The organism is Rhodococcus sp. USK10, assembly GCF_019378875.1.
GTDB classification, from domain to species: domain Bacteria; phylum Actinomycetota; class Actinomycetes; order Mycobacteriales; family Mycobacteriaceae; genus Rhodococcus_F; species Rhodococcus_F pseudokoreensis.
In genome coordinates this window covers 512,058-627,400 of record NZ_CP076048.1, presented here as the reverse complement: position 1 = coordinate 627,400, position 115,343 = coordinate 512,058, and the positions used below count along the sequence as shown (strand labels likewise).

General features: G+C 64.8%; 90 protein-coding genes and 4 pseudogenes (2 of these 94 cut by a window edge). 42 read left to right on the top strand and 52 right to left on the bottom strand.

Features of this window, described 5'->3' with window-relative positions; genetic code table 11:
- The 3 genes from I1A62_RS09765 to I1A62_RS09755 form a co-directional block, all read right to left on the bottom strand.
- Positions 1-1,557, bottom strand: the 5' portion of a protein-coding gene (locus I1A62_RS09765; protein ID WP_124396354.1) for an NAD(P)/FAD-dependent oxidoreductase. It extends 237 nt beyond the left edge of the window; only the first 1,557 of its 1,794 coding nucleotides appear in the window; it begins with the start codon at positions 1,555-1,557; the stop codon falls past the left edge of the window.
- Positions 1,558-2,478: 921 nt separating this feature from the next.
- Positions 2,479-3,342, bottom strand: a complete 864-nt coding sequence (locus I1A62_RS09760) for an acetoacetate decarboxylase family protein (RefSeq protein WP_124396355.1) — start codon at positions 3,340-3,342, stop codon at positions 2,479-2,481.
- 78 nt (positions 3,343-3,420) lie between these two features.
- The gene (locus I1A62_RS09755; protein WP_124396356.1) at positions 3,421-3,861 is read right to left on the bottom strand and encodes a nuclear transport factor 2 family protein; all 441 of its coding nucleotides are present in this window, start codon (positions 3,859-3,861) and stop codon (positions 3,421-3,423) included.
- Positions 3,862-4,311: 450 nt separating this feature from the next.
- Here I1A62_RS09755 and I1A62_RS09750 point away from each other — a divergent pair, with 450 nt between their 5' ends.
- Positions 4,312-5,124: an SDR family NAD(P)-dependent oxidoreductase gene (locus I1A62_RS09750; protein WP_225858540.1), complete on the top strand. Its 813-nt coding sequence runs from the start codon at positions 4,312-4,314 to the stop codon at positions 5,122-5,124.
- Positions 5,125-5,721: 597 nt separating this feature from the next.
- Here the strand turns inward: I1A62_RS09750 and dmpG are convergent.
- The 3 genes from dmpG to I1A62_RS09735 form a co-directional block, all read right to left on the bottom strand.
- The gene (dmpG, locus tag I1A62_RS09745) at positions 5,722-6,750 is read right to left on the bottom strand and encodes a 4-hydroxy-2-oxovalerate aldolase (RefSeq protein WP_124396357.1); all 1,029 of its coding nucleotides are present in this window, start codon (positions 6,748-6,750) and stop codon (positions 5,722-5,724) included.
- Positions 6,747-7,658, bottom strand: coding sequence for an acetaldehyde dehydrogenase (acetylating) (locus I1A62_RS09740; RefSeq protein ID WP_124396358.1), 912 nt, complete (start codon positions 7,656-7,658; stop codon positions 6,747-6,749). Before I1A62_RS09740 ends, dmpG begins: the two co-directional genes overlap by 4 nt.
- An 85-nt stretch (positions 7,659-7,743) precedes the next feature.
- The gene (locus I1A62_RS09735; protein ID WP_219458596.1) at positions 7,744-8,529 is read right to left on the bottom strand and encodes a 2-keto-4-pentenoate hydratase; all 786 of its coding nucleotides are present in this window, start codon (positions 8,527-8,529) and stop codon (positions 7,744-7,746) included.
- A 161-nt stretch (positions 8,530-8,690) separates the two neighbouring features.
- Between I1A62_RS09735 and I1A62_RS09730 the strand changes: the two genes are divergently transcribed.
- Entirely contained in the window at positions 8,691-9,101 is a 411-nt protein-coding gene (locus I1A62_RS09730) for a nuclear transport factor 2 family protein (RefSeq protein ID WP_124396359.1), read from the top strand.
- A 62-nt stretch (positions 9,102-9,163) separates the two neighbouring features.
- Here the strand turns inward: I1A62_RS09730 and I1A62_RS09725 are convergent, their stop codons facing one another.
- Positions 9,164-9,715: a nitroreductase/quinone reductase family protein gene (locus tag I1A62_RS09725; protein WP_124396360.1), complete on the bottom strand. Its 552-nt coding sequence runs from the start codon at positions 9,713-9,715 to the stop codon at positions 9,164-9,166.
- A gap of 256 nt (positions 9,716-9,971) precedes the next feature.
- Between I1A62_RS09725 and I1A62_RS09720 the strand changes: the two genes are divergently transcribed.
- Complete coding sequence (locus tag I1A62_RS09720) at positions 9,972-10,826, top strand: mycofactocin-coupled SDR family oxidoreductase (RefSeq protein WP_124396361.1); 855 nt, start codon at positions 9,972-9,974, stop codon at positions 10,824-10,826.
- A 5-nt stretch (positions 10,827-10,831) separates the two neighbouring features.
- Here the strand turns inward: I1A62_RS09720 and I1A62_RS09715 are convergent, their stop codons facing one another.
- Positions 10,832-13,138 (bottom strand): LuxR C-terminal-related transcriptional regulator, encoded by a 2,307-nt coding sequence (locus tag I1A62_RS09715; protein WP_257890770.1) that lies wholly within the window; start codon positions 13,136-13,138, stop codon positions 10,832-10,834.
- A gap of 242 nt (positions 13,139-13,380) precedes the next feature.
- Here I1A62_RS09715 and I1A62_RS09710 point away from each other — a divergent pair, with 242 nt between their 5' ends.
- From I1A62_RS09710 to I1A62_RS46300, 8 genes are all read left to right on the top strand, one after another.
- Complete coding sequence (locus tag I1A62_RS09710; RefSeq protein WP_219458595.1) at positions 13,381-14,154, top strand: IclR family transcriptional regulator; 774 nt, start codon at positions 13,381-13,383, stop codon at positions 14,152-14,154.
- A 195-nt stretch (positions 14,155-14,349) separates the two neighbouring features.
- Positions 14,350-15,774: an MFS transporter gene (locus I1A62_RS09705; RefSeq protein ID WP_124396363.1), complete on the top strand. Its 1,425-nt coding sequence runs from the start codon at positions 14,350-14,352 to the stop codon at positions 15,772-15,774.
- Positions 15,775-15,857: 83 nt separating this feature from the next.
- A complete protein-coding gene (locus I1A62_RS09700) occupies positions 15,858-16,697 on the top strand; it encodes an alpha/beta fold hydrolase (protein WP_124396364.1) in 840 nt (279 codons plus the stop codon).
- Positions 16,698-16,899: 202 nt separating this feature from the next.
- Positions 16,900-17,904 (top strand): glucose-6-phosphate dehydrogenase (coenzyme-F420), encoded by a 1,005-nt coding sequence (gene fgd / locus I1A62_RS09695; RefSeq protein WP_219458594.1) that lies wholly within the window; start codon positions 16,900-16,902, stop codon positions 17,902-17,904.
- Positions 17,901-19,556: a glucose-6-phosphate isomerase gene (gene pgi / locus I1A62_RS09690; RefSeq protein ID WP_124396366.1), complete on the top strand. Its 1,656-nt coding sequence runs from the start codon at positions 17,901-17,903 to the stop codon at positions 19,554-19,556. Before fgd ends, pgi begins: the two co-directional genes overlap by 4 nt.
- Positions 19,544-19,849 carry a WhiB family transcriptional regulator gene (locus tag I1A62_RS09685; RefSeq protein ID WP_124396367.1) on the top strand — a complete coding sequence of 102 codons (306 nt, stop codon included), beginning with the start codon at positions 19,544-19,546 and terminating at the stop codon, positions 19,847-19,849. The genes pgi and I1A62_RS09685 overlap by 13 nt, the downstream gene beginning before the upstream one ends.
- A gap of 109 nt (positions 19,850-19,958) precedes the next feature.
- Positions 19,959-22,505 carry a bifunctional FO biosynthesis protein CofGH gene (locus tag I1A62_RS09680; protein ID WP_219458593.1) on the top strand — a complete coding sequence of 849 codons (2,547 nt, stop codon included), beginning with the start codon at positions 19,959-19,961 and terminating at the stop codon, positions 22,503-22,505.
- A 119-nt stretch (positions 22,506-22,624) separates the two neighbouring features.
- Complete coding sequence (locus tag I1A62_RS46300; RefSeq protein WP_257890769.1) at positions 22,625-22,753, top strand: hypothetical protein; 129 nt, start codon at positions 22,625-22,627, stop codon at positions 22,751-22,753.
- 3 nt (positions 22,754-22,756) lie between these two features.
- Here the strand turns inward: I1A62_RS46300 and I1A62_RS09675 are convergent, their stop codons facing one another.
- The 3 genes from I1A62_RS09675 to I1A62_RS09665 all read right to left on the bottom strand — a co-directional run bounded on the left by I1A62_RS09675 (position 22,757) and on the right by I1A62_RS09665 (position 25,267).
- Positions 22,757-23,932 carry an epoxide hydrolase family protein gene (locus tag I1A62_RS09675; RefSeq protein ID WP_192582174.1) on the bottom strand — a complete coding sequence of 392 codons (1,176 nt, stop codon included), beginning with the start codon at positions 23,930-23,932 and terminating at the stop codon, positions 22,757-22,759.
- Positions 23,933-23,979: 47 nt separating this feature from the next.
- Positions 23,980-24,459 (bottom strand): VOC family protein, encoded by a 480-nt coding sequence (locus I1A62_RS09670; protein ID WP_124396438.1) that lies wholly within the window; start codon positions 24,457-24,459, stop codon positions 23,980-23,982.
- A 250-nt stretch (positions 24,460-24,709) separates the two neighbouring features.
- On the bottom strand, positions 24,710-25,267 hold the full coding sequence (locus I1A62_RS09665) for a nitroreductase family deazaflavin-dependent oxidoreductase (protein WP_124396439.1): 558 nt from the start codon (positions 25,265-25,267) through the stop codon (positions 24,710-24,712).
- A 188-nt stretch (positions 25,268-25,455) separates the two neighbouring features.
- On the opposite strand from I1A62_RS09665, the gene I1A62_RS09660 reads away from it, so the two are divergent.
- Positions 25,456-25,854: a nuclear transport factor 2 family protein gene (locus tag I1A62_RS09660; RefSeq protein ID WP_124396440.1), complete on the top strand. Its 399-nt coding sequence runs from the start codon at positions 25,456-25,458 to the stop codon at positions 25,852-25,854.
- A gap of 238 nt (positions 25,855-26,092) precedes the next feature.
- Here I1A62_RS09660 and I1A62_RS09655 read toward each other — a convergent pair whose 3' ends face one another.
- The 13 genes from I1A62_RS09655 to I1A62_RS09595 all read right to left on the bottom strand — a co-directional run bounded on the left by I1A62_RS09655 (position 26,093) and on the right by I1A62_RS09595 (position 40,896).
- Positions 26,093-29,167 (bottom strand): protein kinase, encoded by a 3,075-nt coding sequence (locus I1A62_RS09655; protein ID WP_124396441.1) that lies wholly within the window; start codon positions 29,165-29,167, stop codon positions 26,093-26,095.
- Positions 29,168-29,571: 404 nt separating this feature from the next.
- Complete coding sequence (locus tag I1A62_RS09650; protein ID WP_257890768.1) at positions 29,572-30,456, bottom strand: SDR family oxidoreductase; 885 nt, start codon at positions 30,454-30,456, stop codon at positions 29,572-29,574.
- Positions 30,457-30,666: 210 nt separating this feature from the next.
- Positions 30,667-31,149, bottom strand: a complete 483-nt coding sequence (locus I1A62_RS09645) for a VOC family protein (RefSeq protein ID WP_219458592.1) — start codon at positions 31,147-31,149, stop codon at positions 30,667-30,669.
- A 65-nt stretch (positions 31,150-31,214) separates the two neighbouring features.
- Positions 31,215-32,300, bottom strand: a complete 1,086-nt coding sequence (locus I1A62_RS09640; protein ID WP_192582180.1) for a branched-chain amino acid ABC transporter permease — start codon at positions 32,298-32,300, stop codon at positions 31,215-31,217.
- Positions 32,301-32,386: 86 nt separating this feature from the next.
- Positions 32,387-33,277: a branched-chain amino acid ABC transporter permease gene (locus tag I1A62_RS09635; protein WP_219458591.1), complete on the bottom strand. Its 891-nt coding sequence runs from the start codon at positions 33,275-33,277 to the stop codon at positions 32,387-32,389.
- Positions 33,274-34,026, bottom strand: coding sequence for an ABC transporter ATP-binding protein (locus I1A62_RS09630; protein WP_219458590.1), 753 nt, complete (start codon positions 34,024-34,026; stop codon positions 33,274-33,276). Before I1A62_RS09630 ends, I1A62_RS09635 begins: the two co-directional genes overlap by 4 nt.
- Positions 34,026-34,835 carry an ABC transporter ATP-binding protein gene (locus I1A62_RS09625; RefSeq protein ID WP_219458589.1) on the bottom strand — a complete coding sequence of 270 codons (810 nt, stop codon included), beginning with the start codon at positions 34,833-34,835 and terminating at the stop codon, positions 34,026-34,028. The genes I1A62_RS09630 and I1A62_RS09625 overlap by 1 nt, the downstream gene beginning before the upstream one ends.
- Positions 34,832-35,959: a substrate-binding domain-containing protein gene (locus I1A62_RS09620; RefSeq protein ID WP_219458588.1), complete on the bottom strand. Its 1,128-nt coding sequence runs from the start codon at positions 35,957-35,959 to the stop codon at positions 34,832-34,834. The genes I1A62_RS09625 and I1A62_RS09620 overlap by 4 nt, the downstream gene beginning before the upstream one ends.
- A 303-nt stretch (positions 35,960-36,262) precedes the next feature.
- Positions 36,263-37,294, bottom strand: a complete 1,032-nt coding sequence (locus I1A62_RS09615; protein ID WP_257890767.1) for a hypothetical protein — start codon at positions 37,292-37,294, stop codon at positions 36,263-36,265.
- 134 nt (positions 37,295-37,428) lie between these two features.
- Positions 37,429-37,806, bottom strand: a complete 378-nt coding sequence (locus I1A62_RS09610) for a hypothetical protein (RefSeq protein WP_219458587.1) — start codon at positions 37,804-37,806, stop codon at positions 37,429-37,431.
- Complete coding sequence (locus I1A62_RS09605) at positions 37,803-38,687, bottom strand: phosphotransferase family protein (RefSeq protein ID WP_257890766.1); 885 nt, start codon at positions 38,685-38,687, stop codon at positions 37,803-37,805. Before I1A62_RS09605 ends, I1A62_RS09610 begins: the two co-directional genes overlap by 4 nt.
- A gap of 119 nt (positions 38,688-38,806) precedes the next feature.
- Positions 38,807-40,024, bottom strand: a complete 1,218-nt coding sequence (locus tag I1A62_RS09600; RefSeq protein ID WP_257890765.1) for an acetyl-CoA hydrolase/transferase family protein — start codon at positions 40,022-40,024, stop codon at positions 38,807-38,809.
- Positions 40,021-40,896 (bottom strand): cyclase family protein, encoded by an 876-nt coding sequence (locus tag I1A62_RS09595; RefSeq protein WP_219458585.1) that lies wholly within the window; start codon positions 40,894-40,896, stop codon positions 40,021-40,023. The genes I1A62_RS09600 and I1A62_RS09595 overlap by 4 nt, the downstream gene beginning before the upstream one ends.
- 652 nt (positions 40,897-41,548) lie before the next feature.
- Here I1A62_RS09595 and I1A62_RS09590 point away from each other — a divergent pair.
- The 12 genes from I1A62_RS09590 to I1A62_RS09535 all read left to right on the top strand — a co-directional run bounded on the left by I1A62_RS09590 (position 41,549) and on the right by I1A62_RS09535 (position 56,527).
- Positions 41,549-42,922 (top strand): amidohydrolase family protein, encoded by a 1,374-nt coding sequence (locus I1A62_RS09590; protein WP_219458584.1) that lies wholly within the window; start codon positions 41,549-41,551, stop codon positions 42,920-42,922.
- A gap of 11 nt (positions 42,923-42,933) precedes the next feature.
- Positions 42,934-43,800, top strand: coding sequence for a sugar phosphate isomerase/epimerase (locus tag I1A62_RS09585; RefSeq protein ID WP_219458583.1), 867 nt, complete (start codon positions 42,934-42,936; stop codon positions 43,798-43,800).
- Positions 43,801-44,334: 534 nt separating this feature from the next.
- Positions 44,335-45,429, top strand: coding sequence for a thiamine pyrophosphate-dependent dehydrogenase E1 component subunit alpha (locus tag I1A62_RS09580; RefSeq protein WP_124396485.1), 1,095 nt, complete (start codon positions 44,335-44,337; stop codon positions 45,427-45,429).
- On the top strand, positions 45,426-46,403 hold the full coding sequence (locus I1A62_RS09575) for an alpha-ketoacid dehydrogenase subunit beta (protein WP_124396486.1): 978 nt from the start codon (positions 45,426-45,428) through the stop codon (positions 46,401-46,403). Before I1A62_RS09580 ends, I1A62_RS09575 begins: the two co-directional genes overlap by 4 nt.
- 10 nt (positions 46,404-46,413) lie before the next feature.
- On the top strand, positions 46,414-47,682 hold the full coding sequence (locus tag I1A62_RS09570) for a dihydrolipoamide acetyltransferase family protein (RefSeq protein WP_219458582.1): 1,269 nt from the start codon (positions 46,414-46,416) through the stop codon (positions 47,680-47,682).
- A gap of 1 nt (position 47,683) precedes the next feature.
- Complete coding sequence (lpdA, locus tag I1A62_RS09565; RefSeq protein ID WP_219458581.1) at positions 47,684-49,075, top strand: dihydrolipoyl dehydrogenase; 1,392 nt, start codon at positions 47,684-47,686, stop codon at positions 49,073-49,075.
- The gene (locus I1A62_RS09560; protein ID WP_124396489.1) at positions 49,072-50,715 is read left to right on the top strand and encodes a class I adenylate-forming enzyme family protein; all 1,644 of its coding nucleotides are present in this window, start codon (positions 49,072-49,074) and stop codon (positions 50,713-50,715) included. Before lpdA ends, I1A62_RS09560 begins: the two co-directional genes overlap by 4 nt.
- Positions 50,712-52,658, top strand: coding sequence for an NAD(P)/FAD-dependent oxidoreductase (locus tag I1A62_RS09555; RefSeq protein ID WP_257890764.1), 1,947 nt, complete (start codon positions 50,712-50,714; stop codon positions 52,656-52,658). Before I1A62_RS09560 ends, I1A62_RS09555 begins: the two co-directional genes overlap by 4 nt.
- Positions 52,655-53,419, top strand: a complete 765-nt coding sequence (locus I1A62_RS09550) for an SDR family NAD(P)-dependent oxidoreductase (protein ID WP_124396490.1) — start codon at positions 52,655-52,657, stop codon at positions 53,417-53,419. Before I1A62_RS09555 ends, I1A62_RS09550 begins: the two co-directional genes overlap by 4 nt.
- A 100-nt stretch (positions 53,420-53,519) precedes the next feature.
- Entirely contained in the window at positions 53,520-54,695 is a 1,176-nt protein-coding gene (locus I1A62_RS09545) for a CaiB/BaiF CoA-transferase family protein (RefSeq protein WP_124396491.1), read from the top strand.
- Positions 54,692-55,531, top strand: a complete 840-nt coding sequence (locus I1A62_RS09540; RefSeq protein WP_124396492.1) for an IclR family transcriptional regulator — start codon at positions 54,692-54,694, stop codon at positions 55,529-55,531. Before I1A62_RS09545 ends, I1A62_RS09540 begins: the two co-directional genes overlap by 4 nt.
- Positions 55,532-55,534: 3 nt before the next feature.
- On the top strand, positions 55,535-56,527 hold the full coding sequence (locus I1A62_RS09535; RefSeq protein ID WP_124396493.1) for an alpha/beta hydrolase: 993 nt from the start codon (positions 55,535-55,537) through the stop codon (positions 56,525-56,527).
- 26 nt (positions 56,528-56,553) lie between these two features.
- Here I1A62_RS09535 and I1A62_RS09530 read toward each other — a convergent pair.
- The 11 genes and pseudogenes from I1A62_RS09530 to I1A62_RS09480 all read right to left on the bottom strand — a co-directional run.
- Positions 56,554-56,634 (bottom strand): annotated as a pseudogene (locus tag I1A62_RS09530) (organic hydroperoxide resistance protein); the annotation flags it as partial.
- A gap of 88 nt (positions 56,635-56,722) precedes the next feature.
- Positions 56,723-58,339, bottom strand: coding sequence for a thiamine pyrophosphate-binding protein (locus tag I1A62_RS09525; RefSeq protein ID WP_219458580.1), 1,617 nt, complete (start codon positions 58,337-58,339; stop codon positions 56,723-56,725).
- A gap of 138 nt (positions 58,340-58,477) precedes the next feature.
- A complete protein-coding gene (locus I1A62_RS09520; RefSeq protein ID WP_219458579.1) occupies positions 58,478-58,960 on the bottom strand; it encodes a VOC family protein in 483 nt (160 codons plus the stop codon).
- A 60-nt stretch (positions 58,961-59,020) separates the two neighbouring features.
- Positions 59,021-60,352, bottom strand: coding sequence for an NAD(P)/FAD-dependent oxidoreductase (locus tag I1A62_RS09515; RefSeq protein ID WP_219458578.1), 1,332 nt, complete (start codon positions 60,350-60,352; stop codon positions 59,021-59,023).
- Positions 60,353-60,520: 168 nt separating this feature from the next.
- On the bottom strand, positions 60,521-62,983 hold the full coding sequence (locus I1A62_RS09510; RefSeq protein WP_257890763.1) for a LuxR C-terminal-related transcriptional regulator: 2,463 nt from the start codon (positions 62,981-62,983) through the stop codon (positions 60,521-60,523).
- Between the two features lie 39 nt (positions 62,984-63,022).
- On the bottom strand, positions 63,023-63,913 hold the full coding sequence (locus tag I1A62_RS09505; protein WP_219458577.1) for an NADP-dependent oxidoreductase: 891 nt from the start codon (positions 63,911-63,913) through the stop codon (positions 63,023-63,025).
- A 160-nt stretch (positions 63,914-64,073) separates the two neighbouring features.
- Positions 64,074-65,264 carry an epoxide hydrolase family protein gene (locus I1A62_RS09500; protein ID WP_219458576.1) on the bottom strand — a complete coding sequence of 397 codons (1,191 nt, stop codon included), beginning with the start codon at positions 65,262-65,264 and terminating at the stop codon, positions 64,074-64,076.
- A gap of 58 nt (positions 65,265-65,322) precedes the next feature.
- On the bottom strand, positions 65,323-65,958 hold the full coding sequence (locus I1A62_RS09495; RefSeq protein WP_225858568.1) for a VOC family protein: 636 nt from the start codon (positions 65,956-65,958) through the stop codon (positions 65,323-65,325).
- 74 nt (positions 65,959-66,032) lie between these two features.
- Positions 66,033-66,341 (bottom strand): hypothetical protein, encoded by a 309-nt coding sequence (locus I1A62_RS09490; RefSeq protein WP_124396501.1) that lies wholly within the window; start codon positions 66,339-66,341, stop codon positions 66,033-66,035.
- A 121-nt stretch (positions 66,342-66,462) separates the two neighbouring features.
- The gene (locus I1A62_RS09485) at positions 66,463-69,741 is read right to left on the bottom strand and encodes a protein kinase (RefSeq protein ID WP_124396502.1); all 3,279 of its coding nucleotides are present in this window, start codon (positions 69,739-69,741) and stop codon (positions 66,463-66,465) included.
- Positions 69,742-69,998: 257 nt separating this feature from the next.
- A complete protein-coding gene (locus I1A62_RS09480; protein ID WP_124396503.1) occupies positions 69,999-70,376 on the bottom strand; it encodes an ANTAR domain-containing protein in 378 nt (125 codons plus the stop codon).
- A 619-nt stretch (positions 70,377-70,995) separates the two neighbouring features.
- On the opposite strand from I1A62_RS09480, the gene I1A62_RS47170 reads away from it, so the two are divergent.
- The 4 genes and pseudogenes from I1A62_RS47170 to I1A62_RS47165 all read left to right on the top strand — a co-directional run bounded on the left by I1A62_RS47170 (position 70,996) and on the right by I1A62_RS47165 (position 80,015).
- The gene (locus I1A62_RS47170) at positions 70,996-71,778 is read left to right on the top strand and encodes an ABC transporter permease subunit (protein ID WP_374710747.1); all 783 of its coding nucleotides are present in this window, start codon (positions 70,996-70,998) and stop codon (positions 71,776-71,778) included.
- A 507-nt stretch (positions 71,779-72,285) separates the two neighbouring features.
- Positions 72,286-72,486, top strand: coding sequence for a hypothetical protein (locus I1A62_RS09465; protein ID WP_219461771.1), 201 nt, complete (start codon positions 72,286-72,288; stop codon positions 72,484-72,486).
- Positions 72,487-72,535: 49 nt separating this feature from the next.
- Positions 72,536-72,730: pseudogene (locus tag I1A62_RS09460) on the top strand (glycine betaine ABC transporter substrate-binding protein); the annotation flags it as partial.
- A 29-nt stretch (positions 72,731-72,759) separates the two neighbouring features.
- A pseudogene (locus I1A62_RS47165) lies at positions 72,760-80,015 on the top strand (amino acid adenylation domain-containing protein).
- Positions 80,016-80,280: 265 nt separating this feature from the next.
- Here I1A62_RS47165 and I1A62_RS09440 read toward each other — a convergent pair.
- The 5 genes from I1A62_RS09440 to I1A62_RS46290 all read right to left on the bottom strand — a co-directional run bounded on the left by I1A62_RS09440 (position 80,281) and on the right by I1A62_RS46290 (position 83,866).
- Positions 80,281-80,808, bottom strand: coding sequence for a hypothetical protein (locus I1A62_RS09440; RefSeq protein WP_219458575.1), 528 nt, complete (start codon positions 80,806-80,808; stop codon positions 80,281-80,283).
- Positions 80,809-80,930: 122 nt separating this feature from the next.
- Positions 80,931-81,155: a hypothetical protein gene (locus I1A62_RS09435; RefSeq protein ID WP_124395407.1), complete on the bottom strand. Its 225-nt coding sequence runs from the start codon at positions 81,153-81,155 to the stop codon at positions 80,931-80,933.
- A 12-nt stretch (positions 81,156-81,167) separates the two neighbouring features.
- The gene (locus I1A62_RS09430; RefSeq protein ID WP_257890759.1) at positions 81,168-82,811 is read right to left on the bottom strand and encodes an ABC transporter permease; all 1,644 of its coding nucleotides are present in this window, start codon (positions 82,809-82,811) and stop codon (positions 81,168-81,170) included.
- Complete coding sequence (locus tag I1A62_RS09425; RefSeq protein ID WP_192582085.1) at positions 82,808-83,734, bottom strand: ABC transporter ATP-binding protein; 927 nt, start codon at positions 83,732-83,734, stop codon at positions 82,808-82,810. The genes I1A62_RS09430 and I1A62_RS09425 overlap by 4 nt, the downstream gene beginning before the upstream one ends.
- Before the next feature lie 3 nt (positions 83,735-83,737).
- Positions 83,738-83,866, bottom strand: coding sequence for a hypothetical protein (locus I1A62_RS46290; protein ID WP_257890758.1), 129 nt, complete (start codon positions 83,864-83,866; stop codon positions 83,738-83,740).
- Between the two features lie 502 nt (positions 83,867-84,368).
- Here I1A62_RS46290 and I1A62_RS09420 point away from each other — a divergent pair.
- Together I1A62_RS09420 and I1A62_RS09415 are read left to right on the top strand one after the other, a co-directional pair.
- Positions 84,369-84,773 carry a hypothetical protein gene (locus tag I1A62_RS09420; RefSeq protein ID WP_257890757.1) on the top strand — a complete coding sequence of 135 codons (405 nt, stop codon included), beginning with the start codon at positions 84,369-84,371 and terminating at the stop codon, positions 84,771-84,773.
- Positions 84,748-86,430, top strand: coding sequence for an ATP-dependent DNA helicase RecQ (locus tag I1A62_RS09415; RefSeq protein WP_257890756.1), 1,683 nt, complete (start codon positions 84,748-84,750; stop codon positions 86,428-86,430). Before I1A62_RS09420 ends, I1A62_RS09415 begins: the two co-directional genes overlap by 26 nt.
- On the opposite strand, the gene I1A62_RS09410 is transcribed toward I1A62_RS09415, so the two are convergent.
- On the bottom strand, positions 86,398-86,832 hold the full coding sequence (locus tag I1A62_RS09410) for a hypothetical protein (RefSeq protein WP_219458574.1): 435 nt from the start codon (positions 86,830-86,832) through the stop codon (positions 86,398-86,400). The two genes, I1A62_RS09415 and I1A62_RS09410, sit on opposite strands and share 33 nt — an antisense overlap.
- 210 nt (positions 86,833-87,042) lie before the next feature.
- On the opposite strand from I1A62_RS09410, the gene I1A62_RS09405 reads away from it, so the two are divergent.
- From I1A62_RS09405 to I1A62_RS09385, 5 genes and pseudogenes are all read left to right on the top strand, one after another.
- Entirely contained in the window at positions 87,043-88,479 is a 1,437-nt protein-coding gene (locus tag I1A62_RS09405) for a CHASE3 domain-containing protein (RefSeq protein WP_219458573.1), read from the top strand.
- 138 nt (positions 88,480-88,617) lie between these two features.
- Positions 88,618-91,374, top strand: a pseudogene (locus I1A62_RS09400) (cation-translocating P-type ATPase); the annotation flags it as partial.
- Between the two features lie 106 nt (positions 91,375-91,480).
- A complete protein-coding gene (locus tag I1A62_RS09395; RefSeq protein ID WP_124395401.1) occupies positions 91,481-91,945 on the top strand; it encodes a GyrI-like domain-containing protein in 465 nt (154 codons plus the stop codon).
- 213 nt (positions 91,946-92,158) lie between these two features.
- On the top strand, positions 92,159-92,611 hold the full coding sequence (locus tag I1A62_RS09390) for a YdhR family protein (RefSeq protein ID WP_219458572.1): 453 nt from the start codon (positions 92,159-92,161) through the stop codon (positions 92,609-92,611).
- Positions 92,608-94,167, top strand: a complete 1,560-nt coding sequence (locus tag I1A62_RS09385; RefSeq protein WP_219458571.1) for an FAD-dependent monooxygenase — start codon at positions 92,608-92,610, stop codon at positions 94,165-94,167. Before I1A62_RS09390 ends, I1A62_RS09385 begins: the two co-directional genes overlap by 4 nt.
- 7 nt (positions 94,168-94,174) lie before the next feature.
- On the opposite strand, the gene otsB is transcribed toward I1A62_RS09385, so the two are convergent.
- Entirely contained in the window at positions 94,175-98,104 is a 3,930-nt protein-coding gene (otsB, locus tag I1A62_RS09380; RefSeq protein WP_219461143.1) for a trehalose-phosphatase, read from the bottom strand.
- Positions 98,105-98,389: 285 nt separating this feature from the next.
- Here otsB and I1A62_RS09375 point away from each other — a divergent pair, with 285 nt between their 5' ends.
- From I1A62_RS09375 to I1A62_RS09345, 7 genes are all read left to right on the top strand, one after another.
- Positions 98,390-99,169, top strand: a complete 780-nt coding sequence (locus I1A62_RS09375; RefSeq protein ID WP_219458570.1) for a hypothetical protein — start codon at positions 98,390-98,392, stop codon at positions 99,167-99,169.
- A 13-nt stretch (positions 99,170-99,182) separates the two neighbouring features.
- Positions 99,183-99,716 carry a flavodoxin domain-containing protein gene (locus tag I1A62_RS09370; protein ID WP_124395397.1) on the top strand — a complete coding sequence of 178 codons (534 nt, stop codon included), beginning with the start codon at positions 99,183-99,185 and terminating at the stop codon, positions 99,714-99,716.
- Positions 99,713-100,498 (top strand): hypothetical protein, encoded by a 786-nt coding sequence (locus I1A62_RS09365; RefSeq protein WP_219458569.1) that lies wholly within the window; start codon positions 99,713-99,715, stop codon positions 100,496-100,498. The genes I1A62_RS09370 and I1A62_RS09365 overlap by 4 nt, the downstream gene beginning before the upstream one ends.
- 141 nt (positions 100,499-100,639) lie before the next feature.
- Positions 100,640-103,543: an arylsulfatase gene (locus I1A62_RS09360; RefSeq protein WP_219458568.1), complete on the top strand. Its 2,904-nt coding sequence runs from the start codon at positions 100,640-100,642 to the stop codon at positions 103,541-103,543.
- Positions 103,544-103,628: 85 nt separating this feature from the next.
- Positions 103,629-103,934, top strand: coding sequence for a DUF4193 domain-containing protein (locus I1A62_RS09355; protein ID WP_219461140.1), 306 nt, complete (start codon positions 103,629-103,631; stop codon positions 103,932-103,934).
- A gap of 169 nt (positions 103,935-104,103) precedes the next feature.
- A complete protein-coding gene (locus tag I1A62_RS09350) occupies positions 104,104-106,149 on the top strand; it encodes an erythromycin esterase family protein (RefSeq protein WP_219458567.1) in 2,046 nt (681 codons plus the stop codon).
- Positions 106,150-107,071: 922 nt separating this feature from the next.
- A complete protein-coding gene (locus I1A62_RS09345) occupies positions 107,072-107,965 on the top strand; it encodes an SPFH domain-containing protein (protein WP_124395394.1) in 894 nt (297 codons plus the stop codon).
- Positions 107,966-108,008: 43 nt separating this feature from the next.
- Here the strand turns inward: I1A62_RS09345 and I1A62_RS09340 are convergent, their stop codons facing one another.
- The 10 genes from I1A62_RS09340 to I1A62_RS09300 all read right to left on the bottom strand — a co-directional run.
- A complete protein-coding gene (locus tag I1A62_RS09340; RefSeq protein ID WP_219458566.1) occupies positions 108,009-108,905 on the bottom strand; it encodes a universal stress protein in 897 nt (298 codons plus the stop codon).
- 651 nt (positions 108,906-109,556) lie between these two features.
- Entirely contained in the window at positions 109,557-109,856 is a 300-nt protein-coding gene (locus I1A62_RS46285; protein ID WP_257890755.1) for a hypothetical protein, read from the bottom strand.
- Between the two features lie 224 nt (positions 109,857-110,080).
- Positions 110,081-110,710 (bottom strand): GNAT family N-acetyltransferase, encoded by a 630-nt coding sequence (locus I1A62_RS09330; protein ID WP_257890754.1) that lies wholly within the window; start codon positions 110,708-110,710, stop codon positions 110,081-110,083.
- Entirely contained in the window at positions 110,697-111,527 is an 831-nt protein-coding gene (locus tag I1A62_RS46280) for a universal stress protein (protein ID WP_257890753.1), read from the bottom strand. The genes I1A62_RS09330 and I1A62_RS46280 overlap by 14 nt, the downstream gene beginning before the upstream one ends.
- 160 nt (positions 111,528-111,687) lie before the next feature.
- Positions 111,688-112,122: a CBS domain-containing protein gene (locus I1A62_RS09325; protein ID WP_124395392.1), complete on the bottom strand. Its 435-nt coding sequence runs from the start codon at positions 112,120-112,122 to the stop codon at positions 111,688-111,690.
- 84 nt (positions 112,123-112,206) lie between these two features.
- Complete coding sequence (locus I1A62_RS09320) at positions 112,207-112,365, bottom strand: hypothetical protein (protein WP_192582082.1); 159 nt, start codon at positions 112,363-112,365, stop codon at positions 112,207-112,209.
- Between the two features lie 104 nt (positions 112,366-112,469).
- Positions 112,470-112,928, bottom strand: coding sequence for an Hsp20/alpha crystallin family protein (locus I1A62_RS09315; RefSeq protein ID WP_124395391.1), 459 nt, complete (start codon positions 112,926-112,928; stop codon positions 112,470-112,472).
- A gap of 127 nt (positions 112,929-113,055) precedes the next feature.
- Positions 113,056-113,658: a hypothetical protein gene (locus I1A62_RS09310; RefSeq protein ID WP_124395390.1), complete on the bottom strand. Its 603-nt coding sequence runs from the start codon at positions 113,656-113,658 to the stop codon at positions 113,056-113,058.
- Between the two features lie 649 nt (positions 113,659-114,307).
- On the bottom strand, positions 114,308-114,541 hold the full coding sequence (locus I1A62_RS09305; protein ID WP_124395389.1) for a ferredoxin: 234 nt from the start codon (positions 114,539-114,541) through the stop codon (positions 114,308-114,310).
- On the bottom strand, positions 114,538-115,343 hold the 3' portion of the coding sequence (locus tag I1A62_RS09300; protein ID WP_219458564.1) for an NADH-ubiquinone oxidoreductase-F iron-sulfur binding region domain-containing protein. It continues 481 nt past the right edge of the window; 806 of the gene's 1,287 nt are visible here — the last part of the coding sequence; its start codon lies beyond the right edge, outside the window; the stop codon is at positions 114,538-114,540. The genes I1A62_RS09305 and I1A62_RS09300 overlap by 4 nt, the downstream gene beginning before the upstream one ends.

Genomic DNA, 115,343 nt, shown 5'->3' with positions numbered 1-115,343 from the left:
CTGAGCAACCTCGGTCTTGCGGTTCTGGTATCCAGTCGCGAGCACCACGAGGTCAGCATCGAGGACGCCACCATCATCGAGCCGTACTCCCTGGGGTACGAATTCGTCGATGCGATCTGCCTGGAGGACCTTGATCCCTCCAGACACGATTACCTCGGATGCGCCAACGTTGAGGTAGTAGCCGCCACCCGTTCGAAGGAACAGGTCCAGCCAGCCGGCCCCCTCGAAGCCGTCACCCAGGCGAAGGCCCGCAAGCTCCAGTCCGCGCAAGAGCTCTGCATCGCGCTCCTTGGCGAACTGATGGTAGGTCTGCGAATTGGCGAACCGCAGTGGGTTGATCAGCCCGACGCCGTACCTGATGTCAACGAGTTCGGCGGGGGTACCGTCGAAGTACGCCGCGTACGCGAGGTTTGCGGTCTCCACGTTGTTGATGATGACGGGACTACGCTGCACCATCGTGACGGTAGCGCCGTGCTGGTGCAGGTCGAGTGCGATGTCGTGCGCGCTCGACCCGACTCCCACGACGACAGCCTTCTTACCGGCGTACGCTTCGCCGCCGCCGAATTCGGACGAGTGCATCGTCTCGCCTGTGAACGAATCCAATCCGGGAAGTTTCGGGATGTTGGGCTTACCACCGATTCCGCCGGTCGCCAGCACAATGTGTTTGGGCCGAAGTGCGCGTGTCGTGCCATCGGATCGCCGGACCGTGGCAGACCAGGAATCGACCGAGTAGTCATAGTCGGCGCCTTCAAACTCCGTTGAGGTCCAGATGTCGAGATCCAGATATCGGGCGTAGATCTCCAGCCAGTTCGCGATCACGTCTTTCGGCAGGTACTCCGGGTAGTGATCCGGGAAAGGTAGGTAAGGGAAGTGGTTCATTTCGATCGGGTTGTGCAGGTTGAGCGAATGGTATCGCTTGCGCCAGTTGTCACCGACTCGTTCATGCTTGTCGATAATCAAGGATGTGACGCCGAGCTGTGTGAGATGCGCCGCGGTCATCAAGCCTGCCTGGCCGGATCCGACGATGAGCACCTCGGGATCACGGTCTTCGAATGACCGTTCACGTTCCCGATGCTGAAGCCAATTTTCGCCTCGTCTTTCCGGCGTGTAGCCGTGGCCACGAGGGTGTGCTTCGGGATACTCGGTACCTTTCAGACTTTCCAGCCGGGTGTAGATCGCGCGGGCCTTGAAACCGTACGGCGATGAATCGTCAGGGGCTCCATGTAGCAGACCCACTGCGGATCCGGCGTCCGTGTCGAAATCGAAAAATACTTCGATGACGGCACTTTCACCCTTGCCTTCTACATGAGGTGCGGGCCACTCTTCAGAGATCCGAAGATTTGCAGGCTTGATGTCGTCAACGACAGACCACAACAGCTTTTCCACGGCGATTCGTCCGTGGAACTGGCGGAAGTCCCAGGTCAATGCGCCATTGTCACGTAAGAACGACTCCTCGAGGAGAAGTTGCGCCAACTTGTCGGAACTGCGCGTCGCCAACGCTGTCTCGAAGTCGCCTAGCCAACGTTCGGCGCCTTGCCTGACTTGATTCGTGGTCATCGTCGTGTCTTCCTTGTTCGACTGGACTTCGGGTGGCCGACCGCATCCCGCGGATCGAAGTAGATGTCAACCAACTCGTCTCGCCATCGAAGGACTGAGGGCATCTTCGATGGCGAGAACACACCTGGTTGCAGTGGATGCGTCGGCGATCCCTCGGTAGGTAGGCAGGAGGGTAGTTAGTGGGATGTGATCTCCGCGAATATTGTTCGCGTATGTCGAACAAGACTCGGAGATTCGTTCGTGAAGCCACGCGAGCTTCATGCATGGGCCGCGGGTGGGGGCCATGCGAGGTATAAACGGTGTTGCACGCCTCGTGATAGTCGCGGGCACGTCTTCCAGGGTGATTCGGTGAGCATCGGTTCTGCAGACCGAGTATCGCGTCAATCTCTTCAGATTGCGAATGCCGAACTCTGTGCAATCTGATCTTTTCGAAGACCAAACTGGTGCGGAGGTACTGTCATTAATGCGGCGTCCACCGCGGTGCACGGTGCGGCTGGGCCAGGCGTGCATGGCATATCCGCCGGATATGGTCTTTCTCGTCGTAGGACAGTCTTTCGGCGGCAGGTGTACTCAATAGCATTCTCACTCGTAGAAAGTACTGGTGGGGGTGCAGTCCGAATTGTATGAATATATCTTCGTCTTCTCCGCCGCCCCAGTGCCGCCACCTCAATGCGAACTCCAGCTCTTCCATCGTCACGCGCATTAGTTCTCTCCTCCATCTGTGCCGCCATTGCGGTGGAACCTCGGGGCGGCACCTTCCGCATATGTTGTGACGTCACTCTTTCGGCGCCTGCGAGGTTCTTCGACATACGGCGGCAGACGAATGCCTGCCGTCGTATGTCGGAGTCTCAACCGCACGCGCGCCGAGATTTTTCGAGTTGCGGCGGCGGGTGCACCTCGGGGTGCGTGAAGTCGCTGGGGTCAGGCGAGAACGCGACGCGCTGCCGTATCCGTCTCCTGAAGAGGAAGGTTCTCGAGAATTTCCATCTCGCTGAACAGTTCCTTGTCCGAGTTCAGATCGAAGGACAGAGCGCCGCCAACTCCGAGGACGGGCAACTCGTCGAATGGATCGAGGTCGTCGTGACCAAAGACAATGGAGCTCTTGTCCGCCGCCCATGCGCGGGACACGGTGTTGCCGTCGCTCGGCGCGACGCAAATCGATCTATCCACGAACCCGGAGTAGTTGACGTTCGGGATCTCACGGACTGTCAGGGTCTTGCCGACCTGCGAATTTGCGGCGTTGATTGCTTCGATCTCGGCGTCGGAGAGTTCGGTGCCTGTCCGAATCGTCATGGTGACCAACCGAACACCCCGTCGGGTAACGCTGATCTCGAATTCGTTTCCGCCGATTGGGGTGAAGCGAATGTCGGCCATCTTCTTCAGCATGCCGAAGTAGACGCCCCACGGTCCCATGATGTCCATCTCGGTCTTGTCCCCGTAGAGGCCGTCCACATACTCCCAGCCGGCGCGTCCAGCGACATCCCCGTGACGCACTCGAGCCATGAACATGAAGCCCTGATACGGCGTAACCCTGCCATCGTAGGCGCGACAGCCCGGGTTGACGAAGTAGAGGACCTGAACCTCGGGCGGGAGGTCGCGATCGACTTTCAACGGGGGCGGGACGATGAGCTTTTCGATTGCATCGTGCGTGCTTGTGAACGTCATCGTGAAGTAGATCTGGTGGGGCATCGCTGGGCCGTCGTACTTGTACGCGTTGCCGGGTCGTGTTCCGCTGAGATTCAGGATCCCTCCGGTGTAGCCGGGGGATGCATTGTGTTCGCTCATGAGTACTCCTCGGTCAAATTCTGTGAATTGGCTGATATGGGTGAGATCTGTTCCTGCGGGACCCCGTACTGCAGGTCCTCAGCGACTATCGCTTCCGAGCGCTGCGAGGGCGGCGGCGGCGTCCCACAGGAACACCTGCACTTCCACTACCTTCCCCTTTCGGAGCGAGAACCACTCCAACGCCCTCATAGGAATCGAACTTGTCGCGCCATGCCAGGGGAAGGACGCATCGGCGACGATGTGAATCGTGTCTCCCTCAGTCGAGGCGAAGAGTTGATCGACCACCAGGTTTTTCGCGTCGATCGGAGACGTCGGATCCGTCAACCCGGCCATCATTTTCATGACGAGATCGCGGCCCTCGTAGACACCGCCCCATGGAAGTGATTCGGGCTCACGCACCACAACCTCGGGCGCGAAGTTATCCCTGACGGTCGCTTCGATCGTTGCTAGATCGGCGGAGTTGAATGCTTGATAGATGGTCCGCACCGTTTCGCGGGCTTCGTCGATAGATTTGGTCATGACAGGATGGTCAACTTTCGCAGTCCGGTATGGATTGGTGGCGGCTGCGGCCCGTCCTTGAAGTCACACACCCCTCGCTGTCGAGGATCGCATCGTGCAGTCCAACTGCGCCGTTCGCTAGTCACTGCACCGCTGTCGTGGGCTGTTCTGAGCTTGCAAGGTGTGGTCACCGCCACAATCAGCGTAAGAGAGGCAATCAATCCGCCGAATCGGCGTTCGCAATACACGAACCTCTCTGCCGGTTCGTCGTGGTGAGGATAGTGTCTTTGCTGTCAGTAACTTCCACACGCCAGGGCGACCCACTCGGGTTCAGCGAAGGCATGCGCGGTCGCAGCCTGCGGGCAAAAGGCCGGAAGGCCCAGACCGAGTGGAAAGCGGAAGGGGTAGTCGCGATCGAATTCCTCGCCGCACGAGTGCTCTGCCAACTTGTACTGGTGTGAAGGCGGCGGATTGCGCGCGCCGACGAATGCGCCACGTATTGACCACAAACGAGAAGGGCTTCTTATCATGGGACAACGCGTACAGGGCAAGGTTGCCATCGTCACCGGCGCAGCGAGCGGCATGGGGGCAGCCGACATTAGGCTGCTGGCGGAGGAAGGCGCATCAGTCGTTGCGGCCGACGTTGACAAAGTGCGCCTGGATTTTCAGGTCGCTCAGTTGGTGGAGGAGGGCCTCTCGGTTACCGGTGTGACCCTCGATGTAGCGAACCCGGACGACTGGGCGTCCGCTGTGCGGACCGCCGAAGAGATCTACGGTGCCGTGACGGTGCTGGTGAACAACGCGGGAATCCACCGCACCGTCGGCCTCGAAGATACGGACCAGGCGTTATGGGACCAGGTCATTGGTATCAATCAGACCGGTGTGTTCTATGGAATGCGGGCGGTGGTGCCATCGATGCGTCGCGCCGGCGGAGGTTCGATCGTCAACATTGCCTCGATTCACGGCATCGTGGGAACCGAGACTGCGACCGCCTATCACGCAAGCAAGGGCGCCGTCCGATCGATGACGAAACAGGCTGCCTGCCAGTACGGTCGTGAAAAGATCCGTGTGAACTCGATCGACCCGGGTGTGATCGAGACACAGATTCTCGTCGATGCCCGTAAGCACACCGACTTGGAACCGATGACTCAGTTGATTCCGCTGAAACGGTTCGGCGATGCTCGTGAGATCGCGCACGGCGTGCTGTTCCTTGCATCAGACGAGGCGTCGTTTATCACCGGCACGGACCTGGTCATCGATGGCGGCATGATTGCGATTCAATAGACGGAGATCAGCGATTCCAGCCTCGATCGTTCGTGGGGGTGACCTACCGGCCTGATCGACGGTCGGGGTCTGGTTCGACGGTCGAGGACGCCGATGGCCTCGACCGTCCCGCACTGTCGCGGCCCCGGTCGTCGAACCCGAGCAGCGGGCATGGCAGGCGAACGGGCCGGACCGGGCAGACCCGTAGCCGTGTGCGTTTGGGATCCCGCGGCTCGGCGAGTTGTTCGCGCACGGCGAGCATCTGGGTCCATGTGCGAGTCACAGGTGAGCTGGATGACCGCGAGCCAGCCCTGGCTCTGGTCAAATCCCCGCATCTGGTGATGCTCAGCCTTGCGATTTTCGTCGTCCGGATCCGATCCCTAAACTGGGTGCCGGTGCTTCAGGTCCGGTAGCCGACCGCGGCCTCCGCCGTGCGCCACTTCAGGGGTTCCGGTAGTCGATGCGGATATGTGTGGATGGCAGGACTTAGGGCTGCCCACCTGAACGTCACGTGGTTGCGACAGCGCTCGCGTGGTTGCGTGCTCCCGCGCGGAGCGCAGTAGTTGGAATCACCGCGGGCGGCTGCGACGGCCGCCAGCGGCGATGTCCGATGTATCGCTACGCCGACGCGCTGCGAAGCTGGACGGCGATGTCGATGATGGCGTCTTCCTGGCCGCCGACAAGGCCCAGCTCCCCACATCGTCGCAGTATGTCCTGAGCGGGGACGTCGTAACGCTCGGCCGCCTGCTCAGCGTGGAGCAGAAAGCTCGAGTAGACCCCGGCCCATCCCTGCACGATCGCGTTACGATCCATCTTCGGCCATCGCGTGAGGTAGCGATGGACTACGTCGTCGGCCGCGTCGAGCAGCCGAGTGACATCGAGTCCAGTCTTGACTCCCATCCGGTCGAAAACCGCAGAGAGTACTTCCGTCGGCGAGTTGCCCGCCCCCGCGCCGAGGGCGCAAAGCGAACCGTCGATGTATCGAACGCCGGCTTCGAACCCGAGCACAGAGTTGGCGACACCCAGAGACATGTTCTGATGGCCGTGATACCCGACCCATGCTTCCTTGCCGACTTCCGTCACCAGCGCCTCGAAGCGGTCCGCCGCATCACGCATCAACAACGCACCGGCAGAGTCTGTCACGTACACGGTCTGGCAGCCGGCGTCGACCATGACCCGGGCCTGCTCGGCCAGCTTCTCGGGGGTCGTGCGGTGCGCCATCATCAAGAATCCGGCGGTCTCCATGCCCAGCCCCGCGGCCACGCCGAAATGTTGGCACGACACATCGGCCTCGGTGCAATGAGTGGCGATACGAACCATCTCGGCGCCTGCGTCGTGGGAGCGGCGTAGATCGTCCGCCGTTCCGATCCCGGGCACCAGAAGCACGGCGATCTGCGCTGCGGTTGCCTCATCGCGGGCAGCACGGATGAGGGCAAGCTCGTCGGTCCGGGAAAAGCCGTAGTTGAACGACGACCCCCCGAGCCCATCGCCATGGGATACCTCGATGATCTCTACACCAGCGGCATCGAGTGCGCGGACGGTGTCGCGGACCTGCCGTTCTGTGAACTGATGTGCCATCGCGTGACTACCGTCACGGAGCGTGGTGTCGACTATGCGCACATCATGGGTCAATTCGGGTCGGCTCATGCCGGGGCTCCCATCTTGGATTTTGCCATCAGGTCTCCGACACGGGCGGCCGCGGCCGTCATGATGTCTAGATTTCCGGCGTATTCGGGAAGGTAGTCACCGTTCCCCTTCACTTCCAGGAACACCGCTATTCGGCCGAGCCCCCTCCAGCCCTCGCGGGGACTATCGAACTGAGGTTCAGCACGCAGTGCGTAGCCAGGTACGTACCGCTGGACCTCGGCGACCATCGCGTGTACCGACTCGATCAGTGCGGACCGATCGGCATCTGGATCGATAGCGCAGAATACCGTGTCCCTCATGATCATTGGAGGTTCAACCGGGTTCAAGATGATGATTGCCTTGCCGCGCTCGGCGCCACCGACCGCGACGACGGCGCCCGATGTGGTTTCGGTGAATTCGTCGATGTTCGCCCTGGTTCCGGGGCCCGCGCCCCGTGATGCCACCGACGCGACGATCTCGGCGTAGGGCACAGCGGTAACTCGCGACACCGCATGAACCATCGGAATGGTGGCTTGGCCGCCGCACGTGATCATGCTGACGTTCGGAGCGGTGATGTGTTCGTTCAGGTTGACGGGTGGGCATACCATCGGTCCGAGATGCGCTGGTGTGAGGTCCACGGCCTGGATGCCGGCCTCTGCATAGCGCGGAGCATGACGCGTGTGTGCGTGCGCTGAGGTGGCCTCGAAGACGATGTCGGGCAGGGGATTCTGCCGTAGGAGCCAGTCAACCCCTTCAGCTGAGGCGTCGATGCCTTTGGCCCGGGCGCGGGTCAATCCATCGGACTCGGCGACGCCGACCATGTATCTCACGTCGACAGCAGAGCTGCGCTCGAGTTTTGCCAGGAGGTCGGTGCCGATGTTTCCGGGACCGACGATCGCGGCGGTCACGGATGTGGTGCTGGTACCCATATCGCTACTTTCATCTCGGTGGTATGCCCGCGCCGGGCGCGGGCGGGTGGTGGCCGTCGGCGACCGGCGGACGGCCCACATCGGGTTAGTCACAGACCGAGATCCGCACTTCGCCGAGCCTGTCGAATTCGGCGAGGAAATGATCGCCGGGAAGCATGGGGACCGCGGCGTGGAGCGCGCCGGTCAGGATGAGATGCCCAGGCTCGAGTGCGACGCCGTCGCCACCCAAGACGTTCGCAAGCCATGCGACCACCGCGACCGGATCGCCGAGCGCGGCGGCTCCGACGCCCGCATCGATTGGTTCGCCGTTGCGTGAGAGAACCATACCGATCAGTCTGGGGTCGAAATCGGTCACCGCGACGACGTTCTCAGATGCGACCATGGCCCCATTCGAGGCCAGATCGGCGACCGTGTCGGCCAACCGGATCCGCCAATCACGGATTCGGGAATCCACGATTTCCATTGAGGCGACGGCCCCGGAGATTGCACGTCGTGCGTGTTCTGGGGTGATGCCAGGACCGAGTAGCCGCTCACCAAGCACGAAACCGATCTCGGCTTCGAGCTTGGGCGAGATGAAGTTGCCAACCGACACCTCGGCTCCGTCGCGGAATACTGTCGAGGCCAGCACCGGACCGTAGTCGGGGGTGTCGAGACCGATCAGATCCTGCATCGCCTTGGATGTGGCCCCGACCTTGTGGCCGATGACACGATCGCCCTCGGCGAGCAGGAGTTTGACGAGTTCCTGCTGGATGCGGTATCCGTCGGCCATGGTCAGTGAACGGTGAACGTCGGTGAACGGCTCAATTGGCGTGTGATTTCGGCGCGCGACATACAAGGCTCGTGCCATCGCAACGGCATTCGGGGTCGGCACCGGGTGTTCTCCTCCGTGACAGGGTTTGGAATGGCGAGGGTATGTGCACCAGGTCCCGGCGTGCGATGTGTGTTCACCATAGCCGAACAACTGCCGACCATTGCGGGCATCGGCGATAGCCTTCTCTGGGAGATGCTGCTCCGAAACAGAATTGAGGAAATATGGAAGAGAACAAGTCGGTGTGCCGTGAGTACCTGGACGCAATCGGCAGAGGGGACGCCGCCGGGGTGCGCTCGTGTGTGACTGATGACTTCGTTCACGTTCAGCTGGGGACGAGTAGCGCTTCAGGCCGTCGTGACCTGTCGGGTGTCCTCGAGCTGGTTGAGATGCTCGACCAGATCACGGTGTCCGGAGTAGATTTCACGTTCGAAAGCATGACCGAGGAGCGGAACCGGGTTGCGACGTTGGTAACCGGCAAGTCGGAACTTGTCGGAGGCGGCCGGTACGACAACATCTATTCGATCCTCTTTCATCTTCGCGACGGAAGGATCTTCATGATGGAGGAGCTGTTGGACACCAAGTATCTCGATACTGCGCTGGCCGACGTCCTCGGAGGAATCCAGACTGGATGAGTTGGGCAGTGAACAAATTGCGGGCCCGACCATGCCCTGGTGGGGCCCGCAATCTGGATTGGTCAGGAGTCGAGTGCGCCTTCGAGCGCAATGACCGGCAGCGCGCGCTCGGTCATGCCCTGGAAGACTGCGTAACTGGGTGCGATCGCGACAGCGGCATCCCACACCTTCGTTCGCTCGGGACTGCCACCGGAGACTTCCCGGGCAGTGACATCGATGCGCCGCCGTCGGAGGGTGACCTGCGCGTGTGGGGTGGCCCGCAGGTTGTGCACCCAGGAAGGGTCTTTCGAGGCCCCGGCGGCGGACCCGATGACGTAGGCAGTGCCGTCGACACGGAAGTAGGGCATCACCGTTTCTCGTTGCCGACCGGTGCGCTGTCCTGTCGAATGAATTAACAGGACCGTCAGGGGGCTTACGCCCTGCATGGCCGTGAATGCGATCGACAGCATGGATACACCCAGGTATCGAACGGCATAACGGTCCAATTGTCTGCCTCGGTCGCTGCCGAGGAAATCGACCGTGGCGCGACCGATTCTGGTGCGGAACAGTGGTCCGAGGACGCGCCGCCGGGTCTGCGGTTCGCTTGTCTCGGTCGCCTGATTTGAGTAGGACATTGATACTCCCTTGTCGCGGATCGCAGTTGGCCGGATTCTGTACGCGGATTGGATCGTGGTTAATGCTGTTGGCAAATGCTGAGCACACGTTAAGCAGCATTGCAGTGGCTCTGAATGGTGGTTCGCGATACGCGAACCGTCATGTCGTCGTCTGATCTGACGAAATACGCTGGCTCCTCGGGCCCAACGTCCGGCTTTCGGCGATCTGGGCTACATGGGACAACCGCCCGTGTTTCGATTCGAAAAGGAGTGTGGGATGGGCTTGTTGGACGGCAAAGTCGTGCTGATCACGGGGGGCGCCCGTGGACAGGGACGTGCTCATGCTTTGACCTCGGCTCGCGAGGGTGCGGACGTCGTGATCGTCGACATTGCAACGCAACTGGACACGGTTCCGTACCCGATGGCGTCACCGTCGGATCTCGCTGAGACTGTCGAGCTCGTGGAGGGATTGGGTAGGCGGGCGATCGCGGTACAAGCGGATGTGCGATCACAACCGGAGATCGATCGCGCCGTCGCGGAGACCATTGGCCGGCTAGGCAAACTCGACGCGCTCGTTATCAATCATGGGATTTGGTCGTCGGCACCGTTCTGGGAGGTCACAGATCTCCAATGGGAGGAGATGCTCGGGGTCAACCTCTCGGCGGTGTGGCGGTGCGCGAAAGCAGTTGCCCCGCACATGATAGAGCGAGGGCAGGGCTCCATCGTGGTGACCGCCTCAGTTGCCGGGTTCGAGCCGGGATTCAATGCAGCGCACTATTCGACTGCCAAACATGGAGTTATCGGTCTTGTGCGGAACCTGGCTTACGAGCTCGCCCCGCACGGCGTACGGTGTAATGCGGTGGCTCCGGGTGTGATCGACACCCCCATGATCAACAGTCAGGTCTCAGTCGACATTCTGGTCGGACGCCCGGGCGGCACGACCGCCGATCTTGTTGCGGCAGGTTCGCATTACCACGCGCTCAAAGGTGCGACGGCACTGCCGCCACAGGCTGTGGCGGATGCGGTGCTGTGGCTCAACTCCGATATGGCCGCCAGCGTCACTGGCGTCACCGTGCCGGTCGATGCCGGCCACATGACTCTTCCCGGGTTCAACCACGCGCCGACGAGTTGAGTGTTCTATCGTTGTTCGACGAACCAGGTGGCGATCTGGGTACGCGATGTGAAACCGAGCTTCATCAGAATGTTCTCGACATGTCCTTGCGCGGTGCGCTGTGAGATGACGAGACGCTCCGCGATGACCTTGTTGGTGAGTCCCTGCGAGACCAGTGTCGCCACTTCTTTTTCACGTTTGGTCAGTTCGGTCAACTCGCCGCCGTGCGTTCTCTTCGAAGTCGGCAGCTCGTCGAGTGCGAAGGCGACCGCCGCGTCGCGATCCATCTCCTTGCCACGTACTGACGCCGCTTCAAAACCCTTCGTGCCGAGAGCGCTGCGTGCTTGGCGTTCGCACACGTCCTGGAAGACCTGCATGTCGGAGAAGGTGACGTTCTCCCCACCCATCTGCTGCCACAACGCATCGGCTGCACCCAACAGGGTGGCCGCCCTCTTCTCGTGGTGCTGGTCCGCTGCGATCCATGCCAGGACCTGCAGGCACCAGGCGGTCGCCAGCGGATCATCTACTTGACGAGTGAGTCTCAGGCCGCGTTCGAGTGACCGCACCGCTTCGCCGGGGTCTCCCTGCCTCCACAGGGAGATCCCGAGGGCCCAGAGCGGGTAGGACTGCAAGACGGACGGGCCGCAGGGTTTCGACAGCTCGAGTGCTTGGTAGAAACGTGAGACGGCTTGTTCCATGTCGCTGAGGATCATGTTCGCGAGCCCAAGTCCTTGGACGGACCCGAGTTGCATGAAGGTGTTTCCCTGGTCGCGGAATAATGCGAGGGCGTTGCCGAGGTGGGTGACGGCGCGGCTGGGTTCGCCCTGGTAGAGCATGTGGAATCCGATGGCGTATTCGGCGAAAGGTTGGACCGCACCATCCGTTGACCGGTCGCCGATTGCGACGGCCTCGTCGATCAATGCCGTGGCTGACAGTGTGTCGCCCTGGAGTCCGGCCAGCACGCTGTCGATGAACAGTGCCTGGGCTCGGTCTCCGGTGCTTTCGTTCTGAACTTGCAAGGCCCGATCGAGCCATCTGCGGCCCTCACCGAACAGGCCTCGAGTGAGCCAGAAGGGGTACAAGGTGGTGGCTATCAGGAGACCGGCTCGACCTTCTCCGGGTTCGGTGAGGCAGAACTCCATCGCGTCTCGTAGATTGGGTTGTTCACGGTCGAGCCGTGACATCCATTCACCGTGCTGCGACGTGACCCAGCCTTCCGCGCCGAGTGCTGCCAGTCGGCCGAACCAGTCCTTGTGCCGGCGTCGTAGTGTCGGGTAGTCACCGCTAGAGCCCAGCTTCTCCAGGCCGTACTCGCGCAACGTTTCGAGTAGCCGGTACCGGACGACGGGCCCCGGCTCTTCTCTGATGAGGATGGACTTGTCGACGAGCGAGCCGACAACGTCGAGCAGCTTCTGGTCGGTCCACTCGTCGACACAGACCCCCGCTATTGCGTCGAATTCGACGCCGCCGGCGAAGACGGAGAGGCGTGCCCACAGTGATTGTTCTTGTGGCGTACACAAGTCGTAGCTCCAGTCGACTGACAGCCGCAATGTCTGTTGGCGGGAAGGAGCGCCGCGGTGTCCGCTGGTCAGCAACTCGTATCGATCAGTGAGATGGTCCAAGATCTGTGACGTGGACATTGCGCGCAAACGCGCGGCCGCCAACTCGATCGGAAGTGGCAAGCCGTCGAGCCGATGACAGATCTGAGCGACTGTCATCCTGTTTTCGTCGGTGAGTTCGAACTCGGGCAAGTTCGACCTGGCGCGCTCGGCGAAGAGTGTCACCGCGTCGTAGCCGTGCTGCCCCTGCGTCGCCTGTGGACGGGCCAGATCGGGTGTTTCGAGCGGCGGTACCCGCATGATCGATTCGCCGCCGATATTTAGTGGCTCGCGGCTCGTGGTTAGAATCCGCAGTTCCGGGCAGGTCCGCAATAGCGCTTCGCTCAACTCGGCAACTGCGCTGAGGATGTGCTCGCAGTTGTCGAGTACGAGGAGGAGCTGTCGCGAGGTGAGATGCTCTGCCAGGACTTCGTAGATCGGTCGGTTGGTGTGGTTGCGCACCCGAAGCGCGACCGCGATCGTTTCAGCAAGTAACGAAGCGTCCCGAACCTCGCCCAGCTCGACCAACCAGACGGCGTCGCTGAATGCGCGTTGCGCTGCTGCGGCAGCTCTGAGTGCTAGGCGTGTCTTCCCGACACCGCCGATACCGGTGAGAGTTACCAGTCGGGTCACCGACAACAGCCGCTTGACCTCGGATTGTTCGCGTCGTCGCCCGACGAAGCTGGTCAGCTCCATGGGCAGGTTCCCGACCACTTTGCGCGCTTTCTCAACCACCTCTCGATGCTGCCATCTTCGACGAACATATTCCATGGACATGCGCCCGAAACGGGCGAGGTGACTGCTCACTGTTGAACCGCCCGGCTGGCGGTTCCTGGCCGAAAACGGGTAGGTATCCCCGCAATGTGGCCGGTACCCCGGCCGCGGCATGGCAAGAAGCTTGACGCTGGACCTTGTGACCGCTCTGTTGCCGGCGACGACATCGGTGGTGGTCGAACACAGCAGATGTAGGAGCCATGATGCTCGGAACCGTTACCAAGGCAGGGAAAGTGCTGGATCTGTTCACCGCCACGAGCCCGGAGTGGGGTGTTCGCGAGGTTGCAGACCGGCTACAGATCCCCAAGTCCAGCGCGCATGCACTGTTGGCGACTCTGAGCGACATCGGCCTGGTGCGCAGGCTCGCAGAGGGCAGATACCGGCTCGGCTGGCGCATCGTGGAGCTGAACCGGACCCTGATCGACAGCACCGATCTTCTCACTGCTGCGCGCCCACAACTGGGGTATCTCGCCGACCAATTGCGCGCAACAGTCCAGGTCGCGGCCCTCCGTGAAGACGCGGTGATCGTCCTCGACAAGGTCGTCGGGGCCGGAATCTCGGACTTCAGCGCGTCCGCGGTGGGACGGGCAGTACCGATCCACTGTTCTGCGTTGGGGAAGGTTCTGCTGGCGCAACTCGACGTGTGCCGTGTGGACACCATCGTCGAACGTCACGGACTCGAGAAGCGAACCGCCCGCACAATCACCTCGTCATCGCGGTTTCGTGCGGAACTCGAGGCGGTTCGGCTTCGCGGCTGCGGCTACGACATCGAAGAGTCGACGGGCCGGCAGTGCTGTGTCGCCGCGCCCGTTCGTGATGCGGTAGGGGATGTATATGCCGCAATCAGCATTACCCTGCCCCTGCATCCGTTCCGGCGGAATCCCGAGATGGTGCGCCGCGCCGTGCAGCGCGCGGCGGCCGGGGTCTCGAAAAGCAGTTGTCCGGTCGCACAACGCCACGTTGGGGGAGCCTCATGATGGATCATCATGAGCACGAGGTTCGTGTCAGTCTCCGCTCTGTTCGGGCATGCCGAACAGCGATTCTGGCCAGACCGCCCCCTCCTTACAGTGGCCAACGACTGATGCGGTCGCCGGTAGGGCCGATATGGGAACACCATCGTCCGTTTGCCTGTGCGGTCGCTAACAACGACCCGAACAAGAAAGCTGACCTCATTGTCCTCGATCGACCTCGTTCCTGCGTTTCTAGGACGACAACAAACATGCGGGCGACATGTCCGCATCCTTGCCCTGGTCGCTGCACTGATAATGCTGGACGGAGTTGATCTTCAACTACTCGCTCTGACCACCCCACTGATCGTTGACGACTGGGAGATCGACGCCGCTGTGATGGCACCGGCACTGACTGCAGCGCTCGTGGGAATGGCCGTCGGCACTCTCGTCGGTGGGTGGTTGGAAGACCGGCTCGGCAGACGCCGTGTAATTCTCTTCAGTGCAACGTTCTTCGGCATCATGACACTGGCGACCAGTCAAGCATGGGATGTAACTGCGCTGACAGGAATCCGCTTTCTCGCAGGATGCGGTTTCGGTGCCGTCACACCCAATATCTATTCGCTATCCGGTGAAATTTTTCCCGCCGGCCTGCGCGCGCGAGTGATGGGATTGCTTGCGGTAGGCATTCCCCTCGGTGGTGTCATCGGTGCCGGGATCGCCCTCGTCGCGATCGGCCCACTGGGTTGGCGGGGATGTTTCGTGCTCGTTGGCGTCATCACCATCGCCGTAGTGACGGCCGCGTGGCGCGGCCTGCCCGAGTCTCCGAGCTACTACTTCATGTCCGGGTCGGTCGAGAAGGCCGTATCGACGTTGCACAGGATTACCGGCCGAAGTGCGGACGAAATCCGCACGCTGGCTGATGCAGTTGCAGTCGAGGTGCATGATGGCACTACTGCGACCGACGGCTACAACGAGACCGATGACGGAGGAATCTTCGGAAGCCGAAGCTTGCGCCTTACCGTGGGGGCCTCAATTTCGTTCTTCGCGCTCTTCTTCATCACTTATGGCTTCCTCAACTGGCAACCAGCTCTCCTAGAGTCGGCCGGCCTCGCGCTCGATACTGTGTTGCAGGCGAGCCTGGTACTCAACGTTATGTCGACCGTCGGCGGGCTCCTTGTCGCAGTCGGACTCGACCGGATCGGTTCGCGGGTCACCATAATCTCCGGTGCGGTCGTCGCGGCCGGAGTGCTCGCCTCCATGCCGATGCTGATTTCGGTCGCGGTTGACGGCAGCGGCGGCGGCGAGATCGCCCTGTTCGTCTCGATCGCGGCAATAGGTTTCATTATCGGCTATGTAGGCGCAACTCTGTACGCCAATGTCGCGGTGGGTTATCCAATCCGATTTCGCTCTAGTGGTGTCGGGTTCGCCGCTGCGGTCGCACGTTCGGCGGGAATAGTTGTCACATTCACGGGAGGGTTTCTTCTCTCCGCAGCGACCAGCGGTGTGATGTTCTTTGTGACTCTGGTCGCGATGAGCGTTTTCTCGGTGATCGGGGCTTTGATCAACAATCGTCAAATCGTGCCGTTTCGAAGGCGCCTGCCTGATTCGCGCGCGGCGCGTCACCGCGACGCTCGAGCGCTGGAATGAGCGGCTCCGGCCGAATTCACTTGCTGTACAAATTGTTCGAGCGTCACTCCCGCAGTCTGAAACGATCCGACGAGAGATGGAATATGAACGACAAACCGGAGCTCCTGCGCGAGATTGCGTGCACGATTGAGATTGACGGGCTCGAGACCAACTATCTGGAGATTGGAGAGGGCGACACCCTGGTCCTACTCCACGGAGGCGAGTTCGGAGCATCCGCCGAATTGTGCTGGGAAGAGAACATTTTTGAGCTGTCGAGCCATTTCCGTGTGATAGCCCCGGACTGGCTCGGATTCGGTAAGTCGGCGAAGGTGCATGATTTCGTCGACGGCAAGGCAAGACGCCTTCGGCACATGTCCCAGTTCTGTCGAGCAGTGGATGTCGACGACGCAGTATTCGTGGGAAATTCCATGGGGGGCGCGATGCTTCTCGCTGATGCCGCATCTGCTTCCCCGCTGCTGCCTGCGCGCAAAATCGTCAGCGTCTGTGGCGGAGGCGCCATGGCCAAGAACGACTCCGTGGACGCGCTGTTTGCTTATGACGGTTCGTTCGAGGCGATGGAGAGACTGCTAGGGGCGTTGTTCCATGGTGAGTACTGGCGTTCAGATCGCAACTATATTCGTCGGCGTCATTCGGCCAGTATTCAACCCGGAGCATGGGAAGCAGTAGCAGCGGCGCGATTCCGTCGGCCTACTGCCGCCTCTGCAAAGGAATCGAGCCGAACGCCCAATTACCGCTCGATCGATGTCCCGGTGTTGATCGTCGCGGGGAACCAGGACAAACTCAAGCCGCGTGGATGGGCTCCAGAGCTCGCAAACGATGTCCCCGGTGCGACGTATGTCGATATCGACGGCGCCGGGCACTGCCCACAGATCGAGCAGCCTGATCGTTTTCACCAGGTACTACTCGATTTCATCGATAGTTGATCGCAGTAGGCGAGCCTATGGCCGGAAGGTGGGGAACATCACTTCGGATTGGTTGGCTCGAGACGAGAAGGCCACGACATGCGAGTCCTACGCCGATCGCCATGTCACACGTACAAGGAGTACCCGGTGCAGTTGGGTTTGATAGGTCTAGGGCGCTGCGGCAGCAGTTCGGCCGACACCGGACCACGGAGGCAGTGCAGTCATGATGAAGCTCGGTTATAAGGCGTCCGCGGAGCAGTTCGGTCCGCGGGAGTTGGTGGAGTTGGGTGTGTTGGCGGAGGCGCACGGGGTGGATTCGGCGACGGTGTCGGATCATTTCCAGCCGTGGCGGCACGAGGGCGGTCATGCGCCGTTCTCGCTGGCGTGGATGACGGCGGTGGGGGAGCGGACGGAGCGGTTGCAGTTGGGGACGTCGGTGATGACGCCGACGTTCCGGTACAACCCGGCGGTGGTGGCGCAGGCGTTCGCGACGATGGGTTGTCTGTATCCGGGGCGGATCATGCTCGGTGTAGGTACCGGCGAGGCGCTCAATGAGATCGCGACCGGTTTTGCCGGGGAGTGGCCGGAATTCAAGGAGCGGTTCGCGCGGCTGCGGGAGGCGGTCCGGTTGATGCGGGAACTCTGGCTCGGTGACCGGGTCGATTTCGAGGGTGACTACTTCTCCACGAAGGGGGCGTCGATCTACGACGTGCCCGAGGGCGGGATCCCGGTGTACATCGCGGCGGGTGGCCCGGTGGTGGCCCGGTACGCCGGTCGTAGCGGTGACGGGTTCATCTGCACGTCGGGCAAGGGGATGGAGTTGTACACGGAGAAGTTGATGCCTGCGGTCGCGGAGGGGGCGGCCAAGGCCGAGCGGGATGTCGCGGAGATCGACAAGATGATCGAGATCAAGATTTCGTACGACACGGATCCGGAGTTGGCGCTCGAGAACACACGCTTCTGGGCGCCGTTGTCGTTGACGCCGGAGCAGAAGCATTCGATCGAGGATCCGATCGAGATGGAGAAGGCGGCGGATGCGTTGCCGATCGAGCAGGTGGCGAAGCGGTGGATCGTGGCGTCGGATCCGGACGAGGCGGTGGCGCAGATCCGCCCGTACCTCGACGCCGGGTTGAATCACCTCGTCTTCCACGCTCCCGGGCACGACCAGAAGCGGTTCCTGGAGTTGTTCGAGAAGGACCTGGCACCCCGGCTGCGGGGACTCGCATGACACACAACGTGACCGATACCCCGCTGTGGCAGAAACTGTCTGATCACCACCGGGAAGTCGCATCCACGCACCTGCGGGAGTTGTTCGACACCGACCCGAACCGCGGCACCGACCTTGCCCTTACCGCCGCTGATCTCTACATCGACTACAGCAAGCACCGCGTCACCCGCGAAACCCTCGGGCTCCTCCTGGATCTGGCCCGGGCGGCGGGTGTGGAGGAACGCCGGGACGCGATGTTCGCGGGTGCACACATCAATACCTCCGAAGACCGCGCGGTGCTGCACACTGCGTTGCGGATGCCGCCCGAGGGTGAGCTGATCGTGGACGGGCAGAACGTGATCGCGGAGGTGCACGCGGTGCTCCGTCGGATGGGCGAGTTCACCGACCGGGTGCGGTCCGGGGAGTGGCGCGGCGCGACAGGCAAACGCATCGACACCGTAGTGAACATCGGCATCGGGGGTTCGGACCTGGGGCCGGCGATGGTGTGCCGAGCGTTGCGGCACTACGCGGACGGCCCCGATGTGCGGTTCGTGTCGAACATCGACCCCACGGACCTGCTGTCGACTCTCACGGATCTCGACCCCGCGAGCACACTGTTCGTGGTGGTGTCGAAAACGTTCTCCACGCTGGAGACGATGACCAACGCCGCCGCGGCCCGCCGGTGGGTCACCGAGGCACTCGGCGACGATGCCGTCCCGCAGCACTTCGTCGCCGTCTCCACCGACGAAGAACGGGTCGCCGCGTTCGGCATCAACCGGGCGAGCACGTTCGGGTTTTGGGACTGGGTCGGGGGACGATACTCGGTCGGTTCGGCCGTCGGTCTCGCGGTCATGGCCGCGATAGGCCGCGATCGCTTCGCCGAATTCCTCGACGGCTTCCACCAGCTCGACGAGCACTTCCGCACCGCCCCGCTCGAGTCGAACGCACCGGTCCTGCTGGGCTTGCTGGGGGTCTGGTACGGGAGCTTCTTCGGTTGCGATTCTCGTGCGGTGCTGCCGTACTCGCACGACCTGGCACGATTCCCGGCTTACCTGCAGCAGTTGACGATGGAATCGAACGGCAAGTCGGTACGGGCGGACGGGACTCCCGTCGGTGCGGCGACGGGTGAGGTGTTCTGGGGTGAGCCCGGAACCAACGGTCAGCACGCCTTCCACCAGCTGCTGCACCAGGGCACGCGGTTGATTCCCGTGGACTTTCTGGGGTTCGCACAGCCCCTCGCCGATCTACCGACCCTCGACGGGGTGGGGTCGATGCACGGGGTTCTGACGGCGAACATGCTCGCTCAGTCCAAGGTGCTGGCGTTCGGCAAGACAGCCGACGAGATCGCTGCCGAGGGCACCGAGACCGAGCTGATTCCGCACAAGGTGATGCCCGGCAACCGGCCCTCCACCACAATTCTCGGAACCAGGCTCACCCCGTCGGCCCTGGGACAGTTGATCGCCCTGTATGAGCACCAGGTGTTCGTGCAGGGAGTCGTGTGGGGTATCGATTCGTTCGACCAATGGGGCGTCGAACTCGGCAAGACATCAGCACTGGAACTGGGACCGGCCCTCGGGGACCCTGACAGTCCCGCCGCCGTCGGGGACAGTTCCACCGACGAATTGATCAACGAGTACCGGCGGGCACGGGACGGACACCCATGCCTGCGTTGATGTTGAAACTTCCGACACCGGTCGCCGAGTCCTGGGACTGGCAACTGGCCGCCGCCTGCCGGGATGCTGACCCCACGGTGTTCTTCCACCCCGACAACGAACGCGGCGAACCACGCAAGAGTCGGATACGTGAAGCCAAGCGGATCTGCCGACGTTGTTCCGTGCGCGCCCGGTGCCTCAACTATGCACTCGAAGCCAGGGAACGTCACGGAACGTGGGGCGGATACACCGAAGACGAACGACGAACACTCCACCGACAGTCCGCGCAGTACGAGCGAGACCGCGCTTCCTGAACCCGCGGACGCTGCGACACTCGCACGATTCAGGGCAACGCGACTGGGTCGAATCCTCTGGCTCCGCGTTCCGAACGGCGAGCCGGAAACCGGACAGGCAGGACACAAGTTGACTGAGAAGCAACCAGCGGTCATTCATACCCGGGCACCGTCCGCGATGCGGCGGGTGTTGCGGCGGGCGCGGGACGGTGCCACGTTGAACGTGGACGAGGCGACGGTGTTGTTGCAGGCCCGTGGCGAGGATCTGGTGGATTTGTGTTCGTCGGCGGCGAAGGTGCGTGATGCCGGGTTGCTGGCGGCGGGTCGGCCGAGGGTGGTCACGTATTCGCGGAAGGTGTTCATCCCGTTGACCCGGTTGTGCCGGGACAAGTGCCATTACTGCACGTTCGTGACGGTGCCGGGCAAGTTGCGGGCGGAGGGGCGCGGGGCGTATCTGGAACCGGACGAGGTGCTGGAGATCGCCCGGCAGGGCGCCGAATTGGGCTGCAAGGAGGCCCTGTTCACATTGGGTGACCGGCCGGAGGATCGGTGGCCGGAGGCGAAGCAGTGGCTCGACGAGCGGGGCTACGACTCGACGCTGGACTACCTGCGGGCTATGTCGATCCGGGTGCTCGAGGAGACCGGGCTGCTGCCGCACCTGAATCCGGGCGTGATGAGCTGGGAGGAGATCTCCCGGCTCAAGCCGGTGGCCCCGTCGATGGGGATGATGCTCGAGACCACCTCGACCCGGTTGTTCACCGACAAGGGCGAATGCCATTACGGCAGCCCGGACAAGGATCCGGCGGTGCGGTTGCGCACCCTCACCGACGCCGGCCGGCTCAGTGTGCCGTTCACCACCGGGATTCTGGTGGGCATCGGCGAGACCGTCCGGGAGCGTGCCGAGTCGATCATGGCGATCCGGAAGTCGCACAAGGCGTTCGGGCACGTCCAGGAGGTGATCGTGCAGAACTTCCTGGCCAAGCCGGACACCGCGATGCGCGATACCCCCGACGCCGGTCTCGAGGAGTTCACCGCGACGATCGCGGTGTCCCGGTTGCTGCTGGGCCCGGGGATGCGGATCCAGTCGCCGCCGAATCTGGTGTCGACCACCGAATGCGCCGCGCTGCTGGGGGCGGGCGTCGACGACTGGGGTGGGGTCTCGCCCCTGACCCCGGACCATGTGAACCCGGAGCGGCCGTGGCCGAACCTGGACACCCTGGCCGAGATCACCGCGGCCGCCGGGTTCGAGCTCACCGAGCGCACGGCGGCGCAGCCGCAGTTCGTGCTGGCCGGGGCGCCGTGGATCGATCCGCGGATCACCGGGCACGTGCAGGCCCTCGCGGACCCGCAGACCGGGTTGGCGAAGCTCGATACCAGGCCGGTGGGGTTGCCGTGGCAGGAGCCGGACGAGTCGTGGGAGTCGGCGGGGCGGGTGGACCTGAACACCGAGATCGACACCGACGGCCGCCACACCGACACCCGCAGCGACCTGGGCAGCGCGTTCGGGGACTGGGAGACCGTCCGCGAGCAGGTGCTCGAGTTGTCCGGCCCGGTGCGGGTGGACACCGACGTCCTGGCGGCGTTGCGCAGCGCCGAACGCGACCCGGCGGGGCTGTCGGACGATGAGTACCTGGCGTTGGCGACCGCCGACGGGGCCGGGCTCGAGGCGGTGGTCGCGTTGGCCGATGCGCTGCGCAAGGACGCGGTCGGGGACGAGGTCACGTATGTGGTGAACCGGAACATCAACTTCACCAACATCTGCTACACCGGGTGCCGGTTCTGTGCGTTCGCGCAGCGCAAGGGGGACGCGGATGCGTTCACCCTGTCCACCGGCGAGGTCGCGGACCGGGCGTGGGAGGCGCACGTCGCGGGAGCGACGGAAGTGTGCATGCAGGGCGGTATCGACCCGGAGTTGCCGGTGACCGGGTATGCGGATCTGGTGCGGGCGGTGAAGAAGCGGGTGCCGTCGATGCACGTGCACGCGTTCTCGCCGATGGAGATCGTCAACGGCGCCTCCCGCGGCGGGCAGAGCATCCGGGACTGGTTGACCGAACTGCGCGAGGCCGGTCTGGACACCATTCCCGGCACCGCGGCGGAGATCCTCGACGACGAGGTGCGGTGGGTGCTGACGAAGGGGAAGTTGCCGACGGCGACGTGGGTGGAGGTGGTGACCACGGCGCACGAGGTGGGGCTGCGGTCGAGTTCGACGATGATGTACGGGCACGTCGACAACCCGAAGCATTGGGTGGGGCATCTGCGGGTGTTGTCCGGGATTCAGGACCGCACGGGTGGGTTCACCGAGTTCGTGCCGTTGCCGTTCGTGCATCAGAGTGCGCCGCTGTATCTGGCGGGGGCGTCGCGGCCGGGTCCGACGAACCGGGACAACCGGGCGGTGCACGCGCTGGCGCGGATCATGTTGCACGGGCGGATCCCGAACATTCAGACCAGCTGGGTCAAGTTGGGGGTGACCGGCACCCAGGTGATGTTGCAGGGTGGGGCGAACGATCTCGGGGGCACGCTGATGGAGGAGACCATCTCCCGGATGGCGGGATCCGAGCACGGATCGGAGAAGACCGTCGAGGAGCTGCGGGCCATCGCCGAGGGCATCGGCCGCCCGGCCCGCGAACGCACCACCACACACGCACGACGCGAGGGACGGCCGCCGTCATTGTTCTGAGCGCGAACAGGTTCGGTGGCTGTGCGGCGTGTGCCCGTTTTGGCAAACGCGGCAGGGACCGATGTTTTCGCGCCGTGACCCGCACCTGCGGACCTGCCCGAATCTGCTCTGCGGATTCCATGTCGATTACCACGCAGGCCGGCGTTGACGTGGTCGTACCGAAGAAACGCGCCAGGGCCGCGGCGATGGTGATCGCCGCGGCCCTGATGATCGAACACGTGCGGGCTGACGCTCTGGGCGGCACCTGAGCGTCAGTGCGCGGGTGTCTGCTCAGCGTTGGCCGCCAGCGTGTCCCGAAACGCCCGCACATCGTTCACCCAAGCGTCGGGTTGCTCGTGTGCGGCAAAGTGGCCACCACGGTCATGCGTGCGCCACTGCACCAGATTTGAATGCTCTTCCACCACCGAGCGTGGCGGGAGGATGAGTTCATTGAGGAACACCGACATCGCCAGCGGAGTCTGGACCGGTGGATGGTGCTGGTGCGCGCGTGGCAGCGGTGTACGCGCCGCATTGGCGTAGTAGCGCATGGATGTTCCGATGGTATGGGTGAACCAGTAGGTCGAGATGCTGTCGCAGAGCTCATCTCGGCTGAACAACGTCTCGAAGTCTCCGTCGTGGTCACTCCAGCTTCTGCGCCGCTCCAGTATCCAGGCCGCCAAGCCCGCAGGAGAATCCTCCAGGGCCCACGCGAGGGTCTGCGGATCGAGCACATGGACATTGTAGTGCGCGGTCATCAGGGGGAGCTTCTCGTCCACCATCTTTGACCACCGCCCGGCCTCGTCGGCGGAGTAGTCGTCCGCCGACCAGCTTTCGGAGCCGGCAATCGATATGAGTGTGGGAATCGTGAGGTGGATCCCGATGATCTCGTCGGCGTGCTTGTGACCGAGATAGGACGTGACAAGCGCACCCCAATCGGCGCCAGCCGCCATGTACCTCGGGTAGCCCAGCACCTCGGTCATCAGTCGGGACCAGATGTCCGAGGTTGCCATGGGGGTGACGGCGGAGCGGAGCGGCGAGGAGTAGCCAAAGCCAGGCAATGCGGGAATTACCACGTCGAAGGAGTCTTCTGCCCGGCCGCCGAAGCGAACTGGATCGGTGAGCGGATCGACGACCTTGGCGTAGTCCCAGACAGTCCACGGCCACCCATGAGTCAGGACGATGGGTGTGGGGTTCGGCCCTTTACCGCGGATGTGCAAGAAGTGTATGGGTGTGCCGTCGAGCAATCCGTCGACCCGGAAGCCTGGATATCTGTTCAAGCGCCCTTCAGCTGCACCCCAGTCGTAGTCATCGCACCAATAGCTCGCGAAGTCGCGAAGATAGTCGCCGTTCACCCCAAACGACCAGTCGTCATTGTCGAAGTCGTCGGACCACTTCGTCCGGCGCAGCCGAGCCCTCAGGTCCTCGACCTGATCGCGGGGAAAGGACACCGAGAACTCCGAGACCGTTACACGGCCCGAATCTGTTCGCCGGGTCATCAGTTCGCCATGTGCTCGACGCCGGTCAAAACTTCGAGGATTACACCGTCGGGATCTTTGAAGGCCAAGACTCCAGAACGCGTCCCGCCCGGAGGAGTCGTGAAGCGAAGAGGACCAAGCATCTCGACACGCATGTCAAGCAGCTCCTGATAGACCTCCTCGATGTTGGGCACGTGAAATGCGAGCCGCACCATCCCGACGTTGATGAGGCTTTGGTACGGCTGCCCCGAGGTGGGCGGCTGCTCGTACTCGCACAGGTCGAGAACCATGTTGTTCTCGGAGTCCTCGAGCTTCAGAAATGCCGCGCGATGCCGATTGAAGGGAACGCCGAACGCCTCGGCGGTGCTTTCCCCGAGGTGACCGTCCATCACAAAGCGGGCGGTTTCGACGAAGCCCAGCTTCTTGTAGAAGTCAACGGATCGGTCCAGGTCCGTCACGTTGATGTTGACGTGAAAGAACTTGTTCAGAGTTAGGGACATGCGGAATCGACCTTTCTTTCTGGATTTGTTTTCTGGCGGGGTGCTGAATTCGAAGAACGCTGCGCTTGCCGACGCACGAAGATCTTCGACTCCGCGTGCGTGTCCACCCACGCGGACGGTTCGGCCCGAGATGCGACCAGAACGCGGGCGAAATCAGCTGAGAAGCGGGCCACGGCCAACTAGCCTGTCGTTGCAGAACCAGTTCGCTAGGGAGAAGTTTGAGCCCTTCGAGCGCTTCGCCGGCGGCCGGTCACAGCTTGCCCCGTCCCTGCTGCGGGTGTACGTCTTCGAAGCGGATAACCGGCAAAATCCGCGTAGTCTTCGACTGATAGTCGGAGAAGACCGGAGCAATGGAGAGGATGCGGTCCCATACCCGTGCGCGCTCCTCGGAGTTCGCCGGGAGTTCAGTACCGACAGAGGGTCGGCGAATACGGTTGATCGTGAGTTCCGAGACGCCCTGGGTGGCACGAAGATTGTGGATCCACGCCGGGTTGGCATCCTGCCCACCAGCAGAAGCGATCACGTAAAGTCCGTCGTCGACGCGAAAGTATGGGATGGCAGTCGACCGGGGCTCGCCCGTCTTTCGGCCAATGGTGTGAATGATCAGAACGTCGAGGTTGTCCAGCGAGTTCATCGCAGTGAACGAGTAGGTCATCAGCGACTTACCCGTTATCTTCACTACTGCGAGATCGACTTTCCGACCGCGTTGCGTGCCCGCGAGCCACGTGACGAATGCCCGGCCAGGCCGGCGGCGCAGCGCGGCACCAGCGATTCTCCTATGCGGAGTCCGATTGAGAAGTTGAACCATGCTATGTCGCACCTCGTAGTTGGGGGAGATCGGGAAACGGCCTTAGCAGCAGATCATTTCCGAAAGCTAGCAAGATCACATATTGCGACCGAGACACGTTCGTCATTGCCGAACGGGCGGTGAGATGACTCTCGCCGAACCCGTACAACTAGCGGCGATCAAATTCAGTCCAGGAGAGGTGGAGAATCATGAGTGCGATCACGGCGGTGTGTCAGGAGTACTTCGACGCGGTGGGGCGTGGCGACACGGCAACACTCACGACGCTCGTCACCGACGACTTCGTCCACGAGTTGATGGGGTCGACGGTCTTCGCCGGTAAGCGAAACATCCGTGAGGTCAGTGAACTGGTGGTCGACCTGAGAAAGTCGACCGTCTCGGGTGTCGAGTTCACCTTCGAGTCGCAGACCGAGCAGGACGATCGATTTGCCGCCATTGTCCACGGCCGCTCGGAGCTGATGGAGGGCGGCCGCTTTGACAATCTATATGTGATCTTCGTCGAGATCCGCGATGGCAAGATCGCGCGGATGCGTGAGCTGACGGATACCAAGTACACCGACGCCACCCGCGGCTCGGCGGTCAGCGCGTGAGCGGTGAGCACCGTTGAGTACACATGGGCCCGCGTCAATCGCTGAAGCAAGCGGGCCCATGTGTATTTCTTGCCGGCCGAGATGAGCATTGTCCCAACCCAGATCGAGGCCCGTCGACGGCCCACCCGCTGGGCCGTTGACCACGAGCTCACCCCTGGAGACGGCTCGTCAAAGGCCAGGGGTGGGGCGAGCGTGGTCAGGTGGGGTGCGAGGTCCCGGTTGGGGTCGTGAGGCGGGGTTAGTCGTCGAGCGCATACGCGACGGCTTCGCTGAAAGTGAGGGCTGTGCCTTCGAGTTGGGCAGCCGCAAACGCCTGCTCACCGAGTGACCGGCGCGCCATTTGCATGCAGTTTTCGTGGTGGAGGACATGGTTGTGGAACAGGATGGATGAGCTGCCCACCGCGTGACTGAGCGATTCGGCGGCACCCATCAGTACCGCTGCACGGTTGGCGTTGTGGGTGTCGCAGGTCCACGCCAGCGCCTCGAGGCACAACGCGGCGGTGACAGGCTCGTCGATCACCTGGGTCAGCTGGAGTCCTTGCTTCAACAGCCGGGCCGACCGGACGGGATTTCCTAGCTGCAATTCCGCAATGCCCATGGCCCACAGTGAGTATGACCTGTTCACCGATTCGTGGTGTGTTTCAGTGATGGCGAGCACCTCGTCGTGGCAGACGATTGCGCGGGCAGGGTCGTCCTTCAATTCATACGTAACACCGAGTTGCATCAGAATCCAGACCTGTTGAGGGATGTCGTGTCGTGCGCGGAACGCTTGCAGCGCATCCTCGAGGCAGCGGCTTGCCTGTGGAAGGTCGCCGCTGAAGAGCGCCAGGACTCCTTCGGCGTGGGTGATTCGCGCATCGATTTCGGCGTCGGCCATGGTCGCGGCCAGGGCTTTCCCGTCTTCGACGAGGGTGGTGCTCCTCGCCAGGTCGCCCTGCGTGTCAGCGAGCATGCTGTTAGCGCACAGCGCCTTGATCCGTAGCTCGGTAGGGCGTGCCGGCTCAGCAGCGAGTAAACGGTCGAGCCAGCGCCGACCCTCGGCGAGAAGGCTTCGGGAGACCCAGAATGGAAAGAGGGCGGTGGCGATCTGTACTCCAGCCTCGATCTCATTCGGCTGATCCAAGCAGAATTCGATCGCTGCACGGACGTTTGATTGTTCTCGCGCGAGTCGTGCAATCCACTCAATTTGGTGCGGGCTGATCCACTCCGCCTCCGCAGTCACCACCAGTTTTTGGTACCAATCGCGGTGCCGGCGGCGGATCGACAGAGCCTCGTCGCTGTGCCGCAATTTCGTGCGGCCGTAGTCGCGGAGGGTTTCGAGCATCCGAAAGCGAACTGTGGTGCTGACTTCCTCGCGATTGAGGATCGATTTGTCGACCAGCGCCGTCACCGTGTCGAGTAGCCCTTCAGGGGACAAAACGCCGGCGCAGACATATTCGGCTGCATCGAGTTCGAACCCTCCGTCGAATACCGATATCCTGGCCCACACCTCCTGTTCCCGGGGTGTGCACAGTTCGTGGCTCCAATCGATGGATAATGCCAGCGTGTGTTGCCGAGTTGGTGCACCTCGGTTGCCGAGGGTCAGCAATGTAAATCGGTTGGTCAGGTGCTGCAGGATTTGTTCGGGGGACATCGCACGCAGTCTTGCTGCCGCCAGTTCGATCGCGAGCGGCAGTCCGTCGAGCTGATGACAGATCCGGGCAATGACGACGCGCTTGTCGTCGGTGACCTGGAATCCCGGAACGGCGGCCGCGGCGCGCTGCGCAAACAAGGTCATCGAGTCGGATTCAGGCATCCCGCGCAGGGTCGGCTGGTGGTCCGGGTCCGGTGCGCTCAGTGGGGGAACACGCAGTACCGACTCCCCACCGATACCCAGGGGCTCGCGGCTCGTGGCGAGGATCCGAAGGTTGGGACAGAACTGAAGCAGAGCCTCGGCAACTTCGGCCACTGAGTCCAAGACATGTTCGCAGTTGTCCAGCATGAGCAGGACCCGTCGAGGGACCAGATACTCCGCAACGACATCGAGCAGTTGGCGTGCGGACTGACTACGCAGTCCCAGGGCGGCCGCTATCACGTCAGCCAAGAGGGAGTCGTCTCGCACTTCGCCCAGTCCGACCAGCCATGCGTCGTCGGATGACTCCCGCTGCACTTCGGAGATCACCCGGAGCGCGAGTCGGGTCTTGCCGACCCCCCCGATCCCGGTGAGAGTCACCAGACGCGACACCGACAGCTGTTCCTTTGCTTCGGTCAGCTCGCGGTGGCGACCGATGAAGCTGGTGAGTTCGATCGGCACGTTGCCCGCGTTTGTCCGGACGGCGGTAAGGTCCGTAGCTCGACGCGGAGCCAGTGTGGTTCGTGACGACGGCGCGAGTGTGATCCGTGGGACATTCTCGCCCGGCGCCGCTGTGGGTTCGACCTGCAACGGTATTTCGTCGACGGGGAAGCCGCCGCGGAGCTGGATCCGGCGGAGCGCCTCCCCGACCTCGATTGCGGTGGCGGGGCGGTCTCGCGGATCGGCGGCCATGGCCTGTTCGATGACCGCGGACAGGTCAGCTGGGATGCCCTGTTCTCGCAGGTCCGGAACGTGGTGGGCGGTGATGCGCAGGAACTGGGCGACAATGTGCTCACCGCTTCGGCGTTCGAACGCGGCGTGACCAGTGACGACGCAGAAGAGTGTGGCAGCGAGACTGTAAACGTCCGCGGTCCGGCTCGGAGCGGTGCCCCCAAGGACCTCCGGCGCTGTAAAGGCCGGTGATCCAGTGATTGTGCCGGTGCCGGTCTCGAAGCCTCCCCCAAGGCGAGCGATGCCGAAATCGGCAAGTGCGGGTTCCCCGTAGTCGGTGACGAGGATGTTTGCGGGCTTGACGTCGCGGTGAAGAATGTCGAGACGGTGGGCAGTCTCGAGGGCACCCGATATCTTTACGCCGAGCCGGAGCGTGTCCGCCAATGAGAGCGGCCCGTGGCGGCGAATTTGCACGTCCAGCGAATCGTGTGGATGGAATGGCATCACAATGTACGGTCGGCCGCCGTCGGTGGTCCCGACGTGGAGAACGTTGACGATGTTCGGGTGCCCGGTCAACCGTCCCATTGCGCGCTGTTCACGAAAGAAGCGTGCCCGGTTTTCCTCGTCGAGATCGCTCGCGAGGACCTTCACCGCGACGGTGCGATCCAGAGAGGGCTGACTGCATCGATAAACCACTCCGAAACCGCCCCGCCCGATTAGATGTGGGTCATCAAATCCGGCCGCGCAGAGCTCGTCCGTCACGTTCGGGGTTACGTCACGCTGTGTCGCGAAAGGATCATCGTTGGTCATCTGACTGCCCGACCGATCCCGATGCCAATGCCCCGGCCCCGACCAGTGCAGTACTGGGACGGAGACAGTGAAGATGCAACATCCGCTCACCTCTGAATGACGTCAAATCAAGGATATGCCGCCGGTTGGGTACAGCGTCCGCAATCAACTTGTTCTCATTCGAGGCTGTGTCGGCGCAGACGCGGTCACCACAGATGAGGGTGGTGGCGATGATGTTGCTCGCACGGTGGAGCGACTGACGACGAAGCCCAACGGTTGGGAGCGGCCTCGGCCGCGAACGCACACTGTCCTGATCGCTTCCCGCATTACTTCTGACGATCCAGGCGGGCCCTGGCAAGAAACGATCCCGGCAAAATCGTCCTCGGACTTGCCATCACCGTGGCTGTGGGTGGCGACTGTCTGGCCTACATCGCATAGCCCAAGGCCGCACGGAGGTGTAGGACACGTCGCTTCCGCCCCCGACTGTCTCCCGCCTGATCGCCGTGCTTGCCACCGATATCCGCTACGCCTTTTCCGCAGCCGATCAGGCGCGCGCAATCGACTTCCGGAACGGCTTGCCCGTGAAGGGGCGCCGGTGGGCACTGGTTCACACCAGCCAGCGCCATCCGTTGGTGACTTGGACTCCACACTGGTCGCCGCTGATTCCGGGAGCAGGAAGCGACAAATGTCAAGCGTGGCTCATGGTGTGCCGTTGGGAGCAGCGATGCCGACAGCGGGGTGTCGACGAAGCCGGCGGCGATGAGGTTGACGCGAACCGGCGCGAGCTCGAGAGCGAGGGCCGCCGTGAACGGGGGCAGTGCGGCCGTGGCGGCGGAGGCGATCCCAAGGCCGTGACCGATGCGCCGGCCGCCGGTGCCGCCCATGAACGGCAGCGTGCCCCCGGGCCGCATCTTGTTCGCCGCATTGCGCGCGACTTCGAGCCCCAGCATTATGTGCTCGGTGAGCTGCCGGCGCACCTCGTCCGCGTCCATCTCGAGCAGGGGAGCGTAACGCGGGCCGCCTGCCGTCACCAGCACATGGTCGATGGGTGTCGGCAGGTCCTCGAAGAACCTCCGCAATGCGGCCGGGTCGTTGGCGTCGAACGCTGCGGTGCGCTGTGTGCCGACGTCTGCCGCTGCGGCCTCGAGCCGGTCGGGGTTGCGCCCGGTGAGGATGACGTCGGCACCCTCCATCCGGGCGCGTCGCGCTGTCTCGAGCCCGATGCCTGCGCTGCCGCCGATGAGGACGACGGTCTGTGCGGCCAGCTCCGGTTCGCGGTGCATCGAGCATCGTGTGGTTTCGCTGGTCACGATTTCTCCGATCGGTAGCGTCGGCCACTGATCACCGGGATTCGCACGCGTGGCGCTCTCACGCCGATCGACCATGTCGGCGCGGTCGGGGAGAACACGTCGCAGTCCGGCACCGCGCGACCTCGAGTCGCGGGTCGGTGTCCGCCTTTGGAAATGCTTCTACAGTGACGACGTGTGACTTCAGCGTCCAACCCGGGAGGCCATTTGGCCTCAGACGACGAAACCTCCCGGCCCCATTATCCCGGTTTGAATCCATTTCTCGAGATCTTCCCTTGCGGATTCATCGACGAACTCGAAGCGAACCCCGCCGGTAGTCTTCGGGTTCGTGTACCACGCAAACGTGGTTCCATCGGGGTTCAAAACCTCGCCATCCGATTCCACTCCGGAATCGAGATACCGCTTCTTGTTTTCATCGATTTTCGGGTCCCACATGCCGATGTGATGCAGGCCCTCTCCGTGACCAGCGGAATAAACTCCGTCACCCTTGGCTTCGAGCAGTTCCATATAAGGGGGCCCTTGTTGAGAATATGTAACTCGCAGGTCGAACTCGTGTTCGTCGGGATCGGCCAGTCTATTGAGATGCACTTCGGTCGGCTCATGGAAGGTAAGCCCAAAAAGCTTCCCGTACAGCGTGATTGCGTTGTCGATGTCTCTGACGAGAATTCCGTAGTGATAGACGTTCGGTGATTCCATGTGCGTTCCTTTCGGGACTGCGATTAAATTGGGCGGCGGGAGGGCGGTGCGAAACCTGCCTTCTCCTAATGCTTCGTCCTGATCTCATCCACCCCAATCGGTTCATCCGGAGGAAGAATGAGTGTATTTTCGTTCATGCTCCGACGTCGCATTGTCCGGAGCCGGGAGTTGGCACGGTCGACAAGACCGACTATGCCATCTGGAAAAAACAGCACAATCAGGATGAACAGAAATCCTAGGACGACGAGCGGTTCGGACACTGTGCGACTTGCCCATTCAGGTAGCCCGTCGAGGACGCCGGATGTAGAAAGCTCGGGCAGCCTCAAAGTGAGGATTCCGTATATGAGGCCACCGATCGCTGCACCCCAGATCCGGCCGCGTCCGCCCAAAACCACCATGACGATCAATGCAAGACTGAAGTGCACTGATGCGCTGGACGGATTGGCGCCCCGCGCAACCAAGAGATACACCGCCCCGCCCGCCGCAGCGATCACGCCACCGAAAGCATATGCAACCAGCTTGTAGCTGTACGACAACAACCCGAGACTTTCGACCCGATCCTCGTTCTCGCGGATCGCTTGCCACACCTGGCCACAACGAGACCGCGTCGCCATCCACGCCAGAAGGTAGGCGACCACGGCGAATGCAACCGATAGCCAGTAGAGCCAGCGGACATCGCGGGCGCTCGCAAGCAGATCGGGGATCCGCTCGAAGGCAACAGGCAGCCCCTCCTCACCGCCGAAAATCCCCACAGGATCTACCAGGAGCAAAATATAGAAGGCCTCACCGAACGCCAGTGTGACCATCGTGAAGGCGACTGCCTTCACGCGAAGGGCGATCGCTCCCAGCGCGGTATTGACCAGCCCGGACATCACGATGGCAAGCGCTGCAGCGGAAAAGTACCCCAGGCCTGCGTGCATCAGCAGGTTGGTTGCGTAGATTCCCAGAGCGAAAACCAGGGCATGACCAGCGCTCAGCAGGCCGGCGTATCCGAATACGACATCGAAAGATATCGCGACACCAGCGAATACAAGGCCGATCGACAAGATGAGCAGAGAACCAGAACTCGACAACTGTCCGGGGAGAAGGATCGGAATCGGAACATCCAACATCGGTAGAGCAGCCAAAACGAGAATGACCGTGAGGCCCACTCGCGCCCCGACCGAAATCCGTCTCGGGTGTATCTTTCCCGGACCCCGGTCGACGGGCAACTGTGTTTGGGTACTGGAAAACGGAATCATGCTGATGCAACCCTTCCGAGCAAGCCCTGTGGGCGCAGTAAGAGCACAGCCGCAAGCAGACCGACGACGGCGATGTCGCCCAGTCCGGTGCTCACGTAGAAGTTCACGATTTGCTGAGTGAAGGCGACGAGAGCGGCAGCGATGGCAGTGCCGCCGATTGATCCGAGTCCGCCGATAATCACCACGATGAAAGCGAAGATCAACAGATTCGGACCGAGAGCAGGAGTAATTCCTGTGAAGTAGACCGCGCCCAGCGCGCCACCCAGGCAGGCTAAGGCTGCGCCCAGTACGAACACGAAGGTGAAGCTCCGCGCGACGTCAATGCCCAGCGCCTGAACCATCCGCCTGTTCTCCACACCTGCGCGGATGATCAACCCATACTTGCTCTTCTTCATGAAGAACAGCAAGCTCACCAGCACCAAGGCTGATATGCCGAAGATAAGGATTCTACTGTTGGGAATGCGTCCACCGAGGATCACCGTGACGTCGGTGAACCAGGCCGGCTGTGCGATCGATTGCGGCGAATACGAGAAAATACCGCCGATGAGCCCCTCCATGACGAATGCGAGCCCCAACGTGATGAGGATCTGTGTGAGGTGATCACCGTAGTTGCGCGCTATCAGCGTCCGCTCTACGAAATATCCTAGAACGCATCCGAATATGACCGCCACAACTGTGGCGACCGCGAAACGCGCAGCGAGGGAAGCTATCAAGTCGAACCGGTCCATGACGACCCAGGCCGCATATCCGCCCACCCCGAAGATCGCGGCATGCGCAACATTCAGGACGTCCATCAAACCGAATATCAGGGAAAGCCCTGAAGACAGGAGGAAATACAGGCCCGCGAGACCGAGGCTTGTAGCAGTGAGGACGACGAGGGTTGTCATCGTGCAGACCCCTTCCCGATCGTGTTGCTGTCGCGGGAAGACGGCGCGACACCGAGGTAGCGCTGCGTGAGATCCGCATCCGCAGCCAAGTCCTCCATCGAACCGGTGAATACAACTGCGCCGTGGTCCAGCACGATGGCATCGGTGGCCAAGCGCTGCGCGACTCGGATGTTCTGGTCGACCAGCAAGATTGTGGTGGCGCTGGCGGCCTTCGCCAGAGCCTCGACCACCTGGCCGACCACGATGGGCGCCAATCCCTTGCTCGGCTCGTCGATGAGGAGCAAGCGGTTCGGGTTCAGGATGGCACGCGCGATCGCCACCATCTGCTGCTGGCCGCCGGACAGCGCTCCCGCCCGCTGAGCGCTCCTGCGCAGCAAGTCTGGAAACAGTTCGTGTACGAGGTCCAGTCGTTGGGTCGCCTCCGGTGTCCGCGCAGCCAATCGAAGATTCTCGGCGACAGTCAACGTGCCGAATACCTCGCGGTCCTCGGGCACGTATCCGATACCTCGGCGGACCAGGTGGTGGGTCGGCACGCCCAAGGTCTCTTCACCGTAGAGCCTGATGCTGCCGCTGCCCTCCAGCAAACCGAGAATTGTCATCACGGTTGTCGTCTTCCCCGCACCGTTGCGACCGAGCAGTGCGGTGACACGACGTGGACGTACCTCGAATGACACACCTTCCAGAACATGTGCTTCGCCGCGGTGTACCTGAAGGTCTCGCACGGACAGGGCCGCGTCGCCGGCGGACATCAGAACTCCGGCCCGAGGTAGGCGGCTTGGACCCGCGGATCGGACATCACTGCGTTCGGATCATCGCACAGGAGAAGACCGCCGTCTTGCATGACGGCAATACGATCTGACGCGTCGAGAACCAGATCCATTCGATGCTCGACCATCACCACCGTACGGCCCGAGTCGTGGACTGCCCGTACTACGTCGATCAGCGCGTGGACATCCTCGGCCGAGACGCCGGCCGTCGGTTCATCCAAGAGCAGGACGCGGGGGCGCGCGCACAACGCGAGGGCTATCTCGAGCTTCCGCTTGTCTCCGTACGGTAGGTCGGACACGATGTTTCCGCCTATGTCGTGCAGGCCGACCTCTTCGAGGTGCTCTCGCGCACGCTCTGTGGCTCGATCGTGGGCCGATGGCCTGCCCCAGAGGTTCATGCTGCCGCCCAGCGCAGCCTGGGCTGCCAACCGTGCGTTCTCGAGGACCGTCAATCCCGCAAACAGGCTCGATGTTTGGAACGTCCGTCCCAGGCCGCGCCGGACACGGTGTGCGGCTCCCATTCTGGTGATGTCCTGACCATCGAAGTGGACTGAACCTGATGAGGGGCGATATACCCCTGACAGGAGATTCATCAACGTACTCTTACCGGCCCCGTTGGGCCCGATAACGGTGAGAAACTCGCCACGCCGGACACGGAGTCCGACATCGTTGACGATGGTGAATCCGCCAACACTCCAGGAGAGATCGACTGTCTCGAGCGCATATTCGATCGCGGGTCCCAGTACTTGTGAGGACGGGAGCGTCCGGGCAAGTGCTGCAGTATCGTTCATGGTTTCGCTACCTCACTGCCGACGTTTCCGACTGTGTGGGCGACCAATTCGCCATCGCTGTCACTGAGCGAGACGAGGTACATGTCCTGAAGTAGGGCGTGGTCACCCGAGCGGATTGTCATCGGTCCTTTCGGTGCCTCGAATGACCACCCGTCGAGTGCCTCGATCATGCCTTCGACGTCGTCGGGGCCCGCAGTGGAGAGTGCGTGTACGATCTGCTGCGCGGCGACGAAACCGTCGTGGGTGGACAGGTCGGCACTTGGTACTCGCTCAGTCAGGCATTCGTTCATTTCGCCGCCTGGTGCGCCCGGGTAATAGTGCGTCACGAAGTTGATCTTCTCGGCGGCATCACCATAGATTGACCAGTGCGGCTTCTCGACCAGCACGCTCGCCACCGTGGTCGTGTCCAAGATTCCTTGTTGCGACATCGCTTGCCACATGGACGGAGCCCCATCGCCGTAATACACAACGATCAGTAGATCGGGCTTCAACTCGCTGATTCGCCGCGCGTAGGGCGTGAACTCATTCGTGTCCAAAGGCACAAGCACTTTCTCTACTTCAGATCCGCTCGATTCGAGGATGCCGGTGATCGTAGAGGCGTACTTCTGTCCGAATGCGTAGTCCTGTGCAAGTACTACCGTCTTGTTATTGTTCTTCTCGAGGACGCTGCTCAGGGCGGCCGCTTCCTGATACGCCTGTCGCGAGGCACGGAAAGTGTTGGCGTTCAGACCGGTGACATCATCGATCCCCGCGGCACCGGAGATGTACAGGAGATTCTGCTGTTCGGCGAAGTGGCCGAGTTGCATCGCGGCGGCGGACGATGTGGTGCCGGTGAGGATGTTGATCCCGTCACCAACCATCCTGGTGGCCGCGGCGAGTGTCTGCTCGGGATCGCCGCCGTCATCGGCGTAGACGAATTCGATTGGCTTGCCGTCGACTTCGTTGGTGCCTTCGGTGCTGCAGTACAGGCCGGCCTCCAGCCCGTCCTTGATCATGTTTCCATAGGTACCGAACGATCCGGTGAGCGACGTTGTCACGCCCACTCGTATCGCATCTCCCGCTGTGCCGGAACCCGTCGAACTGCAAGCGACCAACCCGACCGACGCCAGCAACGCTGCGGACATAACACACGCGCCTCGCCGTGCACTCCGTAAAATCACCACAATTTGCCCCTTCAGGAAGATTTTCGTTGCACGAAATGCCTGCATCTGAGGAATGCGACTGGCCGAAATCGCTCCATGCTGCGTCAGAAGTGGTCAATCTCGTGGTCTTCGACCGAATTTTGATTGGTTCGCCATGGTCACAGGAGGTTTAGAATTCACGGACTCGAAATGCGTTCCGATTATCAGAATGTCGCGCGTAATGACTGAAGTCAAGGATTTCAGAAAGTTTCGCGGACGGTCCATACCGTCCTGGCCTGGCGCTTCTCAGACGAGGAGGTTCCAGCCCTTCCTGCCCGACACGCATACTTCATAGGCCACGGGGTCGATAGTCTGGTATATCCCGAGAGCTGTCTGACCGTCATCACGTGTGACGCGGCAGAGATGCTCGTCGAGGCCGCGGATGCCGATCCGGGTCTCCGGTCGGCTCAGATCATACGTTTCCCCCTCGGTCACGTCGGGGCCGTCGTAGCCTCCTTGGTGGATGTCTCGATCCGGTGTGCCGCCGTACATTCCGCATCGCAGATAGGCCGTCTGCTGACCTACCCGCTCGTAGTGGAGTTGGACTTGCTTGCCGTTGTCGAACTCGTAGTCGACGATGGCTTCGACGAAGATGTCCGTGTCCGGCTCGAACCGGAGCCGGCGGGTGGGCTTGAAAACTCGTGTCGAACCCGATGCCGGGTCGCCGAATGGGTAGAACAGTCGGTCGCCCCACAGCGCCCAGTCCGGAAATGCCACGAACGCGTTGCCGTTGGTCCCTACGTGCAGGCGACCTCCCAGAGAGAACTCCGGTCCACCGACACCGCGGCCGGTGCCCCAGTGACGATCCCTCGTGCCTGCGGCATTCGGACCCAAAGTGGTGCGCTCGCCCTCGATCTCGACCCATCCGGTCACCGATCCGAAGCATTCGAATCCGCTGGTGACATCGTTGCGGCGGCCAGTCGGAAAGCCGTGTGCAGAGTCCGACAACGGCTCGCGAAAAACCTGCCGGGTGGTGTCGTGGAACGTCAGATCGTAGCTGACCCCCCACTCGTTCGGCTCGAGGACGTAGCGCCACTCCCGCAGACCGCGAACAATCGTGGGCACGATCGGTCCCACGCGCAGGTCGGTGCGATCCGCTCCGATCGAGCGGAAACTCCGGACCGTGGTATGTCGGCCTTTCGAGTTGACGATCGCGTAGGCCTCGGCCCGGTCGAGGTTCGGATAGAGGCTGCCGCCCGTGGCGATCAGTAACTCGCCGGTGTCGTCGTGGATCACCACCCAGTGGCGCTCATACGCCCGGGGATCCCCTGTCCACATGACCCGCACCGGATCCGGGGTTTGGTGGACGAAATAGTCATCTATCGGTGACAGCGGAAACTGTTCGGCCAAGTGATTGTCGCCGGAGATCGATTCTGGTGATAGTGCGTTCACGTTTGTCGCCTTTCTGGCTGTCAGGCGGGATCGGTGGCAACCCGCCACTGCAGGTACTGTCCGATCTCGGCCCGACGCGGTCGAAACTCGGGGTCTCTGGGAATGGTGGAGATGAGCTGAGACAACGATCCTCGTAGCTCTTCGTTTCGCGCGGCGACAGCTGTGATGTCGGTCGGGACAGGTTCCCGCGCCTCGGTGCCGGTCAGGAGTTCGGTGAGTCGCGCGTTGTCGTCCAGGAGGAAAGGCAATGCCGTGTCCCATGATGTGGCAACCCGCTTGATCAGTCGGCGCGCGTTGCTCAGCAATTCGGACGTTTCGGCCGGAAGCGAATGGGATTCGTCTGCGAGATCGAGAAGCCGATCGACCCCGGACAATTGCTCGTGAATGGTCGGTCTCACCGGAAGTCCTCCTTGACTACGAAATCGAGCAGTGTGGAAAGCACGCGGCGGGTGGGGCGAAATGGCTCGTCGCTACGGCCGTCGAGAAACGATCGCAGACCGCTGACCTGCATCACCGCGGTCTTGAACGTCGAAAAGGCCTGCCACCATCGGAGGCTGCTGCGGTCGACGTCGAATCCTGTGGCTTGCTCGTAATGCGCGATCAGGTCGTCGGCATCCCACGCTCCGTCGATCAGGTGCTCCGCCCTGCGCAGCGGCTGCGTCACCCAGCCGAGGTCCTCGAGCGGATCGCCGAGATGAGCCAACTCCCAATCGAGCAGTGCGGTAATCCGATCACCGTCCAACAGAATGTTGCCGGGCTTGAAATCGGCGTGGACCAGAGCGGTGCGCGCCGGTTCGGGTGCTGACGCTCGTAGTCCCGCAATCGCAAAATCCAACTCGGGCAATGGCTCCAGCTGGTTTTGACGCAGAACCTTCTCCCAGGCGTCGAGTTCGGCAGGCGCACCGAGCTGGCCGGAACCATCGAGTACCGCTGACAACCCGAGCGCCTGCCAATCGGTGCTGTGGACTTGCGCCATGAGGTCGCAGAAGCTTTCGGCAAGGGCCCGCCGCTGAGCGATCGAGCGTTGCGAGTCCGAAAGCACCCGGTAATCGCAGACCCCTGGGCACCGCTGCATGATCAGCGAGGGCCGGCCGAGCCATCGCCCGTCGGCGTCGAGCCAGCGGGCACCCGGGGTTGGCAGATCGCTGTTCTCCAGTATTCGGAGCAAAGCGAACTCCACGTTGCGGTCTGTGTCGACCAGGCCTCCGTCCGGGTCGCTGCGCAGGATCAAAGGCTCGCAATGCTCGGTGCCATTGTGGTCGGTCACCAGGTCGAACACCCAATTGTCCCGGGACCTGCCGACACCGATGCGGTTCAGGCCTGCTACTCGAGCACCGGCCCCATTCAGTTGGTCGGACAGGAATCTGGTGAGACGGTCGTCGATTTCGGATGGTGGTGTCATCGTTGGTGTCCGTTCTGTTCGTGAAGACTCGATCGGTGCTGAGGCGCCGCGATCGCGATCATGGCTTCGGCGCGTTCGCGCAGGGTCCGCCCTCTGAGATCGACGACGCCGAACTCGGTGGCCACAAAGTCGATGCTCGTTCGCGGCGTCGTAACGGTCGGGGGCTGCAGTTGTCGAACGATCCGGGAGGTTCGTCCGCCGTTTGCCGTCGCAGCGAGCGCGACGATCGATGCCCCGCCGGGCGAGCGCTGAGCGGCCCGCAGGAATTCTGCTTGCCCACCGGTCGCTCCCAAATATCTGCTGTCGATCTCTTCGGCATTGACTTGACCGGTGAGGTCTACCTGCAGTGCCGAGTTCACTGCGAACAGTCGCGGGATCGACGCTGCGGCTGCCGGACCGATTACCTCGGCGACCGGCCGTACCCACGCTGTCGACGTGGCGATGTGTTCGTACAGTTCCTCGGAGCCCGCGGCCTCGCTGATGATGACCGAACCGGGCTCCTCGCAGAGTGATCCAGCGCGATGCAGATCCAGCAGCCAGTCGCCGGCGAGGGTCGATCGAACACGCAATCCGCGGCGTGCGGTCAGCGCCTTCCCGATGGCTGAGGGGACCGCGCCGATGCCGAGTTGGATGGTCCCGCCGTCAGGGATCAGCGGCAGGATATGCCTGGCGATTCCGTGGTGATCTTCATCCACTGCTGGTGTGTGCACAATCGGAAGAGGCCGGGACGTGTGGATAACGGCATCGAACCTGGAGGCCGGGAGTGTAGGCGCGGACGTGGTCGGCATCGCGGCATTGACCTCGGCCACCACGGTTCGTGCTTGCGAGATCAGTTCGTAGGTGTAGTCCATCGCCATTCCCAAGCCGTGGCATCCCTGCGAATCAGCGGGGGACACTTGCATCAGGAGCACGAGGTTGCTCCGGGCACGCAAAGGCAACAGGCGTGGCAGGTCGTCGAAATTGCAGGGGATTACCTCGGCGTGGCCGGTGGCCGCGAGCTTGCCGAGCGGCCCCATGGCGCCGAAGGACACGAGCGGACGCTGCGGCGCGGATCCTGTGAGCGCATCGCTGTGGCTGAGTCCGACGAAGATCTCGACGTCGCGTGGGCAGGCCGCGAGAAGCTGATTGAGCAGTGGCGTCGGCTCCCCGACGCCTTGCGCCACCACAACCAGGTCTCCGGGCCGCACGAGATCGGCAGGCCAGTTGATGTTCACAGGACCGCAACGGGCGTTACCGGAGTTCCGGTAGAGCCGACGAGGGGGATCGGAGCGAACAGCAGGAAGAACGTCGAACGGTCGAGGACGGACAGCGCCTCCGCGAGTTCCGCGAGATCCAGGTTCTCGATCAGCGGCACGCCGAACTGGTGGAGGAGCACCAGATGCGCCGGAAAGCCGGGTTCAGCCGATTGCTGTTCGACCGCGTAATTGTCCGCACCGACCAGCGCCACGTCACGGCTTGCGAGCCAGCGGGCGGCCTCTTCGGTTATGCCGGGTTCGTCCGCGAAGTAGGAGTCGCTCGATCCCTTCGATTCCCACCATCCGGTCCGGATCAGTACAGCGTCGCCCGGCTCAACCGACACGCCGGCTTCGGAAATGCCACGCTCGAGGTCTTCCGGGCCGACCGCGGTCTGCGGGGCGAGCGGCTGACCGGATGCGCGTACCAAGTCGACGAGAATGCCACGGGTGGCGACCGGTGCGAGCTTCTCGGCGCCGCACCGCTGTGCGCCCTGCGTACTTCTGGTGAGGGCCGACGAATGCCCGTTGTAGAGTTCGTCCCCCGACCACGCATGGGACAGCGCGTCGACGTGAGTACCACTGTGCGTCGCGAATTGCACTGTGTCCTCGGCGAATTTGAATCCTCCCGGCGTGCGTGCGCCGAGCGCGTAGTCGCCGGCGTCGCGGTTCATGAACCGCGACGGCTGCTGCCGGTGGCCGGGCGCAGGTGTCTTCGGGCCGAGAGGTTGGGCCAGTGAAAGCGTCTGTCCGGTGGCGACCAAGCCCGCGGCTCTGCGCGTCACGCCGGTTGTGACGAGATTGAGCGCACCGGCTTCGTCGTCGGCGCCCCATCGTCCCCAGTTGTTGCTCATGCGCAACTCCGATCCTGTATCAGTTGTGCCGGCGCCAGTGCCGGCGCGTGTTCGCCAAGACCTCGACGCACCAGTTTTCCGGTCACGACGTCGAGCCGTGATGGCACATTGCGATCTATCTCCTCTTGGGGTTCCGCTCAGCGCTCCGCGAGCCCGCGACGGTGAACCGGCAACCTTCAAGCTCTCGGGTTTTCGAAATTGATTTCGCGTATTCGAATGCTAGCGATCCGCGCACGGCGACGTCAAGGGTCCGGGCGGGTGGGCGTCTTCGGACCGCTCGGGGTCGCCTGCGCCCCGCGTGCGTGAATTGCCCCCGCCCGGGCGACTTCAGCGCAACGGCGCGATAAGCGAAGCGGGAGAAGTCAATTGCATGCGAGCACGGCCCAGGCCGTCGGACCCGTCTACTGCGAGACGGCAGTAATGCGGAAGGCAGGCCGTGCCGGTGTCAAGTCTGCCGACTTGCCTCATTGCGACTATCCGGCCAATGCGGGATTTCTCTTGACAAGCCCCACGGTCCGGTGACACATTTCACAACTAGGAAAATGATTCCGAATTTAGGAAGACTGTGCAGGGGTCGCATTCCGCTCACCGAAGCGACGCGCGAAGGGCGCCCTATGCCCCTGGAAGTGGAACGGACAATCCTGTCCGGGCCTTGCCGCTGTGCTTCACCAATCCTGGATTTCCCGAGGCTGAGAAGGAGAAAATCGTGACGATCAAGCTTCGCAACGCACGGCTGATCGATGGGACGGGGGCAGAGCCGTATCTCGCCGAGATCGTGATCGAAGGGCAGAGGATCGTAAGTGTCGCTGCCGAGGGGACCGGCGAGCGGCAGGACTCCGATGCCACAGTCGTGGACGTGGGGGGTGCCACGGTCATGCCGGGACTGATCGATGCCCACTCGCATCCGAGCTTCCTTCCCGAGATCGACCTTGCCAAAATGGGCAATCTGCCGGTCGAGGAGCACACGTTGCTCACTGCTCGCAACGCACGGCTGATGCTGGATCAGGGCTTCACCAGCATCCTGTGCGCCGCATCGGCGAAGCCGCGACTGGACCTGGTTGTCCGGAACGAAATCAACGCGGGCAACCTGATCGGACCGCGCATGCTGGTCGCATCCCCCGAGCTGACCGTCACCGGAGGAGTCGGTGATGTCCGGCTGCCGCACATGCATCGGCAATCCGTCGAGCATGTCTGCGATGGTGTGGATCAATTCCGCCAGACGACTCGGTGGTACATGCGTGAAGGCGTCGACCACATGAAGCTCGACATCTCTGGTGACGAGTTCATTCCCTATGCCAAAGGTCGCATGACCACCATGACCGACGAAGAGGTTGCCGCCACGTGCCAGGTTGCCCACGCTCGCGGAAAACGCGTGGCGGCGCACGCCCGAAGCGCGGAATCGGTGAAGATGTGCGTCCGCCACGGCATCGAGATCATCTTCCATGCCGATTTCACCGACGAGGAAGGTCTCGACCTGGTGGCCGAGAACAAGGACAAACACTTCGTGGCCCCGGCCTTCGGCTTCCTCCACACGTCGAGGTACGAGGCCGGCGACTGGGGGCTGACCCCGGAAGTCACTGCTTCGATGGGTCTCGACGAACAGCTCGAGAGCCTGATCGCGAACATGATCGAGCTCAAGAAGCGCGGAGTTCGAGTGTTGCCCGGCGGTGACTACTTCGTGCCCTGGAACCCGATGGGCAACAACGCCCGGGACCTGGAGCATTTCGTCAACTTCCTGGAGTTCAGCCCGATGGAGGCCATCGAGTCCGCAACCCGCCTCGGTGGCGAGCTGATGCTCCAACCGGACGACTTGGGTTGCATCAAGGCCGGCTACCTCGCCGACCTGCTGGTTCTCGATGGTGACCCATTGGAGGACATCGCGATCCTGCAGAATCAGTCGACGTTCACCGGCATCATGAAGGATGGCGTCTGGCACAAGGAACCGCCGCTCTCGCGCAGCGGTGACGTCGAGAAATGGTCGATCAGCGCGTCCGCGGCGGGCGCCCCCGAGCCGGTTCTTCGGTAGCGGGTAAGCGAATGATCGAGGTAAATGGTCGCCAGCAGTACGTGGTGCTGGCCAACATGACCACTGTGACGACGGCCAGCTTTCGAGAACGCATCGAGGTGGCGGCGGCCGCCGGATTCGACGCGCTGGGCATCAGCCTGGACACCTACCGTCGGGTCGTCGCGGAGGAGATGAGCCCGAAGGAGCTCCAGGCCGTCGTGGTCGACAACGGTCTGGAAATCGTCGAGCTCGAAGCAGTATTCGGGTTTGCCGTTCCCACGGCCGAGACCGGCGTGCCGTTCGGCGGTGGGCTCGTCTACACCAGCCCCGACGACCTGAACGAGTTTTGGTCCATGGCCGAACTGTTCGGCGCACGGCACTTGCAAGCTGTCGGGGCATTCGACCGAACGGATCTGGAACCCGACGTCGTGGAGCGATTCGCATCGCTCTGCGATTGTGCGGCCGACGTCGGGCTGCAGATCGCTCTCGAGTTCGTGCCGACGACCAATATCCCGGACGCCGGCACGGCTCTCTCGATCGTCGAGCAGTCCGGCCGGGACAATGCCGGCCTTTGCGTCGATTCGTGGCACCACACGCGCGGAGCCAACGACCTCGAGATGCTGCGATCGATTCCGTCTCGACGAGTCACGATGATCCAGATCAACGACGGTCCAAAGGATCCCGCCGATCCCGACTTCCTGGTGGAGACCCTTCACCATCGGGCGGTGCCGGGCACCGGCGACTTCGACCTCGACGGTTTCGTCGACGCCGTGACCGAGGGTGGTGTGACCGCACCGGTGTCCGTCGAGGTGATTTCGGACGAACTCGCCCGACTCGAACCAGCCGACGCAGCACGCCGCTGCTACGACGGCGCGATCGACGCGCTGGCAGGTAAATAGGTTCGTGCGCGCCGGGCCAGAATGAACCCAGGGCGTACCTCGCTGGGTCCACGGGCATACCTGTGTAGGAAATGCAGGTAGTGAAGCAGGTAGATCACCGCCGTCACGCTCGCCGCGTGATTGCGAGTCTGATCGACATGAACACACGGTCATGCCTTTTCGCAGGGTTCGGTCTCCACGCTCTTCGTGGCGCCGGGATGCATACGGCCCTTGTCGTTCGGGCCGAATCATTCGGGCACGCAGATCAATAGCTAGCCGGTAAGCCGGAGGCCCACGGGCCTCCGGCTCGCCGGCATGTGGTGCTGCACGAGACCGAAGTGGGGTGCCGCGGAAGAAATGAGGGTTGACATGGCGTACCCGAGCGACAAGTATTCGATGTTAGGAATTCGATTTCGAATTTACGAAGACGATCGCCGCGGTTTGCTCCTAGGGGAAGCGGTGCCGCCAGCGAGACGCGGCCGACCAGGACGCGGATGGGGCGAGTGCTGACCGCGCTATCGCGGACACCCTTCCCCGACGGCAGAAAAGGACGTCATGAACGGTACAAATACGGCGAATGCCAGTGCGTCGGCGCACGTGCTGACGCCTGCGCGCATACTCGACGAGAACGGAATGCTGGTAGGGGAGCCGCCGCAAATCGAGCCGGAGCGCCTGCGTGCGATGCTGCGCCTGATGATGCTTGGACGCCGCCTGGACCAGAAGGCAATTTCTTTGCAGCGCAGGGGGAAACTCGGCACCTACCCACCGCTGTCCGGGCAGGAGGCCGCTGCGGTCGGCACGGCATACGCGATGGATGCCGAAGTAGACCACTTCGTGCCCCAGTACCGTGAACAACTCACGATGCTGCACTGGGGATTGCCGCTGTCTACCTATCTTCTGCAGCGGATGGGGCACCCCGCGGGCTCGGCCCTGCCGTCCCACGGCCGGTTGTGGCCGCAGCAGGTCGCGCTGGGCGCGCACCTGCCTCACGCGGTCGGGCTCGCATGGGGAATGCGACTGCAGGGCAAGCCGGGCGTGGTACTGACCCAGTTCGGCGACGGCGCCTCCAATGAGGGCGACTTTCACGAAGCGTGCAACATCGCAGGCGTCAAACGTGCGCCACTCGTCATGGTGTGCCAGAACAATGGCTGGGCCATCTCGATCCCGTGGCATGAGCAGTCGGCCGCAGAGTCTGTGGCGTCGCGCGCAGCAGGTTACGGGTTTCCGGGGATCGCAGTCGACGGTAATGATGTGCTCGCGGTCTACACAGCCGTCGCGGATGCGCGGACCCGTGCCGAGGCCGGCGACGGCCCGACACTGATCGAGGCGCGATGCCATCGGCTCGGCGCCCATTCGACAGCCGACGACCCCAAGCGCTACCGACCCGCCGACTTCGACGAGCGGGCAGCCGAGGTTGATCCGATCCACCGGTTCCGGGCCTACCTCGTCGGCCTCGGACAGTGGGACGACACCGCTGACGCCGACACGATCGCCTGGTGCGACGACCAGATCGCCACGGCAGTTGCCGAATTCGATGCCACGCCGCCGCCCGACCCCGGGCAGATGCTGCAGCACCTCTACGCAGAGCCCGATGTGCGACTGCGTCGCCAGCAGGAAGAACTGCGTAACAGTATCGAGGAGAACCAATGACCGGCATGAACATGGTGGAAGCGGTGCGCAGCACGCTCGAGGCAGAGATGCGCCGCGACGAACGGGTTGTCCTGCTCGGCGAGGATGTCGGGAAGTCGGGCGGCGTCTTCCGGGCGACGGACCGGTTGCAGACGGAGTTCGGTGCTGACCGCGTCTTCGACATGCCGACCAGTGAGGCGGGGATAATCGGGGCCGCCGTCGGGCTCGCCGGCTCGGGCCTGGTGCCCGTCGTCGAAATGCAGTTTCTCGGCTTCACTCAGCAGGGGTTCCATCAGCTCGGCAATCAGCTCGCCCGGATGCGCTATCGCACAAACGGTGCTCTGACAATGCCGGTGACCATTCGCGCGCCCTTCGGCGGTGGCGTACGCACCCCAGAACTCCATTCCGACGCCTTCGAAGCGCTCTTCGCCCACAACCCCGGGATGCGGTTGGTCGCCCCCGCGACGGCAGCGGACATGAAGGGGTTGCTGGCCACAGCAATTCGGGATCCGGATCCGATCTTCGTCCTCGAGCCGCTCCGTGGCTACCGGCTTGTGCGGGACGACGTTCCCGACGGTGACCACCTCGTCCCGTTCGGTAAGGCGCGCATCGCACGTGAGGGGACCGACGTCACCGTCATCGCGTGGAGCGCGATGGTCCAGGTCGCAATGGAGGCCGCGGCTGCTGCCGCTGAGCAGGGGATCGACGTGCAGGTCATCGATCTGCGCTCACTTGTCCCGCTCGATTGCGACGCCATACGTGAGGCTGTGGCGCGCACCGGCCGAGCGATCGTAGTTCAGGAGGCTCCCTACACCGGCGGGTTTGCCGGCGAGGTCGCCGCTACCATCGCCGAAGAGGCTTTTCTGCATCTCGAAGCCCCGGTCACCCGCGTCGGCGGATATGACATCCCGTTTCCCATGCCCCAGCTCGAGGATCACTACATCCCCGACGCGAGGCGAATCTTGCGCGCGATCCGCGCTGCCGTCCACTTCTGAGGATCGATACATGTCTTACACATTTCACTTGCCCGACATCGGCGAAGGCATCGCAGAGGCGGAAATAATCCGATGGCTCGTCGGCCCAGGAGACCAGGTCGTCGAGGACCAGCCCGTCGCCGAGATCGAAACCGATAAAGCGCTGGTAGAAATGCCCTCCCCGGCGACCGGTCAGGTCGCCGAGCTCTGTGCACCTGAGGGTGCCATGGTCCGGGTCGGAGAACGTCTCATCGTCATCGACGATGGCGCGGCCCCCACGCCGGCCGAGCCGGCGCAGTCGGTTGACGGCGAGGCAGGCGCGCCGCCGGCCGGCTCAGCCGATCACACTCCCCAGAGTGCACACGGATCCGGTGCGCAGAAGCGGCCACTGGCAACACCGGCGACCCGGCGGCTCGCCAGGGAGGTCGGCGTGACCCTCGAGGGCCTGGTGGGCACGGGGCCCGCGGGACGCATCAGTGACGACGACGTTCGCGCTGCCGTTCACGGAGCGCCGCAGGAGAATTCCAGCGCCGCTGCGGTGGCAGCCACCGAGCGCTCGCTTCCGGAGTCCGGATCCCACCAGCCGGCTCGTCTCACAGAAGACCAGCGAATACCGGTCCGGGGGTTGCGCCGGCGTACCGCGGAGGCGATGGTCCGTGCACTCCGCGACATTCCGCACACTGTCGCGATGCACCACGCGGACGTGGGGGATCTGCTCGCCCTGCGCAAGACGCTGCTGCCCGGAGCCGAGGCCAAGGGAATCGGCCTCACACTGACCCCGTTCCTGGTGAAGGCCACGGCGCTCGCGCTGGCCCAGTTCCCCATGGCCAACGCCAGTTTCGATGACGCAGCCCAGGAAATCATCGTGCGGGCACGGCGAAATGTCGGGTTTGCCGTCAATACCCCTGACGGCCTTGTTATTCCGGTGGTCAAGGATGCCGATCGGAAGCCGCTGTTGGCTGTCGCACGCGAGGTGGAGGCCCTCACCGCCGCGGCACGGACCCGAACGGTGGCGATCGAGCAGATGCAGGAGGGCACGTTCACCATCAGCAATCACGGGCCGCTCGGCGGGAACTTCGGTACGCCCATCATCCGCGCACCCGAGGGCGGCATCCTGGGCTTCGGGCGCGCTACGCCGCAGGCCGTCGTCCGCGACGGCGAAATTGTCGCACGTACGTTGCTGCCGATCTCGTACTCCGCCGACCACAGGCTGGTCGACGGCGACGTCGTGATCGGTTTCTGCCAGGCACTGATCACGCTGCTAGAGGCGCCGGTGCAGCTTCTCGTCGAGGAAGGATGACATGGTTGTAGGAGAGATGGCCGAGCCCATCGAGTTGCTGGTGGTGGGAGGCGGCCCCGGAGGGTACACGGCCGCCGCCCGGGCCGCGGAGCTGGGCAAAGAGGTTCTGCTCGTCGAGCGGAGCGATCTCGGTGGGGTGTGTCTGAATGTCGGATGCATCCCCTCGAAGGTCTTCACGACCGCCGCGCACGACCTTGCCCGTAGCGCGCGACTTCCCGTCCAGGGACCACAGCTACAGTCCAAAATCGACCTTTCCGGTCTGCAGGCCTGGCGAAAGCAGGTCGTCGACCGGCTGGTCGGGGGCGTCAGCGCCACCCTGGGCCGGGTGCGGGTGGTGTCGGGCACCGCGTTCTTTCTCGACGATCACCGGATCTCGGTCGAGAGCGGTGATCACGTCCAGCACTTTCGGTTCGAGCAGGCGATCCTGGCCACCGGCTCCCAACCTGTGGAGCTCGCGGCTCTGCCCGTCGACGGGATCCGGGTGTTCGACTCGACGGGAGTGCTCGCCTTCGACGAGGTGCCGCCCTCGCTCGTGGTTGTGGGAGGTGGCTATGTCGGGATGGAACTGGGAATGGCGTTCGCCCATTTCGGCACTCGCGTCACCGTTGTCGAGGCCACCGACCGGTTGCTTGCGGGATTCGACCCCGACCTGGTGCAGGTGGTCACCGAGCGCGCGGGCGAGCTGGGGATCGACATCCGCCTCGGCACGACCGCCGTCGGAGTCCAGGCCGACAGCTTGCTGGTCCGCACAGACGGCACCGACGACCAGGTGCCCGCGCATGCGATCCTGGTCGCCGTGGGCCGCGGCCCGGTCACCGACGACCTGCAGCTCGACAGGCTGGGACTCGCAGTGACTGCGACCGGACACATCCCCGTGGACGGGCAGGGCAGGACTGCGCTGCCCCACGTATACGCCATCGGGGACATCACCGAAGGACCCGCGCTCGCCCACAAGGCGATGGCTGAGGCAGTCGTGGCCGCCGAGGCGATCTCCGGGCTGCCGAGCGCCTTCGACACGCAGGTGCCGCTCATCGCGTTCACCGACCCTGAAATCGCTGCCGTGGGGCTGACGGCGGAGCAGGCCGAGGAGCAAGGGTACGAGGTAGTAGTGGGCCGTAGCTCGTTCGCCACCTCCGGCCGGGCTGTGGTGCTCGGCGAAGCCGACGGGTTGGTGAAGATCGTCGTCGACGCGGAGACGGACGTGGTGCTCGGGGTACACATGGTCGGCCCCAGCGCGTGTGATCTCATCGCTCAGGCCGCAGTCGCAGTCGAGACCGGCTGCCGCGCCGAAGATTTGGTGGCAACGATCCACCCACATCCGTCTCTGGTGGAGACGGTGCATGCGGCCGCAGTGGCCGCGCGCCGTCGCGCTGCACGCAGGAGGAAACGATGACGGCCGCCGACACGCCGCTGCCCGCGTCGATCTCCGAGATCATTCAGTACACCTCACGACGACGCCGCTCCCAGCCCGCCGTCATCGACGAACAAGGAGAGCTCAGCCACGGTCAGCTCGCGGAGTCCGTGGCGGCGACTGCGGCTGGGCTGCGCGCGATCGGAGTCGGCCCGGGAACCCGGGTCGGTCTGTTGTGCACGAACCGCAGAGAGTGGCTCGTCGCCACCTATGCCGCGATAACGGTCGGAGCGACCGTGGCCGCCTTCGCGACGTGGTCGCGGCGGTGGGATCTCGATCATCTACTCACCCACTCGCGCTGCGAGGTGCTCATCACAGTAGATGGATTCGGTCCGACCGACCTGATGCCCACGATCCGCGAACTCGTCCCCGAAGCGTGGAGTGCCGCCGGGCCAGGTTGGCGTTCCGTGGCCTACCCCGCACTGCGTGGTGTGGTGATCATCGGAAACCGGGTCCCAGCGGGGGCGTACGCGTTCCGAGACCTCGGCGAACATCGTCGCGGCAGCGCCGCTTCCCACATCGAGACCGACACCGAAGGCACCGCTCTGGTCCTCTACACATCGGGTTCGACATCGAGGCCGAAAGCTGTCCGGCTCGGACAACACGATGCCATCGACCACGCTCGCGAGGTCGCCGAGCGGATGGGGATCACACCGGAGGATCGAATCGTGGTGCCCGTCCCGCTCTTCTGGAGCTACGGCGGGGCCAACGCACTGATGGTCGCCCTCGTCACCGGTTGCACGATCGTCCTCCAGGAGACCTTCGATGCAGGCGGAGTCCTCGAGCAGATCGAGCGGCACCAGTGCACTGCCATCTACACGTTGCCCTCGATCACCCGTAGCCTGCTGGCGAACCCGGGGTTCTCCCGTGCCCGCACCGCGAGTCTGCGACGAGGGATGACGATCGGCCCGGACACCGATGTCCGTGCCGCCGCAGAAGAACTCGGTGTGACCGACATCTGCAACGCATACGGGTCGACGGAAATGTACGGCGGCGCCACGGTCACCCCGCATGACTGGCCACTCGAGATGAAGTGCTCGACCCAGGGGCCACCGCTGGCTGGAAACCTGGTGTCGATTATCGACCCGGAGACCGGCGCCGAACTGCCCGCAGGGAAGGTCGGCGAGATCACAGTGTCCGGCTTCGTCTCATCCGGCTATCTCGACCAGCCGGATGAGACCGCCGCCGCGTTCACCGAAGTCGGCGCGTTCCGCACCGGTGACCTCGGGCAACTCGACGACGAAGGCAGGCTGCACTTCGCCGGCCGTGCCTCTGAGATGATCCGGACCGGTGGCATCAACGTCTCCCCACTCGAGGTGGAGGACTTCTTGCTCACTCACGACGAGGTCTTGGAAGCAGCGGTCGTGGGGGTCGACGACAGCGACAAGGATCAGGTCCCCATCGGGTTCGTCCGCGTCGACGGCTCCGCCATCGCAGACGAGGCCGCGCTGGTCGACTACTGCCGCCATCACATCGCCTCCTACAAAGTTCCCGTCCGAATCGTGATGAAACATAACGAGTTACCTCGAACCTTGACGGGGAAGCTCATTCGAAACGCTTTGCTGGACGAAGCCAAGGAAGTGTGGGCGTCGTCCGATAACACGAAGGAGTACACAGAGTGACGAACACCGATGTCGAGGCGGAGACCTCGCGGCTGGACGAACGAAAGATTCGCGAGGCTGTCGCGGTGGCCAACGTGCCGACCTTGCTGATGGTGTTGTTCCAGATGACAGGGGAGCAGCGTTGGTTGGCCGAGCCCTACCTGCCGACCCCTGTCCGGGGCCTCAGCGACAACGACACAGCCGGGCTTGAAGAGTCGCTCCAGGACGAGATTCGACACGCCGCGGCAGAGGCGATCCTGAATTGGGGCAGGAGCGGCACCATCGCGGTTGCGCACCTGTCACCCGACCAGCTGATCGAGATGTTGCGCGTCTCGGTCGGGGAGCACGTGCCCGACCAGTACGCCGACATGGCCACCCACGAATTGCAGGTCGGCGCGGGCGAGACGAGCGCGGCTCCCCCGATGGTCCCGCCGCCGGGCTTCGACACCGTCGTCATCGGCGCCGGCGCGTCGGGCCTCTGTGCCGCATACCGGCTGGGCGAGATGGGCATTTCCTACACCGTGCTCGAGCGGAACGACGAAGTCGGCGGAACATGGCTGGAGAACCGCTACCCGGGATGCGGTGTCGACACACCGAGTCACCTGTACTCGTTCTCGTTCGCCCGGCACGACTGGTCCCGCTGGTTCGCCTCGCGGGACGAGTTGCACGGCTACTTCCAACAGATTGCCGACCGGTTCGGAATTCGCCCGAACATCAGGTTCGGCATCGAGGTCGAGGGCGCCACCTGGGATGACGACACCCGGCGGTGGACACTGGATCTGATCGACCAGGACGGTCACCGATCGACCACCACTGCCGCGATCGTGATCAGCGCAGTCGGCGCCTTCAACAAGCCGAAGATCCCCACGATCCCGGGCACCGATTCGTTCACCGGGCCCGTGGTCCACACAGCACGGTGGCCCGAGGACCTGGACATCGCAGGCCGGCGAGTAGGAGTGATCGGCAATGGAGCGAGCGCGATGCAGCTGGTTCCCGCGATCGCCGATGCCGCCGAGTCGGTCACGGTATTCCAGCGGTCGCCACAGTGGGCCGCCCCGTTCGAAAAATTCAAGGTCGATGTTCCAGAGCCGATCCGCTACCTCATGGCTGAGGTCCCGCTGTACCGGTCGTGGTATCGGCTCCGGCTGACCTGGATCTTCAACGACCGTGGCCACGACGGATTGCAGAGAGATGTTCAATGGCCGCACCAGCATCGCTCGATCAATGCGATGAACGACGGCCACCGGCGTTTCCTCACCCGGTATCTGGTCAAGGAGCTCGACGGGAACTTGGAGATGCTCGGCGATGTGTTGCCGAGCTATCCGCCGTTCGGAAAGCGAATGCTGCTCGATAATCGCTGGTTCGCCACCCTGACCCGCGACGACGTCCACTTACAGACGACACCGATCGCCGAGATCGAGGATCAGTGCGTCCGCACCACGGACGGTCTCACCCATCCAGTCGACGTTCTGGTGTTCGCAACAGGCTTCGACGTCGTCAGATTCCTCGCTCCCATGCGGATCACGGGCCGCAGCGGCCGCACACTCGAGGCGGCCTGGGACGGTGACGACGCTCGTGCCTACCTCGGCGTAACGGTTCCGGACTTCCCTAACTTCTTCACCCTGTACGGTCCCAACACTCAATTCGGCCACGGCGGAAGCCTCATCTCCATGATGGAGCTCCAGATGAATTACATCGCCGATCTGATGAACCAGATGATCACCAAGGACCTGGACTCGGTGGAGTGCAGCCAGGACGTCTATGACGACTACAACCGCAAAGTGGACGACGCACACTCTCGGATGGTGTGGTCCCACCCGGGGATGGACGTCTACTACCGCAACTCCAAGGGCCGGGTCGTGGTCAACAACCCGTTCAAGGTGGTCGATTTCTGGGACATGATCCGTCGAGCCGATCTGGGCGACTTCCGGACCACCGAACGTACTTCAGGAGATTTGGGATGAAGATTGCAGGTTGCTCGGCGGTGATCAGCGGCGGTGCGTCGGGTCTGGGTGCGGCTGCCGCTCGCCGGTTGGCCCGGGCGGGCGCGAGCGTAGTGCTACTCGACCTTCCCCGGGCGGACGAGGCAGGCACTGCGCTTGCCGCAGAGTTGGGTGGCGGCGCCGTTTTCGTACCCGGTGATGTGACAAATTGGGACGACGTCAGCGTTGCCATGCGGACGGCACGGGAACTTGCTCCGCTGCGGATCGCGTTGGCCGCCGCGGGAATTGCGACCAGCGGGAGTCTTGTGGGCCCGCGCAGTGACAGAGGAGAGCTGTTCGCGCGGACGGTGGCGGTGAATCTCGGCGGAACCTATGCCCTCCTCGCGCAAGCTGCTTCCACAATGAGTGAGCATGCGCAGTCCGACGGCGACCGCGGGGTGGTGGTCTGCACCGCTTCGATCGCCGCGTACGAGGGGCAGGTTGGGCAAGTGGCCTACGCGGCCTCCAAGAGCGGAGTCGCAGGAATGACGCTCCCGGCCGCGAGGGAGCTCGCCCGACACCAGATCCGCGTCGTCACCGTTGCCCCCGGTTTGTTCGAAACTCCGATGTTCGCAGGTGTCGCGGATGAGGTGCGCGTCTCGGTGGGAGCGCAGGTTCCACACCCGAGCCGGCTCGGCAATCCCGATGAATATGCAAGCCTGGTGCAGCACGTGATCGAGAATCCGATGCTCAACGGCGAGGTGATCCGACTCGACGGCGCGATCAGAATGGGTCCACGTTGAGCATGCTTCGAGATCGACCCAAAGATCGACACTTTCGAGAAATCGAAATCAAATCCGTTATTATGTAGTCAATGAATTATTGAGTGTTGGGAGTTCAAGTATGGGTCCGCTGGCGGGGATCAGTGTGGTCGAGTTTGCGGGCATCGGACCGACGCCCTTCGTAGCTCTGTTGCTCAGTGACCTGGGAGCTGATGTGATCACCATCGACCGGGTACCTTCCGCCGATGGCGGTACACCAGACGACTTGGTCCGAATGACCACCGGGGGGCTCGGCCGCGGGCGCCGATCGGTGGCCGTCGATCTCAAGTCCCCCGGTGGGATCGAGACGGTGCTCGAACTGCTGAAGAACGCGGACGGACTGATCGAGGGGTACCGGCCTGGAGTGATGGAGCGCCTGGGCTTGGGTCCGGAGGTGTGTCTGGCTCAGAATCCGCGCCTGGTCTTCGGGAGAATGACTGGATGGGGCCAGGACGGCGACCTGGCCCAGCGTGCCGGTCACGACCTGAACTACATTGCGGTCGCCGGCGTGCTCCACCACATCGGCGGCCGTGATCAGGCGCCCACGGTGCCGTTGAACCTCATCGGCGACTTCGGCGGTGGAGGCCTGCTCCTCGCGTTCGGTATGGTCGCAGCGATGCTCGAAGCGAGGAACTCGGGGCGGGGCCAGGTGGTGGATGCGTCGATGGCCGAGGGCTCGGCGCTGCTGATGACAATGATGTACGAGCTGTCCGGGCGTGGCATGTGGGACCACGACAGGGAGTCGAACATGAACGACGGTGGTGCCCACTTCTACAGCGTGTACGCCACCTCCGACGACAAGTATGTGGCGGTGGCCGCCATGGAACCGAAGTTCTACGCAAACCTGCTCTCGGCGCTCGGGCTCGATGGCCGCGATCTGCCCGATCAATGGGATCGCAGTCAGTGGCCGGCGCTACGCGAAGTGTTCGCAGAGGTCTTCCGAACTCGGACCCGCGACGCATGGACGGCGCTGCTGGAAGACACCGACTCGTGTGTCACTCCGGTCCTGTCCATGCTGGAAGCCCCCAGTCATCGCCACAACGTGTCGCGGAATGCGTTCATCACGGTGGACGACATCACCCAGCCGGCCCCGGCTCCCCGATTCAGTCGCACGCCTACACAGGTGCGGCGCGGCGTGGCGGAACCGGGGCAGCACTCGGTGGAGGTGCTCCGCGAAGCGGGTATCGATGAGGCAAGGATCGACGAGCTGCTCGCTTCCGGCTCGATCGCGTCAACGAATCAGGAGGTCACGGCATGAACCCGGATCGATTCTTGAGGACGTTCGATGTCCTCGACGCACTCGCCGATGCACCTGACGGGTTGCGGCTCACCGAGATCAGCCAGGCGGTCGGTGCACCGGTCAGCAGCACCCACAACCTGCTGCAGACGATGCTCGCCGCCGAAATTGTCGCGGCCACAGACGATCTCCACTACACGGTCGGACCGCGAGCTGTTCGAATCGGCATCAAGATCATGAATTCGCTCGAAGTGCGCACCCTCGGGCGGCGGCATCTCGAACGTCTGGCCAAAACGTTGGGCAACGACGTGTACCTGGCGGTACGGGTCGGCGACCGGATCGTGTACGTGGATCGATTTCGCGGGACGCAGCCCGTGTCGGTCAACATCAGGATCGGCGATTCCCTGGCCCTACATGCGACCGCGGTCGGAAAACTGTATGCCGCATTTGAGGACGACTTGCGCGCACGGGTGCTTGCGCGTCCGCAACGTCGGTTGACGTCCACGACGATCACCGAACCGGAATTGCTGGAAGCCGAGTTCGATCGGATCCGGCAGAGTGGTCTGTCCGTCAGCCGAGAGGAGGGCTATCCGGGAATCTTTGGAATCGCTGTTCCGGTTCGCGACGCCGCGGGGACGATGGTGGCTGCGATCCACGTTTCTGCGCTCAGTGCAGGCCTCGACACCGCCCGGGAAGACGAGCTGATCGAGCAGAGCCAGCGGACCGCGGCGGACATCCAAGACGATCTCGGCGTCAACGACCTCACCAAGCTGGTTGCGCCTGGCACCGCGGCCCGCGGTAGCGGGGCGGCCGGCGCGACTGCCACGAAGTCTGCTGCACGAGCGGCGCGGCGCTGAAACATGAGGGCACTCAGCGACACCGACATCCCGGAGGCACACCGGATAGACCCGCAGATGCGTCGACAGCTGGCGACGCTGCGTGATTCTCTCGGACCACGCGGTTTCCTCAGCGTCGCCGACCTGAAAGAAAGGCGTCGACTGTACGACCGGCTGGGCATGAGCGTCACAGCCCCTGGCGAGCAGCCTGCAGTCGTCCGGAGCGACGTCGTTCTGGAGGCCGGTTCAACGGTTCGGGCGCGGATCTATCAACCTGCCGAAGACCGCTGCGACGGCGGACTGCTCTACATCCATGGCGGAGGAATGGTCATGGGCAGCATCGAGGCCGAGGACGCATATGCGGCGCAACTCGCCGCGGGCACTGGGGCCACCACGGTCTCCATCGACTACCGGTTGGCCCCCGAGCACCCCTACCCGGCTGCAATCGACGATTGCACGGCAGCACTGACCTGGATGATGAATTCGGGCCACACACTGGGGATCGACCCTGCCAGAGTTGCCGTCTACGGCGTCAGCGGCGGCGGAGGGCTTGCAGCGGCGCTCGCCGTGCGTTGGCGCCACCGCAGAGACCCGCGCATCGCACTCCTCGCACTGGCGGCGCCCATGCTCGACGACCGCACCGGTGAGCAAGGCGCTCAGCCGGCACTCGGCGTCTGGGACAGCGAACACAACATCGAAGCGTGGTGTCACATCCTCGGTGACAGGGCAGGAGGGACCGACGTCCCCGCCGACGCCGCCGCGGGCCGCGCGACGGATCTGACAGGCATGCCGCCGACTTTCCTCGACGTCGGCTCGCTCGATCTCTTCCTCCCCGAAAACCTGCGATTCGCGCAGGCATTGGGAACAGCAGGGGTATCCCTCGAGCTGCACGTCCACCCCGGCGCGTACCACGGATTCGACCAGCTGGCTCCCGGGGCGGAGCGCACCCGTCAGGCATGGGCGCAACGCATCGAGGCGCTGCGCTGCGCCCTTCGGGGCGATCCGGCCTCGCCCTGACATCGCCCCGGTCCGCATCAGACCCTCGCGACCTCGAGGGTGACGGCGAGGCCGAATCCGCCGCCGTCCGTGGCGCCGATGCCGACGCGGGCGCCGACGGCCGAGTCTCAGAACACCAGCAGCACACCAGCAGCACGGGGTACTTCGGGCAGGTCATTCCCAATGTGTCGAGCATCGACCGGCTCATGACTCCGATCACTCGATGGGCACGTCGTCGGGGTCGAGCTCGACCTCGATCAGGAGCGGTCGTGTGCGATTGACGATAGCTTTCTCCACCGTTGTAAGATCGCCCGGAACTCGCATTGTGACTCCCTCGCCCCCGAGGGTAATTGCAAGCGCCGAAAGATCCGGCCACCGGAACAGCGTCCGGGCAGGATCCATGTTCCGGTTACGAAACTGAATGTGCTCGGCACCATACGACGAGTCGTTCAGGACCATGACAATCAAGTCGATCCCGTTTTGCACGGCGCTGACGAACTCAGTGATTCCACCGAGCATGAAGCCGCCGTCTCCGCAGACCAGGAATACGGGCCTGCCGTGCGCGGCGAGCGCGGCTCCGATCGCGTTCCCCATGCCGAGGCCGATCGCGCCGAAGTTGCAGGTATGCACCAGTGAATGGGGGTCAGGAACGTGGAGCAGCTTATAGCCTGCAAACATGAAGCGACCGGCATCGACTACGACCACTCGGTCCTCGGGTATCAATCGGTCGATTGCTCGCACGGTCTCACGGAATGGGATACTGCCCACGAGAGAAGTGGAAGCCGGTGGGATCTCGTAGTCCTCGAGATCAGCAGACTTCTCGATCCAGTCTTCCCGAAACCGGCGGGCAGGGACCTCTGCCTCGTCGAGATACTCGATGATCGCGTCCGCGATCGTCGCAGCGTCGCCCAGTACGGCAGCATCGACATCGATGTGTCGCCTGATCGCCTGTGGATCGGTATCGCACTGCACGACTCGCTTGCCGTTCAGGAGGGCCCCTGAATCCGTGGTCCAGGAATTCAGGCTCGCACCGAACGCGATGACGCAATCGCTCTTGCCGATCTGGTCCAGAGCGGCGGAGGTGGAGAGTGTGCCGAATACTCCCAGCGCCCCTGGGTCCGCCGAGAACAGGGACTTTCCTCGCAAGGTGGTTGCGACCGGCGCGCCGAGACGCTCGGCAAGCCGGCAGATGGCTGCCCGAGCGCTCGGCGTCGCCGCCCCGCGGCCGGCCAGGACGATCGGTCGCTCGGCGGCAGCAACAATGCCGACTGCGTGGTCCATCGCGTCAGGGTCCAGTGTGGTGTTCCGGTCCGCAGGCGGCAGAGGGTCATGTTGGTACTCAACCTCTTTCCACATGTAGTCCACCGGCACGTTGAGTACGATCGGTCTGCGTTCTGCGGTCGCCCGCCACAAGGCCTCGCGCAAATCCTGAACAGCGGTCTCGGGGCGCCGTACCTGTTCGAAACCGGCGCCTGTCGGAAGAACCAGTTCTCTTTGTTCGATGTCCTGCAAGGTGTTTCGGTCACCCTCGGCGGTGTCGCCGCAGATCAACACTATCGGCATCCGGCTCCGCACGCTGTCGATCACAGGCGGAAGTGCGTTGGCCAATCCTGGACCGTGGGTGACGGTCGCCACGCCGACCTCTCCTGAAACGCTGGCGTAGCCATTGGCCATCAACACGGCGCCGGCCTCGTGCGCCGATGCGATGTATGTGGCTCCAGGGATCGAGGAGTAGTGGTTCGCCAGGTAGAGGTTGCCGTCGCCCATCAGGCCGAACAACGTCGTGACCCCATGGTCGATCAGCCCTTGGGCGAGAGCTTTGTGGACCTGCATCGGTTGACCCTTTCGTTCAGAACGTCTCGAGATCACGTTTTGCCGATCAGTCGGCGGATTCCCACGGTGCCGCCTGCGTGAGACGCGACTCTCGACACGATCGGATTGGACGACGGACCGTCGGCTACGGCGAGTTGTTCATTGCAAGGGGTAATTGAACATCCGCGCGCCTTCTGACGCCCGTTCTTGCGAGATGGTGTCGGCAAGCACTTTGTATTCGGGAATTCGGCCACGGTCCACTGTCGACCGGTCACGACAAACCAATTCGATGAGGTTGTCCGCCGGATCTCGCACATACATCTGGACCCCGCCATCCGGAAGCTCATATATGGTGCTGAGAATTCCTTTCTCTTTGATCCCCAGGTTCGTCGCGTGGTCGTACAGACCCATGAAATCGATTGTCTCCAGCGCAAAATGATGAATATGACTTACGTCCGTCGTCGGCCCGTATTCGTATACATGAAGGGTCCTGTCACCGACCGAGAACCACGCGGTCGGAACTGCGAAGGTGGGGGACGGGACCTGCTCGAGACGCAGAAAGTCTGTGTAGAAGCGCACCGACTCACCCAGTGCACGAGCTGGCACGCTCACGTGATTGACGGTTAGGACGGGGTGGCTCATCTCGATCCTTCGTTTCTCGTTGACACCGGGAGGAATTCGTATCGGTTGAGGCACAACCGATCAGACAGGTTGCGGGTTCGGAGCCGATGCAGCGACCTTCTCCTTCGCCTTCGCGAGGTCTTCACGAACGGCGAGACCGTACTCACGTGGGTCCAACTCGAGTCCGTACCGACGCCCCGACGGGTACAGCCGGGCCATCTGCTCGTGTTCTTCAGCGATCGCCGATCGCATCGCGGCCTCGTCGGGAAGGTCGACGTCTCCGGAGATGACCGCGGCGAGCCAACGGCTCTGGATGTCGATCATCCGGATATTGGCGCCGCCGCTGACGTCGAACAGTCCAACGAAATAGAGGCCAGGCCATTTTGGAGATACGGCCCTTCGGTACAGGTCGATGCGTCCACCGTTGATCGGCGACAGTTCGCTACCGAGGAACGGGATGTCGAACTGGTAACCGGTAGCGGCGATCACTGCGTCGAAATCCTCTTCCGTTCCGTCGTCGAATCGAACGGTAGTGCCTTCGGCGCTGCGTGTTCCGGGCCGGACGGCGATTCGGTTCCACGCGATATGGGACATCACGGTGGGGTGACTGGCCGGGTGCGTCCGCGTTTTCGGTGTCGTGAAGCCCCATTGCTCCATCCGCCCGTGCGCGACCAGCGTGACCAGTTCTCGGACCCGGCGCGCCAGTGGCCAAGGTAGCCAGGGGCGCTCCACCTTCGCCAGAAAACGTGACAACGGAGCACCGAACATCATTCGAGGCATGATCAGAACGGGAGAGCGGGCGGCCAGCACCGTCCGATCCGTCACAATGCAGACATCCGCTGCGATGTCCAGGCCGCTGTTTCCGGTCCCGACTACGAGAACCTTCTTTCCGGCGAACCGATCCGGGACCCGGTAGTCACGTGAATGCATGTATTCACCTGTGAAGTCGGCTGCGAATGGCGGGTGGCTCGGGATCGACTGGTGTCCGTTCGCTACCACCACATTGTCGAATTCGGGTTCCGTGCCATCGTTCAACTTCAACTTCCAGCGCGGAGCGCCCGGCGCTTCCGCTACGGGCTCGACGCTGTCGACCGCAGTGTTGACAACGATGTGCTGACGCAACCCGAAGTGGTCGGCGTAGGCGTTGAAGTAGGCCCTCATCTCATAGTGAGTGGGGAAGAGGGATGCCTCCGCGGGGATCGGAAAGTCGCGGTAACCGGTGTCCCTCGCTTCGGAATTGATCCGCAGCGACTGATATGCCGCGCCGATCCCGTTGTCGTTTTCGTATACCCACAGCCCACCGACCTCGGACCCCTTCTCGTAGACGGTGACGTCGAAGCCCCGTCCGATGAGGTGTTTGGCTGCACTCAGCCCGGCGGGCCCTGCGCCGATCACGGCAATTCGCTGGACCATCAAGATTTCCTACTTTCGAAACTAGTTTCCAGTTCTGGTAAACGCCATGGTATCGCTCGTCCATCCACCTGACAAGAGAGGGCGACGGACAGTGCGGGGCGATCGGTCGCGGTCGCCCGGGTGGTTGGTCGGTGCGATCGGTGGCGGCAGCGTGCAACGCAGGCATGGTCATGAGTGGTGAGTTCGCGTCTCGGGGTCAGGGTTCTGTTGCTGTCGCTGTTCGACGAGCCAGGTGGCGATCTGCGTTCGCGAGGTGTAGCCGAGTTTGGAGAGGATCCGTTCGACGTGGCCCTGTGCGGTGCGTTGCGAGATGACCAGCTTTGCGGCGATCGCCCTGTTGGTCAGTCCCTCGGCGACGAGCTCGGCGACTTGTCGTTCGCGTCGGCTCAGGGTGCCGACTTCGGGAGACTTCTTCGCAGGCGCGGGCTGTATATCGAAGGCGTATCCGACCGCGTTGTCGACGCTGAACGCGCTGCCGTGCTGGTATTTCTCTTCGAACTGCCGGTCACCGAGCACACGGCGTGCGTGTTGTTCGCAGTCGCTGTGGTAACTCAGACCTGTGAGATAGTTGGCCATGGTTCCGCCGACGTCCCGCCAGATTGCGGCGGCCGCTCCGAGAAGGACTGCGGCGCAGCCGGGATCGTGGTCGGCTTCGATCCATGCGAGGGCTTCCAGGCTGCAGCCGGTGCCGAACGAGTCGTCGGCACGAGTCGACAGTCGGATTCCCTCCTCGATGACCGCTCGCGCCCGGGTGCGATCACCATCGCACCACCACGCCCAGGCCCCGATCATCGCGGACCGCCCGCAGTACACGAAGTCGCCGAGTGCCCCGGCGAGGGCCAGCATCTCCTCGTGGCAGACGCGCGCCTTCGGCGCGTCGCCGACCGACACGCAGGAGAGCCCTTTGCCCAACAGGCTCACTACATGGAAGAAGTCAGCACCCTCGGTTTCTTGCGCGGCGCCGATCGCCTCATCGAAATACATTACGGCGGATACGGAGTCGCTGTTGTAGAGAGCGAGGAATCCTCGGACGAATCCCCGCAGCGCACGCATCGAGGTGTCGCCGGGTCGATCCTCGAGGGAATCGGCGCGGGCCAGCAGACCAACACCTTCAGCCACGTCTCCCTGCACTCCCGCGAAGAGACTGACCAGGTACAAGGCTTTGGCCAGATCCGCACCGGATTCGCCGACGTGGGCGGCGAGGACCCGGTCGAGCCAGAGCCGGCCCTCCCGGACGTATCCGCGGGAGAGCCAGAACGGAGACAACCCGACCGCCATTCGCAGTCCGGCATCGGCCTCGTCTGGTTCGGAGAGCGCAAAATACAGGGCAGCACGAAGATTCGGCTGTTCCCTATCGAGGAGATCGAGCCAATGCAGTTGACGAGGACTGATGATGTCGGCCGCGGCACGCGTGATCAGCTCCTGGTACCAGTCCTGAAAGCGTCTGCGCAGGTTGGGGTATTCGCCCGTGAGCTGCAGTTTTTCCTGGGCGTACTCTTTCAAGATGTCCAGCATCCGGTACCGGACCACGTCGCCGGCCTCTTCCCTGATCAAAATCGATTTGTCGACCAGTGCCGACACGACGTCGAGGAGATCGCCGCCCCGATCATCGTCGCCGCAGATGGCTTCGGCGGCGTCGAGTTCGAAGCTGCAGGCGAACACCGTCAACCGCGCCCACAGACGCTGCTCTTGCGGGGTGCACAGCTCGTAGCTCCAGCCGATGGACCACCGCAACGTCTTCTGCCGGTCGGGTGCGGCACGGCTGCCGCCGGTGAGCAGGCGGTATCGATCGGTCAAGCGGTCGAGGATCTGGTGCACGGACATGACTCGCAGCCGAGCTGCGGCCAATTCGATCGGCAATGGTAATCCGTCCAGGCGGGCGCAGATCTGCGCCACCGCCACCTGGTTGTCCTCCGTGAGTTCGAACGTCGGAACGGCGGCGACGGCTCGTTGCAGAAACAACGCGACCGACTCGTAGCCGGGCAACCCGCGAAGCGACGGCGCATGGTCTGGGTTGGGGGTCTGCATCGGCGGAACCCGGGTCACCGCTTCCCCCCTGACCCTCAGCGGTTCCCGGCTCGTCGCCAGGATGCGCACCCCCGGGCAGGTCCGCAACACGGTGGCCGCCAGTGCCGCCACCGACTCCAGCAGGTGCTCACAGGTGTCGAGCACCAGCAACACATCCTTGTCGGCGAGGTGGTCGGTCAGCAGGACCAACGGTGCGTCCACCGTGTGATTCCTCAGTCCGAGGACGTCCGATACGACACCGGTCACCAACTCCGGATCGGAGAGCTCGCTGAGCTCGATCAGCCAGGCCCCGTCGGTGAACGCTCGCTGCGAGTCGGTGGCGACTCGCAGCGCGAGCCGGGTCTTCCCGACGCCCCCGATCCCGGTCAATGTCACCAGCCGGGACGCGGACAGCATCTTCTTCGTCTCGCCCACCTCATGGCGGCGGCCGACGAAACTGGTCAGCTCCACCGGCAGGTTTCCGGTCCGGCCTCGGCCCCGGACCGGCATCGAATTGCCCGAACCACCGCCCGATCGTGCCTTCGCGTCGGGCGGCGGCACGGGCATCGGGGTGAGTTCGGTCGGGCGGCCCGCGGGCCCGGCTCGATTGGATTCGTCGTTCATGGATTCTTCGCTGATCTCGGTGGGCCGCTACCGTGCCGGTCAGACGACGAGCGTGATGCGGCGTCCGAGCTGGCGGTCGTACTCGTGGTGAGCAGCCTCGATCTCTGAGAACGTGAACGTTGTCGAGCCGGGGAGGTCTAGCTCACCGCTCGCGAGGAGTTCGGCGAGTGCGTGCAACATCGCGCCGGATTCGTGAGTGATCACCAGCGTCGCGCTCTCCGGCGACACGCTGTGGGGCGGGCTTCCCGGGACAACGGTGACGTAGTGCCCCCCGGGCCGTAACGCGGCGGACAGGTCAATTCCGGCGGTGTCGATCACTGCGTCGACGCGGGAGACCGGCAGTGAGCCGATATGTACTTCCTCGGCTACACCGGTCGGCAACGATTCCGCCTGCTCGGCCCGCCGAACCAACGCGTGCGCGCGGTATCCGCGGAGGTGGAGAAGCTGCAGGGCGATACGTCCGACCGCGCCGGCGGCTCCGGCGACGAGCACGTCGGCTCCCGGAGTCAACTGCAGAGCATCGACGGCCTGCATCGCGGTCAAGCCGGGTAGAGGTAACTGGGCAAGGATGGCCGAGTCGACGTTTTCGGGGGCACGGGCAAGGGACGTCTCCGGGAGGCAGACGAACTCCGACCATGTCCCGTTTCCGGTGACGGCCGACGTCGAGGCACCAATGACCCGATCACCGGGCAGAAACCGGCCGGCATTCGGGCCCGCCTGTTTTACGGTGCCCACCAGGTCGTATCCGAGCGTGAACGGCGCACTTCCCTGAGGTGTGATCATCCCGCTACGAATTTTCACGTCGGCGGGATTGATCGCCGATGCTTCGAGGGCGATGAGTACTTCACCCTCACCCGGACTGGGGACCGGAATATTTCGCACCTGGAGCACATCGATGTATCCAGGAGAATCGAACTGAACAGCGAACATGGTTCATACCTTTTTCGTGTGTGAAACGAGACGATCTGGGGCGGTTGCGGTGAGAACGCACGGCGTGGCCGCGCAGCCGGGGCGACCGGGTGGCTCGCGGTGAGCCACCCGGTCGCCCGCGGCAGGACGTGGGCCGGTGCACACGTCCGACGACGGTCGGCTATCGAAGCGACCGCAGGCCCACGCGAATCTCTTCTGCCAGGAGCTGTGGCTGTTCCCAGGCCGCGAAGTGCCCGCCCTTGTCGAGCTTGTTGTAGTGGACGAGGTTGGGATACGCCTTCTCCGTCCAACTGCGCGGTGCCTGATAGAGCTCGTCGGGAAAGACGCTCACGGCAACCGGGATGGAGACGCCCCTGGTGGCGAGGAACGCCGGGGACGTGAGTTCCCAATAGAGCCGAGCTGCGGACACCGCGGTGTTCGTCAGCCAGAACAGCGTGATGTTGTCGAGGACGTCGTCTCGCGTCAGGCCTTCGGGCTGTCCGGCAAAGGCCCGGGAGATCAGCTCCAAACTCTTCGCGTCGTGGTCGAGCATGAACGTTGCCAGTCCGACGGGCGAATCTGTCAATCCGGTCAGTGTCTGTGGGCGCGTCCCCATCTCCACGGCGTAGCCGATGTGCTGGTAGAAGAAGGCCAGCTGGTCGGAGGCGGCCTTTTCGTCGTCGGAGAGATCGGACGGCAGTGGGTTGCCGGTGCGGAGCGCCTGATCGATCTCGGGTGGAACCACAGAAGCCATGTTGGTGTGAATGCCGACCAGTTCCGGCGGCGCCTGTAGAGCCATCAGTTCCGTGACGATCGCGCCCCAGTCGCCGCCTTGCGCCGCGTACCGCGTGTATCCGAGGCGCTTCATCAGCTCGATCCAGGCACGTGCGATGCGGTCGAGGCCCCAGCCGGTGGTGGTCGGCTTGCCCGAGAACCCGTAGCCGGGCCCCGACGGAATCACCAGATGGAAAGCGTCCGATGCGTCACCACCATGAGCGGTGGGATCGGTCAGCGGTTCGATGATCTTCAGCTGCTCGATGATCGACCCGGGCCACCCGTGCGTGACGATGAGCGGCAACGCGTCCTCGTGCTTCGAGCGAATGTGAATGAAGTGAATGTCGAGCCCATCGATCTCTGTGATGAACTGCGGCAGAGCGTTCAGCTTCGCCTCGACCTTGCGCCAGTCATAATCCGACGCCCAGTACTGCGCGAGTGCCTGGCTCGTCGCGAGCGGCACGCCCTGCGACTGATCTGCGACGGTCTCCTTGTCGGGCCACCGTGTGGCCGCGATGCGCTGGCGCAGCGCCTCGAGTTCGGACTCAGGGAACTCGAACGTGAACGGCCGGATCGCGACTTCGGATGTGACAGGCATGTGGGGTCCTTGCTGTGTTGATTGGTGGTCGAGATTGGTTTTTGGGTGGATCGGAGCGTCAGACGGGCAGCTCTGTCCCGGCCTGTTCGGCGACCATGTAGGCGGCGTACCAGTCGGGCCAGTTCTCGTCGTACTGTCCGCCATTGCGCTTCTCGTGTTCACCGTGGGCGATGGCCGCGCGGAAAAGCGCCTTCATCAGTTCGCGGTGGGAACTGAATGTTGTTGCTGCGGAGTCGATGCGGCCGGGCAGGCGGGTAGTGACTTCCTGCAGCTTCCAGGTGTTGCCGTCGGGATCGTGGAAGCTGGCGTACGAGTTGTAGCTGGAATGGTCGGGATCCGGTCCGGGGACCGGGCCGTTCGCGGTGTAGTGGAAGATGTCGCTGACATCGGTTCCGGCGGCGACCAGCTGCTGGTGGGCGGCGACGATGTCGGAGACGATGAGGAAGGCTGTGGCGGAGCCGGGTGCGGCGGTGGTCAGGCCGGTGCCGAAGTGGATCGAGGTGGCGGCGCCGGGCGGGGTGAACTGGACGACGCCGGAGTCGGGCGGTGTGAAGTCTCGTCGCCAGCTGAGTTTCGTGTAGAAGTCGGTGGCGCGATCCATGTCGGAGACGGGGAGGACGAGGACCTCGAGTTTCATGTCGACGGTCGCGATCGTCGCGGTGGTGGTCGCCTGTGTGGTGCGGGTTTCGGTCATGCTCATTACTTCCTTCTGGGGATTTCTCTGGTGGGTGGTGAGGTGAGATCGGGGCGATCGACGGTGCAAACGCCTTACATCGGGGTGCTGCTGCTGTGCCAGCCGGCAAGGATCTGGTCGCCGATGGTGGTTTCGGCGCGGCGGTCCTGCCTTTGGTCGCGTTGCCGGTCGTGCCGGCTCTGCTGCTGCATGGTGTTGTCGTGGTCGGGGGGAGTGCCAGGTGCGACGACGGCGGCGACGGGGGTGGCGGCCGCTGTGGTGGCGGCTGCAGTGCCGGCGGGGATGACGCCGAGTGCGGCGGTGGCGACAGCGGCGGTGGCGAACTGCTTCCAGGAAGTGATGCTGGTGTGTGAGTTGTTCTGGTGGAGGTGCGTGCTGTTCATGCCGATAAGACTCGCAATTGCACGCCGCGTGTAACGGCGGTGATCTACGTGCTTCACTACCTGCATTTCCTACGCAGGTACTCCGAGAAAGAGAAGGCGGACCGGTCTGTTCGAAACGGCACTACGGCTTTCCGGAATCGATGCTCTCCTCGCGGGCGATCCAGGCGGCAAGCTGCGCGCGGGATCGATGCCCGGTCTTCGTGAGGATGCGGTCCACGTGTCCTTCTGCGGTACGAGGCGAGATGACCAGTCGCTCCGCGATCTCCTTGTTCGTGAGTCCCTCCGCCACCAGCTTTCCCACTTCCTTCTCACGAGGGGTTAGCTTCACCTGAGCTGAAGGAGTGGCCGGCGCCGCCGGCTTGGACGTGCGCTTTTGCAACGCGAATTCGATCGACGCGAGGTGTTCGAGGCGTTCACCGGCCTGGGATTCTCGCTCGAACGCAGCGTCACCCAGCAGCTGACGGGTGCGATTCTCGTAACGAGTTCGTGTGCGGATCAACTCTTCGTTTCCGAAGAGCGGAGAACTCCCCATCTCGCCACACAGAGTGCGCCCGATACCCAGCAGACGTGCGGATCGAGCGGGATTGCCTTCCTCGATCGCGATCCACGCAAGAATTTCGGTGCATGCACTCACACCCAACCAGTCGCTCAGTGACTGCTTCAGTTCGATCGCTTCCTTCAACGAATCCGAAGCTTGCGGGTACTTGCGCTGGGTCCACAGGGCAAGTCCGCGGGCCCACAGCGCCCACGACGTCGAGAACCGCTCCGGCAGCGCTTTACCCCGGGCGATTGTCTCCTCCGCCCAGGCAAGGGATTGTTCCAGGTTGCCGGACAGGCAGTGCACGAAAGCTAATTGGGCGCCGCCCAACAGTGTCAGGGAGTTGACTTCCCCTGACTCGGCGTGATGTGACGTGCCGGCAGTGAGAAGCTCCAACGCTACTTCGAGATTTCCGTCGATCTCCTCCGCCGCGCCTCGGAACTGAAGCGCAAACGCCTGGGCGGTTCGATCACCGACCGATTCCGCGACGTCGCTGCATTCCATCAAGTAGCGCTTGGAGGTCGTGATGTCGCCCTGAATCATTGCGTACCAACCGATCACCCAGAGCGCTTTCGCCCTCTCGCGGCTCGGCTGGCGGTCGGCCTCCAAGGCCCGGGTCAGCCAGTACCGCCCGTCTCGCAGCAGGCCGCTCGCGTTCCAGAAGAACCACAGCGAACCTGCCATCCGGAGACCGGTTCGGGCCTCGCCTGGGGTGGACAGGCAGTATTCCAGCGCCGACCGCAGGTTCGCCCGCTCGTGCCGGAGGCGACGGTTCCATTCCAGCTGGCCCGATGCCAGTGACTGAGCCTCGCTGCGTTCCGCCATCCGCAGGAAATAGTCTCGATGATTTCTGTGCCACTTGTCTTCGTCACCTTGCTCGGCAAGTCTCTCGACCGCGTAATCCTTGATGCTTTCCAGCAACTTGTACCGAACCGTGGATCCGGACTGAACGGTGGAGACGACCGATTTTTCGACAAGAGTGGAGATCAATTCGAGAGCATCCGGAACGATGTCCGGATCGGTGCACACGCTCTCGACTGCATCGAAATCGAAACCGCCTGCGAAGACCGACAGCCGCGCCCACAGGACTTGTTCCTCCGGCGAGCACAGATCGAAGCTCCAGTCGATGGCGCCACGCAGCGTTTGATGCCGCACCGGACCGCCACGGTTTCCCCGAGTCAACAGATCGAACAGTGCGCCCTCCCGCGACAGGACGCGGTCGAGGGGAAGGGACCTGATCCGGACAGCTGCGAGTTCGATTGCCAAGGGGATGCCGTCCAGCCGCCGGCACAGACGGGCAACCCCCTGGCGGCTCTCGTCGTCGAGGGTGTATCCAGGGACGACTGATGCAGCGCGTTGCTCGAACAGATCGACCGCCTCGGAATGAAAGCTCTTTCCTTCTCGTCCGTCGGCGAGCTGAGCCTCATCCAGGACCGACATGGGAGGAACCTCGAACACCGCCTCACCCAGCACACCGAGTGGTTCCCTACTGGTTGCCAGGATCTCCACGCGGTCCGACCGGCGAACGATCTCGGCGGCGACCGTGCCGCACGCCTCGATCAAGTGCTCACAGTTGTCCAGGACGATGAGCGCATGCCTTCCACCGAGGAATTCGAAGAGGTAGTGAGTACCATCCGCAGTCACTCCGTCCCGGATATCGAGCCCCTCGGCAATTGCGCTGACGACAAGTTCTGGAAGGGAGATCGCGGCGAGATCCACGAACCAGATGCCGTCGGCGTAGGTTCTGCGCACTTCCGAGGCGACGCGGCACGCCAGCCGGGTCTTACCTACTCCTCCGAATCCGGTGAGTGTCACTATCCGAGAATCCGCGAGCCGCGCCTTGACCGCGGCCACTTCATTTCGGCGTCCGACGAAACTTGTCACTTCACGAAAGAATTCGTGCGCGGTGGGAACGAGTTGGTCGGCCGCCGCCACGTTCTCCTGCCGATGGCTGTCTCCCGGTTCGGTGTGCAGTGCCATCTCGTCGACGGGAAAATTATGGAGACGTTGGGATGCGCGGAGTTGCTGACCGAGTTCCGTGGCGGAGGGACGGCTCGCCGGGGTGCCGGACATCGCACGTTCGATGATTGCGCTGACATCCTCGGGAATTCCGTGCTTCCGTGGGTCCGGAACGGGCTCGGCCGTGATCCTCAGGAACTGGGCCACCACCTGCTCCCCACTGCGGCGTTCGAAGGCAGCGTGGCCGGTCATCACAGCGAACAACGTGGCACCGAGGCCGTAGACATCGGCAGCAGCGCTCGGGGGTTCGCCGGTCACCACCTCGGGGGCGGTGAACGCCGGCGAACCCGTCACGACGCCGGCGGTGGTTTCGAACCCGCCGGCGATACGGGCGATGCCGAAATCTGACAGCGCCGGCTCGCCGTAGTCGGTGATCAGGATGTTCCCGGGCTTGACGTCGCGATGAAGGATCCCGAGGCGGTGGGCAGTCTCGAGGGCACCGGCCATCTTCACCCCGAGCCGCAGCGCTTCGTCGAGCGGGAGCGGTCCGTCGCGCCGGATCCGCGTGTCGAGTGAGTCCTGGGCGTGGTACGGCATGACGATGTACGGCCGACCGTTATCGGTGACGCCCACATGGAGGACATTGACGACATGGGGGTGTCCGGTCAGCCTGCCCGCCGCGCGCTGCTCACGCAGGAACCGTTCCCGGTTCTCCTCGTCGAGGTCCGCGGTGAGGACCTTGATTGCCACGGTGCGGTCGAGTGCCGCCTGGGTGCACCGGTAGACGACGCCGAAACCGCCGCGGCCGATCTCTTGTGCGTCCTCGAATCCGGCGGCTGCCAGCTCCGCCGTGATCGAACCCGTCGCGCCACGTTGCGTCGCGAAAGGATCGATGTCAGTCATCGACTACATCGATTCTTCCGGTTCGAGTCGTTGTCGAAGAAATGCATCACTGCTGGCCTCTCGCGGATGTATCTAAGGATATCGCTGCAATGACGGTGGCGTTGCGAATGGTCACGCCTGTTTCACCAGCTGCGTCAACCCAGCGCTCAATCCGCCCGCCCACCTCCGCGTGACGAAGTGCATGGCGCTGTCGGGGTAACTCCCCGGCGGCGCCCTATCCTGCCCACTTGACACATTCGCCTACACATCAGGTGTCATCACGGTCGAACCTGTGTCGCGAGGTGGGGGTGGTGGCGTCTCTGCAAACTGTCCATCCGCTGCGACGGACGACGGTGGTGTCCGGAGGACGGTCCGCGGAGTCCTTCCCACTCGGGGAATGCGACCGGCCTGCGACTCGTGAGGTGACCGGTGTTGCTGGTGAGATCGATCAGGCACCGGGCAGCGCCCTGCACGGAGAGGTGGTGCCTGCGCGCCACGTCGAGTAGTTCGTCGAAAGCCTGGGCATCGCTGTAGCCGCGTCTGGTGATCAGGACCGCCTTCGCAGTGGTCACGACTTCACGGTCCGACGACCCCCGGCGCCGGTCGAGGAAGCTTCGGGCGGACCGCACGGGGTTCGAGATCTCGGAATTCAACATCTGGCATCACCTTCGCCTACGACATTCCCCGGGTCACGGAGTCGTAAACGGATACGGACGCATTCCCGTCCCCGTTCACCGAGGATGGGGAAGCAGATCAGCTCGACCGGGCGCACTGCGACCGCCGATCGTCGGCCGATCGTTCCCTTGAGCGAATCTTAAAGAACCTCGTAGTTCAGGTTGGTTGTTCGTCGTTCCGGCACTGTGCACACTCAGCTGGTCACAGTTGTGACGAGTGTCGAGACGCGGAAGGAAGAACGTGATGAGCGCCCATGGCCCCTCGTTCTCCTCCGCTGCGTTCCACTGTTGTCGCTGATCTCGTGACCGGGCGCCTGCGGGCACCCGATTCGGAGTTCGTACCTCCGATTCCCTGATCGTCCCGTCCGCCCGACCGTCGTCGGCGTGGATTCGGCGCCACGCGCGTGTCTCGTCTTCCTTCCGTTCGTCCATGCATTGAGGAGTTCCGTCAGATGACCCGAAGATTCGTCGGCAGAGCAACAGCTCTGATTGCGGCTACGGCCGCCGCAGCACTGGTGCTCACCGGGTGCGCCGCATCCCAATCGGTGGCCTCCTCGAACGTCCGTGAGGGAACGACGTCACGTTCAGCGACGGCACGCCGTTGTCAGCGGACTCGGTGAAGGAGAACTTCGACCTCCTCGGTTTCGGCAACAAGGAACTCGGTGTCGTCCCGGTATCCGCGTACTGGGGCGGGTACCTCCGCACGGAGGTGATCGATCCGAGCACCGTGAAGGTCACCCTCGACAAGCCGAGTGCCGGTTTCCTTCAGGGCCTCTCGATGTACTTTGCCGGGATCCTCGGGCACACGACGCTGCAGTTGAGGAAAGAGGACCGCGCGCTTCCGCAGAACATCGTGGCGACCGGACCGTTCGTCGTGACGGAACACGTGTACCAGGAGAAGACCGTCCTGCGGAAGCGGGAAGGGTACAACTGGGAGCCGGCGAGCCGGGGGCACAACGGTGCGGCGGCGTACACCCGCAGCTCGTGGCTGTCGCAGGCCATCGCGTCCCTCCCCGCGGCCGGTGTGTCCGTACCGGTGTTCTTGGTGGGGCTCGCGATCCTGCAGGTCTTCTCGTTTCAACTGCGGTGGTTTCCCCCGATCGGGAACGACGGCTTCGCCTCTCTCGTGCTGCCCGCCGTCACGCTGGCGATACCGGTGTCGGCGCCCATCGCGCAGCTGCTGCTGAAGAACATCGAACTCGGGTTGAACGCGCCCTACGTCACGGTGTCCGTCGCGAAGGGCGCCAGCCGGTTGTGGGTTCTCGTGCGCGATGTTCTCGAGAACGCGAGCCTGCCCGCACTGACGATTGCCGGACTCACCCTCGGCAATTTGCCGGCCGGCGCCGCCCACGTCGAGCGCCGGCGTGGGCTCGTCCGCCAATAGCAGTGCCGGATCACTTGCGAGCAGTGCACCGACCGATTCTTCGAGCGGCCTGCTGAGGTCGGGACTGTGGGATCACGTGGTGCCGTTGCTACAGGACCGGGGCGCGCCGCGCTCGGGTACACGAGACCCTGTTGCGATCAAGCGGGGTCGCCTCGCGGCTCGGACCGCGTTCTCGACCGCGGTGAGCAGCGCGGTCGAGACGCCGGTTCAACGACGCTAATGCCCGTCTCGGGTGCGGCGGAGGGTTCGGATCGGCGTGATGGTTACTCGGGGTCGTGCCCACAGCAGGGACTGCGGAGGGCGGATTCGGCGACTGGTCGGCGCGTTCGAGAGCTTCAAATCCGTTGGGAGCGAGAAATTGTCGCGCCTCCATCTCGACTGCACACCCGGAGTCGAACACGAGAGTAGTATCCGGGCGACGGCCCCGGAGCGCCTGCGTGGGACAACTCAGCGCGGGGCAGGGTGTGCCATGCTGAGAACGAAGTCTGACGAAGTCACGGGGGTGACATGGCTGTTCACATACTGGTGCGGTCCTCAGGGAAGCGTGGATGGATGCTGCGGTGCGATCTGTGTGAGCACCGATTCGACGCTGCCGTCGCCGGTCGTCCGGAGGCGGTCGCCTTCGCACGCACCAACGGGTGGATCGTCGGTGAGGCGACGTGGTGCCCGATGTGCGCGGCCACCCACACGATCCGCCGGACCGCCTGAACTGCAGGCCGTCGCCCTTTGCCCCGAACGCAGTGGACGGTGTCGCCCGCCCTACAGCGGCACCGCGGTGGTCCGGGACGAGATCATCGATCGATATCCGGTGATCGCCGACCTGCTGGGTGTGGTCTCCGAGCGACTGACCGACGACTTGATGCAGGAACTGAACGGCCGAGTCGACATCGACGGCGAGGATCCCGCAGATGTCGTTTACGACTGGCTGAAGAGCGAGTCGCTCGTGGAGTGATCAGGGTGCCCACACAACACACCTAGGGTGTGTTCTCGCGCGCGGCGTTCCAAGGGACTGTAGTGGCACCGGCTTGTCCGGCGCCCTGTACAGACGGACCGAGCGTCCCGCCGTGAGCCAGCGGCGCACACCCTGATTGGTGATTTGATGGAACACGCCGCACGAGCGACCTACCGTGAGCATCGATCGGATCCGTTCCCGCTGTCCGCGGCACAACACGGGCTGTGGTTTGCGCAGCAACTCGCCCCGGACGTGCCGGTCTGCATCGCGCAGTACGTCGACATTCGTGGGCCGCTGGACGTCGAATTGTTCCGTGAGGTCGCGCTCGTGGCCGGCCACGAATACGAGTCGGTGTTCCTGCGTCTGATCGACGTCGACGGGGAACCACACCAGGTGATCGATCCGCCTGCCGACGCGGCCATGGGCGTCGTCGACTTCCGCGGCGCATCCGACCCGATGGCGGCGGCCGAGACATGGATGCACGAGAACTACACGGCACGAGTGGATTTCGAACACGACCACCTGTGCGAGTCGTCGCTGCTGTGCGTCGGTGACGAACGGCACCTGTGGTACAGCCGGATCCACCACGTCGCCCTCGACGGATACGCGGCGATGACACTGGTCAACCGTGTCGCCGCCCTGTACACCGCGGCGGTCGAAGACCGTGCGCCCGAACCGAACCGTGCCGCGGACCTGCACACCCTGCATGGCCTCGACGAGGACTACCGGGCATCTCACCGGTTCTCGTCCGACCGCGACTACTGGGCCGAACGACTCCACAGGCGCACGAACGGGGCCTCCCTCACCGATCTCGAGGCGCCCCCCGCCGCCCACAGCCTGACCGTCCGCGCGGCGTTGTCGCCCGAGACCGTCGCCCGACTCGAGGACACGGCCGCCCGGCCGGGCGCGACGGCGGCCGCCGCGTTGATCGCCGCGTTCGCCTGCCATCTGTCGCGGCGGACGGGACGGGAAGACGTCCGCGTCGACATTCCGCTGTCCGCCCGCACCACCGCCGTACTGCGACGGTCCAGCGGCATGCTCGCCAACGTCGCGCCCCTACTGGTCCAGGTCCGATCCGGCGACACGGTCGGCGACCTCGTGGTCCGGGTGCAGCACGAACTGATGGGAGCGATGCGGCACCAGCGCGGCAACGTCGAGGACATCCTGCGCGACCTGGGTGTGTCCGCCGAAGCGCGCAGGATCTCGGGACCGATGATCAACGTGATGCTGTTCGATCAGGACCTCACGTTCGGGTCGTTGACCGGAGACTTCCGGATCCTCACCACGGGTCCTGTCCCGGACCTGTCCGTCAACGTATATCGCAGCGGCACCCCGGCATCGACGATCGTCGAGTTCGAGGCCAACCCGTACCGCTACCGCGACGACGAACTGCGGTCGCATCACGCCGCCGTCGTCGGGTTGATCGACGAACTGCTCGCCGCAGACCCCGGCACTCCACTCGCCGCGATCGGCGCGCAGGAGTTGGATCGTTTGACGCCGGTGGTGGGTGGGGGGTCGGTCCCGGAGGTGTCGTTGCCGGGGTTGTTGGCGGCGGCGGTGGGGGTGGTTCCGGATGCGGTGGCGGTGGTGTGTGGGGGTCGGCGGTTGACGTATGGGGAGGTGGATGCGGCGTCGAATCGGTTGGCGCGGGTTTTGCTGGAGGTGGGGGTGGGTGCCGAGTCGGTGGTGGCGGTGGCGGTGGCGCGGTCGGTGGAGTCGGTGGTGTCGGTGTGGTCGGTGGCGAAGACGGGTGCGGCGTTTGTGCCGGTGGATCCGCTGTATCCGGTGGGCCGGATCGAGCACATGGTTGCTGATTCGGGTGTGGTTGTGGGGGTGGCGTTGTCGGGTTCGGTGGACCGGTTGCCGGGTGCGGTGCGGTGGGTGGTGCTCGACGACGCGGAGACGGTGGAGCGGTTGTCGTCGGTGTCGGCGGGGCGGGTGTCGGATGCGGATCGGGGTGTTCCGGTGCGGGTGGGTCAGGCGGCGTATGTGATTTATACGTCGGGGTCGACGGGGTTGCCGAAGGGTGTGGTGGTGACTCATCGGGGGTTGGCGAATGTGGTGGCGTCGCAGCGTTCGGAATTCGGGGGAGGTGCGGGTGCGCGGGTGTTGCAGTGTGCGTCGCCGAGTTTCGATGCGTCGGTGTTCGAGTTGGTGTGGGCGGTGGGGATGGGTGCCCGGTTGGTGGTGGTTCCGCCGTCGGTGTATGGCGGGGTGGAGTTGGCGGAGATTGTCGATCGTGAGGGTGTGACTCATGCGGTGTTGACGCCGACGGCGTTGTCGTCGCTGGACCCGTCCGGGTTGGAGACTCTGCAGACGTTGGTGGTTGCGGGTGAGGCGTGTCCGCCGGAGTTGGTGGCGCGGTGGGCGCCGGGCCGGAGGATGTTCAATGCGTACGGGCCGACGGAGGCCACGATCATGTCGAATGCGAGCGACCCGTTGGTCGCGGGAGAGCTGGTGACGGTTGGTGGTCCGGTTGTTGGGTTCGGTGAGTTGGTGTTGGATGCGCGGTTGCGGCCGGTGCCGTTCGGGGCGGCGGGGGAGTTGTATTTGTCGGGTCCGGCGTTGGCGCGGGGGTATCGGAATCGGTTGGGGTTGACAGCGTCACGGTTTGTGGCGGATCCGTTCGGTGGTGCGGGGCAGCGGATGTATCGGACGGGGATGTGGTGCGGTGGCGGGCGCGTGCGGAGGGTGGGCCGGTGCTCGAGTATGTGGGTCGTTCGGATTTTCAGGTGAAGATTCGTGGTTTCCGTGTCGAACTCGGCGAAATCGATGCGGTACTGACGCAGCATCCCCGTATTGCGTTCGCGGTGACCCTCGGTCGCACCGCCCCGTCCGGGGACACCGTCCTGGTGTCCTACGTTCTACCGTCCGGTGACGGCGAACCCGACGTTGCCGAGGTCACCGACCATGTGCGCGGCAGTGTGCCCGCGTACATGGTGCCCGCGACGATCGTGATCCTCGACGAGTTGCCTCTCACCCCGGTGGGCAAGCTGGACCGGCAGGCCTTGCCCACACCGGATTTCGCGGTGGTACGCACCGTCTTCCGTGCGTCGGACAGCGGAACCGAGCGGACCGTGGCAGATGCCTTCGCCGAGGTACTCGGACTCGACCGGGCCGGGCTCGACGACAACTTCTTCGACCTGGGCGGCAATTCGCTGAGCGCGACCCGCGTCGTCGCCCGCATCAACTCGGCACTGGGTATCGGTCTGGGGGTGCGGGAGCTGTTCGAGGCACCCACGGTGGCGGGGTTCGCCGCCCGCGCCGATGCATCGGATCGCCGCATCGCGGCGCGTGCCGCCCTGACCGCGGGTCCGCGCCCCGACCGTGTGCCGCTGTCGCTGGCGCAGCAGCGGATGTGGATCGTCAACCAGGTCGACACGGCTTCGCCCGCCTACAACATTCCGATTGCGCTGCGCCTGTTCGGCGATCTCGATATCGAGTCCATGCGTGCGGCTTTCGGCGACGTCGTCGAACGGCACGAACCGCTCCGCACTGTCTACCCGGGGTCCGCGGACGGCCCGCACCAGGTGGTGCTGCCCGTGGACCAGGTGACCCTCGACCTCACTCCGGTCACCGTGTCCGACGAAGCGGCGCTGCGCACCGAGTTGGTGTCTCTGGCGTCGGCCGAATTCAACGTGCGCAGCGAGGTCCCGATGCGCACCGCGCTCCTGCGGATCGGTCCGGACGAACACGTGTTGGCCCTGGTGCTGCACCATATCGCGGCGGACGGATCATCGATGGCGCCGCTGGCCCGCGACGTGATGATCGCGTACACCGCTCGTGCACACGGACGTCCGCCCGGGTGGGCGCCGATGCCGGTGCAGTACGCCGACTTCGCGCTGTGGCAGCGCCGCACCCTCGGCAGCGACACCGACCCGGACTCGCCCATCTCGGCGCAGCTGGACTACTGGCGCCGGACCCTCGACGGGATGCCCGAGCTGCTCGAGCTGCCGCTCGACCGCCGGCGACCCCTGCAGCGGTCCTCGCACGGCGCCACCGTGCCGTTCGCGATCGGCGCGGACCTGCACAGGAAGCTGTCCGAACTTGCTCGGAGTCATGATTCGACACTGTTCATGGTCGCGCACGCCGCTCTCGCCGTCCTGCTCGGTCGGCTGAGCGGTGCGACGGATCTCGCAGTGGGCACGCCCGTCGCCGGCCGCGGCGACGCGGCACTGGACGAGATGGTCGGCATGTTCGTCAACACCGTGGTGCTGCGAACCCGCGTCGCACCCGAACGCTCCTTCACCGACCTGATGGCGCACGTCCGCGACACCGATCTCGGCGCGTTCGGGCACACGGAGGTGCCGTTCGACCGGGTCGTGCAGGCGGTCGACCCGGTGCGGTCCACGGCGCACGCCCCACTGTTCCAGGTGCTGCTCGAATTCCAGAACACCGAGGAGAGCCGACTCGAACTGCCCGGTCTGACCGTCGAGGTCGTCGACGCCGGCGTCGAGGTCGCCAAATGCGACCTGTTCCTGACCCTGAGTGAGAACGTCGACGAAACCGGCGCGCCCGCCGGGATGTCCGCCGCATTCGGCTTCGCCACCGACGTCCTGGGCGCGGGCACCGTCCGCGGCTTCGCGGATCAGTTCGTCCGGATCCTCGACGCGGTCACCGCATCGCCGGATCGCCCGATCGGCGACATCGACGTTCTCGGCGCGCAGGAGTTGGATCGTTTGACGCCGGTGGTGGGTGCGCGGTCGGTCCCGGAGGTGTCGTTGCCGGGGTTGTTGGCGGCGGCGGTGGGGGTGGATCCGGATGCGGTGGCGGTGGTGTGTGGGGGTCGGCGGTTGACGTATGGGGAGGTGGATGCGGCGTCGAATCGCTTGGCGCGGGTTTTGCTGGAGGTGGGGGTGGGTGCCGAGTCGGTGGTGGCGGTGGCGGTGGCGCGGTCGGTGGAGTCGGTGGTGTCGGTGTGGTCGGTGGCGAAGACGGGTGCGGCGTTTGTGCCGGTGGATCCGCAGTATCCGGTGGGCCGGATCGAGCACATGGTTGCTGATTCGGGTGTGGTTGTGGGGGTGGCGTTGTCGGGTTCGGTGGACCGGTTGCCGGGTGCGGTGCGGTGGGTGGTGCTCGACGACGCGGAGACGGTGGAGCGGTTGTCGTCGGTGTCGGCGGGGCCGGTGTCGGATGCGGATCGGGGTGCGCCGGTGCGGGTGGGTCAGGCGGCGTATGTGATTTATACGTCGGGGTCGACGGGGTTGCCGAAGGGTGTGGTGGTGACTCATCGGGGGTTGGCGAATGTGGTGGCGTCGCAGCGTTCGGAATTCGGGGGAGGTGCGGGTGCGCGGGTGTTGCAGTGTGCGTCGCCGAGTTTCGATGCGTCGGTGTTCGAGTTGGTGTGGGCGGTGGGGATGGGTGCCCGGTTGGTGGTGGTTCCGCCGTCGGTGTATGGCGGGGTGGAGTTGGCGGAGATTGTCGATCGTGAGGGTGTGACTCATGCGGTGTTGACGCCGACGGCGTTGTCGTCGCTGGACCCGTCCGGGTTGGAGACTCTGCAGACGTTGGTGGTTGCGGGTGAGGCGTGTCCGCCGGAGTTGGTGGCGCGGTGGGCGCCGGGCCGGAGGATGTTCAATGCGTACGGGCCGACGGAGGCCACGATCATGTCGAATGCGAGCGACCCGTTGGTCGCGGGAGAGCTGGTGACGGTTGGTGGTCCGGTTGGTGGGTTCGGTGAGTTGGTGTTGGATGCGCGGTTGCGGCCGGTGCCGTTCGGGGCGGCGGGGGAGTTGTATTTGTCGGGTCCGGCGTTGGCGCGGGGGTATCGGAATCGGTTGGGGTTGACAGCGTCACGGTTTGTGGCGGATCCGTTCGGTGGTGCGGGGCAGCGGATGTATCGGACGGGGATGTGGTGCGGTGGCGGGAGCGTGCGGAGGGTGGGCCGGTGCTCGAGTATGTGGGTCGTTCGGATTTTCAGGTGAAGATCCGTGGTTTCCGTGTCGAACTCGGCGAAATCGAATCAGCCCTCCTCGGATACCCCGGTATCGACCACGCCGTGGTGCACACCAGCGGCGACCGGTTGGCCGGCTACGTCGTCCCCGTCGCGGGTTCGGAACTCGACACGTCCGCGGTCCTGGCACACGCCCGCGCGCGCCTGGCCCCACACATGGTCCCTGCGACCGTGACGGTGCTCGACGCCGTGCCGAGGACCGCGAACGGGAAACTCGACCGCGCGGCCCTGCCGGAACCGGACTTCACCGCGGGGCGTGCCGAGTATCGGGCGCCTCGCAATGCGACCGAGGAGATGGTCGCCGCCGCGTTCGCCGAGGGGCTCGGACTGGACCGGGTCGGCCTCGACGACAACTACTTCACGCTCGGTGGCACGTCACTCACCGCGACGAGCGTGATCGCCCGGATCGCCGAATCCTCCGCGCGCGTCGTGCCGGTGCAGTGGATCTTCACGCATCCGACGCCGGAAGCTCTGGCACACATGATCGCCACGGCCCCCGAGGATTCCGGGTCGGACGATGGTGCCGACGGGTCACTGGACGTACTGCTGCCGCTGCGCACCACCGGAACCGGCAGCCCGGTGTTCTGCATCCATCCTGCGATCGGGTTGGCGTGGTGCTTCACCGGACTGGTGCAGTATCTCGGCGACCGTCCGGTGTACGGACTGCAATCCCCGGCGCTGACCGATCCGGACCTGCGCGTCGACTCCCTGGAAGAACTCGCGGCCCGGTATGTCGCCCGGATCCGGGCGGTGCAGCCGCACGGCCCGTACCACCTGGTGGGCTATTCGGTCGGCGGCCAGATCGCCCATGAGATGGCGGTGCAGCTCACAAGCGCCGGCGACGAGGTGGTCACCCTCGCGATGCTCGACACCCATCTGGCCGGGGGCCTCGATCGCACGGCCGAGAAGCCCACCATGGCAGCGCTTCTCGCGGAGCTCGGCGCGGTGGTCCCGGTTGACGGAGATGACGGCACGACCGCCGACCGTGCCGTGGAGGTGCTGCGTCGCACCGGCGGACCATTCGCCGCCGTGACCGCGGACGACCTCGAGGCCGTCCACCGGGTGTTCACACAGACGGTCGACCTCGCCCTCGCGCACCGCCCGTCGACACCGAGCGGCGTCGATCTGCTGTACTTCGGAGCGGCAGATTCCTTCGACGCCCCCACGGGAGTCTCCGCGTGGCGGCAGCACATCAGCGGCGAGATCCTCGTCCACAACGTTCCCGCATCGCACCAGCAGATGACGGGTCCGGAAGCCCTCGCCGGCATCGGACCCGTCCTCGCGCACCACGTGATGCTCGCGGACCAGGCGGCGCGGGTCGTCGTGTCGTGATGTTGTAAAAGGGCGACCGCGGTTGTGCCGACGCCCCGCGATCGTTGGGACCGTGCGAAGTCGCATACCGTGCGGCGTTGGCGCAGTCCGAAGACGACATGCTCACCCGACACCGCACGCTCGCACTCTCGTTGGCCGTCTGCCGCTCGTCGCCCTGTGGCTCGCTACGACCGGCGCTGTCGGCGGGACATCCGCTCTGGCGCCCCTGGTGCTCGCCCTCGCGGGGATCCGATACGAGGTACGAATGGCACTCGGTGTACCGGCATCACGTCTTCGGTTCGGCACGAGACCTCACCCCACGAAGCATGTCCCGCGACATCAGTAGATCGGCCGGCACCACGACCGCCTCACACAGCACACGCAACCACCACGGCCGCATCCGGGCACGCCACCGGAACAGGAAACGAGTTCCCATGTCGTCGCCGAGTGGGCGAAGCGAGAAAGCCCACGTCCAGTCCAGCGCCGCGATACCGCTGGCTCTCCAACTCCGAGGCAGGTGTGATGTCGAATGCAGCACGAGCGACTCCGCCGGATGTAGCGCAAGGACGGTGAAGCCGCAGTGCGTCTCCGGTGCGCCGTCGGGCACATAGGCCCCCGGCTGGAGTTCCTGCCACTCGGCAACGATGTGGTCGGCGCTGGGCCAGTTCGCGGGAAACAACACCCGGTCCACCCACCGCGCCGTGTACCAACCGCCGCGGTGCCACCCCATCTGCACTAGCCAGGGCCAGATCTGTTCGGGTGTGGCTGCGATCGTGGTCGCGTGCGTGCATACGCAATGCGGCTTGACGACCACGCTGTCTCCGGGGAGCGGGGTAGAGCGTTCCTGTGCCGTCGAACCGTAGGTATGCCCGAGTCGATTCATCACCACATACGCGAATGTTGCTGCGACTAAACTCCACTGCCACGAACTCCTCATCATCCGAGCCCATCGAATTCGGCGCGCGCCGAATAGGGCACAAGGACACCTGCCTCGAGGCCGACACCCGTCAGGATGACGAGGTATCCCGCACCGGTCCGATGAGTCCTACCGGCGACGACGCCACCGATGAGTCTCGGCCACATTCCGATGCCGGGCGCGGGAAAGCTGGTGCCGGTCGGTGAGTCTCGCCCCTCGGCGTGGGGTACGTCCGTGAATCCCACCTCGGCCCCGGGTCAGCGCAGATCACGTCGGCCGAACCCGGCCAGCCCGACACCGGCGATCGCGATCACCAGGAGCGATTCCCACACGATCGACGAGTTCATTTGGCCTCCCGGTATTCTCGGAAGATGTCCGAACGGCTCGAGGTCGAGCACCCAGGTCGGAACAGCGGTGAGGGATCCGACGGTGAAGAGCAGCACGAACGCCACGAAGATGCCCCACGCGACGGGAGTGAACCGGGGCACCAGCCCGAACAATGCGACCACCACCGCGGCCGACAACCAGATCGCCGGAAGTTGGACCAGTGCGCCGCCGACGGCGGCGGCGACCTTCCCGCCGACGTCGCCGACCGACACGCCATAGGTCAGTCCGGCCGCGATCCCGGCCGCGATCATCGCGGTCGCCGGCCCGAGCGCAGCGAACAACAGATGGCTGAGGACCCACCGACTCCGGCTGACCATCCCCGCCACCACCGGCTCGCAGCGGTGCGCGTTCTCCTCGTAGTACAGCCGCAGCGCGGCCGAGATCGCGTATGCCGACGCCGCGATGCCCAGCATCGCAAGCGCGAACGCAACGAAGGTGTCCTCCAGTGACGCGGCGCCGCCGATACGCGCGATGAAGTCCTCCACCGTCCGGCTGTCGCCGAGTTGTCCGCTCAAACCGTGCGCGGCGCTGCCGAACAGGAGCCCGTAGAGGGTCAGGCCGACAGTCCACGCCATCAACGGTCCCCGGTGCATCCGCCACGCCAGACCGATCGGCCCCGCCAGGAGCGGCTTGGCCGCCCGGTCGCCGGGACGCTGGGCCACCAGGCCACTGCCGAAGTCGCGTCGGTTGAGCAGCGCATACGCCGCCGCCATCGTCGCGCCGGCCGCGGCGGCGTGCAGCACGAGAACCCACCACCGTTCGTCGGCGAACGGCCGGATCTGCAGCGACCAGCCTTGGGGAGACAACCAGGACACGGTCCCGGATCCGGCATCGCCGACCGCGCGGATCGCGAAGAACGCGCCGAGCGCGCCCAGGGCGATGCCACGGGCGGTCCGAGCCGACGTGGTCATTTGTGCAGCGACACCTGCGACTCCGGTGAACACGAGTCCGCTCGCTGTCAATGCGGCGCCGAACGCGATCGACCCCGATGCCGGTAATCCGTAGAGGCACAACACCGTCGCAAACGCCGATCCCGTCAGGACCGACGCGCCGCCGGCGACTAGCATCGCCGCGGTGAGTCCGGCGTAGCGGCCTGTCGAGGTCGAATCGATCAGTTCCGCGCGTCCCGATTCCTCCTCGACGCGGGTGTGCCGGATCACGGTCAGGATCACCGCGACGGCGATCACGGTGTAGAGGGCGCCTGCTTTCCAGATCGTGACCGCACCCGAACTCGAATTCAGGATGGGCCCGTACATGGCGATCTGTGCGGGACTCGCGGCGGTGGCCGCCGCAAACTTCTCCCGCTCGAGGGCGGAGGGGTAGACGGTGGCGAGGCTGCCCGCGTAGGTGATCGGCATCAGGACGCCGAGAACCGCCGTCCACAGCGGCAGCACCACCCGGTCCCGGCGCAGACACAATCGCAGAACCTGCGCGGTGCCGGCCCACTCTGCCCCTCGGTTGGGGAAGGTCCGGTCGACGGCGCCGTGAGGTCCGATCAACGGTGCGGTGGTCACGTTCGGCTCGTCATCGCGGGCAGGGGCTGGTCGGGAGGGTCACCTTCTGCGCGATAGTGCCGGAGAAACAACTCCTCCAAGGTGGGGGGTGCGCTGACGAGGCTGCGCACTCCCGTGTCACCGAGAAGACGGATGAGGCCTCCGAGGCCGGCGCTGTCGACCTGACAGTGCACTGTGCGCCCGTCGATCACGACATCGGTGACGCCCGGCATCTCCCGCAGGCCGAGCGGATCCCCGAGTAGTTCCGCGGTGATCGCGGTGCGGCTGAGGTGGCGCATCGATTCGACCGCGCCGCTGTCGACGGTGCGACCGGCGCGGATGATCGTCACCCGGTGGCAGAGGGACTCCACCTCGGACAGGATGTGGCTCGACAGCAAGATGGTGGCCCCGCGGTCGACGGCTTCCCGGGCGCAGTCGCGGAAGACCTGTTCCATCAGCGGGTCGAGACCCGCGGTCGGTTCGTCGAGGAGCAGAAGCCGGGCGTGTGACGAGAGCGCCGAAATCAGCGCCACCTTCTGCCGGTTGCCTTTGGAGTAACTCCGCGCCTTCTTGCTCGGATCCAGAGCGAAACGCGCGATCAGGTCCTCGCGCCGACCCTCGTCGATGCCGCCGCGCATTCGGGCGAGCAGATCGATGGTCTCACCCCCGGACAGCGACGGCCACAGGGTGACGTCCCCGGGTACGTAGGCGACCTCGCGGTGCAGAGCGACGGCGTCGGACCACGGGTCGCGGCCGAGAATCCGAGCATTCCCGGACGTGGCACGCAGGAGGCCGAGCAGGATCCGGATGGTGGTGGACTTCCCGGACCCGTTGGGACCGAGGAAACCGTGGATCTCGCCCGTCTCCACGTCCAGGCGCAAACCGTCCAATGCGTGAACGTGTCCGAAGTGTTTGTGCAGATCGCGGATCTCGATGATGGTCATGATCTACGCCCGTACCAGCGTTCGGGGGCCGAGGGACCGTTCTTCACCGTTGGCGAGGAGATCGAGTTCCTCGGCGACGATGATGTCGACTTCCTCGTCCGTCAGGCCGCCGAGCAGATGGAGCAGCAGCATCGTTTCGCCTCTCACAGTCGGGCCCGGCCGCGTCTGCCACGGCCCTGCGCGGAAATCGATCAGGCGGCTGCACGCTGGGCATCGGCGGGGAGTCGAGTCGAAGGTGGGGTCGTGGTGTTGGTTTCCGTGTGCCATCTTCGATGAAACTCCCCATTCGCACGGGCTGCCGAGAGGACTTGGTCCCTCTTTTCGAAGGTCCCCTGGCATCGACCGAAGACACCCCGAACGGCGCGCGGTGTGACCGCGACGAGCCACCGCGAGGGAGCGCGCCGGTGAGATGACATTAGGCCCTGGCCGCCAGGTTTCGGCCCGACCACGCTGGGAGAACAAACGAAGTTGACGGGTGCACTCGAGACGAAGTGATCGTCGATGACACCGGTCGCACGAGCGGCGCCAGGAGCGGTCATGATCACGCGGTTGCACTTCTCACTCCGTCATCTGTCACGATCGGCGCGATCGGGCCCGCCGCCCGATCCCGTCCCGCCGCCGACCCCGTCGGCGGGTGGGCTGTGGCTCCACCGGTGCGGCAAACGATCTGACCGGTGCGACCGCGATCGCCACACGGATGGTACGAGAATTCGGCCTCTCAAAGGCGCTCGGACCGGTCGGGTACGCGACGGAGAATCCGGACTACCTACGCGGGGACAGCCAGCCGAGTGTGGTCCCGCGACCGTACTCCGAGCAGACCCAACGCATCGTGGACCAAGAAGTGGCTCGGCTGCTCCGGGCGGCCGAGGTCCGGGCCACGGACCTGCTCCGGGCTCATCGCGCCGCCCTGGACTGTCTCGCTGCGGTGCTGGTGGACAGGGAAACCGTGGACGGCTCTGTGGTTCTCGACGTCCTCCACGCCGAAACCGACGGCGCCGTCGAGGGAGCACCGCATGGCCGACCACTCGGTGTCTCCTGACGAGATGGTGGCACCGGTGAGCGACGGCGAGCGGCTGCGGCGGGTGGCCCGGGAAGACTTCGGGTGGGAACACCTTCGACCGGGACAGCTCGAGGCCATGACGGCACTGTTGGCCGGCCGCGACGTTTTCGTCGGGATGCCCACCGGTTCCGGCAAGTCCGCGATCTATCAGGTGACCGCCGCCCTCGCCGACTCGATCACCGTCGTCGTCTCGCCGTTGATCGCGTTGCAACGCGATCAGGTCGCCGGCATCGTCGGCGCCGATGACGCCCCCATCCCGGTGGCCGTCAATTCCGCACTCGGCGCGGTGCGCACCGCCCGCGCCTGGGACGACATCGTGCATCACGGCGCGGAGTACGTGTTCCTTGCACCGGAACAGCTGACGAAAGACGATGTTCTCGAACGGCTTCGGTGTATCGGTGTCTCGCTCCTGGTCGTCGACGAAGCTCACTGCGCCTGCTCCTGGGGTCTCGACTTCCGACCCGACTACCTCCGTCTGGGGGCGGTGAGAGATCGGCTCGGTCATCCTCCGATCCTCGCCTTGACCGCGACGGCGTCGCCGCCCGTGCGCCGAGCCATCATCGACCTGCTGCGCTTGGACGACCCCGTCGTCGTCATGCGCGGATTCGATCGATCCAACATCCGGCTCGAGGTGACCCGCTGCGTCCGTAGCGCCGACAAGCGACGCGCCCTCCTCGGCCGCGTATCTGCGCTGGACACACCGGGGCTGGTATATGTGGCGACCCGCAAGGACACCCTCCGGTACAGCGCGTGGCTGACCGATCGGGGCATGCGGGCGGTGGCTTACCACGGTGGAATGCGGGCGGCCGAGCGGTCCACCATTCATGACGGATTTCGGGGCGACCGATACGACGTCGTGGTCGCCACCTCCGCGTTCGGCCTCGGCATCGACAAGCCCGGCGTGCGATTCGTCGTCCACGAGGCAATATCGCAGTCACTGGACGAGTACTACCAAGAGATCGGACGGGCCGGGCGCGACGGGGCCCCGGCGACCGCGGTCCTGTTCTATCGACCGGAGGATCTTGCGTTGCGGCAGCTCTTCGCCGTCCATCGTGCCCATCCCGACCTTCTGCGGAAAGTGTACTGCGCACTGGGGTCCACCCCGGCTTCCGCCCGGCGGCTGCGGGCGGTATTGAACCTGCGCAACCGCACCCTGATTTCCGCACTGAATCTGCTGGAACGGGCGGGTGCCGTCCTCTCGGCGGGCACCGGCTTCACCGCAACATCCACCTCTGCGGAGGCAGCCGTGGAGGCGGCCCTGCACGTCGCCGAGGTAGCTGAGCGTCTCGACCGGTCGCGGACGGAGATGATGCGGGCATACGCCGAAACACCGCACTGCCGCCGCCAGTTCCTACTCGGCTACCTCGGCGAACAACTCGAGGTCCCGTGCGGGAACTGCGACCGCTGCGACAGTCCGTCCGCCATGTGGTCGGCCGGTGATCCAGCGTTTCCCCTCGGCGGTGCCGTCCGTCACGCGGTGTGGCGCGACGGAACGATCATGCGGGTGGACACGGACCGCATCACGGTGCTGTTCGACGAATACGGTTATCACACATTGTCGCTCGACGCCCTCGACCGATCCGGTGTTCTGCAGCAGCTCGGGTCACGCGACACCCATGTACCGGCCGACAGCTGACAGCTCCTCACGCGGATCGGCGTCGGGCGGCTCGTCGGCCTCCGCCGCTCCGGTGAGCACATCGAGGATCCGGTCCGGGTCGTCGAACACGTTCACACAGGGCACGCCCTGTACGTGGACCTGCTGCAGTGTCATCGCGTCCGCAGGGCGGCAGTAGCCGTCCAGGACATCGTCGGTGGTTACCGCACACACCGTGCGCCCCTCCGCGGATATCTGGGTGGTTGCCTGAAGGCCATGTGCCTGCACCCAGTCCAGCATCGTGGCCCAGCGTGCCATTTCGTCGCTGTCCGCCGGAGTGCCGACGAACACCACTTGCTCGCGGACAGTGCGGTGCTGGGGTGGCCGCACCATTGCCGCGGCCCGCTCGTACCGGCGGGGGAGTACACCTAGCGTCTCGTTCATGCCTCAATCGAACCCCCGACCGGGCCCCACGATGCAGAGTGGATGGTCCCCAGCACCCCCGTCCCGTAGTCACCGGAAATAGGGTCGATCGGCCCTGGATCCGCAGTTCCCGCCCGCGCCCGCGGCCCTGGACAAATACTGTGGAACCGGCGAGATAATCGACGCACCAACGTCGATTCCGCCGACGGATCGCGAGCGTGAGAGGCAGCCATGACGGATCCGAACACGGGCACCACGCGGATGTCCCTGCGGACACTCGTGTGGCTGGCGATCGGCATCCTCGTGGCACTGTTCGCCATTTCCGCAGCGTTCTCGGTATACGGCCGGCTGGTGGTCCGCGCCTCCATCGACGACCTGGCCGACCACCTCCTGCCGGCGCAACGTGCCGTAGCCGGGCTGGTCACGGCATATGTCGATCAGGAGACGGGACAGCGCGGTTATGTGCTGACGGGTGATCCACGGTTCCTCGACCCCTACGACACCGGCCGGGACAAGGTGGCTGCGCTGATGTCGAATCTGAACACCGAACTTGCCCGCGACCCGGACGCACGGTCGTCGCTCACCGAGGTCGTCGAGGCGGCCGACGCGTGGACGGTGGACGCGGCCGAGCCGCAGATCGCCGCTCGCCGCGGCAACGCGACTGAGAGTGAGCAGGTCGCGGCCACGACTGCTGCGGGCAAGGAGTTGTTCGATGCGCTGCGTTCTCGGCTCGACGTACTCAGTGCCCGAACCGACGCCTTGGTGGCGGTGCAGGTCGATCGGGTCCGTTCGGCGCAGATACTGGCGAATGTCGCAACCGCGGTCGCGTTCAGTCTCACCGCCGTCACGGCCGTGACCGCGATATATCTGACGCGACGGTTGCTGGCACGGCCGATCGAGAATCTTGTCGCCGACATCAGCGCGGTCGCCGGCGGAGACTACGAACGCACAATCGCCATCGACGGACCCCGCGAAGTGGCCGCCATCGGGGAGGCCGTCGACACGATGCGGACCAGTCTGCTCGACCAGAACCGGCTGCTCCTGCAGGCCGAACACGAACGAACCCGACACGACGAACAGGACCGGATGGCGGCCGATCTGCACGACCTGACGCTACAACGTGTCTTCGGCCTGGGATTGGCCCTGACGTCCCTGGCGCGTCGACACCCGCGCCGGGCGGTCGAATTCGACCCGCTGATCGACGAGACCGACAGCATCGTCCGTGGATTGCGTGCCGTCATCTTCGATCTCACTCATCCCACCGCGGACACGCCGCCGAAAGAGACCCCCAACCTGTCGTCCGAGATCGGTGAGATTGTCGAGAGCAGCGCAGCAGCGCTCGGTTTCATTCCCGACATCTCCCTGGAAGGCCCGGTCGACAGCGTGTCCGACCTCGACGCCGGACCGGAACTGCAGGCCGTGCTCCGGGAAGCCCTGAGCAATGTCGCCCGCCACGCACAGGCCAGCGTTTGCAGCGTCCGCGTCACCGCCGGTGACGACCGCATAACACTGCACGTAACCGACAACGGCACCGGAATCCCCGCCGACGCCGCGCGGGGAAACGGGTTGGCGAACATCGAAAACAGAGCCGAACAGCTCGGCGGCCACGCCGTCATCCGGGATGCCTCGCCCGGGACGATGGTCGAGTGGGAGGTCCCGACCACCTGATGCATCCCGCAGAAGTGACCCACCGCCATCGGATGCGGTGACTTGTGACTCTGCCGCTGCCACCGATTCCTCGATTTCACTGGACACTATGGGGACCACCACCACGAGCTACCACCGCCGTCGCGGCACCGGCCCGACATGAGGGCGACCCCCGCCCCCGCCACGACCACGGGCGAGGACCTGCCGGTTGCCGACCCGCAGGAGGAACTCGACCGTCTTCTGCGCGACCTCCGTTCCCGCCGGGCAGGTCTGTCTGCCCGCGACGCCGAGCGGCGACTGACCGCGGTGGGCCCCAACGACCTGGTGCGGCAACGCGGCGAGGGATGGTGGCGTGAGCTGTTCCGCCAAATGGTGCATCCGCTGGCGCTGCTGCTGTGGTTGGCCGCGGCTCTGGCGGCACTGTCCGGCTCACCTCCGCTCGCTGTTGCGATTGTCGTCGTCATCTTGTTGAACGCCGGTTTTGCGTTCATTCAGGAGCGGCACGCCGAACAGGCGGTCGAAGCGCTTTCGGAGTATCTGCCTTCGCACGCGCGGGTCCTGCGGGACGGCGTGGAGACGCAAATCGACGCGCGTGATCTCGTGCCTGGTGATGTCATGGTCATCGCCGAGGGCGACCGGGTGTCCGCCGATGCCCGGTTGCTGTCCGGGTCGCTGGAGGTGGACACCTCCACGCTGACCGGGGAGTCCGCACCGGTCGCGGTCGCCGTCGAGATCGGTGACAGTCACGTCCCGCTCATCCAGGCCCGAGATGTTGTTTTCAGCGGAACCACCTGCACGGCAGGCGAAGCCACCGCTGTGGTGTTCGCCACCGGGATGCGCACCGAACTCGGCCGAATCGCCGCCCTGTCGCAACGGGTGGGACACGAGCAGAGCCCACTCGAACGGCAGGTCAAGCGGGTTGCCCAATTGATCGCCGTCGTCGCAGTGGGGATGGGTGCGGCCTTCATCCCGCTCGGCACCCTCCTGGCGGGTCTGTCATTCGGCGACGCCGTCACTTTCGCGATCGGCCTTCTGGTCGCCAACGTACCCGAGGGTCTGTTGCCGACCATCACCCTCGCGCTGGCGGTCGGCGTGCGCGCTTTGGCCCGGCAGGGCGCACTGGTCAAGCGCATCTCGGCCGTCGAGACGCTCGGATCGACGAGCGTGATCTGCACCGACAAGACCGGCACCCTCACGCTGAACCGGATGAGAGCGGTCCGCATCTGGACTGTCGACGGCGTGATCGATCTCGATGCCTTTGACCAGGATCCGGCCCCCGGTTCGCCCCCGGACCGTCTCGCTCGCACCGCCGTGTACTGCAGCAACGCCGAACTTTTCGCAGCGGCTTCCGGCGCCGACACCGCGGACGAGGTCGGCGACCAAACCGAACTGGCATTGCTGCGAGCCGTAACGTCGCTGGGCGTCGACCCGCACCACGATCACACCAGCAGGGTCGCGCAGTTCCATTTCGACCCCAACCTCCGGCGCATGTCCACGATCGACACGACACCTCACGGGGCCTACCTTCACACCAAGGGCGCTCCGGAAGAGGTCCTCGCCCGGTGCACCCGGATCGCCGTCGACCGCGATGCGGACCGGCCGTTGACACCTGAGGACCGCGCCGACATCGACGCGTCGGTGACCGCCTGGGCAGGGCAGGGTCGGCGTCTGCTGGCCCTGGCCGATCGTCGACTCGTCGCCGACCTGGCCGCCACCCACGACCGCGGCGAGGTCGAAAACAACCTGGTCCTTCTGGGAATCGTCGCAATGATCGATCCGCCGCGACCGGAGGTGCCCGACGCGGTCGCCCGCTGTCACACCGCCGGCATCCGGTTGGTCGTCGTGACCGGCGATCACGCGCTGACCGCCCGGGGTATCGCGGAGAGTGCGGGTATCGGTCGCGGGCACCTGCGGGTCGTCGGTGGTGAGGAGATGGACCAACTCTCCGATAGCGAACTCGACGCGATCCTCGCGACGCCGGGTGAGCTGGTCTTCGCCCGCAGTTCACCGGAGGCGAAACTCCGCATCACCGATGCCCTTCAGGCGCAGGGACACATCGTTGCCATGACCGGTGACGGCGTCAACGACGCTCCCGCGCTCCGCAGCGCCGACATCGGCGTCGCCATGGGTCGCTCGGGCACCGACGTCGCGCGGGAGGCGGCGACCATGGTGCTCACCGACGACAACTTCGCCACGATCGTCAGCGCCGTCCGAGCGGGCCGGCAGGTCTATGACAACGTGCGCAAGTTCATCGTCTACATTTTCGCGCACGCCACACCGGAAGTCGTTCCGTTCTTGATCTATGCGCTGACCGGGGGCGCTGTCCCGCTCCCCCTGACGATCATGCAGATCCTCGCCATCGACCTGGGCACCGAAACGGTGCCCGCGCTCGCATTGGGCCGCGAACCCGCAGAACCCGGGCTGATGGAACGCGCCCCTCGACCGCGCACGCAGGCCGTGATCGACCGCCCGATGCTGATCCGCGCCTGGGGGATCCTCGGGGGTGTCTCGGCGGTATTGGTGATGGGACTGTTCCTCGCCACACTCGTCGCCGGTGGCTGGTCGTTCGGGGCGTCCGTCGACAGCGGCCCACTGCACCACACCTGGCAGCAGGCGACGACGATGACCTTCCTCGGGATCGTCGCCTGCCAGATCGGGACCGCGACCGCCGCGCGGACCGGTCACGCCTCACTCGCCGGAATCGGGCTCACCTCGAACCCGCTGTTGTTGTGGGGCATCGTCTTCGAGGTGTGTTTCGCCGCCCTCGTGGTCACCGTTCCGTTTTTGCAGAGTGTGTTCGGAACCGTCACCCCGCAGCCGTGGCAGGTCGCCGCGCTGCTGCCGCTCCCGTTCGTTGTCTGGGGATGCGACGAAGCACTGCGATGGCGGGCCCGACGTCGGACCGCGTCCCGGCCCGCGCCCCCCGGTAACTGCGGTCGTAGTGGGACTCGATGCCCAAGGGACCGGCCACGAAGGACCTTCGGCCCTGCCCGGGCCGGGGGAGCGGCGCGATGGTGGAACCATGGGCTACGAAGTCGAACTCGTCGAAGTCGACGCACGGCCGGCGGCGGTGGTCCGGGGCCATGTCGACTGGGACCGCCTCGGCGACGTTCTCGGGCCCGCGTTCGGTCAGGTGGTCGCGGTCGCCGACAAACAGGGACGACGCATCTGCGGTGCCCCATTCGTGCGGTACCGCGAGTCGGCGGGCGGACAGTGGGATTTCGAGGCCGGATTTCCCCTCAGCGGACGTATCACCGCCCGCGGACAGGTCGAGCCGACGGCACTGCAGGGCGGCACCGTCGCCACCACAGTCCACGTGGGGGACTACCGAGGAGTGTGCGCCGCCTACGACGCGGCCGCGCAGTGGATCTGCGCCCACGGCTACGCCGTGTCCGGTGACGCCTGGGAGTGCTACCTCGACGGTCCCCGGACTGCGGCGCCCCGCACGGAAGTGTTCATCCCGTGCCGCGACCGCAATGAGCACTGAACCGTCGCCGCACGGACCATCCGACGAGGACGAACGATGACAATCGGCAAACCTGCACCGCACTCACTTCCCCCGAGAACTGCGACCGATACCGAACCTCGACCGCTGCCGTTACGAGTGGCCGCCCCACGACTGGCCCGCTGCGCCGCACGAACGGCGTACCTGCTCGCACGCCGCCGCCTTCACCGACCAACCGGAAACAAGGGTCGGCGGATGACCTTCGCAGACGGCACCACCGGTATCGTCTACCGGGAAACCGTGGCGGACGGTGCCGCTCCCGCCGACCCGGTGATCCTCGTCGTGGCTTTCCGGCTGCGCGGAGTTCACGGTCGCGGCCACGCCTTCTTCCGTGCGGAAAGCCTGCTCAACACCCCCTTGTTCGCCGGATTCCCCGGATTCGTCTCCAAGCTGTGGCTGACGGCAGACGAGGACGAGAGGTATCGGGGGTTCTATCAGTGGGACGGCGCCGAGGCCGCCGACGACTACGTGAGCGCGCTGTGGTGGCCCCTGGCGCTGGTGAGTGACCGCACCTCGATCCGATACTGCGTGCTGCCCGGCGCACGACGCGACGAGGTCCTCGCAGGCTCCACCGCACCCGAGGTGGGCGCCGTCCCCACCGGCGGGCCCTGGTGGCGACTCGTCCGAACGGGGAGCCGACCGCGATGACCTCCCACGGCGGCGGGCGGCTCGATGTGCTCGTCGCCGGCGCCGGACCCACCGGACTTACCCTGGCCCTGTCCGCCCACGACCACGGCGCTCGGGTGCGTATCGTCGATCGCCGACCCGACGAGTGTCGGCACTCGAGGGCGTTCCTCGTGCAACCACGCACCCTCGAAGTCCTCCGTCCGTACGGCCTCGCCGAGGACCTCGTGGTGCACGCCGCCCCCGCACGGGTGCACCTGCACCTGCACGGCCGGTGCCTGCCCGTCGACGCCGGACGACTTCGGCTTCCCGGTACCGCGTTCCCGCGGTTTCTCCTCGTACGTCAGGGCGAAGTGGAACTGTTCCTGCGTCGGGCACTGCGCGCCCGCGGGGTCGAGGTCGAATGGGGCACGAACCTGCACTCCATCCGCACCGGCGACGACGGCGTCGTGGGTGTCGGCACCCGAGACGGCTGCCCCACCAGGATCGGCAGCCGATTCCTCGCCGGGTGCGACGGCACCGCCAGCACTGTGCGCCGGGCGGCAGGAATCTCCTGGAACGGTGCGGCGTATCCGCAGAAGATCCTGCTGGCCGACATCGAACTCGACGGCGACCTCCATCCCGGTGTCGCGCACATCGCGATCCACCGCCGCGGTGTGCTGTTTCTGCTCCCACTGGGCGATGTGGCCCGGTGGCGGGTGGTCACCGCACAGCAACCGAACCGCTCACCCGCCTCGGGCGAGCGTCGCTTTGTGCAGCAGCTTCTCGACGAGGCCCAGCTGCCCGCCGATGTCACCGAGGTGGCATGGTCGGAGTGGGTTCAGATAGAGCACCGACTCGCGTCCCGATATCAGAGCGGGCCGATCTTTCTGGCCGGCGACGCCGCGCACACCTGCTCCCCGGCCGGCGGGCAGGGCATGAACACCGGTATCCAGGACGCCGCGAACCTCGGCTGGAAGCTCGCCTACAGCGCAGCCGGCCGCACCCAGGACGTCAGCGCACTGCTGCGGTCCTACGAGCAGGAGCGGCGACCCGTAGGGCGACACGTGGTGTCGCTCAGCGATGCGCTGTTTCGAGCCGAAGCGGGCCCGGATCCGGTGTGCTCTCTCGTCCGCCACGCTTTCTCGCGCGCAGGGGCACCGCTGGTACCGCCGCTGCTCCGGGCCCCGCTCCTGTCCGCCCCCGCGCTGCGCGTGCTGGCTCAGTTCGACCGCCGGTACCGGCACAGCCCGCTGTCGATCGGTACCGCCGGTACCGGCCGAACTATGGATCACTGGATCGTCACGAGGCCGGCCGCACCCGGGACCCGGATTCCGGACGACGAGGTCACCGTCGACGGCGCACCGCGACGTCTCCAGGAGTTGACGGCGACCCCGGCAGTGCACGTTCTGCTGCACCGTGACACCCGCTGGCAGGCGCCCGGGCGGGCGGGACACCGGCTGCGGATCCACCGGATCGGCAGCTGGCCGGGCACCGGTATCGCCATCGTGCGCCCCGACGGATATGTCGGTTTCCGCAGCACCACCGGCACAGCCGGGGCCGTCGAGTGGCTGGAGATGATCGGCGCACTACCCGGCTAGCCCACGGCTAGCCCAGACTGATGGTGCAGCCCGGCCGTAGTTCGACGACCCGGTCACGGCACATGATCTCGATCGGTCGCTGATTTCCGGCGCCGGCGCTCACCTCGACCTGCCTCCCGCTGACCTTCAACCACAGCTGGTGCCCCCGGTACGAGATCGGAAACACCAGCGCGCCCAGCGTCTCCGGCCACTGCGGGCCGAGAACGAGTCGATCGCCGCGTGTTTCGAGGCCGGTGAAACACCGCTGAAGCAGGTCGATGCTGCCGGCCATGGCTGCCAGGTGAATACCCTCCGCGGTCGTACCGCCCTGGATGTCGGCGATGTCGGAGGCGAGCACCTTCCCGAAGTAGTCCATCGCCTTGTCGCGGTTGGCGCGGGCCAGGACCCACGAGTGCACGACCGCGCTCAAGGTGGAGCCGTGCGAGGTTCGGGCGAGGTAGTAGTCGATGGTCCGCGGGATGGCGTCCGGTTCGAATCGATACTCGAGGCGCCCGAACAGATCCCGCAGTTCGTCGGCGGAGAGGAGATAGAACAGCATCAGCACATCGGCCTGTTTGGAGGCCCGATACCCGTTGACGTCGTCGCCCTCGGCCTCGAGTATGCGGTCGAGTCGCTGGATGTCGCCGTACTGCTCCCGGTAGCGGTCCCAGTCGAGTTCGGTCAGGTCGCCGTAGCCCTCGAATTGGCTGATCACCTGATCGTGGAAGGGAACGAACATGCGGCGGCTGATGTCCGACCACCGGGCCATCTCCTGCGCGTCCAGATGGAGGCCGTCGACGAGGTCTGCCCGGTTCGGTGCCGGAACGGCATCGAGGGCCTCGATGGCGCGCAGAATCACCCACACCGCCATGACATTGGTGTACGCGTTGTTGTCGACGCCGTCGTAAGGGGCGCCGGGATAGCCGGAATGGAACTCGTCCGGTCCGACGACGCCGCGGATGATGTACCGAGACCGCGCCCGATCGTACGATGCCAGGCTGGCGAAGAAACGGGCGATCTCCACCAGCATCTCGGCGCCGAAATCCCCGAGGAACTCCAGGTCACCGGTGACCTGGTAGTACTGCCACACGTTGTACGCGACCGCGATACCGATATGGTGTTGCCGCCAGCTGGGGTCGGGCAGCCAGCGCCCCGATCGCGGATTGAGGTGCAGTTGCTGACTTTCCTCCCGCCCGTCGCTGCCCGACTGCCACGGGAACATCGCACCCCGGTACCCGGCTGCCCGCGCCGCGCGGCGGGCCTCGGGGAGGCGACGGTACCGGTAGTGCAGCAGCGACCGGGTCAGTGCGGGTACTCGCAGATTCAGGACGGGGAAGACGAAGAGTTCGTCCCAGAAGATGTGGCCCCGATACGCCTCACCGTGCAAGCCGCGAGCCGGGACACCCACGTCCAGGTCGGCGGTGTTGCGGGAGACCGTCTGCAGAAGGTGCAGGAGGTGGAACCGCACGATCCGCGATTCGTCCTCGTGGCCGGCGAGGTCGATTCCCACCCGGTCCCACAGGTGCTCCCACGCCAGCACGTGACCGTCCAACAGTTCATCGAATCGGCCCACTTCGGGCAGCCAGCGGGTGGCTTCATCGCCGGGGTCGGAGACCGCGTGATCGCGCCCGGTGAACAGCGTCACCGTCTTCTCCAGCGTGACTGCGCGTCCGGTCTCGATATCGACGGTGATGTCGTGACCTGTCCTCCCGCCGCTGTCGAAGAACCGGTAGTGGCTGTTGCACGGCGTACCGTCGGACCACACCGTGGTCCGTGCCGCCATCGCCACCGGAATGCGGGACCGATTCGTCTGCATGGTCAGCAGAACCGAGTCGGGCGGCAGCTCGGCGGTATGCACTCGTTCGAGATGGTCACTGGCGAGATCGCGATACCGGTCGACGAGGGTATTGCGCACCGAACCGTCGAGAGCCGAACGGAATTCGACCGTCCCGGACCAGTCCTCGGCCACAATCGTCGTCTGGAGCGCACAGACATGGGGGAGATGCATTGCGACGAAACGGCGTTGGACGACCGACGTCGTCCGCCCGTCCCGATCGCGGTACCGCAACCTGCGGGTGAGCACCGCACGACGGAGGTTGAGGTACTGGCGGTAGTCGAGCAACTCGACTGCATCGACATCGAACCACGGCCCGCCGTCGACGCGGAACGTCGTCGTCAGCCAGTTCGGCACATTCACCAGGCTCTCGTTCACCAGGGCCGTCCCGGAATGCTCCTCACTCAAACGGTTGTAGACGCCCGCCACGTAGGTGCCCGGATAATGGCCGGGCCCGGCCACGGCTTCGGGTGCACAGCCGCGGGTGGCGAAGAATCCGTTACCCACCGTGCAAATCGCCTCCCGAAGTTTCTCGGTCGCGGGGGAGTAGCTGTCGAAGAAGAGAATCCATCCCCCCGCCCGGGATGCGGCAGCAGGGTCTCGGTCGAGCACGTCCGCCAGCCGCGCGAGCAGTTCCCGAACCTGTGTCGGGGCGTTCACCGCGAACTGCGCCGCGGATCGCCGATCTTCGGCCTCCCGGCTCCGGACCACAATGCCCACCCCCTCGGCCGACACCGCGTCGAACGCGTCCTCGTCCGTCAGGTCGTCGCCGATGTACATCGGAAGCGCCGACCCGGCATCGACGACGTGCTCGAGTATCCACTGCAGTGCCCGGCCCTTGTCCCACTCGACGTCGGGGCGCAGTTCGAACACCTTCCGACCACCGGTGACCCGGAGCGCCTCCTCCCGGCCTCCGACGTCGTACACCACCGCTGCGACCTCGTCGACGTGCTCGGGCGGCACATTCCGGTAGTGGACCGCGACGGTGAACCGCTTGCGTTCGACGAGGACACCCGGAATGTGCTGCAGACGCTCCACCAGGAGAGGGGTCACCCGGTCGAGCACGGGAACGGCGGCGAGTGCGCCGGGATTCTCGTACCTCTGGCCTGCGGGCCCGGCGAGATCGAAACCGTGGCTTCCCGCGTACCAGATCCCCGGCATGCCGACCCGCTCCCGGACATCGGCGAGGTCACGTCCGCTGATCACGGCGACGGGGCATTCGGCGGCCAATCGGGACAGTGCTGCGGCCATTCCCTCGACGAGGACCGCGGCGGCCGGATCGGGCACGATCTCCGCCAGAGTGCCGTCGAAGTCGAGAAAGATCGCCGGTCTGCGCACGCGCAACAGTGCGGTGAGCTCGTGACGGGACGTCACCGCGTCGGGAATGTCGGACAGCCGGCGATCGCCGGCGCGTAGCTCGACCTCGGACGGGTCCGCGACCACCACGTCTGCGCCCCGGCCCCGCAACACACCGGCACGTTCTGATCGGCCGACGGCGATCACCAGGGCGAACCCGGCTCGGCCGGCGTCCATGACGGCGTCCTCGCAGCCGGTGACCGCGACCGCACTCGTGAGGGGGGCGCCGAGCCGGGCCGCGGCGTCGCGCGGAGCGGTTTCGTCGATCCCGGCCGGAAACAGTTCATCGATTCCCGCGGCGGCGAGCACGTCCTTCACGTCGCCGCCCGCCGAGAACACCGCAGTCGCGACCCCGAGACCCCGCAATCGGCGCACCAGTGCCACAGTCGATTCGACGCACGGCACACCGTCGCGCGTGATGCGCGCCCGGAAGTGTTGTCCTACGCGTGCGCACAGTCCGGCGACGGTCTGTTCGTCCGCCGCCGCGCCGCGCATTCCCTTCGGCAGGGATATCCCGCGTGCTGTCAGGAAGTCGGTGATGCCCGCCGCGGTCGTGCGTCCCGCGAAGAATCGGTGGTAGTCACGGTCTCGGAACGGGCTGTAGTCCACACCGCCGTCGCCTGCGCGGCGGGACAGGAAGGCGTCGAGAACCTCGGTGCATGCTGCGGTTCTCGCCGCCGCCGTGTCGACCACCACGTCGAGATCGAAGACGACGGCGCCGTGGTGGCGCAGATCGATCAGCGGCCGGGGCACGGTCTCAGTCTCCATCACACGCGCGCATGGTCGCTTGTTTTCCAGTAGCTCTCGCGGTAGGCGCCGCGTCCGTCGACCGGGGCCCAGGTGGGCCGAACGGGACATCGGTCACGGCGCCTCCCACATCGAGCGGACAGTACCCCTCGATTCGACTCCACCTTCGACGCCCGCACTAGGGTCCACGGTCCTCGAACACACCGACCGGGAACCCGGTCAACGGTGGTGACCAAAGGCTCTCACGAGATCACCCGCTCACGCCGCACACTGAAGTCGGCAACCGAGACCCGGAAGGGATGATCCGTGAAACCCGGCAGGACCGTCGCGCTCGTACTCGGCTGCGTGTGCGCTCTGGCCGGGTTCGCCCTCCTCTGCGCCGCGGTGTTCCTGGGGTGGGCCTACGTCGAACAGAACGACAACGGCCACCTGGCGTCGGCTGCGGAGAGGTTTCGGTCGACGGCGACCGCCCTCGTGTCGGAGCGAATCGACCTGCTCGACGACGGTGAGATGCCACGTGGTCTCAGCACCGAGAACGTCGGCCGGGTGCTGTTGCGTGTCACCTCGGACGAGCCCGATCGCCCGATCTTCGTCGGCATCGGCCCCGGCGACGCCGTCGACGCCTACCTCGCCGGCGTCGCGCACACCCAGGTGACCGCCGTCGAGTTCGGCCCGTTCCGGCCGAGCTACCGAGAGATTTCCGGCGACCGGATTCCTGAACCCCCGTCCGCGCAATCGTTTTGGTCGGTAGCCGCCGCGGGGGCAGGTCCCCAGGAGGTGCGATGGGATCTGCAGCCCGGCTCCTGGACCGTGGTCGTGATGAATGCCGACGGCAGTCCTGGGATCTCGATCGACGTGCAGGTGGGCGCCCGGTGGAACTTCCTCGGTCCGCTCGCGCTCGGCGTGCTCATCGGTGCCGTGGTGTTACTCGGCGCCGGAATCGCACTGGTCGTCACCGGAGTGATCGGACTCGGCCGCAACGGCCCGCCGCCGCACCCGGTGGGCACGGGTGGGAGGGTGCCCCCGAATGGACCGCCGAGAGCGGCCAACCCCGCGCATCAGAGCCGGGCCGGCGATCAACCGTGATAGAGAGGACACCATGCCGATACTGGTCGGGCATGCGACCGCGAAGGGATCCACTCGCGGAATCGCCGAACATATCGCCACGGGGCTCGACCGCGCGGGTGAGGTCGTGGACTTCCGTCCCCTCGCGGACGTTACCTCGGTGCGTGAGTATGAGACGCTCGTCGTCGGCAGCGCGATCCACAACGGGCAATGGCTCACCGAGGCCACAGCCTGGGTCGAACGCCTCGGCCCCGCCCTGACCGGCCGGGCACTGTGGGCGTACTCGGTGTCGTCGGTCGGAGCGACCAGCACCATCCTGTCGCCGCGGCTGGCGCGGTACCTGCGCCGGGTCACCCCGGAACCTCGCGCGGTGCAGACTCTTCGGTCGACAGCGGACGTGCGGGACCACCGGTCCTTCGCCGGGGCGATCGCTCCCGGCGACTGGCCGGGATTCGGCCGGATCGTGTTCCGGGTGATGGGCGGGCGCTACGGTGACGCCCGCGACTGGAACGACATCGATAACTGGGTCGCCGCCATCCGCGCCGATGTCGTGCGGGACAGACGATGACCCGCGCCCGGCCCGCGCCGTCCAATCCCGACCCCCGATCGCAAGGGGAGGTCCGCGGGCTGTCACCCGGTCGATGGATCGTCCTGTGCGCCGGCGCGGAAGCCATCGGCATGACCGCCGCCGCCCTCGCCGCGAAACTCGCCCAGCATGTACTCGGCGACGATCCACAGGCCACGACACTGGCGTTGGCGGTGCTGGTGGCGGGCGGACTCGTCGAGGGCGGTGCCCTGGGCGCCCTGCAGGCGAGCGGACTTCGGCGCCGACTTCCGCAGTTGAACGCGCGTCGGTGGCGGTGGGTCACCACGGCGGTCGCCGGACTGGGATGGGCGGTGGCGTCCGTTCCCGGCGTGCTCACCCCCGACGACGGGGCGCCGGAACCGGCGCTGCCCCTCGTGCTGGCAGGAGCCCTCGCCCTCGGGGCGGTCATGGGTGCGATCCTCGGTGCCGCGCAGGCGACGACACTTCGTCGCCTGGTCCGGCGACCCGCACGGTGGGTGCTCGGCAACACCCTGGCCTGGCCTCCCACAATGGCCGTGATCTTCCTGGGTGCGACCACACCCGAGAGCACCTGGTCGACACCGTCGGTGGCCGCGCTGGGAACCGTCACCGGTCTGGTCGCCGGAACCGCGCTGGGCGTCGTCACCGGACGATTTCTGCCCGGTGACGACGACATCGTGCCCGTGAAAAACCGATCGAGTGCGCCGACCCGCCCGATGCGAATCCGCCGCACCGAGGCTGCGGCCGCGCACCGACCTCGGCTGCGGCGAGGTCCCACCGGCTGAGCCGACAGAGGGTGGAACCAACCGGTGGTCCCGAAGTCGAGGACCTTCTCCTCCTTGTCGCCCGCAAAGGCACCGACGAGCATCGAGAAGAGAGTCCGTCCCCGTTCAGACGGGGACGACACATCCGATGCGGATAAGCCCATGAGTGACGACACCACGCTGGTTCTCGTGGCCGGATACCAGGATCTCGACCGCGGACACCTCGAATTCGACGCCCTCGCCGATCAGGTGCGCGAACGGACGATCGCGCTTCGCGGCACGGTGCTGGTGGCCAGGGACGCCGAGGGCAACGCCACCCTGGTCGACACCGGCGACCATGCGGGCCGAAAAGGCGCCGGCTGGGGTGCCGCCGTCGGTCTCGCGGTCGGCCTGTTCGCGCCGCCGATGCTTGCCGCGGTCGCGGTCGGCGCCGGAGCCGGCGCGCTGGTCGGAAAGTTCACCGACCACCGGATCAAGAGCGGCCTGGAGGACAAGATCGGCGAAGCACTGACCGCGGGCACGTGTGTGGTGATCGCCGTGCTGCCGTCGTCGAGCCGGCTCCCGGTGGAGCGGATACTCGCCGGCGCGCCGATGAAATCGGTGGTGGAAATCGACGGAGCGAGCCTGCGGGACCTCGAATCGGCATTGGCCGAGGCAATGGGCAAGTTCGAGCCGGACCGGACGCGACTGCCGATCCCGGATCGCACATTCGGCGGGACGATCGGCCGAACACTCGATCAGTCGGTCGAGGACTGGACGATCGTGCCCGGACCCCAGGCCCCCGACGGCGCCCCGAACGTGCTGATCGTGCTGATCGACGACGCCGGGTTCGGCGGACCGGACACCTTCGGCGGCGCAATACATACCCCCACCCTGACTCGGGTGCAACAAAAAGGTCTCACCTACAACAGTTTTCACGTTACTGCAGTCTGCTCACCCACCCGCGCCGCGCTGCTCACCGGACGCAACCACCACCGCGTCGGCTTCGGATCGATCGCCGAATATCCCGGCCCGTTTCCCGGCTACACAGCTGCGCGTCCGAGAAGCTGCACGGCACTGCCCCGAATTCTGCGTGAGAATGGTTACGTCACTGGCGGTTTCGGAAAGTGGCACCTCACTCCCGACAATGTGCAGGGGGCCGCTGGCCCGTTCGACCACTGGCCGCAGGGGTGGGGCTTCGACCACTGGTGGGGATTCCTCAGCGGCGCCGCGGGCCAATACGACCCGATCATCAGCCAGGACAACTCGGTTCGCGGCGTCCCCGAAGGTGAGAACGGCGAGGCCTACTACTTCCCCGACGACCTCACCGACAAGGCCGTCGAGTGGTTGCACGCCGTCCGGGCGCAGGACCCGAAGAAGCCGTGGATGATGTACTACTCCACCGGGTGCAGCCACGCACCGCACCACGTGCCGCGGGAATGGGCGGACCGATACGCGGGGAAGTTCGACGAGGGCTGGGACGTCTACCGCGAGCAGACCCTCGCGAGACAGAAGAACCTCGGCATCGTCCCCGAGGACACCGAACTGACCGACCGACCTGATCTGTTCCCCGCATGGGATTCGTTGTCCGAGGCGCAGAAGAAGCTGTATGCACGGCAGATGGAGGTCTTCGCGGGATATTCGGAGAACGCGGACTGGAACGTCGGCCGTCTCCTCGACGCGCTGGAGGACCTGGGCGACCTCGACAACACGCTCATCCTCTACATCTGGGGTGACAACGGAGCCAGCATGGAAGGCACCGTCACCGGCTCGTTCAACGAAATGACCTTCCTCAACGGGGTGGTGCTCGATGCCGAACACCAACTGAAGCTGATCGACGAATACGGCGGGATCGAGGCGCTCGGCAACGATCACACCGCTCCACATTTCGCGGCTGCGTGGGCGCACGCCAACAACACCCCGTTCCAGTGGGGCAAGCAGATGGCGAGCCACCTCGGCGGGGACCGCGACCCGATGGTCCTCGCGTGGCCGAAACGGATCACGCCCGACAGCAAGATGCGTGGGCAGTTCACCCACTGCATCGACATCGCCCCCACCGTCCTCGAGGCCGTGGGGCTGCCCGAGCCCGGTGTGGTCGACGGCATCGATCAGGAGCCGATGGACGGAACCAGTTTCCTCTACACCTGTGCCGACGGCGACGCCGCGGAACGGCACACCGTGCAGTACTTCGAGATGTTCGGATCCCGCGCCATCTACCAGGACGGCTGGTGGGCATGCACCCGACTGGACAAGGCGCCCTGGGACTTCTCACCGGAGACCATCCAACGATTCGCCCCGGGCGTCTACAACCCGGACAACGACCTCTGGGAGCTGTACTACCTCCCCGGGGACTTCTCCCAGGCGAAGAACATCGCCGGTGACCATCCCGAGAAGCTCGCGGACCTCGAAGCGCTGTGGTGGCGCGAGGCCGAACGCAACCGGGCCCTGCCACTACTCGGCGGGATGTCGATCTTCTTCGGTCTGCTCCCGCCGATGCCGACGACGACCCGTTTCACCTTCAAAGGTGATGTCCAGAATATTCAGCGTGGCATGATGCCCCGCATCCTCGGCCGCTCCTACTCGATCGAGGCGCACTTGACGGTGCCCGACGGCGGCGCCGAGGGCGTCATCGTCGCCAACGCCGACTTCATCGGCGGATTCGCGCTCTGGGTCGACGACACCGACAAACTGCACCACACGTACTCCTTCCTCGGCGTGGAGACCTACAAACAGGTATCCGAGACCCCGATCCCGACCGGCGAGATCACGGTGAAGATGCAGTTCGACGCCGACGAGCCGAAGCCCGGCACCAGCGGTCATGTGACCTTGTGGGCCGACAACGAGATCATCGGCGAGGGCGACATGCCCCGCACGGTGCCGGTGGCCTTCTCGTCGTACGCCGGCATGGACATCGGCCGCGACAACGGTCTCGTCGTCGACCTCGACTACGAGAACAAGGCCCCGTACGCATTCACCGGGACCGTGAAGGAGGTGGTGTTCGACCTTCAACCGGTTCACCACGACGCGGAGAAGGCCCTCCACGAACACGACGCGGTGCAGGCAGTCGGACGCGGGGCGTCGGGGTGAGCGCGGCTGAACGAAATGGACGGGTGCGATGATCGCATCGACACCAACCGAAAGCCCGCTCCGTGGCGGGGATACGGAGGTTTTCATGGTCACCGATTACGACGCACCACGGCGCGCCGACCTCGAGGATGACGAAACCGCTGATTCTGTCGAGAAGTTGGCCGGCCGCCGGCACCAACCCTCCTTGGTGATCGACGAGGACGTCGACGCCGAGGAGGAGGTGTTCGAGCTACCCGGGGCGGACCTGTCGGGGGAGGGGGAGCTGAATGTGCGTATCCTGCCGAAGCAGGCAGACGAATTCGTGTGCTCCGGCTGCTTCCTCGTGTACCACCGCTCACGCCTGGCCGCCACCAAGGACGGCATGAAGTTCTGCCGAGACTGCGCAACCTGAGCCGGCCCGGACGGATCGCCGCAAATCCGGCGTCGCTCGATGACTTCCCGGTGCCGACGTCGCGAAAGGGGTAGCCCTTGGTGCCATTCGGCCCTGTCGCCGTCGGGTGGCACGCGGCAGGATCGAGAAGGAAGCGTCGATTGGATATGCCTGAGGGAGGGCCGATTCCATGAGCAACTCCACGAAAACCTCCGCGGACAGAGCGGAACACGTCTTCCAGGATCGCCGGGAGGCAGGACGTGTCCTGGGCGAGTTGCTCGAGGCCTACCGGACGGATCCTCGGGTCGTCGTGCTCGGCCTCGCCCGCGGCGGCGTTCCCGTTGCGTGGGAGGTAGCCGCGGCGCTGGATGCGCCGCTCGACACCTTCGTCGTCCGCAAACTCGGAGTGCCCGGACGCGAAGAGTTCGCGATGGGCGCACTCGCAAGTGGTGGCGCGATCGTCCTGAACGACGACCTACTTCGCGACCTCGCCATCACCCCGCGCCAACTGCGTGAGGTCGTCGACCGCGAGGGTCGCGAGCTGATCCGGCGGGAAACGGAATACCGAGACAATCGGCCGCCGCCCGACGTCGCCGGCAAGGTCGTGATTCTCGTCGATGACGGTCTGGCCACCGGGGCCAGCATGTTCGCGGCAATCGCCGCCCTACGACAGCAGGAGCCCGCGCAGATCGTCGTCGCGGTCCCCGCCGCACCGGAATCGACGTGCCGCGAACTCGGGGCGATGGTCGACGATGTGGTGTGCGCGACGATGCCCTTCCCGTTCCGGGCGGTCGGTGCCTCGTTCTGGAACTTCCGCCAGGTGACAGACGACGAGGTACGTGATCTCCTGACCACGCCGACGATCGGCCGCGGTCGGCACGAAGCGCGGATCCTCGAGTTCGCCTCTGCGGCAGGGGTCGTGCGACTCGCCTGCAGAGGTGCACCTGGTGGCATTCCCTCCCGAGCGGACCTCCTCGACATCGTCGGTGACGCCCGTGTGGTGCTCATCGGAGAAAGCTCACACGGGACTCAGGAGTTCTATGCCGCCCGCGCCGAAATGACACGAATCCTGATCGAGGAAAAGGGATTCACGGCCGTCGCGGCGGAGGCTGACTGGCCGGACGCCTACCGCGTCAATCGCTATGTACGCGGACAGGGTCCCGACACTTCGGCCGAGGAAGCGCTGCGGGGATTCGAGCGTTTCCCGGCGTGGATGTGGCGCAACACCACCGTCCTCGACTTCGTCGCCTGGCTGCGCCAACACAACGACAGCTGCGGCCCGGACCGTGCCCGTCAAGCCGGGTTCTACGGACTCGACCTCTACAGCCTGCATCGGTCCATCCGAGAGGTGATCGACTACCTCGACCGCGTCGATCCGGAGGCGGCCCGCCGCGCGCGAACGCGCTACTCCTGCTTCGACCACGCCGCCGGGGAAGACGGCCAAGCATACGGCTACGCCGCAGCCTTCGGCGCCGGCGAATCTTGCGAGAGGCAGGTGGTCGAGCAACTGATCGACCTTCAACGCCACACGATCGACCATCTCCTCGACGATGGCACGGACGCAGAGGACCACCTGTTCTACGCCGAACGCAACGCGTGGAGCGTGCGCGACGCCGAGGAGTACTACCGCACGATGTTCCGAGGGCGGGTCGCATCGTGGAATCTGCGTGACCGCCACATGGCCGACACCCTCGACGCCCTGATCGCGCACCTCGACCGACGGGCGGATACCCCCTCCCGTGTCGTGGTGTGGGCGCACAATTCGCACGTGGGTGACGCCCGTGCCACCGAGGTCGGCGCACACGGTGAGCTGACCGTCGGCCAATTGGTCCGCGAACGCTACCCGCAGTACTGCCGCCTCATCGGCTTCACCACGTACTCGGGAAGCGTCACCGCCGCCAGTGAATGGAATGGTCCCGCCGAACGCAAGACGGTGCGAGCCGCGCTACCGAGCAGCGTCGAAGAACTCTTCCATGAGGTGGGGAAGGAGTCATTCCTTGTTCGGATGCAGGACGGGCTGGTCGCCGATACCTTGCGGACTGCCAGGCTGGGGCGGGCGATCGGGGTGATCTACCGACCCGACACCGAGAGGCAGAGCCACTACGTCCACGCCCGGCTGACCGAGCAGTTCGATGCCGTGATCCATATCGACACCACCCACGCCCTCGAACCCCTCGAGTACTCGAGCCTCTGGGTGGATGGTGAGCGGCCCGAGACCTACCCGTTCGCACTCTGACCAGCCAACCGTTTCGCCGGGAAGGTACTGGTTAGAGATCGCGGTGAGGGAAGTCGCTCCTGCGACGACTGGAGGCTGCAACCGACCGACTCCGATACCGCGACGCAGGAAAACACCAGTTTGTCTCGGGCAGAACCTTGCAGGTTCGGACAGTCCCGTCGAAACGAACAGCAGCACCGCACCACCCTTCACCACGACGACCGGCCACTCGACCACATCGGTCAGCGCTATCGTGCCCATCGTTAGCGCGGCAGCAGTGGGCGACCGGCTTCCCTGGCGTGCGCCCTGACGGGCGCCCTTACCGCACCTGAGGCGCTGCCTACCAGAGCTCCCCAGCTAACACCTCCCGCAGCGCCGGGCGCGGCCGGGCGCGGCTTCACCTGCATCAGTGGCCATCCGAGAAATTCTGTTGCCGAATTGCATTGCTCTCACCATATTCGTAGGTAGACAGGCTCGGTCGCGTCGTCGGGTATCCCGCCCGCGGCGCCGGGACCGGGAGGCCCGGCGCCCCGGCGTGCGTGCCCGCGGACGCGACATACCTGCCAAACCAGGCGGCGCACCCAGAACCCGGATCATCAGCGAGGGGCTGATGTCCCCAGGCTCTCGCACCAGGGCACTGTTGTCAGGAGTTGAAGGTCCTCGGATACCGAGCGGGAATCATCGGTGCGGCCGATACACACGTCGAAGCCGAACACTGCCCCAGCCATGCGGCACCAAATAGGAGGCGAGCGGGGTGGGAACCAGATGTGGGCCAGGTCGGCGACAGGCAGCACGCCTGCGTGGCTGCGACAGGGTCGATGGTGCGCACGGGTAGTCGGTGCCGAAATCCCCTCCTGCCGGTGACCGCGGACTCTGATGCTCGCTATCGGCGGTCGGTTGACTGGACTGTGCAACCTATTCCCGTCGAGAGGTTGGAGTAACCGTGACCGCCGTCGTTGCCGCTGTCGTCGTAGTTATCGTCATTGTGGGCCTGCTTCTGGCGGCCTCGATCCATGTGGTGAACCAGTACGAGAAGGGTGTGCACTTCCGGCTGGGTAAGATCATCGCGGTGCACGACCCGGGCCTGTTGCTGATCATCCCGGTCGTGGACCGACTGACCAAGGTGTCGATGCGGATCGTCACGATGCCGATCCAGTCGCAGGGCATCATCACCCGCGACAACGTCAGCGTCGACATCGCCGCCGTCGCGTACTTCCGGGTCGTCGACGCCCGAAAATCCGTTGTGGTCATCGAGAACGTCGATGCCGCGATCAACCAGATCGCGCAGACCACCCTCCGCAATGTGGTCGGACAGCATTCGCTTGACGAGGCGTTGGCCGACACCGGAGTCATCAACGGGGCGATCCGCCAGATCCTCGACACCACCACCCTCGAATGGGGTGTCGAGGTCACCCTCGTCGAACTCAAGGACATCCAGCTACCCGACACCATGAAACGGGCGATGGCGCGTGAGGCCGAGGCCGAGCGGGAGAAGAGAGCAAAGATCATTGCCGCAGAGGGAGAAGCACGCGCGGCCGCCGCGCTCGGCGAAGCGTCGGACACGATGATGGCCCATCCGCTGGCGCTGCAGTTGCGGAACCTGCAGACCCTCCTCGAACTGGGTGTGGAAAAGAACACCACCGTTGTTTTCCCGGCGCCGCTGATGACTGCCATCGGCGAGGTTGCGACGTTCCTCTCCCGTGAGACAGCGGCGGCCGCTGCAGCTCCCGTCATGGAATCGACCGTCGACCAGACGAATACAACGACCGCGGACGGCGACCGGGCAGCATCATCGATGCCGCACTACCCGGCCTCGACTGTCCCCACGGTCAACTGAGCTTAGGACTGACCTCGAATCCGGAAGGGCTCGCGGGCGCTGTCTACCGGGGCCCGGGAATCGGGTCGTGGCAGATCATCGTCGGGCAGGGATTGTGCAGGAGAAGGTGCCGGCCGACCGGTCCGAGAATGGGACCGGCCTGGGGGCGGGTGTCGTCTCGGGGGCCTATGACCACCAGTTGGGCCAGTTCGGCGCGTTCGAGGAGTACCCGCTCCGGGCTGTTCATGGTGATCAATGTGCGGATCGATAGAGCAGGAAATCGTGTGATCGCGGCATCGACCGCGGAGTCGAGTCGGTCACGTTTGACGCTCTCGTGTGTGTTCCAGTAAGCGAGGTTGGGGGCGGTCAACTCCCCGATGTGGGAGGACGAGCAAGACTGCACGGCGATCAGTGGTGCATCGAAGAGCGTGGCGTACTCGGCGGCAGTGAGCAGCACCTGCGCGCTGGTGCCGCTGCCGCCCACCCCAACGACTATCGGCGCCCGGCTCGGTGAGGAGCGAAGCTCACTACGCCACACGACGACCGGACAGGCGGCGTTCTGGGCAACTTCGATCGCGGTCGACCCGATTGACAGTGTGTGCGAAGCTCCGACACCGACGGCGCCGACGACGATCAATGCGGCATCGGCACCGGCCGCTTCCAGGACAGGCCCCGACAGGCCGGGCATCGTCTCACAACGCACCGAGACGTCGGGAAAGTGCCGGCGAACAGGTATCAGCGCCCGTAAGAGTGCTTCTCTGGCTTGGCGGCGGTGCACCCGGGTCGCGTACGGGTGCTCTCCGGGAACCGCCGATCCTGCCATCGATGCGGACTCGTCCCGGCTGGCATGCACGATTCGGAGTAGGCACTGGCGACGGTCGGCGACCATTGCCGCCCACAATGCGGCGACACGCGCATTCGGTGATCCGTCGACACCGACCAGGATCGTTCCGTCGTTCATCTGGGTGGGCCTACTTCTCTCTCGGCGAGGCGTACATAGGCCTCCGGGTCAGCTGCGTCAATGTCAAGGTGATTCGCCTTCGGGCCGATCATGAATCTTGCTGTCATACAGAGGAAATAGCGACTGCATGGCACCAGGTCGGGGTGGTGGTGCCGGTACCTTTGTGTGGGACACGTTGGCGTGCGGATCGTGTCGGACTCCAGTGTCGCTTTCGGGGCGGCGGAGAGGATAGGGGATTTTGTCATCGGCTGCGGAACAGGCGACGAGACCTTCGCGCCCGTACCGGGTTCGGGTGTGGCGAGACCCGCGGCTCGGCCATCGAGATGTCATTGTCCACGGTCATTCGATCGTGCGGTCCCGGACGCCGCGTCAGTGCCGCCGCTACTTGTCCAGGAACCGGTGCAGTTCAGTGAATGGATAGGTATTGATGACGTCGGTAGGGCAGGCCCAGCCTCGTTGTGTTGTCGCCACACCGAACCGCATGTTGTTCAGGTGGGGGACAGCGTGGGCGTCGGTCGATATCGCGAACCGATACGCCGAAGCGGAGCGCTCGCCGGACCAGATCGCCGCTGAGATCGAGGCGGTCCGGAGACGCGTTGACCTCCATGGCTGTGCCGGTGTGCACTGCTATGCGAAAGATGGTGTCCAGGTCTACCTCGACAGGTGGCCGGGTCCCGATGAGCGGGTGGTGGGATGGCCGATCACATCGACGCACGGATGTTCGACGGCGCGCAGTGCTCGGGTGGTCATTCGTCCCGCGACTGGTGGAACTGGGAATGCACCGAGGCCACGGATGTCGAAGGTGGACAGGAACTCGTCGTCCCCGTCGAGAGACCCGACCGGCTGAATGTTCAGTTCGGTGCCGTGCAGCAGCCGAATTCCCGCGGCGCATTCGAGTTCCCGGATCTGCTTCCGCTGCGCCAACGCTTTCGCGTTGGTCATGCGCTGCATGGAGAGCAACGGTGCGACGTCGGTGATCGCGTAGTACTCGTACCCGCGAGCCGTACCCCGTGCAGTTCGATCCGACTGCAACGCCTTCGCGGCAATCGGGTCAGGGGTCGCGGTCCCGGCGTTCGATATGGCAAACCGGATCGGCGGGGCTCGGGCAGTCTTGGTACGACCGACCATTCGACACCGACAATGTGTCCGGATTTCGTGGCCCCGGTGCGTATCGGTCATCGTTTGTGGATTGCCTTGCCCGCGTTATCGTCTTGTGGCATCGACGGTATGGATGGGTGTGGCTGCGGAGGACTGATTAGTTCGAGGTCGAGATGCACCACCGCACCATGATGGTGGAGCGCATGCGCCCAACCCTGCTCGGTGACGACAGCGAGCATCAGGGTGTTCTCGGCGAGGATCTCGGCCGTCAGGCGTGCCACCCCATGAAAGTACGCGGCGGTGCCGAGCTGCCGGACGAGTAGCGTGCCGATGCCATGCTGCTGATTGTGTCCGGATACGGCCAGGGCGATTTCGGCGCTGACGCGACCCGGGGTGGTGTCAGTGACCACGTAATTGGCGACACCGACCAGTTCGCCGTTCTCGAACGCGCCGAGGGCGAGATGCTTGAAGTCCTGGCAGCAGAGTTGGTCGGCGAAGTCGCCGAGGTGCTTCGGGCGGGGACCGAAGAACCGCAGGTGCGCGTCTGTCGACGACAGCTGTTGGTGCAGCCGTTCGACGACGGCGCGGTCGTCGGCGGTCAGAGCGCGGATGGTGATGTCACCCTCAGCGGCAGTGGGCGCAGGCTCGGCTGCGAGGGGTGACCGGTCGGCGCCTGGTAGTGGGGCGGGCAGATCATGATCGGACAATGACTGTGGTGGAGGAACCGTGAACTCGGAATCGCAATGCCCGGGCCGGTGTGGACACCGGCCAGGACGACCAGCTGAGCGGGTGTGGTCTGCTCCTCCAGGGTCGTCGGATATTCGGGACCGGAAAGGTCGGCGGGAGGACGGCGACATCGGGGAATGCTCGGCGAGCCGCGGCCACGCTCGCTCCGACGCCAGTGGGCTTGCCCAGGGTCGTAGTGTCCGTCGCAGCTGGCTCCGGAATCAATGGGAGGAGAGACAGGACGAGGATCGGGGCGTCGACACGGTGCGCGTAGTCGAACGCGGCGAGGGCGGCACCGCAGTTGTCGGCGCACTCGGCGGCGAGGATCACCGGGCGGTGGTCGGGGAGCTGCCAGGGTGGTCCACGCCAGACGGTGACGGGACAGGCGGTGTGGGCGATGACGGAATCGGCGTGAAAGGCGGCCCCGAAGACGTCGACCGTACCCATCTTAGGGTGGCCGAGCACCACCATCCGTGCACCTGACGCGGCGGCAGCCAATGACTGTGCGGCCGGTCCCTCGATCAGTGCCTCGATGATCTCGAGGTCGGGGAAACGGCGGTGGACCGCGGCAGCGGCCGCACCGGTGATCGATTGTCTCTCGCGTGCTGGATCAGCGTCAGGTGCAGTGCGGGCGGCGGTGAGGCCGGTGTGACTGTGCCGGGCCTCGGGCGCGAGGTAGAGGATGCGAAGCGGGCAGCGCACCAGGTCGGCGAGTGCGCCAGACCAGAGTGCGGCGTCGTGACCGATCGGTGGCTGGTCGACGGTCACGACGATCGGACTGGGGTCGGAGTCGGTCACAGCGGCCTCCTTCCGCAGCAGATAGGCCCGGAGGCGGCCGAGCCGGTGACCGGCGGGCGTTCAGGTCAGCGGTCCGCACCGACCCCGGTCGGCAGGGAACATCAATCCGTCGGCGACGTGGGCGGGGTTGGTCGGCGCACCGAGGCCACCCGCACCGCCGTCAGTGGCTGGGCAGCGCCTTCTGGGCGCAGATCGCTTCGACGAAGGTGCCGACGGCGTGCTCGGGCAGGTGACGGGCGATGTCGGCCTCGCTGATCATTCCGACAAGCCGATGCTCGTCGAGGACGGGCAGGCGCCGGACCTGGTGTTCCTCCATGATTGTCAGTACTTCCTCGACACTCGCCTCTGCTTCGACATGGTAGGTGTGGCCCTGTGCGAGTTCGGCGGCTGTCATCGTGGATGGGTCCGCGCCAGCGGCCACGCATTTGATGACGATGTCGCGGTCGGTGATGATGCCGTGGAGGCGGTCGTCGTCACCGCAGATCGGAAGTGCCCCCACGTCGAGTTCGCGCATACGCTGCGCGGCGGTGGTAAGGGTGTCGTGTTCGCTGATGCAGGTCGCCCCAGTGTGCATGATCTGGCGTGCTTCGGTCATGGCAGGAATCCTCCAAAAGGTGTGTCGAACGATGTGTGCACGAATTGCAGTGATCCGGCGCGATGGGTGTGCGGCCGGTCTCGGTCATCGCTGCCCCGGCTCCGTGACCGCCCGGGCTAGCAGATACGTTCCCAGCCCCACAGCGGCCAGGGCTGCGACAGCGAACGCGACGACGTTCCAGGCCCCGATCGCAGCCAACGCGAGCCACAATGCCACCGCAACGGGGAGGATCGTCTTGAACATAACGTCTCGAATCGGATGGGAAGGTGCGGTATTCGCCAGAACCTGTGGTCACCGATCCGGGTCGGTGGTCGTGGAGATCCACCGGCCCGCTGTCGGGGGCTGCTTCAGCTCTCGCTGCTTCCGGCTGATGTGGTCTTGGTGATTTCCACGTGCCTCTCCGGGGTCGCAGACTCGGACACCGGCACGGTCACCGTCAGGATTCCGTCACCGTAGGTGGCATCGATGTCATCCTCCTTCGCCCCTGGGGGCAGCGGCATCGATCGATAGAAGCTGCCGTAATGAAACTCCGAACGGGTGCCCTCTTTGTGCTTCTCGGAGCGTTCGGCCTTGATCGTCAACATTCCGTCGCGGACGCTGATGTCAACGTCCTTCGCCGGGTCTACACCCGGAAGTTCCGCTTTGATGGTGTAGCAATCCTCAGCAAAGTGTTCCTCCACACGGATCATGTGACCCTCGAGGGATTTCCAGGGCGGCATGGACTCGAACCGGGCGACCAGGTCGGACCAGTCGGGCAGGGCGGGCCAGGTCGGCATGATTGCCTGCCGAGGGGAAAGGGTGCTCATAGCGTGACTCCTCTTCGGTACGTAGTGCTGGGGGACTCTTCGATTCCACCTGACGCCCGCTGCGCGCAGTAGGGCCGACGGTCCTTTGTCGAGGGACTCCGGTCCCACAGGAATTGAATCGACGACATCATCGGACCGTCCATCCCGGTGCCTGTCCGAGGCTGTTCCATTCCTTCTGCCACTGCGCTCGATGATGTTTCGCCATCAGCGAGTGGACCCCGGCCAGGAGGACGCCGCACCCGACGGTCCCCAGGGACCAGAAGGCGAGTGCTGAGACAACCGCTTCGAAACCGTTTTCGGTGCCGGTGTTCGGGTTTGTCATGTAGTTGCCGTGGGCGTCGACCCAAATGGTCACCGTCTGGCCAGCTTTGTCCCCGATGCCGGTCTCCACGTCACCGGTGTGCTCCGTGCCGTTGACCGACCAGCGCGCCGGTGCACGGTCTGGGCCGACCGGTCCACGAACTGGCACGTCTCCCATCGGTGGGAGGGGATTGGCCAGCAACACGGCAGATACCTGCTGCTCGGTCTGCCGGGCGATGCGCGCTTCATCGGTGAGACGGGTGTACGTCGCGGTGCCGAAGGCACCGGCGAAAGGAACCAGCAGCAGGATCAACATCACCACTACCAGAACGAGGGTGGATTCGACTCGGTCACCACTCCGCATGAGCGCGTTACGGCTCCACGGGCCCAGACGCCACCAGCGGGTAAGCGATGCGTCATTGTCGATCATGACGGCCTCCCTGAGTTGTCTCACTTGTCAGTGTCGTGCCCAGCTAATGGCGGTCATAGGGCCAGAGGTGAGCAACCCCTGGGCGACACTCAGGGACTTACGTCACATCTGCCGACAGGGCGTCGAACACGTCTTTCCCCGTCGACGGGCGACGAGGCATCTGCTCTCGCGCGTCGTTCGTTCGGGCCGTGCGGCGTCAGGATGTTCAGCTACGTTCATCGGCTCAGTGATCGGCCCCGGTGCAGGCGGAACACCCGATACTTCGAACCGCCAGACGGTCACGTCACCAGTGCGACAGCCGCGGTGACGCAGATCATGACCGCCAGCAGATCCCGTATCACCGTCGCGAGGGGACCGGAGCCGACGGCCGGATCCTTCCCAAATCGGTGCAAGCCACCGCGGGCGGTGCAAGCCACCGCGGGCGGGGTGAGCCCGTCACATCCTTACCGGGCGTGGCCCCGGATCGGTGGGATGTCACTGCCTTCCCCCGCCCGTTGCGCGGCCACTGCCGGTATAGCCCACGCCGGTAGTGGTGGCACAGTTGCCGAGGGCGAGCCGGGTCAAGAACTGACGACCACTGTTGGCTCGGTCTCCGGGTGGCCGCCGGGTAGATGACGACTTCCAGGGAATCCGTTCTGTGGTCTAGTTTTCAGTTGTTCGGGTGCAGGGTCAGCGCCAGTCGTGGGCACAGCCGCACCGCGTCGCGGGCGTCGGGGTGCAGGTGCGCCGGGATGTCGGGTTCGGGTGTGTGGTCGCGGGCGAGAGGATAGCCCCAGTCGTCGCGGTCGAGCACGGTCGGGAGCAGTTCGGTGCACAGTCCGCGCCCGTCGCAGCGGGTCCAGTCGATGTGCAGGCGCAGTGCCGGCCGGCGTGAGCTGGTCATGGCAGGGCCACCGGGTTTCGAGGCTCTCGCTCGGGGAAGGCGATTTCGCAGGTCCCGCGCAGGTGTAGTTCGACGTCGCGGCAGAAGGCGAGCATGGTGGAGCGGAGGAAGCGGGCTGTGCCGTCGGGATGGTTGCATGCGCCGCGGCGGTCGACCAGCGCGGTCAGCCGCGTGATCTCGCGGGCGCTGTCCGGCCCGGGCCGCCGGTAGGCGAGGTCGGTGAGGATGTTCGCGAGTGCTGGTAGCCCGTTGAGGCAGGGTCCGCACTGGCGGGCGCTTTGGTCGGCCAGATAGGCGACGATGTCGGCGGATCGGCGCAGGCCGCACTCGCCGCTCCTGAGGACCTGGACGACCCCGGCGCCGGGGGTAGATCCCAATGGGGACAGCGACTCTCGTGAGAGTTCTGCGTGTGCCGCGTCGGTCCCGGTGATCCAGGTGCCGTGGTATCCGCCGAGCAGCAGTGCCCGCACGTCGGCGGGGTCGATGCCGGTGTGGTCGCGCAGCAGCCGGGTCAGCGCCGTCCCGGTCGGAACCTCGACCACACCCGGCGCTGCGGTGCAGGAGAGGGTCACCAGCATAGTTCCGGGTTCGGCCTGATTGCCCACCCCGCGGAACCAGTTCGGACCGTAGCGGGCGATCAGCGCCACGTGGGCAAGGGTCTCCACGTTGTGTACCAGGGTGGGCCTGCCGCGGAGCCCGGACCGGGTGAGGCTGGTCAGGTGGTCCCGCGGGATCGCGGGGCGGCCCTCGATCGCGTTGACGACCGCGGATTTCTCGCCGGCGATAAAGGTGTCGGGAGCTT

Excerpts from the sequence above, each read along its gene's own strand:
- I1A62_RS09760 (WP_124396355.1), bottom strand. The coding sequence starts at position 3,342 with ATGAGCGAACACAATGCATCCCCCGGCTACACCGGAGGGATCCTGAAT.
- I1A62_RS09755 (WP_124396356.1), bottom strand. The coding sequence starts at position 3,861 with ATGACCAAATCTATCGACGAAGCCCGCGAAACGGTGCGGACCATCTAT.
- dmpG (WP_124396357.1), bottom strand. The coding sequence starts at position 6,750 with ATGAGCCGACCCGAATTGACCCATGATGTGCGCATAGTCGACACCACG.
- I1A62_RS09740 (WP_124396358.1), bottom strand. The coding sequence starts at position 7,658 with ATGGGTACCAGCACCACATCCGTGACCGCCGCGATCGTCGGTCCCGGA.
- I1A62_RS09730 (WP_124396359.1), top strand. The coding sequence starts at position 8,691 with ATGGAAGAGAACAAGTCGGTGTGCCGTGAGTACCTGGACGCAATCGGC.
- I1A62_RS09725 (WP_124396360.1), bottom strand. The coding sequence starts at position 9,715 with ATGTCCTACTCAAATCAGGCGACCGAGACAAGCGAACCGCAGACCCGG.
- I1A62_RS09720 (WP_124396361.1), top strand. The coding sequence starts at position 9,972 with ATGGGCTTGTTGGACGGCAAAGTCGTGCTGATCACGGGGGGCGCCCGT.
- I1A62_RS09710 (WP_219458595.1), top strand. The coding sequence starts at position 13,381 with ATGCTCGGAACCGTTACCAAGGCAGGGAAAGTGCTGGATCTGTTCACC.
- I1A62_RS09700 (WP_124396364.1), top strand. The coding sequence starts at position 15,858 with ATGAACGACAAACCGGAGCTCCTGCGCGAGATTGCGTGCACGATTGAG.
- fgd (WP_219458594.1), top strand. The coding sequence starts at position 16,900 with ATGATGAAGCTCGGTTATAAGGCGTCCGCGGAGCAGTTCGGTCCGCGG.
- pgi (WP_124396366.1), top strand. The coding sequence starts at position 17,901 with ATGACACACAACGTGACCGATACCCCGCTGTGGCAGAAACTGTCTGAT.
- I1A62_RS09685 (WP_124396367.1), top strand. The coding sequence starts at position 19,544 with ATGCCTGCGTTGATGTTGAAACTTCCGACACCGGTCGCCGAGTCCTGG.
- I1A62_RS46300 (WP_257890769.1), top strand. The coding sequence starts at position 22,625 with ATGTCGATTACCACGCAGGCCGGCGTTGACGTGGTCGTACCGAAGAAA.
- I1A62_RS09670 (WP_124396438.1), bottom strand. The coding sequence starts at position 24,459 with ATGTCCCTAACTCTGAACAAGTTCTTTCACGTCAACATCAACGTGACG.
- I1A62_RS09665 (WP_124396439.1), bottom strand. The coding sequence starts at position 25,267 with ATGGTTCAACTTCTCAATCGGACTCCGCATAGGAGAATCGCTGGTGCC.
- I1A62_RS09660 (WP_124396440.1), top strand. The coding sequence starts at position 25,456 with ATGAGTGCGATCACGGCGGTGTGTCAGGAGTACTTCGACGCGGTGGGG.
- I1A62_RS09655 (WP_124396441.1), bottom strand. The coding sequence starts at position 29,167 with ATGACCAACGATGATCCTTTCGCGACACAGCGTGACGTAACCCCGAAC.
- I1A62_RS09645 (WP_219458592.1), bottom strand. The coding sequence starts at position 31,149 with ATGGAATCACCGAACGTCTATCACTACGGAATTCTCGTCAGAGACATC.
- I1A62_RS09635 (WP_219458591.1), bottom strand. The coding sequence starts at position 33,277 with ATGACAACCCTCGTCGTCCTCACTGCTACAAGCCTCGGTCTCGCGGGC.
- I1A62_RS09630 (WP_219458590.1), bottom strand. The coding sequence starts at position 34,026 with ATGTCCGCCGGCGACGCGGCCCTGTCCGTGCGAGACCTTCAGGTACAC.
- I1A62_RS09625 (WP_219458589.1), bottom strand. The coding sequence starts at position 34,835 with ATGAACGATACTGCAGCACTTGCCCGGACGCTCCCGTCCTCACAAGTA.
- I1A62_RS09620 (WP_219458588.1), bottom strand. The coding sequence starts at position 35,959 with ATGTCCGCAGCGTTGCTGGCGTCGGTCGGGTTGGTCGCTTGCAGTTCG.
- I1A62_RS09615 (WP_257890767.1), bottom strand. The coding sequence starts at position 37,294 with ATGTGGACAGGGGATCCCCGGGCGTATGAGCGCCACTGGGTGGTGATC.
- I1A62_RS09595 (WP_219458585.1), bottom strand. The coding sequence starts at position 40,896 with ATGAGCAACAACTGGGGACGATGGGGCGCCGACGACGAAGCCGGTGCG.
- I1A62_RS09585 (WP_219458583.1), top strand. The coding sequence starts at position 42,934 with ATGATCGAGGTAAATGGTCGCCAGCAGTACGTGGTGCTGGCCAACATG.
- I1A62_RS09580 (WP_124396485.1), top strand. The coding sequence starts at position 44,335 with ATGAACGGTACAAATACGGCGAATGCCAGTGCGTCGGCGCACGTGCTG.
- I1A62_RS09575 (WP_124396486.1), top strand. The coding sequence starts at position 45,426 with ATGACCGGCATGAACATGGTGGAAGCGGTGCGCAGCACGCTCGAGGCA.
- I1A62_RS09570 (WP_219458582.1), top strand. The coding sequence starts at position 46,414 with ATGTCTTACACATTTCACTTGCCCGACATCGGCGAAGGCATCGCAGAG.
- lpdA (WP_219458581.1), top strand. The coding sequence starts at position 47,684 with ATGGTTGTAGGAGAGATGGCCGAGCCCATCGAGTTGCTGGTGGTGGGA.
- I1A62_RS09560 (WP_124396489.1), top strand. The coding sequence starts at position 49,072 with ATGACGGCCGCCGACACGCCGCTGCCCGCGTCGATCTCCGAGATCATT.
- I1A62_RS09550 (WP_124396490.1), top strand. The coding sequence starts at position 52,655 with ATGAAGATTGCAGGTTGCTCGGCGGTGATCAGCGGCGGTGCGTCGGGT.
- I1A62_RS09545 (WP_124396491.1), top strand. The coding sequence starts at position 53,520 with ATGGGTCCGCTGGCGGGGATCAGTGTGGTCGAGTTTGCGGGCATCGGA.
- I1A62_RS09540 (WP_124396492.1), top strand. The coding sequence starts at position 54,692 with ATGAACCCGGATCGATTCTTGAGGACGTTCGATGTCCTCGACGCACTC.
- I1A62_RS09535 (WP_124396493.1), top strand. The coding sequence starts at position 55,535 with ATGAGGGCACTCAGCGACACCGACATCCCGGAGGCACACCGGATAGAC.
- I1A62_RS09525 (WP_219458580.1), bottom strand. The coding sequence starts at position 58,339 with ATGCAGGTCCACAAAGCTCTCGCCCAAGGGCTGATCGACCATGGGGTC.
- I1A62_RS09520 (WP_219458579.1), bottom strand. The coding sequence starts at position 58,960 with ATGAGCCACCCCGTCCTAACCGTCAATCACGTGAGCGTGCCAGCTCGT.
- I1A62_RS09515 (WP_219458578.1), bottom strand. The coding sequence starts at position 60,352 with ATGGTCCAGCGAATTGCCGTGATCGGCGCAGGGCCCGCCGGGCTGAGT.
- I1A62_RS09510 (WP_257890763.1), bottom strand. The coding sequence starts at position 62,983 with ATGAACGACGAATCCAATCGAGCCGGGCCCGCGGGCCGCCCGACCGAA.
- I1A62_RS09505 (WP_219458577.1), bottom strand. The coding sequence starts at position 63,913 with ATGTTCGCTGTTCAGTTCGATTCTCCTGGATACATCGATGTGCTCCAG.
- I1A62_RS09500 (WP_219458576.1), bottom strand. The coding sequence starts at position 65,264 with ATGCCTGTCACATCCGAAGTCGCGATCCGGCCGTTCACGTTCGAGTTC.
- I1A62_RS09495 (WP_225858568.1), bottom strand. The coding sequence starts at position 65,958 with ATGACCGAAACCCGCACCACACAGGCGACCACCACCGCGACGATCGCG.
- I1A62_RS09490 (WP_124396501.1), bottom strand. The coding sequence starts at position 66,341 with ATGAACAGCACGCACCTCCACCAGAACAACTCACACACCAGCATCACT.
- I1A62_RS09485 (WP_124396502.1), bottom strand. The coding sequence starts at position 69,741 with ATGACTGACATCGATCCTTTCGCGACGCAACGTGGCGCGACGGGTTCG.
- I1A62_RS09480 (WP_124396503.1), bottom strand. The coding sequence starts at position 70,376 with ATGTTGAATTCCGAGATCTCGAACCCCGTGCGGTCCGCCCGAAGCTTC.
- I1A62_RS09465 (WP_219461771.1), top strand. The coding sequence starts at position 72,286 with ATGGCTGTTCACATACTGGTGCGGTCCTCAGGGAAGCGTGGATGGATG.
- I1A62_RS09425 (WP_192582085.1), bottom strand. The coding sequence starts at position 83,734 with ATGACCATCATCGAGATCCGCGATCTGCACAAACACTTCGGACACGTT.
- I1A62_RS46290 (WP_257890758.1), bottom strand. The coding sequence starts at position 83,866 with ATGCTGCTGCTCCATCTGCTCGGCGGCCTGACGGACGAGGAAGTCGAC.
- I1A62_RS09415 (WP_257890756.1), top strand. The coding sequence starts at position 84,748 with ATGGCCGACCACTCGGTGTCTCCTGACGAGATGGTGGCACCGGTGAGC.
- I1A62_RS09410 (WP_219458574.1), bottom strand. The coding sequence starts at position 86,832 with ATGAACGAGACGCTAGGTGTACTCCCCCGCCGGTACGAGCGGGCCGCG.
- I1A62_RS09405 (WP_219458573.1), top strand. The coding sequence starts at position 87,043 with ATGACGGATCCGAACACGGGCACCACGCGGATGTCCCTGCGGACACTC.
- I1A62_RS09395 (WP_124395401.1), top strand. The coding sequence starts at position 91,481 with ATGGGCTACGAAGTCGAACTCGTCGAAGTCGACGCACGGCCGGCGGCG.
- I1A62_RS09390 (WP_219458572.1), top strand. The coding sequence starts at position 92,159 with ATGACCTTCGCAGACGGCACCACCGGTATCGTCTACCGGGAAACCGTG.
- I1A62_RS09385 (WP_219458571.1), top strand. The coding sequence starts at position 92,608 with ATGACCTCCCACGGCGGCGGGCGGCTCGATGTGCTCGTCGCCGGCGCC.
- otsB (WP_219461143.1), bottom strand. The coding sequence starts at position 98,104 with ATGGAGACTGAGACCGTGCCCCGGCCGCTGATCGATCTGCGCCACCAC.
- I1A62_RS09370 (WP_124395397.1), top strand. The coding sequence starts at position 99,183 with ATGCCGATACTGGTCGGGCATGCGACCGCGAAGGGATCCACTCGCGGA.
- I1A62_RS09365 (WP_219458569.1), top strand. The coding sequence starts at position 99,713 with ATGACCCGCGCCCGGCCCGCGCCGTCCAATCCCGACCCCCGATCGCAA.
- I1A62_RS09360 (WP_219458568.1), top strand. The coding sequence starts at position 100,640 with ATGAGTGACGACACCACGCTGGTTCTCGTGGCCGGATACCAGGATCTC.
- I1A62_RS09355 (WP_219461140.1), top strand. The coding sequence starts at position 103,629 with ATGGTCACCGATTACGACGCACCACGGCGCGCCGACCTCGAGGATGAC.
- I1A62_RS09350 (WP_219458567.1), top strand. The coding sequence starts at position 104,104 with ATGAGCAACTCCACGAAAACCTCCGCGGACAGAGCGGAACACGTCTTC.
- I1A62_RS09340 (WP_219458566.1), bottom strand. The coding sequence starts at position 108,905 with ATGAACGACGGAACGATCCTGGTCGGTGTCGACGGATCACCGAATGCG.
- I1A62_RS46285 (WP_257890755.1), bottom strand. The coding sequence starts at position 109,856 with ATGCAGCGCATGACCAACGCGAAAGCGTTGGCGCAGCGGAAGCAGATC.
- I1A62_RS09325 (WP_124395392.1), bottom strand. The coding sequence starts at position 112,122 with ATGACCGAAGCACGCCAGATCATGCACACTGGGGCGACCTGCATCAGC.
- I1A62_RS09320 (WP_192582082.1), bottom strand. The coding sequence starts at position 112,365 with ATGTTCAAGACGATCCTCCCCGTTGCGGTGGCATTGTGGCTCGCGTTG.
- I1A62_RS09315 (WP_124395391.1), bottom strand. The coding sequence starts at position 112,928 with ATGAGCACCCTTTCCCCTCGGCAGGCAATCATGCCGACCTGGCCCGCC.
- I1A62_RS09310 (WP_124395390.1), bottom strand. The coding sequence starts at position 113,658 with ATGATCGACAATGACGCATCGCTTACCCGCTGGTGGCGTCTGGGCCCG.
- I1A62_RS09305 (WP_124395389.1), bottom strand. The coding sequence starts at position 114,541 with ATGACCAGCTCACGCCGGCCGGCACTGCGCCTGCACATCGACTGGACC.